This window comes from Halopseudomonas salegens (assembly GCF_900105655.1).
Taxonomy (GTDB): Bacteria; Pseudomonadota; Gammaproteobacteria; order Pseudomonadales; family Pseudomonadaceae; genus Halopseudomonas; species Halopseudomonas salegens.
On sequence record NZ_LT629787.1, the window covers coordinates 1,317,441 to 1,432,783 of the forward strand.

A 115,343-nucleotide genomic window follows, 5' to 3' on the forward strand; every position below is an offset into this window, starting at 1 on the left:
ACCAGGGCCCGCGCCAGTTTGTTGAAGGCGTAATAGTCTTCGGTCAACAACTGCCCCGAGATATAAAAGGCCACGCTGTCAGGCCCGTGCTCGGCAATGGTCCGGCCAAACACCTGGGCCGCATGATCCATGGCGGTATCCCAGTCCGTGCGGCTGCGGGCCATGCCCTTGCCCAGACGCAATTCGGGATACAAGGCCCGCGCCGCCAGGTCCCCGGTCTTGTGCAGGGTCGAGCCCTTGCTGCACAAGCGACCCAGGTTCGCCGGGTGCTTGGGATCACCCGTGACGCCGAGAATTTTCTCGTCATCATGCTCGATCAATACCCCGCAGCCGACACCGCAGTAGCAGCAAGTGGATGCTGTTGTTCTGGAAGTTGTCATAAGCACACACTGGTTGATTGCACATTGTCGGCAAGCGGCGTTGGGTACGACCTGCTCTGGACCGTCGATGCCCTGGACGGGCATCGTCGAGCGCCCAGGGATGGGTTCACAGCGTGTCCAGAGCAGGTCGTACCCAATGACGCCCGCACCGAACCCGGTTTAATCTGTGTTTCCCATTTAGCCATCAAGCCGACTCCCGTACCTTGTCCAGCGCCAACTGCACCCGCCCATCCTCAACGCGCACGGGGTAGCTGTGGGCACAGCCAACATCCGGCGCGACCGCTTCACCGCTTTCCAGCTGGATTTGCCAGTTGTGCAGCGGGCAGGCCACCTGCTTGCCATAGATAATCCCCTGCGACAGTGGCCCGCCCTTGTGCGGGCAGCGGTCATCCAGAGCAAACACCTCATCCGCACTGGTGCGAAACAGCGCAATATCCCCTTTGGGGCCATTGATCACCCGTGAGCCCAGTTGCGGGATCTCTTCCAGAGCACAGATATCCAACCAGTTCATGCGTTCACCTCATCCAGCTGCTGTACCGCAATACGGCGGAATTCCTGCTTCAACTCTTCCTTCTCGATGCGCTCCTTCCACGGGTCCTGCTCGAACGACAGCGAGAACAACAGCCGCTCATGCAGCGCCTTGCGCCGCTCCGGATCGGCCAGCACACCCTGCTTGATGTGCTCCATACCGACGCGGTGCAGATAATGCACCGTACGCTCCAGGTAGAAGGCCTCTTCACGGTAGAGTTGCAGGAACGCCAGCGAATATTCCATCACCTCGTCCTCGGTTTTTACCTTGACGAAGAACTCACCGGCCTCGGTCTTGATCCCGCCGTTACCGCCGATATAGAGTTCCCAGCCGGAATCCACGCCGATGATGCCGATATCCTTGATACCCGACTCGGCACAGTTGCGCGGGCAACCCGAGACCGCCAGCTTGACCTTGTGCGGCGACCACATATTGAACAAGGCATGCTCCAGATCGATACCCATCTGCGTCGAATTTTGTGTACCGAAGCGGCAGAACTCGCTACCCACACAGGTTTTGACCGTGCGGATCGACTTGCCATAGGCATGCCCGGAAGGCATATCCAGATCCTTCCACACGCTGGGCAGGTCTTCCTTCTTGATACCCAACAGGTCGATACGCTGGCCCCCGGTCACCTTGACCATGGGCACCTGGTACTTGTCGGCCACATCGGCAATCCGGCGCAGCTCGGACGCATTGGTGACTCCACCCCACATGCGCGGCACCACCGAATAGGTGCCATCTTTCTGGATGTTCGCGTGCGCCCGTTCATTGATAAAGCGCGACTGCGGATCATCCTTGGCCTCGCCGGGCCAGGTGGAAATCAGGTAGTAGTTGATCGCCGGGCGGCAGGTCGCACAGCCGTTGGGCGTGCGCCACTCCATAAAGGCCATGGCCTCGGGAATGCTGGTCAGATGGTTTTCGCGGATGGCCTTGCGCACCTGGCCATGGTTCAGATCAGTGCAACCACACACCGGACGGTCGCTCTTCGGCTTCACATCCGCCGCACCACCCACGGTATTCAGCACAATCTGCTCGACCAGTCCGACGCAGGAGCCGCAGGAGCTACCCGCCTTGGTGTGCTGTTTGACATCATCAACACTGAACAACCCGTGTTCCTGAATGGTTTTAACGATGGTGCCTTTGCACACCCCGTTACAGCCACAGACTTCCATGTCATCGGGCATGTTGGCGGCCTTGTTCTGGCCCTGGTGACCCGTATCGCCGATGGCATTTTCCCCGAACATCAGATGATCACGGATCTCGCTGACATTCTGGTTGTTCTTGATCATGCGGAAATACCAGCCGCCATCGGCAGTATCGCCATACATGCAGGCGCCAACCAGCACGTTGTCCCGAATCACCAGTTTCTTGTAGACACCGCCAATGGGGTCGGAGAGGGTGATCTCCTCACTGTCTTCATCACCCATAAAGTCGCCGGCAGAAAACAGGTCGACGCCGGTTACCTTCAACTTGGTCGAGGTGACCGAGCCTTCGTAGCGACCATAGCCGAGCATGGCCAGATGATTGGCACAGACCTTGGCTTGCTCAAACAAGGGGGCAACCAGCCCGTAGGCGATACCCCGGTGGCTGGCGCATTCGCCGATGGCGTAGATTTTTGGATCAAAGGTCTGCAGCGTATCGCTGACCAGAATGCCGCGGTTGCAGGCAAGCCCCGCACTTTCCGCCAGTTCGGTATTGGGCCGGATGCCGGCAGCCATGACCACCAGATCTGCCGGTACTTCGCTACCATCCTTGAAACGTACGGCCTTGACCCGGCCCTTGCCGTCATCCAGCAGCTCGCTGGTGAATTGCGGCAGCATGAACTTCAGGCCGCGCTCTTCCAGCGATTGTTGCAGGAGTTCACCTGAAGTGCGGTCGAGCTGGCGTTCCAGCAGCCATTCCCCGATATGCACGACGGTCACATCCATGCCACGCAGCATCAGCCCATTCGCCGCCTCCAGACCGAGCAGGCCACCACCGATGACTACCGCGTGCTTGTGCGTCTTGGCGGTGTTCATCATCTGTTGGGTATCGGCAATATCACGGTAACCGATTACACCCTCCAGGTCGTTGCCGGGGATCGGCAGCATAAAGGGGTTGGAGCCGGTCGCCAGCAACAAGCGGTCGTATTCCGCTTCAGAGCCGTCATCGGCAATCACCTTGCAGTTGCGGCGGTCGATTTTTACAATCTTGCGGCCTGTGTGCAGGGTAATGCCATTGTCGGCATACCAGTCCAGCGGGTTGAGGATAATGTCCTCGAAATTCTGCTCGCCAGCCAGTACCGGCGAAAGCAGGATGCGGTTGTAGTTCGGGTGCGGTTCAGCCCCGAACACCGTGATGTCGTACATATCGGGCGTCAGCTTGAGCAATTCTTCCAGGGTACGAACCCCGGCCATGCCGTTGCCTACCATCACCAATTTGAGCTTTTGCATCCTGAGCTCCATAGTCTTGAGCGCATAACAAAAAAGGCGTCCCCACCGCTCTCGCGGTAAGGACGCCTTTGTCCGGTTCCTGATCAAGTCAGGAGTGCACTGTCGCCGTTGACAATGGCACTGTATGTAATAGCTGCCTTAGCTGAGTGTACTAATGCAGACTTTGTGCCAACTTCAAAGCTCTGATTATTCAAGGGTTTGCATGGCCAGTCAGCGAGTTTGTCGCACCCTGATGAAGCAGTCCGCACCGCGCTGGTGCGGCTGCCCGGTTCAATACAGCCAGACGATGGCTGCGAGCAGATTGATGCTCAGCGAAACCAGCGCCAGCGTTCGCCAGACCAGCAGCGGTTCACGCTCGATCAGCGGTTTTTTTGGTGTCAGCAGGTCTTCGCCACGTGCCAGCGCCAATAGCCATTCCTCGGCGGTTTCGTAGCGGTCTTCAGGGTCTTTCGCCAGCGCTTTCAGTAGCCAGTTGTCCACCCAGTTGGGCAGGTCCGGACGGTAGCGGCTGGGTGGGGTGGGGCGGCCAAAGCGTGGACGCTGGAAGGCTTCGATCTCACCGTAGGGAAAGTGACCGGTCAGTTGGTAATACAGGGTGACACCGGTGCTGTAGATATCCTGCTGCGGGTCGGGTTCGGCACCCTGAAACACCTCGGGCGCCATATAGCTCGGCGTGCCGGCGGGCAAGCCAGGCTGCCAATCGGTCAGCCCAGGACACCAGGCCAGACCAAAATCCAGCAGTCGCAGGGTGCCATCGCTATCGATGTGCACATTGTCTGGCTTGATGTCACGATGGATCAGGTTGCGTCGGTGCAATAGTCCCATGGCATGGATCAGGGCCGGGGCCCGCTGCTGCAGTTGTGCCAGCGACCAGAGCCCTTCGCTGGCCCGTGCTTCCGCCAGGGTGCGACCGGAATAATCACGCATTACCAGATAGAGGTGCTTGCGTTCGGGCAACGGATGCAGCTCGGGTACCGACTGGCTGGCAACCCGGCGCAAGAACCATTCCTCCTGCAGAAGTTCACGACCGGCCTTGGTGTTATCGGCTTGACTGGGCGGTAACGTCTTCAACAGCCAGGGCTGGTCCGCGGTATCCGAGACCTGATAACACAGTGATTGCTGTGAGCTGTGTGCCAATCCCTGGACCTGCCAGCCTTCAAAGGTCTGGCCGGCTTTCAGCCTGGGTGGCACGGCATAGTCATCCACTGGCCCCAGCACATCGTCCAGGTTGGCTGTTGGCAGGGCGTCAAGGCTGACCAGCAAGGCGCTGGCATTGTCTTCACTGCCGGCCGCATAAGCGCTATTGACCAGCTCCTTGCAGGGTTCACTGTGGTGCAGGCAGGACAGAATGTCACTGTCACTGAGGTGTCCCCAGACGCCGTCACTGAGCAACAGGAAGCAATCACCGGCTTCCAGCTCACCTTCCAGATAATCAATCAGCGGGTACTCATCCAGACCCATCGCGCGCTTGAGCACATGCTGCATGTCCGGCTGCTCCCATACGTGCTCCTGGGTCAGGCGCTGCAGCCGTCCATCACGCAGCAGGTAGACCCGGCAATCACCGATGTGCGCCAGGGTATAGCGCCGGCCACGCAGAATCAGGCAGCTCAGGGTGGTCAGCAGGGGCTGGCCACCGCCGTTGGCACGCAGCCAGCGATTGTGGGCATTCAGCAGGCGTTCCAGTGACTGGGTAACCGACCAGGTCTCCGGTGTTGAATAGTAATCCAGCGCCAGGGCCTGCAGCGTTGCCCGCGCGGCCAGGCCGCCATCGCGACACTGGCTGACACCGTCGGCGAGTGCCGCCAGATGCCCCTTGCTGGTTGCCAGCGCAGGCGCTGGCGTAGCCACGCGCAGGGCGTCCTGATTGTCCTTGCGCGGGCCGGCGGCGCTGGCTTCGTCTGTGCGGATCTGCAGGCCCATATCAGACCCTTGCCGAGGTCGCTGAGGACGAACCCCAGGTGGTGCGCCAGCGACGTTTGATATTGCTCAGGCCAATCAGCGCCAGAATACCCAGGGCCGCAAACAACCACAGCCCGAGCTGATATTCTCCCGTGTGTTCCTTGATGGCCCCAAGGCCGGCAGCCAGAACGAATCCACCAACCCCGCCGGCCATACCGATCAGGCCGGTCATCACGCCGATTTCACGGTAGAAGCGTTGCGGAACCAGTTGGAACACAGCACCGTTGCCGGCACCCAGGCCAAGCATGGCAATCACGAACAGTGACAGGGCCGCATAGGAGCTGTTCAGATTCAAGCCAACCAGCGCAATGCAGAACGCTGCGACTGCGTACATGTACAGCAGTGAGCGAATACCACCGATACGGTCAGCCAGTGCGCCACCCAGTGGTCGCATAAAACTACCGGCCATCACGCAGGCTGCGGTGTAATAACCGGCAATCACCGGGTTCAGGCCGTACTGGTCATTGAAATATCCGGGCAGGGCGCTGGCCAAACCAATAAAACCACCAAAGGTCACGCTGTAGAAAAACATGAACCACCAGCTGTCGCGGTCGTTCAATGCCAGCAGATAATCCTTGGCTGCCTTGGGCTTGGGGCGTTGTGGCGCGTTGCGTGCAACCAGGATGAAAATGATCAGGGTGGCCACCAGTGGAATCAGCGCCAGACCGAAGACATTTTGCCAGCCGAACAGGTAGGCCAGGCCGGGCGCAAACAAAGCGGCCAGCACGGTGCCGGAATTGCCGGCGCCAGCGATGCCCATGGCTTTGCCCTGGTGTTCAGCGGGGTACCACTGTGAAGCCAGCGGCAGGGCTACGGCAAAGGCGGCGCCGGCAAAGCCGAGGCCGAGGCCGAGCAGAAGCGCCTGGTGGTAACTGTTGATACCGAGTATCCAGGTGGCCAGCAGTGCAACAATGACCACGACCTGACCAAAGATACCGGCGGTTTTGGGTGAGGTGCGGTCTGCAAGAAAGCCAAGCAACAAACGCAGTATGGCGCCAGCGAGGATGGGCGTGGCGACCATCATGCCCCGTTCTTGTGCGCTCAGATCCAGATCGGTAGCGATCTGCACCGCAAGAGGGCCGAGTAAATACCAGACCATAAAACTCAGGTCGAAGTAGAGAAAGGCGGCGAACAAGGTCGGGGTATGGCCGGCCTGCCAGAAACTTTTGTTCATTCAAGATCCCTCAAAGTACGAAATGTCGGGGTTTCAGCCATTTTTGCCAGTGAAACTGCGGCAAAAAAAAACGCCACCCCCCTCCCCGGAACTGGTCCGGGTCAGGGAGTGACGTCGTTGTCTGGTCAGCAACCGCCGTTGGCTGCCTGACATAAGTAAAGCAGGAAGCATGCCATTAACAGCATGGGTGGCAGGACGCTTGCTGCGCTACGCGTCGCTGCCTCCCAGCAGCTCCTGCATGGCAATGATTTGCTCGGCGACATCAATCAGTTTCTGTTGGCGGCTCATTGCCTGCCGGCGCATGAGGGTGTACGCCTCGGGTTCTGTGCATTGTTTCATGTTCATCAACAGGCCCTTGGCTTGTTCGATGCGTTTGCGTTCATGCAATTGCTGTTCTCGGGCCTGAATTTCCGCGCGGTACTGCTGGTCGGTTTCAAAGCGTGCCATGGCCACATCCAGAATGGGCTGCAAGCGAGCGCTGTTGACCCCTTCAACAATATAGGCGCTGACTCCGGAACTGATTGCCTGGCGCATCACCCCGGGATCATGGTCATCGGTAAACAACACAATCGGGCGGGGTTGGTCTCGAGTCAGCAGGCAGACCTGCTCCATCACGTCACGGCCAGGTGAATCACTATCAATCAGTACCACGTCTGGCGTGCAGGCGGCTACTCGCGCGGGCAGGTCAATGGCCAGACCTGATTCTGCGACGACATCGAAGCCGGCTTCGGTCAGTGCGGTTTTCAGATGACCGACTTTTTTCTCGGTATCATTGATCAGCAGAATACGCATTGCTTAATCCTGCTCCGGTCTGGTCGACGGGGTGCGAGCATGCAGGGCAAAGCTGTCGGCATAGGCGGCCGGGTCCGCTCCATTCCAGAGGCTGCCATCGAACAACCGGCTTTCGCGCAGGGGGCTGGGGGGCAGGGATATATCCAGTGCGCTGGCCGCTGCACGGTAAAGATCCAATTGCTGTACCTGTTGCGCAACAGCCAGGTAGTCCGGATCCTCCTTGAGCAAGCCCCAACGGCGGAACTGGGTAAGGAACCACAGCCCATCTGACAGGTAGGGCGGGTTGACCTCGCCCTGAGCAAAAAACCGCAACGCATGTTGATCAGTCCATCGTTGACCACGCCCATCGGCATAATCACCCTGGAATCGCGGCAGCAAGGTGGCTACCGGTGTGTCCAGAAACGCATTGCCGCTGATCAATTGCGCTGTGCTCTCGCGGTTGGCGGCATCGGCATCGATAAAACGGCTGGCATCCAGAACGGCCATGATCAGGGCGCGGGCTGTGTTCGGATACTGGTCGACGAAAGTCTGCGTGCAGGTAAGCACCTTTTCCGGATGATCCGGCCAGATAGCCTGGCTGCTGGCAACGGTAAAGCCTAGTTCTTCGCTGACCGCCTGGGCACCCCAGGGTTCACCCGCGCAGAAACCGTCGATGCGGCCGGCTCGCATGTGCTCGACCATTCTTGCCGGTGGCACAACCTGCATGTCTACATCGCGCAGGGGGTGAATGCCATGTGCTGCCAGCCAGTAATACAGCCACATGGCGTGGGTGCCACCGGGAAAGGTATGTGCCAGGGTCAGCCGGTGTGGCGATTGCCGGATATGCCGCGCAAGTGAGGCACCATCGGTAACGCCAGCATCCAGCAAGGCCTGTGATAGCTGAATGCTCTGTCCGTTCTGGTTGAGTCCCATGAGCACCGCCATGGGTGTTTGCTGAGCGGTCAGCCCCAGATGTATCCCATATGACAACCCGTAGAGACCCTGAGCAGCATCCAGTGCCCCACTGAGCAAACGGTCGCGCAAAGCTGACCAGGATGACTGGCGACGCAATTGCAGGCTCAGCCCGTAGGGCTGGCCAAAACCCTGAGTGGCAGCCACGATCAGCGAAGCAGAGTCGGTCAATGGCATAAAGCCGATATTCAGCAGGCTCTTTTCCGGAGCATCGCTGCCGTCGACCCAGGCGAGATTGGCGGGTAGGGTTTGGTGGTGATCAGTCATGGGTTTCCATCAATAAAAAACGCCGCGTCCGCCAGTCCGGAGACTGGCAGAGAGCGACGCCATTGTCGTCAATTCATGTTGTGAGCCGGATGATACCCCACTCACCGGGGGGTGCGCACGATCATCACCGATTGCGGTGCCTGTTGCACTACTCGCATGGCATTGGTACCCAGCAACATGCGCTCCAGTTTTGGCCGTTTGTGCGAGGCCATGATAATCAGATCCACGCCGAGCTTGTCTGCACTGCCCAGGATCGCTTCCCAGACCTTGCCATCGGCAACCAGAAAATCACTCTGCAAGTCGGCTGGTAAGTGGTTTTCGACAAATACCTGCAGACGGTCGTGCAGGGCTTTTCGCGTTTCTTCGGCGAAATCTTTGGGGAAATAGCCGGCTACCAGTGTGGTACCGAAATTCGGTGTGACACTCAGTAGTGTCAGTCGGGCGTGATTCTGTCTTGCCAGAGAAATGGCCGTGGGTAGGGCAGTTTCCCAGGAACTGGGGTGCTGCAGATCAATGGGGAGCAGCAAATGATTGAGCATGAGAATCTCCTTGCCTGGTCAGGCGGCGACGTTTCCATTGTAGCCCAGCCACCAGGGCCAGGAGTGCCAGACCGGGTAGCCACATCCATTCCTTGCGCCAGCGATCGACGGGGGCAAGCAGTTGAACGATTTCCTGGTCCCAGTCAAAGCCCAATTCTTCCCCCAGGCTGCCGAAGCGCACCTGGTCGACGATGATGCGGCCATCGTCTTCAATCAGTTCCAGCCCCAGGTTGTGCATACGCTCGGGGCCACTATTGCCGTCGGGGACGGGGACCAGCAAAAAGAACTGTAGCGGATCACCAAATTCATCTACGCCAGCAATTTCCATCCGCAGGTAATTGTCACGATCTATCCGGTCCATGACCGCGGACAGTTCGCTGGGTGGCACTTCACGATAAGGGTCATGAATCAGATCCATCCAGTAGCCAGGCCGGAACAGGGTGAAGGCAACCAGCAGAAGCAGGAGGCTCTCGTACCAGCGGCTGCGTACCAGAAACCAGCCTTGTGTGGCCGCCGCGAAAATCAACATGGCCGCAGTGGCAACGATAAAAATCATTATGCCGTGTAGCCAACTGACATCGATCAGCAACAGGTCGGTATTGAAAATAAACAGGAAGGGCAGGGCAGCGGTACGCAGGCTGTAATAGAAGGCCTGAAAACCGGTACGCAGCGGGTCGCCGCCGGACACCGCCGAGGCGGCGAAGGAGGCCAGCCCGACCGGTGGCGTCACATCCGCCATGATACCGAAATAGAACACGAACAGGTGCACGGCTATCAGGGGTACCAGCAAGCCGTTCTGTTGCCCCAGGGTGACAATGACCGGGGCAAGCAGGGCCGAGACGACAATGTAGTTGGCCGTGGTTGGCAGGCCCATACCGAGGATCAGGCTGAGGATGGCGGTGAGCAGCAGCATTAACAGCAGATGCCCCATGGACAGCCATTCCACCACTTCGGCCAGAACCAGACCAATGCCGGTCTGGGCGACGGCGCCGACGATGATGCCGGCCGTTGCCGTGGCAATCCCGATGCCGATCATATTGCGTGCGCCGGTCACCAGACCCTGGAAAAAATCATCCAGTCCCTGACGCACGGCTGCCCGACATGGCCGGTCACCGCGAAACAGCGCGGTCAGTGGCCGCTGGGTCAGAATGATACCTATCATGAATACCGTGGCCCAAAAGGCCGAGAGGCCGGGCGACAGGCGTTCAACCATCAGGCACCAGACCAGTACCACGACCGGCAGCAAAAAATGCAACCCGGCCAATACTGTGGGTCGGGTTTGTGGCAATTCATCAATCGGACTGTTCGGATCGTCCAGGGTCAGCTCGGGAACCTGCGCGGCCAGGCGCAACAAGCCGATATAGGCCAGCGCCAGAGCGGCGGCCACGACCCAGCCGGCATGGGCGCCAAGCAAGGGTTTGAGCCAACCCAGGCCGTAATACACCGCAAAAGACAAGGCCATCAGCAACAGCAGGCCGGTCAGAAAACCAATCAGTTTGCGTATCAGGGGGCGCGGCGGATTGCTGCTGGGAATGCCCTGCATGCCGGCCTTGAGGGCTTCAAGGTGGACGATATAGATCAGCGCGATATAGGAGATCAGCGCCGGCAAGAAGGCATGGCGGATGACCTCGACATAACTGATGCCGACGAACTCGACCATCAGGAAGGCCGCCGCCCCCATCACCGGGGGCATGATCTGGCCATTGACCGAGGAGGCCACCTCGACCGCACCGGCCTTTTCCGCACTGAAGCCGACCCGCTTCATCAAGGGAATGGTGAAGGTACCGGTGGTGACCGTGTTGGCGATCGAGGAACCGGAGATCAGGCCGGTCATGCCGGAGGCTACGACGGCCGCTTTGGCCGGGCCGCCGCGATAATGCCCGAGCAGGGAAAACGCCACCTTGATGAAATAATTCCCGGCGCCGGCCTTTTCCAGCAGGGCGCCAAAGAGCACGAAGAGAAATACGAAACTGGTGGATACACCCAGGGCGATACCGAACACGCCCTGGGTAGTCAGCCAGTGGTGGTTGGCCAGCGACTCCCAGCCAACGCCACGGTGGGCCAGAATGCCCGGCATATGCGGTCCCAGCAGGGAGTAGAACAGAAATACCAGGGCAACCAGCATCAGTGGCGGGCCCAGGGTGCGCCGGGTGGCTTCCAGCAACAACAACAGGCCGGTCAGGGCGACGACGACATCAAGGGTGGTCGGTGCGCCGGGGCGTTGGGCCAGTTGCTGATAGAACAGATAGAGATAGGCGGCGCAGAAGCTGGCAACCAGGGCCAGCAGCCAGTCGGTCAGCGGGATGTGCTGACGTGGTGAACGGCGCAACGCCGGAAAGGCAATAAAACCGAGAAATACGGCAAAGGCGAGATGGATCGAGCGCGCTTCGGTACTGTTGAACACGCCGATACTGAACACGTAGGGCAGGGGTGAGGCAATCCAGAGCTGGAACAGTGACCAGACGGCGGCTACGGTCAACAAAATGGCTTTGCCGAGCCCGGCGGGCTGTCGCGGCCCTGACTCGACGCTGGCGACCAGCGCATCCAGTTCAGCCTGACGCGTGCTGTCGGTTTTGGCCATGGGTCAGATAATCCCGGTCAGAGTCTGCGCCAGTGTTTCAGGCTGGCGCAGAGGGGCGTAAAGCATCTTGCCGGCTACTTACATCCAGCCGCGTTCCTTGTAGTAGCGTACGGCACCGTCATGCAGGGGTGCGCTCAGGCCATCTTTGATCATGCTTTCCGGCTCCAGGTTGGCAAAGGCATCATGCAGACGACGGAAACGATCAAAGTCCTCGAACACGGCCTTGACGATCTGGTAGACGGTTTCATCGTCAGTGGCAGTAGTCGTTACCAGGGTGGCACTGACGCCGAAGGTGTCGACATCGTCATCATTGCCGCGGTACATGCCGCCGGGGATGGTTGCGCGCGAGTAGTAAGGGTAATTCTCCACCAGCTGGTCGATGGCCTCACCCGTCACATTGACCAGATTGGCATCGACGGTTGTGGTGGCTTCCTGAATCGAGCCGTTGGGGTGGCCAACCACATAGACCATGGCATCGATATTGTTGTCACCCAACGCTGCAGCCTGTTCATTGGCCGTCAACTCGGAGGCCAGAGCAAAGTCATCGGTGGTCCAGTCAAGGTACTGCATCACCACGTCCATGGTGTTGCGCTGACCCGATCCGGGGTTGCCGATATTCACTCGCTTGCCTTTAAGGTCGGCCAGCTCGTTGATGTTCGCACTCTTGCGTGCGACCACGGTCAGCGGCTCACCGTGCAGTGAGAACAGGGCACGCATTTCTTCCATCGGACCTTGTTGCTCGAAATTGCCGACGCCCTGTGATGCCTGGTATTGCACATCCGACTGCACCACACCCAGATACATGCTTTCATTGCGCATGGTATTCACGTTGGCAACCGAACCGCCGGTTGACGGTGCATTGCAGCGCAGGCCATGCTCGCTGGCACCACGGTTGACCAGGCGGCAAACACTCTGGCCGACCCGGTAATAAACACCTTGCTGGCCACCGGTGCCGATAGTGACGAACTTCTGGTCGGCGACAGCCGGGGTTGAACTCAGCAGGGCGCCACCCAGCAGGGCGGAAAAAACAGCGGCGAGGGTTGTGCGTTTCATCAGTGAGGCTCCTTGTTCAATGGGTGGGGCTGGCCCGGTAGCGAGCACGAGCCCTCATTGCACCCTAGTGAACATAAACCCCAGTTGCGGATCAGGCAAGTTGCCGGAGGCAATCAGTCCAGCGGCCAACCACCCATCTCGCGCCAACGGTTGACGATGGCGCAGAAGAGCTCGGCGGTCTTCTCCGTGTCATAGCGAGCCGAATGGGCTTCGTGACCGTCAAAGTCGATACCCGCAGCAGCACAGGCCTTGGCCAGCACGGTCTGCCCATAGGCCAGGCCACCCAGGGTAGCGGTATCAAAGCAGGAAAACGGATGGAAGGGATTGCGCTTGATCTCGCAGCGTTCGACCGCCGCATTGAGAAAACCCAGATCGAAAAAGGCATTGTGACCAACCAGCACGGCACGCTTGCATCCGGCGGATTTGACCGCCTTGCGTACCTGCTTGAAGATCTCGCCGAGTGCTTCCTGTTCGCTGACGGCCATGCGTAGCGGGTGGTCCAGCTTGATCCCGGTAAACTCCAGTGCAGCGGCTTCGATGTTCGCGCCGGCAAAGGGTTCCACACGGAAGAAGCTGGTGTCGTCCGGGTAGACCATGCCCTCGTCATCCATCAGTATGGGCGTGGCGGCAATTTCCAGCAGGGCGTCGGTCGCTGCATTGAAGCCGCCGGTTTCCACGTCCACCACCACCGGCAAAAAACCACGAAAGCGATAGGCCATCGGCGGCTTGGGTTTGCCAGGCTCGTGGGCGGGTGGTTCAGCTTCAAAGTCAAACGCAGTCACAGATATTCCTCAAACGGGGTTCAGGCTGTCAGCACACGCCAATGGATGGATTCACCGGCGCGCAAGGGCACCACGTTTTGTTCGCCCAAAGGCAGGCTGCCCGGCACCATCCAGGCATCGCGGACCAGGGTGATCTGATCGCGGTTGCGCGGTAGCTGGTAGAAGTCCGGGCCATGGAAGCTGGCAAAGCCTTCCAGCTTGTCCAGTGCGCCAAGCTGGTCAAAGACCTCGGCATACAACTCGATCGCTGCGTGCGCACTGTAGCAGCCGGCACAGCCGCAGGCGGCTTCCTTGGCGTGACGGGCATGGGGTGCCGAATCGGTACCGAGGAAGAACTTGTTCGAGCCGGATACAACCGCATCACAGAGTGCCTGTTGGTGGCGCTGGCGCTTGAGAATCGGCAGGCAATAGTAATGCGGGCGGATGCCACCAACCAGCATATGGTTGCGGTTGAACAGCAGGTGGTGGGCCGTGATGGTTGCTGCCACCCGTTCCGGAGCCTGACGCACGAAATCCACGGCGTCGGCGGTTGTAATATGCTCGAACACCACGCGCAGGGTCCGATGGCGCTCGACTACCTGCACCAGATGACGGTCGATAAAGGCTTTTTCCCGGTCGAAAATGTCCACATCACTGTGTGTGACTTCGCCGTGCACCAGCAGCGGCATACCCACGTCGGCCATGGCTTCCAGCGCCGGCTGGATATTGTCCAGCGAGGTAACCCCGGACTGCGAATTGGTGGTCGCCCCGGCAGGGTAGAGCTTGGCTGCTACTGCCTGGCCCTGCAATTTGGCCTGTCGAATGATCTCGGGGGTGGTCTGGTCGGTAAGATACAGCACCATCAGTGGGTCAAAGCCTGACCCCTGGGGGCGTGCGGCCAGAATACGCGCCTTGTAGGCGTCCGCTTCGACACCATCGCGAACCGGTGGCACCAGGTTCGGCATGATAATGGCGCGGGAAAATACCCGGGCAGCATCGCGCACGGTATGCGGCAACAGGTCGCCATCGCGCAGGTGAATATGCCAGTCATCCGGGCGAGTCAGGGTGATGCGGTCAGTCATGGGCAGGTCCGAGCGATTGAACTGGCGCCCATGCTACCGGAAAAGGCTTGTATTTGACATGCCGGAGCAGCCGTCGGACAGCTCGGGCTAAAGATTTCTTCGGATGGGCCGATGAACTGCTGTAAGCCGGTATTGCTAACGTTACCGGCCCCGTTGACCCATGGAGTATACCGGTGAATCGATGGTTTTCCCTGCTGATATGCAGTCTGGCGTTACCGGTCCAGGCGCTGACATTCCAGACCCGCATGGAAGATGTGCAATGGTCGGTGGACGGTGATCAGTTTGCCTGCCGTCTGGCACAAACTGTCAGTGGCTATGGCGAAGCCGTGTTTGTTCGACGTGCCGGCGAGCGCCCCGTATTTGAATTGAACGCCTGGAGCAACCTTCTGCGTCCGGGGCGCGTGCACGTCTACAATCAACCGCCGCAGTGGCGACCTGATGCGCGCAGTCAGGCCCTGGGACATGCCCAGGTTGCTGATAACCAGCCGGTAGTGCGGGTTCCGCAACAACAGGCCGGACAGATGCTTGCCGGGCTGGCGCAAGGCATGCAGCCGACCATCCTGGGTGATAGTTGGGCCAATGCCACCCAGCCTTTGCAAGTCGTTGTGTCCAATGTGGGTTACGCTGCTGCCTGGACGGAGTTTCAGGATTGCATTACCGGTCTGCTGCCGATGAACTTCGAACAGGCATCCAATACCACCATCAGCTTTGCCGCTGGTGGTACGGCTCTGTCCGGCGACGCGCGCGAGGTGCTGGATACCGTGTTGGTCTATCTGTTGGCCGATGAAGACATCAGTGGCATTCAACTGGATGGCCATTCGGACAATGTCGGCAACCGCCTGGATAACCGTGAATTGTCACGTCAGCGGGTCTTGATCGTGCGCGATTACCTGACTGAACGCGGCGTCAACGAAGACCTGTTCAATCTGCGCTTTCATGGGGAGCGCTACCCGGTAGCCAGCAATCAGAGCGCTGTCGGGCGGGCGGCCAATCGCCGGGTCAGCCTCAAACTGGAAAAGTAGTTGCCCTGTGAATCTTGCCCTTTCGGCGCTAGAATAGCGCCTTTGATCACTGGCCTCCGGCTGGCCAGGACAACGATTCATCAAGGGAGCGCGCAATGTCAGATGTAAAGAAAGTCGTCCTCGCCTACTCGGGCGGTCTGGATACCTCGGTCATTCTCAAGTGGCTGGAAGATACCTACGGTTGTGAAGTGGTGACTTTCACTGCTGATCTGGGCCAGGGCGAGGAGCTGGAGCCGGCGCGTACCAAGGCTGAAGCCCTGGGAGTAAAGGAGATTTACATCGAAGACCTGCGCGAAGAGTTCGTCCGTGATTTCGTGTTCCCGATGTTCCGTGCCAATACCGTCTACGAAGGCGAGTATCTGTTGGGCACGTCGATTGCCCGGCCGCTGATTGCCAAGCGTCTGATTGAAATTGCCAATGAAACCGGTGCCGATGCCATTTCCCATGGTGCTACCGGCAAGGGTAACGATCAGGTGCGCTTCGAGCTGGGTGCCTATGCGCTCAAGCCGGGCGTCAAGGTGATCGCTCCGTGGCGCGAATGGGACTTGTTGTCGCGCGAGAAGCTGATGGACTATGCCGAGAAGCACAATATTCCGATTGAGCGTCACGGCAAGAAGAAATCACCGTATTCCATGGATGCCAACCTGCTGCACATTTCCTATGAAGGCGGCGTGCTGGAAGATACCTGGACCGAACATGAAGAAGACATGTGGCGTTGGACCAGGTCGCCGGAAACTGCGCCAGACACCCCGACATACCTTGAGCTGACCTACCGCCAGGGTGACATTGTCGCTATCGACGGCAAGGATCTGAGCCCGGCTCAGGTATTGGCAGAACTTAACCGTATAGGTGGCGAGAACGGTATCGGTCGTCTGGATATCGTCGAGAACCGTTTTGTCGGCATGAAGTCACGCGGTTGCTACGAAACGCCCGGCGGCACCATCATGCTGAAAGCGCACCGCGCCATCGAGTCGATTACCCTGGATCGCGAAGTCGCACACCTGAAAGACGAGCTGATGCCGCGCTATGCCGAGATTATCTACAACGGCTTCTGGTGGAGCCCTGAACGCGCCATGTTGCAGCAGATGATTGATGCATCACAGACCAGCGTCAACGGTGTAGTGCGTCTGAAACTGTACAAGGGTAATGTCATTGTTGTCGGTCGCAAGTCTGATGATTCACTGTTCGATGCAGCCATCGCCACCTTTGAGGATGACGCTGGTGCCTACGACCAGGCTGACGCAGCGGGCTTTATCAAGCTGAATGCACTGCGTATGCGGATTGCTGCCAGCAAGGGACGCAAGCTGCTGTAAACGTCGTAAAAATACTGAAGGCTTGAGGCTGAAAGACGGACCTTGTGCAGTACGGCAGGGAGGCTTTCAGCCTTGAGCCTTCAGCTTTCAGCCCTCCGAAGGAGGAAACATGCGTATTCTTCACACCATGCTTCGAGTCGGCGATCTGGAAAAATCCATCGCTTTCTATACCGAGGTGCTCGGTATGACCCTGTTACGCCGCAAGGATTATCCCGAAGGACGCTTTACGCTGGCTTTTGTCGGTTACGGCAATGAGGCCGAGCACGCGGTGCTGGAACTGACGCACAACTGGGATACCGAGCATTACGACCTGGGTAACGGCTACGGGCATATTGCTATCGAGGTGCTGGACGTTTATAAAGCTTGTGAACAGATTCGTGCGGCTGGCGGCAAGATAACCCGTGAAGCCGGGCCGATGAAACATGGTCAGCGAATTCTGGCATTCGTGGAAGACCCTGACGGGTACAAGATAGAGCTGCTCTCTGCACAACCTTGAGTGGCATCACCGAGGCCTGTGAATGAGTCCACTGTTGCTGCCAGTACTAGTCGTTGTTCTGTTGCTCGCCATTCTCTGGCATTACAGCCGGGTGCGGCGTCAGCGCGGAATCTGGCGTGAGCGCGAACGGGCGTTGGAGCAGATTCTGCTGTTGCGAGAATTGCTTGAACAGATGCAGCGCCATCGTGGGCTGATGTTCGGTGTCATGTCTGGTGAGCAAAGCCTGGCCAATCAGCGCTGGACCATCTACCAGCAAGTCGGGCAGCTGCTCAAACGGGCATTGGCGCACGAGTCTTCCTTGTTCTGGTATGCCTCCTGGCACCACATGCAAAGCCTGTGGGAAGACATTGACGTCGAACATGAGCACGCGACTGCGGAACAGGTCCTGACCTGGCATAACCGTTTGATTGTCCATCTGCTGGATACCATCACGGCGATTGCCGAGCGGCATGACCTGGTGCGCTTCGGACAACTGGCTGCCAATGGCGACGGCCACTGGTTTGAACTTCTGCAGAATACCGAGCTGCTCGGACGGGCCCGGGCCATTGGTACCGGGATTGCCGCGCGTCGACAGAATACCGCCATGCAGCGTGAAGAATTGCTGCGTCTGGGGCGACGCATCAGTGATGAGGCGTATCTGGTGCTGGCGCGTTTGCATGCTGAACCGGAGCTGCGGCTGTCAGTGGCCAGCGCAGTGCGCGAAGCCGAAGAGTCACTGGACCGGTTGGTCGCATTGATTGAAACCCTGTTGCAGGCAGACCATCACCTGAAATCATCCAGTTATTTTACTATCGCGACTCAGGCCATCAGTGCCCAGTACGCACTGGCGGATATCTTGCTTGAGCGACTGGCGCGGGAGTATGGTTTGCTCAAGACGCCCTCAGCCGGGCGTGATTCCGCGAATGCGTGAGGCCATATCTGCCGCATAAAGATCAGTCATGCCGGCAATAAAATCCACTACCCGCAGATAACAGCGATAGCGGCCCCAGTCCTCCCGGGGCGCATTGTTGCCCATCAGGTCCAGTATGCGGCGGTGCTTGAAACTCAGTGATTGCCCGGTATGCAGCTCATTGACGGCACCGCAGAAGGCATCCAGCAGGGTTTCCAGGGTGCTGTAGGCACCGATTTCATGCAGGGTTTTGCGCTTGTCCTGAAAAATCCGTTCCCGTGCCATCTGCTTCGCCGTCAGGACGCAATCACGTGCGGCGGGATGCATGTGCTCTACCAGGTCGCCCTGTAACTTGCCGGCCAATAAAGCCGGTTGCTGGATGATGAAAGCTTCGGCTGCGGCGTTGACCAGGTGTTCGATCGCTTTGCCGCGCAATATGGCCAGCTTGCGTCGGGTTGAATCGTCCGCTCCCAACTGGCGATAGGTTTCCGGCAAGTCGTCGCCCACCAGAGCCAGTAGCGGTTGCTCGACCTCGTGGTAATCCAGCAACTCCATTTCCAGGCCATCTTCCAGATCAATCAGGGCGTAACAGATATCGTCGGCAGCTTCCACCAGATAGACCAGGGGATGGCGAGCCCAGCACTGTTCTTCCTGCAAGGGCAGGCCGAGTTTGTCGGTGATTTGCTCAAGCAGAGGATATTCAGCCTGATAGCAGCCGAACTTGTGCTTCTTGTAGCCGGCACTGTCAGCATGTCTGGCAGTCCAGGGGTACTTCAGGTAGGCGCCCAGGGTTGCGTAGGTCAGGCGCATCCCCCCCTCAAACTGATGGTATTCCAGTTGTGTCAGTACCCTGAAGCCCTGCGCATTGCCTTCAAAGCTCATCAGGTCGGCGCGCTCGGCTTCGCTCAGTGGGTCCAGCCAGCCCTGGTTGGCGGCCTGTTTGAACCAGTGACGAATCGCATCTTCGCCGGAGTGGCCGTAGGGCGGGTTGCCAATGTCATGGGCGAGGCAGGCCGCCTGGACGATAACGCCAATATCGGCCGGTTGACACCAGTGCGGCAACTCATTGCGCAACATCTCGGCCACGCGCATTCCCAGAGAGCGTCCGACGCAGCCGACTTCCAGGCTGTGCGTCAGGCGAGTATGAATATGATCGTTACTGGATACCGGATGTACCTGGGTTTTCTTGCCCAGGCGGCGGAAAGCGCCGGAGAAAATGACCCGATCATGGTCCTTGTGAAAGGGGGTGCGGCCCAATTCGTCGGTGCTGGCGACCGGTTTGCCCAGGCGCTCGCGGCATAACAAGGTTTCCCAATCCATTTTGTTCCCTGAGAGTAACGTTAGTGCGACGAGTATGTGGCAAGTGGGGAAGGGTCGCAATCATGCCGGCAATGCGTTACAGCCAATGGTAAAATGCGCTCAGGCCCAGCGATGCGAGATATTTTCATGAGTGCTCCAGTTGTATTGACCTTGTACGGAACCTCAGCCTGCCACCTGTGTGACGCGGCCATGAGCGCGCTTGAGCCACTCAAGGGCAATGGTGTACACGTGCATGTCGTGGACATCAGTGAAGACCCGCTGCTGCTGGAACGCTATCAGCTGCGCATTCCGGTTCTGCAGCGTACCGATAATGGTGCCGAGCTAGATTTTCCGTTTGACTTGCCGCAGGTCATGGCCTGGCTTCAGGATATCCTGCAGGAAGGGCGCTGACATGGCAGACTTGACCCAACCCTTCTGGCAGCGCAAGACCCTGGACGAGATGGAGCCGGAGGAGTGGGAGGCACTGTGCGATGGTTGCGGCCTGTGTTGCCTGCAGAAACTCGAAGACGAGGATCAGCCCGGGGCCGTTTATTACACAGACATTGCATGCCAGTTGCTTGACCACAAGAGCTGCCAGTGCAGTGACTATCCCGGGCGCAAGGCCAAAGTACCGGACTGTGTACAGCTGACGCCGGCCGATGCTGCAGAGTTTGCCTGGTTGCCTCCCACCTGCGCCTACCGGCTGTTGGCAGAGGGCGACGAATTGCCGTTCTGGCATTACCTGCTCTGCGGTGACCCTCGCGAGGTGCATCGGCAGGGTATTTCTCGGGCTGGCCGTATGTTGGCGGAAAGCGCGATCGCGGACGATGACTGGGAAGAGCGCATCATTTTTCGCGTTGGCTGAGCGCGCAAGGAGTTGTTCAGAGGCTCCCTAGTTTCGCGTTTGCAGTTCCCGTAGCTTGATATACAGGTAACGCACCTGATCGTATTCGAAAGGGCTGTCCAGGGCGCCATAACGAAAACCGTTCTGCTTGCGCAGATCCAGGGCATAGAGCCCGTAAGGCCATGAGTGTTGGTTCATGGTGTCACGACTGCCAAGGTAATTGACCCGATCCTCAATCGACCAGTCAACGGCCAGGCCGCTGGTATCGCGCAGGGTTGATGGGCCCAGCAATGGCAATACCAGATATGGTCCTGGCGGCACGCCATAATTGGCCAGGGTCTGACCGAAATCCTCTTTCTCCTGCGGCAAGCCCATTTTCTCTGCCACGTCAAAAATACCCACTATGCCAAGTGTGCTGTTCAGCAACAATCTGGCGGTGGTCCGCATGGCTTTCTCGCCCTGACCCTGCAGCGTGCTGTTGGCCAGATGAGGAATATCGGCCAGATTGTTGAATACATTGGAGACACCCTGTCTGACGGGCCTGGGCGTGACCGTGCGATAGCCCTCCAGCGCAGGCAAATAGATGTACTCGTCGAAACGGGCATTGAACCGGTAGGTGCGGCGGTTGATGATTTCAAACGGGTCGTAAACATCCAGTGCGAGCAAGCTGGAACGTTCGAATTCCCAGTCGTTGGTGTTGTATTCGATATCCAGTTCCTGCAGAGGGTCGCGGAACGCGGGCGTGGTTGGCTCGGTGGGTTGTTGCTCGGCGACCAGACTGGCTGGCAGCAAGCCAAGGAGCAGCACAGCAATGCAGCAGAACCCGTTTGCTGTTCGTCTCATGGCGCTGTCTCCTGCAAGAAATCCACCACCCAGTCCACCACTTCGGCATGGTCAAGAATACCGCCATGACCGCCGCGTGGGTAAAACTGCCCGCGGTTGCCAAAGGTGTCGCGCAGAAAGTCGTAGTCTTCGCCACTGAGTATGAAGTCATCGGCACTGGTCATGACCCCGAAGCGGGGGTCTTCAAGCTCTGCGCTCAGTGAGCGCAGGTCGCTGAGGGCCGTCATTTGCTCAAAGCTGCTATCCGGGTGTCGCTGTTGCCACCAGGGCCACAGCAGATTATCGATGTAACAGCCGAAATCGCATTGCAATGCCCGACGCAAGTAGGGTGTCAACGACGTGCTGGCATTCAGTCCATCCATGGACGGGGCAAACATACCCTGACCGGCAATCAGGTCACTCATGTAGGTTATGTCGGCGGCGGAAAAGCGAAAAACAGCACCAACCAGCAATGCCAGCTCGGCGTCGGTCAGTGCATTTTTGCTGGCCTGGAACTCGTAGAACAGGCCGGTACCGATATCGGTACCACCGCCGTCGGCATAATAGGCGACCAGTTTCTCGAATACATGCTCAAAAAAGCTGTCATCACCATCAAGGTTGTCGAGGCGAACCCGAGCCATGCCATCGAGACGGCGAATGGAGGTCAACAGGTCAACGGGAGGATGTAAAAGCAGTACCCGCTGAAAATCAAACAACTGACCATGTTGCTGATCCCACTGCTGAACATAGGCGGCATTCATTGCCCCCAGACTGAAGCCGGCCAGGCGGAAATCGGTGATGGTCAGGCCGGTGCTTTGTTCGGCCTGCTCGACAGCCAGGCGCATGACCCGGTGCAGATCCTTGGCATCCTCCGGCCCCAAACCTGGCCGGCCATGCTCCGAGGCGGCGGCAATAAAGTCATAGTTGGTTGGTGATGACAGCAGAATTACGTGCATGCCGGCATGCCAGAGCGCCGTTTTCAGGGTTTCCAGACGAGGCGTATCGAAGCGTGAGCCGGTACCGGCAATCAGGAATACCAGGGGCGCGGCTTCATCCTGCCAGGCCAGGCGAACACTAAGGCTGTTCAGCTCGCGCATGAAGTAGGGCAGTTCACGCTCGGGCAAGGGACGCACATGCAAGTCGCGCTGGCGCACCTCGGGCAGCGCGGAAAAATCCGGCCTTTGCGCTTCCGGCGTTCCGGCAATACTGGCAATCAGCGCATTGCTCTCGGCAAAGCTGAAGTCTTCCGCCAGTGATGGGCCGGAACCGACCAGCAAGATCAGCAGCACCAGGCTGCGCACGTGCGTCACTGGATTTCCTCGGCGAGAAAGCCCCCGGACTGGCGTGCCCACAGGCGGGCATACAGGCCGTTGTGGGCGAGCAATTCGGCATGCGTGCCCTGTTCGATGATGCGCCCCTCGTCGAGTACGATCAGGCGGTCCATGGCGGCAATAGTCGACAGGCGGTGTGCTATGGCAATCACTGTTTTGCCCTCCATGAGCTGGTCAAGCGTGCCTTGAATGGCCGCTTCAACATCCGAGTCCAGAGCCGAGGTGGCTTCGTCGAGGATCAGTATGGGTGCATCCTTCAGCATTACCCGGGCAATTGCAATACGCTGGCGTTGACCGCCGGACAGCTTGACGCCACGTTCACCCACATGTGCCTCATAGCCTTCACGGTTGGCGGCATCGCGCAAATCGGGAATGAACTGATCAGCCTGGGCACGCCGGGCGGCTAGTTCGATCTGGGTCTGACTGGCCTCCGGGCGGCCGTAGGCAATGTTCTCGCGTACGGAGCGATGCAGGAGCGCGGTATCCTGGGTCACCATGCCGATATTTGCGCGCAAGGACTCCTGGGTAACCTGACTGATGTCCTGACCATCAATCAGGATGCGGCCACCTTCGAGATCATAGAAGCGCAGCAAGAGGTTGACCAGCGTTGATTTACCCGCGCCAGAGCGGCCGACCAGACCGATTTTTTCTCCGGGACGGATGTCCAGATCAAACTTTTCCAGTACCCCACTGCCTTTGCCGTAATGAAAATCAACCTGTTCGAAACGAATGGCACCCTGGCCAACCTTGAGCGGGCAGGCATTTTCTGCATCATCGACCAGATGCGGTTGCGAGATGGTATTGATGCCATCCTGAACGGTACCGATGTTTTCGAACAGGGCCGACAGCTCCCACATGATCCATTGCGACATACCCCACAGGCGCAAGACCAGGCCGACGGCTACGGCGACGGCACCCACGCTGACGGCCTCCTGCAACCACAACCAGATGGCCAGCCCGGTTACCGCTGCCAACAGCAAGGCGTTGAGGACGTAGAGCAGGGTGTACACCAGGGTAACCAGACGCATCTGTCGGTAAACGGTGTGCATGAAATCCTGCATGCCTTCACGGGCATAGCTCGACTCGCGCTGGGCATGGGAGAAGAGCTTGACGGTCTGGATATTGGTATAGCTATCGACGATGCGCCCGGTCATCAGCGAGCGAGCGTCTGCCTGGCGCTCGGCCACCTTGCCCAGCAAGGGCACAAAGTGCCGCATCAGCACAACATAACCAAACAACCAGACAAGCAGGGGCAGCATCAGACGCCAGTCGGCCAGCCCGACCACCAGCAAAGTGCCGATAAAATAGACACCGACGTAGTTTAGCACGTCGATCAGCTTGATCACGCACTCGCGCACCGCCAGCGCGGTTTGCATCAGTTTGGTGGCGATGCGACCGGCAAATTCGTCCTGGTAAAACCCCATCGACTGGCGCAACAGATAGCGGTGCACCAGCCAGCGGATACGCATCGGATAATTGCCCATCAGCGTCTGGTGGCTGAACAGAGCATTGAAGAGGATGAGCAAGGGCAACAGGCCAAGCACCACAAACCCCATCAGCCACAACATCCCGCCTTCATTCTGCAAGAAGGTTTCCCGGTTCTGCTCACTCAGCCAATCGACAATATTGCCGAGAAAACTGAATAGCCAGACTTCGATCAGTGCGATTGCAGCCATCAGCAAGGCGGCCATGATCAGTGCCGGCCAGGCTCCACGGGTGTAGTGCAGGCAAAAGGCTAACAGGGTGCGCGGTGGCTCGCCGGGTTCTCCAGCAGGGAAGGGGTCAAGGCGACGTTCAAACCAGCGGAACATGCAGGGTCACCGGGTGTCTTAGAAGGAATGGCATTATCCAGCCCCGACTGTGCAGGACTCAAGGGGTAAAGTGCGTCAGTGTGTTTTTTACCCAAAGTGCCAACTGGTTCACGGTACTTTGGCCAAATATGTCTTACACTCTCAAGTGGCGTGTATGCGTGATACGCGTCATGGTTGTTACGGCATTATTACCAGGTATGGAAAGCTCCGAGCAGGAGTGTCAGAGGAAATAGCATGAGTCAGCCAGGCCGGCCACTCACCGAAGCGGTCATGTTTTTCTCCCAATGGGGCATTTGCAAGCAGATGCTGTTTCCGGAATTCGAGGCCTTGCTGGATGGTATGGTCAGTACACCGGAATTTGCTGATGAAACCATGGACGCCGTTTTTTTGCAGATCAGCTCACGGCTGCATGTTCGCGGTGCGGTGTTTTTCACCATTGATTTTGATCAGGAAGGCATGATCAGCTCGCTGTGGAATCTGCCACTGCGCCTGATGGCTGACAAGGCCGGGCGCGGCCCCGACATGGGTGGCGGGCCGATTCGACTGGCCTGCGCCGGCTTTACCCGTCACCCGCAATACAAAGCCCACCTGTGGAAGCCCGGTCAACGTGGCGGGCGTTCTGATTTGCTGCACATCAAGGATGCAGTCACCCGTAACTCTCTGGGGATTCTTGGTGAGGATGACAATGCCGTGGCCATGTTGGCGGCCGGGCAACTGCATATGGCTGCAGAAGATGCCTGGTTTGGTGATCAGGAAGAGCGTGCGACCGAGTCCAGTTCGGAAGAATTGCTTGCCACGGAACGTGATCGTCACAGCCGTGAAGCAGACGAATTGCGCCAGAAAATCAATGCGTTGCAAACAGAACTTCAGATAGTGCAGCAGGCGCGCGAGAATGATATTGAAATGCTGCGGCAGTCCCATCGAGAGCATCTCGATGTGTTGCAGGGCGAAATGCTGGATATCAAGCAGTCCCTCGAAGAGCAGCAGCAACACAACCTGAACCTCAAGCGCGAGCTATCAAAATTGCAACAAAAACACCCGGTAGACCCTGGTTGATTTGCCTCCTTGCCTGTGCTGCGGAATAATCAGCTGTTTACAGCTGAGCCGTGCCATGTCGGTCAGCCAAAGCAGTCTAGCGAGGTGATATGGAGCAGTTTCGCAATATCGGCCTGATTGGTCGTCTCGGCAGCGGCAAGGTGGTGGATACCCTCAAGCGGCTGAAACGCTTTCTGCTCGACAGCGGGCACACCGTGATCCTTGAAGATGCGGTGGCCGAGCTGATGCCTGGCCACAACCTGCAGGTCTGCTCCCGCAAGATGATGGGCGAAATCTGTGATCTGGTGATTGTGGTTGGCGGTGACGGCAGCCTGCTCGGGGCAGCGCGGGCGCTGTGTCGTTACAATGTGCCGGTCTTGGGCGTCAACCGCGGTGGGCTCGGCTTTCTGACCGATATTTCACCGGATGAGCTGGAAGCCCGCGTTGGCCGGGTACTGGCTGGCGAATACATGATGGAAACCCGTTTTCTGCTGGATGCCATTGTGCGCCGTGACGAGGAGCAGTTGGGCAGCAGTGAAGCCCTGAATGATGTGGTACTGCATCCAGGCAAATCGGCACGGATGATCGAGTTCGAGCTGCATATCGATGGTCAGTTCGTATACAGCCAGAAATCCGATGGCCTGATTGTCGCCACTCCCACCGGCTCAACCGCTTATTCCCTGTCTGCCGGTGGGCCAATCATGCACCCCAAGCTGGAAGCCGTGGTACTGGTGCCGATGTTTCCGCATACCCTGTCCAGCCGGCCAATCGTGGTCGATAGCAACAGCGAGCTGAAAATCATCGTTTCCAAGCAAAGCGGCATCTACCCGCAGGTCAGTTGTGATGGTCAGGTGCACATCACCTGTGCACCCGGCGACAGCCTGACTATCCGCAAGAAGCCACACAAGCTGCGACTGCTGCATCCTCTGGATCACAATTTTTACGGTATCTGTCGGGAAAAACTGGGCTGGTCCAGTCGTTTGACGGAGGGCTGAACATGTCCTCTACGACAGCCGTCCAGGGTTACGACATCATTGGCGATGTACATGGTTGCGGGCAGACGCTGCAACGCTTGCTGGCACAAATGGGCTATCGTTGCCTGTCTGGAGTCTGGCAGCACCCCCAACGCAAGGCCTTGTTTCTGGGAGATATTATTGATCGCGGACCGCGTATTCGCGAGTCACTGCATCTGGTGCGCGATATGGTTGAAGCGGGGCATGCCCAGTGCATTATGGGCAACCATGAGTTCAATGCTCTGGCCTGGTCTACCCAGGCGCCACCAGGCAGTGGCCAGCAATTTGTCCGTGAGCACAATGAGCGCAATTACCGGCAGATTGGTGAAACGCTGCAACAGTTTGCCGCCTGGCCGGATGAATGGACCGAATTTCTCGACTGGTTCTACCAGCTGCCGCTGTTGCTTGATCTGGGCGATTTCCGGCTGGTCCATGCCTGTTGGGATCAGGGCTTGATAACCCCGTTCATCAACCAGTATCCGGATGCCTGTATCGATCGTGATTTTGTGCGCAATGCCGTCGAGGCCGACAGTTTTGCCGCTCAGGTGCTTGATCGCCTGTTGCGTGGTACCGACATGCGCCTGCCGCACGGCATGACCATGACCGGGAAAGATGGGTTTACCCGCGCTTTTTTCCGCACCAAATTCTGGGAGGAAGATCCGCAAACCTATGGTGATATCGTTTTTCAACCGGACGGGTTGCCGGAAGATATTGCGGCTAGACCCTTGAGCGCCACTCAAAAAGCCGAGCTTCTGGTCTACGGGGCTGACCAGCCGATTCTGTTCGTTGGACATTATTGGCAACAAGGCAAGCCGCACCCGATACGCCCCAATCTTGCCTGTCTGGATTACAGTGCAGTCAAATATGGCAAACTGGTCGCTTATCGCTGGCAGGGCGAGCAGCACCTGGAACGTGACCACTTTGTCTGGGTCGATGTGCCGCGACTGGCCTGATTCAAGGAGCCCGCATGATTCCTGCGCTAAAACGTCCGATTGAAGAAGATCTAAGCCAGTTGGCGCGTTTTCTGCGCAGCCGGGGGGTGGTGCACCGGATTGCCGAGGAGGGCACCCAACAGGTAGTCTGGGCTGTCGACGAGGCGGATGCCCAGATTATTCGCGCGCTCTACCAGGACGGCGTCCCCGAGGTGGCTGAGCAGGCTCCGGCTGCAAGGCGCGGTGCGACTGCATGGCAGCGAACGCTGCAACACATACCGATGACCCTGGGTGTGCTGGCTATCACCGCGCTGGTAGCGGTTCTCAGTCGCCTGGGAAGTGATGCCAGTGTGCTGATTCCGCTTACCTTTACGCCGGTGACGCCGGAGGGGTATCTCGCCGCCTACCCGGATATGACCCAGTGGTGGCGACTGATTACGCCGATCTTCATTCACTTCGGCATGTTGCATCTGGCCTTCAATGCGCTCTGGTACTGGGAGCTTGGTCGACGCATCGAGATTCGCTCCGGCAGCCTGTTCCTGCTCGGCGTGACCCTGCTGTTTGCGCTGGTATCCAATACCAGCCAGTGGCTGTTTGGCGCGCCGGGTCTGTTTGGCGGCCTGTCCGGCGTGCTCTACGGCTTGCTCGGGTATTGCTGGTTGTACCAGTGGCTGTGCCCGAACGTGCATTTTGATTTGCCCAAGGGCGTAGTGGTGCTGATGCTGGTGTGGTTGGTGCTCTGCCTCAGTGGCCTGGTTAGCATGCTCGGTTTTGGCGCCATCGCCAATGCGGCGCATGTGGGTGGCCTGGTTATCGGCGGACTGGCGGGCCTGGTTGCCGGCGGCCTGCAACGCCAGCGGCAATCGGGCTGACTTTCTTATCCTGTTGGTCGGTTTGCCGACCAATCGTTATCGCTTTTATCGGAGTATTGCCATGACGAGCTTTATCGACATGCTGCGCAACATTACCCCCGAGATTTATGCCAGCCTCAAGCAGGCGGTCGAGATCGGGAAATGGCCGGATGGCCGCAAGCTGACTGGTGAGCAAAAGGAATTGTGTTTGCAGGCAATGATTGCCTGGGAAACGGATAACCTGCCGGAAGAAGAGCGCACCGGCTATATGGGGCCGCAGGGCTGCAAATCGAAGGAAAAAGAGGTGCCCAATATTCTGTTTTCAACCGGTTCGGAAACCCTGCACTGATGGCCTTGTTGCAAGCCAGCGGCGCAGTTCGCAAGATGGTGGGGAGCCTGGCAGAGCCTGTGGCCTATCAGCTGCCGATTGGCGATGAACGGGTGCCAATGAACGAGTGGCTGGGCAAAACGGTCAGCCTCAGAGCGCTGGGCGACATTCATTGCGTGCACTGCGGCCGACGCACCAAAAAAAGTTTCAATCAGGGCTACTGCTACCCATGCTTCAAAAAGCTCGCCCAATGCGATACCTGCATCATGAGCCCGGAAAAGTGTCACTATGCCGAAGGTACCTGCCGTGAACCCGCCTGGGGCGAGCAGTTCTGCATGACCGAGCATATTGTGTATCTGGCCAACTCCTCCGGACTCAAGGTCGGCATTACCCGGGCCAGCCAGGTTCCCACGCGCTGGATCGATCAGGGCGCCAGCCAGGCCTTGCCGATTCTGCGTGTGGCAACGCGTCAGCAATCCGGCCTGGTCGAAGACCTGATACGTCAGCAGGTAGCTGACAAGACCAATTGGCGCACCCTGCTCAAGGGGGAACCACCGCAACTGGACATGCTGGCTGAGCGTGATCGCTTGCTGGGTCCGGCCGCAGAGGGTATTGCCGAGCTGCAACAGCGGTTCGGTTTGCAGGCAATCCAGCCGCTGCCGGATGCTGAAACACTGAATATCAATTACCCGGTGCTGGAATATGCCACCAAGCCGCAGTCGGCCAATCTGGACAAGGAACCGCTGCTGGAAGGCACCTTGCTCGGCATCAAGGGCCAGTATCTGTTGCTGGATACCGCTGTTATCAATATTCGCAAGTACACGGCCTACAGCCTGTCGGTCAGTGTCAGTTAAGGAATCATTATGCGCACCGAACAACCGAAGACCATCTACCTCAAGGATTACCGGCAGCCGGACTACTGGATCGCCGAGACGCACCTGACCTTCGAGCTGTTCGAGGATCATGCCCTGGTGCATAGCCGTTTGGCCGTTCAGCGTAACGCCGAGCAGGGCAAGAAGCTTCCACCGCTGGTGTTGGATGGCCAGCAGTTGCAGTTGATCAGCCTGGCACTGGACGATGTCGAACTGAGCGAGGACAGTTATCAGCTGGATGCCGACCACCTGACACTGCATCCCGGAAGCGCCGAGTTCGAGCTGGCTATCACAACCCGCATCGAGCCGCAGAACAATACTGCGCTGGAGGGTCTGTACAAGTCCGGCGGCATGTTCTGTACCCAATGCGAAGCCGAAGGGTTCCGCAAGATTACCTACTATCTGGATCGTCCGGATGTAATGAGTCGCTTCACCACCACGGTCATTGCCGATCGGGGTGATTATCCTGTTTTGCTGTCCAACGGCAACCCGGTTGCCTCCGGCGAACATGAGGCTGGGCGGCATTGGGCGACCTGGGAAGACCCCTTCCCGAAGCCGGCCTACCTGTTTGCACTGGTGGCGGGTGACCTGGTGCTGATCCAGGACAGCTTTACCACCATGAGTGGGCGCGACATCGATCTGCGCATCTATGTCGAACCGGAAAACCGCGAGCAGTGCGGCCATGCCATGGACAGCCTGAAACGCTCAATGCGCTGGGACGAGGAGGTGTATGGTCGCGAATACGATCTGGATATCTTCATGATCGTGGCGGTCAATGACTTCAATATGGGCGCAATGGAAAACAAGGGGCTGAATATCTTCAACTCCAGTTGTGTGCTGGCGCACCCGGATACGGCAACCGACCTGGCCTTCCAGCGTGTCGAGTCAGTGGTGGCGCATGAGTATTTCCACAACTGGTCGGGTAACCGGGTCACTTGCCGAGACTGGTTTCAATTGTCATTGAAAGAAGGGTTTACCGTATTCCGCGATTCACAGTTCAGCGGCGACATGAACTCGGCCACGGTCAAGCGTATCGAGGATGTCACCTTCCTGCGCGCCAACCAGTTTGCCGAGGATGCCGGCCCGATGGCACATCCGGTGCGTCCGGACTCGTTTATCGAGATTGCCAACTTTTACACCCTGACGGTGTATGAAAAGGGATCGGAAGTGGTCGGCATGCTGCATACGCTCTGTGGCGCCGACGGTTTCCGCAAGGGGACCGACCTGTATTTCGAGCGTCACGATGGTCAGGCTGTAACCTGCGATGATTTCGTCAAGGCGCTGGAGGATGCCAATGGGCTGGATTTGACCCGGTTCAAGCGCTGGTACAGTCAGGCTGGTACACCGCGCCTGGAAATGAATGGTCACTGGGATGCCAATGCTGGCGAATTTCGTTTGCTCTGTCGGCAGAGCTGCCCTCCGACACCGGGGCAGACAGACAAGCAGCCGCTGGTCATTCCTTTGCGCATGGCATTGCTGGATAGTCAGGGCGCGGAAATGTCCCTTCAGCTGGCTGATGAAACCGGGTCACGCGGGACCGAGACGGTACTGGCCATTACCGAAGCCGAACAGCTGTTCGTGTTTACCGGGCTGCGTGAAGAGCCGCTTCCCTCATTGCTGCGCGGCTTTTCTGCGCCGGTAAAAATGACCTATCCCTATAGCCGCGATGACCGGGTATTTCTGGCCAAGCATGACCCCGACGGATTCAATCGCTGGGAAGCAGCGCAAGCTCTGGCGGTCGAGGTGATGCAGGGGCTGGTAACCATGGCCCAGGCCGGTCGGCCATTGATGCTGGATCAGCGCATGGTGGATGTCTATCGCAGCGTGCTGAACAATCCGGAGCTGGACCCGGCCATGGTCGCTGAAATCATCCGCTTGCCCTCTGAAGCTTACATGGTCGAGCTGGCTGAGCAGGCGGATATCGATGCTATTCACAAGGTGCGTGAAACCCTGCGCGCTGAACTGGCGCAGGCTCTGCATGATGACATGCTGGCCGTTTGGCAACGCCTGTCAGTGCCCCAGCCGTATACTCCGGATGCCGCCTCAGTGGCGCGCCGCAGCCTGAAAAACACGCTGCTCGGCTATCTGATGCTCAGTGAGTCAGAGGAAATTGTGGCTGCATGCGTGCGACAGTTTATCGAGGCCAACAACATGACGGATCGGCAGGCGGCCCTGGTGGCGCTGGTCAATTCGCCCTTTGAGGAGCAGAAGCAGGCGGCATTGGCAGAGTTTGCCAGGCAGTGGCAGGACTATCCGCTGGTCATGGATCAGTGGTTCAGCGTGCAGGCGGCCTCTGGTCAGCCTGGCGGTCTGGAGCGGGTACAGGCGCTGATGCAGCACCCGGCCTTCAATCTGCGCAACCCGAACAAGGTGCGTGCGGTGGTCGGAGCCTTTGCCAACCAGAATCTGGTCAATTTCCATCGCCTGGACGGCGCAGGCTATGGTTTCCTGGCCGATCAGATCATCACCCTGAACAGCCTGAATCCGCAGATTGCTGCGCGACTGATGACGCCGCTGACGCGCTGGCGCAAATATGATCCGGCACGTCAGGCCCTGATGCAGGAACAGCTACAGCGCATCATGGCCACCGACGATTTGTCCGCTGACGTCTACGAAGTGGTCAGCAAATCGCTGGCCTGAAGCGGCCGCTGCTTGCACCAATCAATCTGCTGATTGGTGCAAGATAAGGCGATGACGTTGGCAGGTGGTGCAAAACCCCGTTACTATTAGCAAGCCTCTGCTTGACTGAGACTATTTTGTCTTTGCCCTTGCGGTCATTGAGGTATTAGCGTCCTGCCCGGCAGGGCAGGTATTCATAAGAATAAAGGGGGAATGGTGTATGCGTGAGCCGATCGAGCGGCACGCTCCATCCTTTAGCCAGGCAACAAGCTTGTCCGGCAAGGGTCGCAAATTATCTCTGACACGTCAGGTTCTGACTGCCTTGGGCCTGACCACTGCTCTGGCATGTATGCCGCTTGCTTTCGCCCAGACCGTTGAAGCGCCGAGTGTCGAGCCCGCCATGGAAACTGACATGGCGCATCAAACCTTGCTGCTGGATGTTGCCGAGGTAGGTGATCGCCTGGTGGCAGTGGGTGCACGAGGCCATATCATTTATTCTGACGATCTGGGGCAAACCTGGACGCAGGCATCGTCACCGGTACGTCAGGTGCTGACAGCGGTTCATTTTGTTGATGAAACCCACGGTTGGGCCGTAGGGCATGATTCACTGATTCTGCACAGTAGCGATCGTGGTGAAAGCTGGGAAATGCAGTACCGGGACCCGGCGCTGGACCAGCCCGTTGACGAGTTCGGTCTGCTGGAAAAACCACTGATGGATGTCTGGTTCCGTGATACGCAAACGGGCTTCGCCATGGGTGGTTACGGTTTGTTCATGCGAACCGATGATGGTGGCGAGACCTGGGAAGATCGGACTGACGATATCGACAACGAATTCGGCTTCCATTACAGCGCGATTTCCGAGATCAAAGGCGGCGGTCTGTTCATGGTGGCGGAAATGGGTACCATGTTCCGTTCCTTTGACTATGGCGACACCTGGGAAACCTTGCCGGAAGACGAACAGCCCTATCAGGGTTCACTGTTTGGCGTAACCGGTACTGACAAATTCGGTGAAGTGCTGACCTGGGGCCTGCGTGGCAACATGTTCCGTTCCACTGATTTTGGCGACACCTGGGAACAGGTTGAGCTGATGACGGCCAACAATGGTCCGCTGGAAGCTACCTTGCTGGGTGGCCACAAGACCGATGACGGGCGACTGGTGGTTACCGGCCTGGGCGGCACCGTGGTAACCAGTCTGGATGGAGGCGACAGCTTTCAGATCATGACGCGCCCGGATCGTGCCAATCTGGCTACCGGCCGTCCCTTGCCCGATGGCTCTTTCCTGCTGCTGGGTCAGCGTGGAAGTGTTCGCATGGACTCAGTCGTCATGCCCGACGTCCTCCAATAATAATGACTACGCGCCAGGAGATACTGGATGTCTAAGCATCATCAGGAAACCGCCCCCTTTATCGAGCGGGTGATTTTCAACAACCGTTTGATCGTGTTGTTGGCGTTTGTCTTGCTGACTCTGTTCTTTGGCTATCAAGCCACCCAGGTCAAGCCGGATGCCAGCTTCGAAAAAATGATTCCGGTTAACCATCCCTATGTCGTCAACATGCTTGAGCATCAGGATGATATGCCCAATCTGGGCAACCGGGTACGTATTGCCGTAGCGATTGAAGACGGTGATATCTTCTCAACCGAGTACATGGAAACCCTCAAACGCATCAATGATGAGGTGTTCTTCCTGCCCGGCGTTGACCGTTCGGGCATGCGCTCGTTGTGGACGCCGAATGTGCGTTGGACGGCAGTTACCGAGTTCGGTTTTGATGGCGGGCCGGTAGCCAACTTCCCTTCGTACCATGACGAGCACCAGCTGGAAGAGCTGCGTGAGAACGTCCTGCGTTCCGGTGAGATCGGCCGTCTGGTTGCCAACAACTTCAAGTCGACAATCATTGAAGTGCCGCTGCAAGAGAGCTACCCCAATCCGGATAACCCGAGTGATCTGGTTCGTCTGGACTACGGCGAGTTCTCCCGTCTGCTGGAAGAAAAAATCCGCAGTTTTCAGGACGAGAACGACAATATCAGCATTCACATTACCGGTTTTGCCAAGATCGTCGGTGATCTGATCGAAGGTATTATCGGTGTGGTGATGTTCTTTGGCGTCGCGCTGCTGATCACCTTCTTCCTGCTGCTGATGTTTACCCGCTGTCTGAAGAGCTCGTTCATCACTCTGGTCTGTTCGGTGATTGCGGTGATCTGGCAGTTGGGCCTGCTGCGCACCATGGGCTTTGGTCTCGATCCCTATTCGATTCTGGTGCCTTTCCTGGTCTTTGCCATTGGTATTTCGCATGGCGTTCAGATCATCAACGCCATGGCGCTCGAATCGGTCAATACGGACGCCTCACTGACGGCGGCCCGTCGTGCCTTCCGCTCTTTGTATATTCCGGGTATCGTCGCGTTGATCTCGGATGGCGTGGGCTTCATGACCCTGCTGCTGATCGAAATTGCAGTCATTCGAGAGCTGGGTATCGCGGCATCGGTAGGTGTGGCAGTCATCATTCTGACCAACCTGATTCTGCTGCCGATCCTGATGTCCTACATCGGTATCAGCAAAAAGGCTATCGCGCGCAAGCGTGAGCTGTCCGAGCGTCCGCAGAAGATGTGGCTGACCATCGCCAAGTTCTCGCATCCGAGTGTGGCACCGATTTCGGTGGTACTGGCGATCATTGCCTTTGGTTTTGGTATCTACCATGGCCAGAAGGTGCAGATTGGTGACCTGGATCCGGGTGCGCCTGAACTGCGACCTGACTCACGCTACAACCTGGATAATGACTTCATTATCAGCAACTACTCGACCAGTTCCGATGTGTTGGTAGTCATGGTGAAAACCCCGAATGAAGGGTGTTCGATGTTTGAAACCATGGATGCCATTGATCAGTTGGAATGGCGGATGTTGAACCTGGATGGCGTTCAGTCTGCGGTTTCTCTGGTCACCGTGGCGAAGCAGGTGATCATGGGCAACAACGAGGGCAACCTCAAGTGGCTCGGGCTGTCGCGCAACCAGGACAACCTGAACACGGCTATCAGCCGCGCCGAAGGCATGTTCAACCAGGACTGCTCGCTGGCTCCGGTAATGATCTTCCTCAACGACCACAAGGCTGACACCCTGATTCGGGCGACTGCCGAAGTGGAAGCCTTTGCCGAGGAATACAACACCGAGGATCTGCAGTTCTTGCTGGCTGCGGGCAACGCCGGTATTGAAGCTGCGACCAATGAAGTGATCCAGACCTCGCAGCTGAAAATGCTGTTGACGGTTTACGCCGTAGTTATCTTCATGTGTCTGGTTACCTTCCGCTCGGTTCGTGCGGTCATCTGCATCATTGTGCCGCTGGCGCTGACTTCCGTACTGGCCAATGCGTTGATGGCCTTCATGGACATCGGTGTCAAGGTTGCAACCTTGCCAGTGATTGCGCTGGGTGTGGGTATCGGGGTCGACTACGGGATTTATATCTACAGTCGACTGGAAACCTACCTGCGTCAGGGTCTGCCGCTGCAGGAAGCCTATTATGAAACGCTGAAAACCACAGGTAAGGCGGTAACCTTTACCGGCTTCACTCTGGCCATTGGCGTTGCTACCTGGATCTTCTCTGATATCAAGTTCCAGGCCGATATGGGTATCCTGTTGACCTTCATGTTCCTGTGGAACATGTTCGGTGCCCTCTGGCTGTTGCCAGCCCTTGCCCGCTTCCTGATTCGTCCGGACAAGCTGCGCAAGTAAGGCATTTGCGGTAAATCAGAAAAGGCCACCTTAGGGTGGCCTTTTTGCTTTCTGTGGCTCAGGCCTGATATTGCCTGGGTCACTGCTCCCGGCGTTTCCCCTCTTGCACCTGTTCGGTTGCGTGCTGGCGTTCGTCTGGATTGGCCGACGGTGCGTCATGCTCCGTTGCTCGGCTGGGCCGGTAACAGAGAGTCGCAATAATCGGGAAATGGTCAGAACCGAAATCCTTCAGCCGGTGCATCCTGCTCAACGTGAAGTGCTCGGTCGTAAATACATGATCCAGCGGCCAGCGTAAAAACCAGTAGTGGGCATGAAAACTGTTGAACATACCGCGCCCCCGGCGTGGATCCAGCATGCCGCTGATACGTCGGAACAGCCGGCTGGTGCGTGACCAGGCAACATCATTGAGGTCGCCAGCGACGATGGCCGGATAGTCGCCTTGATGGATTTTCTTGCCGATCAGCAAGAGTTCCGCATCGCGCCAGAGCGATTCTTCGCTCTCATTGGGCGCCGGTGGCCGGGGATGCAGGGCGTGAAGGTAGATGCATTCGCCGCAAGGCAGGCGTATCCAGGTATGAATCGAAGGGATATCATCCTGAATGAGAAAGCTCACCTGTGTTTCTTCCAGAGCCAGACGGGAATACAGGTGCATACCGTAGAGGTTGTCCTGTGGTACACAGACGCTGTGTGGCCAGTCACCCAAGGCTTCGTCCAGTTGCGCCTGCCACCAGGCATCTGATTCCAGGGTCAGCAGAATATCCGGTTGTTGGGCATGAACCTGCTCGATCAATGCATCGCTGTTGTGGTTGCTGGTCAGTACATTGGCCACCATGATGGTGATCTTGCGGTCTGCTTGACCTGTATCCGCGGTTTGCATCTGCACGGGCCAGAGTGCTGTCCAGGGCAGGATGCGGGCAACTTGTTTGATGATCACCAAACTGCAGATCAGCGGTATGAGCCATTGTCCGGGTGGGGGAGTGAGGAAAGCGCCCAGCAGGGCGACCGGAAGCGCCAGGCAGACAATCTGCAGGCGAGGGAACTCGCATACCCGTGCCCACCAGTCATGAATGGGCAGCCTGCCCAGAAGGGTGACGGCTGCAAGCATGACGGTCAGCAGGGCCAATAAAATGGTCACAGAAACATCTCCATGTCGTTTGGGAAGGTTCAGTCTGGCCTATAATGCGCCTGGCGAGGTATTTAGTCGGACGTTTTACGCGTCTGTTATGCTTTGACCATGAAAAAACTGATTGTTCTGGCAGGTATCCTACTTGTTGTCTTGCTGGCCGGCATTGGGCTGGCAATGTCTCTGGTCGACCGTGAAGCGATGACTGCGCAGCTGCAGGATGAGTTGGGCTCGGCACTGGGTCTTGAGATCGACTTCGCCAAGCCATTGCATGTCAGTGTCTGGCCGGCGCCGCAGATACAGGTCAACGACGTCTCTGTACACCAGCAAGATGAGCGGGTGGCCAGTGCGCGACAAGCGATAGTGCGCTTTGACTGGTGGCCCTTGTTGTGGGGTGACGTTCAGCCGCAAGCGGTATTGATCGATGGGCTTGAGCTGCGTATCGAGAGGATTGAACAGGGTGCCTTCAGTCCTGCGTGGACCGGAAGTCGTGAAGGAGACGAGACGCCATCGCTGCGATTGCCGCCCATCAGCCTGAGCGACGCCGATCTGCGTTATATCGATCAGCCCTCTGAGCGTCAGTGGTTGTTGCAGGGCTGTGACCTCGAGGTCGAGGAGCTGCAGCATTCCGGTGGCAGCCGGGACGAGTGGCTGGCCAGCCTGGCTGTGCAAGGCATGGCGCACTGCGAGCGGGTGGAAGAGGACCGTTTGCTGGTCACCGACGTGCGCCTTGAGGTGACCGGTCGTGCTGGCGAACTGGTGTTCGAGTCCCTCGAGGGCTCAGCTTTTGCTGGCGAGTTGAACGGGCGTCTTGATCTGGACCTGAATCACCAGCCTCTTCAGTACAGCCTGAACGCGGGACTGGATGATTTCTCGCTCAACGAATTCGTGACACTCATGCAGGATGGCCAGCAGGCGTCCGGGCGCATGACGCTATCCGTGGAGTTGACGGGTGAGGGGCGCGACTGGTTGCAGTGGCGGCAGTCGGCGCGCGGTGAGCTGCTTTTGCAGGCCGATGACGTGGTTTTGCACGGGGTCGATCTTGATGCGGAACTGGATGACTACATCGCCACTCAGCGCTTCAATCTGATTGATGTTGGCGCGGTCTTCCTGGCCGGCCCGGTGGGCTTGGCGGCCAGCCGTGGCTACTCGTTCACCGGGCTGTTGCAATCCAGCGGCGAGCGGACCCCGATTGATGCCATGGCCTCGGACTGGTCCATTGCCGATGGTCAGGCCAGGGCCAGAGACGTCGCGTTGCGCACCGAGAAAAGTCGCCTGGCGGTAACCGGCGCACTGGATTTCATTGACTACCGTTTTGCCGATTTGCGCGTGGCAGTCATCGATGTCGATGGCTGCGCCATTGTTGAGCAGCGTATCAATGGTAGTTTCGATGATCCCGACTTGTCACGCCCCAATGTGCTGGTTACCGCTATGGGGCCCATTCTGGATCTGATGGAGCGGGGCTTGCAGGCGCTGGATGCCGAAGCAGATTGTGAGGTTGTTTATTCCGGACGGATTGATCATCCGTAGTCAGGTATTGTGGCGTCAGCCCGTTGCGGCAGAGGTCAGGTGAGACCGGTCAGCATGCGACTGACCGGCACGTCAGCTCAGCGGTATTCGCAAAAATAGGCCGTGTCACGCGCAACCTTTACCTGAAAACGGCTATTGGCTGGCACGGTAAATGTCTCACCGTTGCAGAAACTCTGCCATTCATCACTGTCCGGCAGCTTGATGGTCAGGTTGCCGTCCACCACGTGCATGATTTCCAGTTGCTGGGTACCGAATTCGTAATCACCGGCGGCCATTACGCCAACCGTGGCGGTGCCTTCAGGTTGTTGCAATGCGATTGATGCGACCTTGCCGTCGAAATACTGGTTAACCTTGAACATGCTGCACTCCTGGGGTGGGTAATTGAAACGCGTGCTGGATTATGCCGAGGGAGCTGCAACAGGGCAATATGGAGCGTTTAAATCGGTTCCCCGGCTGCTGAAGGCGTCCCTTGTCAGTTACCGCCAATTCGCACCCGGGTATTGAGTTCGAGAGTGACGGGCCGGTCCCATTGATTTTCCAGGCGCGAGCGCAATGCGCGCAGATCGGCCATCAGAATGGGTTGCTCGGCTACCAGATCACCCTGTATCACCACACCGCGTCCCTGGCGTGACACCTGCGGCGCCTGCATGGTCATCAGTTTGCCGTGAACTTCCAGTGGCGCGTCGGTCAGGTCGCGCTCCAGTTGCCAGCGCTGGTTGATGTCGACAAAGGCGAAGGTCAGCGGAATGGCCACGGTCGCCAGCAAAACAGCAGAAATCGTCAGCCCACGTTTGGCCTTGATCAGCGGGGCAAAACCCAGAATCAGAAAGGTCAGCGCTGCGGCCAGGGCAATACCGACCAGGTTGGTGAGAAACAGCAGCATGGCCCCGGCAAAAACATCCCACTGCCACCAGCCAATCCCGATGCCGGCTACTGACAGCGGTGGCACCAGGGCGACGGCAATAGCGACGCCGGGCAAGCTTTTTATGACGCTTTCACGCGCATGGGCATAGCCGCCGGCAATACCCGAAGCAATCGCTACGCCCAGATCAAGCAGGTTCGGATGCAGGCGACCAGACATTTCCGGAGTAATGCGATTGATCGGAATAATCAGGGCCAGCAAGGCTGCGGTCAACAGGGCCAGACCCACTCCCAGGGCTATGGTCAGCGAGGACCTTTGCAGCAGCGCCCGGTCACCGCGCAACAGCGCCATGGAGAGGGAAATGATCGGCGACATCAAAGGCGCCAGTACCATGGCGCCGATAATCACGGCGGCACTGGACAAATACAGCCCAAGGCTGGCGACGATAACGCTGAGCACCATCAGGGCGATATAGTGGGGATGAGCCTGGGCATTCTCGCGCAACTGCAGGAACAGGTCCTTGAACTCATCTTCCAGGGCGCGGGTGAACAGGGGCAAGTGCGTCTGAATCATGTTCAGCCGGTCCTGGTTGACCGGAAGGCTGTCGATTTTCATCGTATCCTTGCCATTGCGCTGGCTCGGCTGGCTGACCTGCTGGATTTCACCGACATTGATGCGTACGGCTTCCGGATACAGGTGCAGCTCGATGCTCGCGGCTTCCCGGCGCCGGCCATCAACAAAGTACACCAGGGGCTTACTGGCATCGATGCGCAGATACTGGCTTTTGATATAGCTGACCGTCGGCGGCAGTCGTTTGACCTGCTGTTCGCCCCTGAACAGGCTGGCAAGCAGGAAAGACAGGTATTCCTTGACCGATTTCGGCGCTATCAGGATGGTTGAAACTTTCCCGTCCTGGGCGGAAAGGGTGGTGTTTATCAGCCGGGCAGCAGCGCTGTTGATGTCATTTTCGATCGCGACCATACCGGTAATGGCTGTGCGGATGGTGACATCCTTGCCGGTGGTCAGGGATACGGCAAAGGGTTTGATCGCCATCAGGTTGCGCAAACTGGTCCAGACCAGCGCCAGCCAGTAGATCAGGTGTTCATAGGCTGATGCCTGGCGGTTCTGATAGGTTTTGCTGCGCTGGTCAAGAAAGGGTGTTTCTCCCAGCATGACCATTCCCAGTACGACTTCATCGTTGCAGCGCGCAACGTCCAGAGCCGTACTTTGCTCGGCAAAGGCCAGTGCAATGGCATCCTCTGTTCTGGCCGGAATGCCGAACCATTTGTGCAAACGACTTTTCGCCTTGAGTGGAATGATCCCCAGCGAGAAGTTGAGCGTTTTTGCCTGATTGACGTACTCACTGAAGTCTTCCTCATCGCTCAGCACAATCACGTGCTGGGCATGGTCGAGACAACGGCCGGGTTCGGCAAGAAAGTCAGCGCTGGTGAATTCGTACAGCCTGATATTGGCCGCTTCGGCAAAACGGCGCACAGCTTCCAGATGTTGGGCTTGTTCGGCGGGGTACACCACCAGTGCCTGAGTATGCAGGGTCACAGTCATTTCCTTGGCAACAGACCCTCTATTCTGGCATGAATTACCAGCTTGCTGACAAGCGTCTGGTGCGTTATCGACCGACTTCAAGCAAACGCATGAAATCGTCTTCCGCAACTGCCGGGCTGTACAGGAAACCCTGGTAGGCATGACAGTTAAGCTTTACCAGGAAGTCGAGTTGCTCCTGCTGCTCCACGCCTTCGGCGATCAGCTTCAAGTGCAGGTTCAATCCAAGGGCAACAATGGTGCGAATGATTTCCGCATCGTTGGGGTCCTGGGTGCAGTCGCGGACAAAGGATTGGTCGATTTTCAGCGTATCCAGTGGCAGGCGCTTGAGATAGCTCAGGGACGAGTAGCCGGTGCCGAAGTCATCAATTGCAAAAGAAACCCCCAGAGCGCGCAATTGCTGCATTTTCGCAATGGTATCGTTGATGTCCTGAATGACAATGCTTTCGGTAATTTCCAGTACCAGGTAACTGGCCGGAATGGCGCTGTCGCGGATAGCCTGCTCAATCTGCTCGACAAAGTCCTGCTGGCGGAACTGGCGCGGGCTGATATTCACCGACAAACGGAAATTCTCCGTCAGCATATGGCCGTCCAACAGACGGCGAATGTGCTGACAGGCCTCGGTAACCACCCACTGACCAGCCGACAGGATCATGCCGCTTTCTTCCAGTACCGGAATAAAGCTGGCCGGGCTGATCATGCCGCGCTCCGGGTGTTGCCACCGAATCAATGCTTCAGCACCAACAATGCGGTGGTTGTCGGCCTGAATCTGGGGCTGATAATGCAGCTGGAATTGTCCCTGGGTAATGGCCTGGCGCAATTCGGATTCGATCGTCAGGCGTTCACTGGCCGCCAGTTGCATGGCCTGTTCAAAGAATGCGATGCCATTGCGACCACTCTCCTTGACCCGGTAAAGCGCGATATCCGCGCGTTTGAGCAGGTCTTCCGGATTGTCACCGTGTTCCGGCAACACCGCGATGCCTATGCTGACACTGAGTTCCAGGGCATGGCCTTCGATGTGCATGGGTTGCGCCAGCGCCTTGCGCAGCTTTTCGGCGGTGCCTCGGATATGCAGCAAACACTGGTCGTGATCGGCTTCCAGACCACTGAGCAAGACGACAAATTCGTCGCCACCCAGGCGCGCAACGGTGTCCTGTTTGCGCACAGTCGCCAGCAGGCGCTGGGTCACTGTTTGCAGTACCGCATCACCGCAGGAGTGGCCCAGCGAATCGTTGATGTTCTTGAAGTGGTCCAGATCGAAAAACATCAAGGCCCCGCGCAGATTGACGCGCTTGTACAGGCTGATGCTCTGCTTCAGACGGTCGGCCAGCAGGGTACGGTTGGGCAGGTCGGTCAGCGCATCATGGTAGGCCAGATGCTTGATTCGCGCTTCGATCAGCTTTTGCTCGGTAATATCACGGGCAGTAATCAGCATGCAGTTCTGGCCGTCCAGGAGTAAGGGTTGTACCGAAACAGATGCCAACAACTCCTGCCCGAACTTGCCCCTGGCACGCATTTCCCGATCGCGGACCTGACCTTTCTCGTTCAATTCGGCGACCATGTCCGCCCGCTGTTGATAATCGGCCCAGATACCCAGGTCCTGAGCGGTTTTGCCAATGACTTCGTCAGCGCTGTAGCCGGTCAGACCGGTGAAGCCTTCATTGACTTCGATATACCGGCCACTGTCACGCTCGGTCAGGCTGATCGAGTCCGGACTGGCTTTGAAAGCAAGGGCAAACTTCTGTTCTGAAGCGCGCAGGGCCCGTTCCGCCTTCTTGCGAGCAGACACATCCTTGAAACTGATCAGCAGGCAGGGCAGTCGATTAATGGTCAGCAAGGCCGTCGATAGCTCACAGGTCATATTGTGGCCCTGCCTGTGTTTCACAATCAGCTCGTGACCCTTCAGGTTCTGATCGCTCTTGGCGGCTTCGAGCAGCGCCCGGGTGCGTGCCTTGTCATGCCAGAGGCCGGCTTGCTCCGGCGTCTGACCGAGCACAGGTTCCGGCTGATAGCCCAGCTGTTCGGTAAAGCTGTGATTGATCTCGATAATGCTCAACGTGTCGCGATCAATCAGGCAGTAAGGTTCCGGCGCCCCTTGAAACAGGGTCGCAAACTTGAGTTCGCTCTCGATCAGGGCCTGCTCATTGCGCCGTCGGTCGGTAATGTCTTTCAGCGTCCCGACCATGCGCAAAGGGTTGCCATCGGTATCGCGGTGCAGGGTGGCTGTGGCTTCCAGCCAGCGAGTCTGACGGTTATGGCCGAGCTGGCGGTAATTAAGCCGGTAGCGCCGTTGTTCACCCCGGCAGATGGCAACAAAGGCACGACGCATCGCGGTACGGTCCTGCGGATGAATGCTGCGGGTGAAAAAACTCAGCGGCCCTTCCCAGGGGTAAGCATGGAAACCATGCATGAAAGCGGCACGGGCTGAACAGTGCAGGGTGCGGCTGTGCAAGTCCAGATCCCAGATACCCATCTGGCTGGCATTCAGCGCCATGTGCAGCCGTTCCTGACTTTTTTTCAGTTCGGCATCAAAGCGTTTTTGTTCGGTAATGTCGTAAGCCATGGACAATCGGCACAGCATGCCGTCCAGCTCGATATATTCCACCGAAACCAGACAAGTCTTCAACTGGCCGTCACGGCATAACAGTTCGGCTTCGAAGTGATCCATGCTGCCGTGCTGATGAAAATGCTCGAGCATTGATTCGCGCTGCCGCTTGCTGTGCCACAAGGGGAATTCGTGGCCGGTGTCGCGGCCCAGTGATTGTTGGCGGTCCCAGCCGAAGAGTTTCTGAAAGGCCGGGTTGATATCAATCACGCAGCCATTGGACGCATCCACCAGCATGCTGGCAACCGGCATGCGGAAGAAAAGGCGCCTGAACGCCGCATCCTTGTCGGAAGGGGCCATTGACGCTGGCAGGTTGTCTTGTTGCCCCATTATCGCTACCTCATGGAGGCTACTACGGGCTGGCACTACGACATCTTGTCTACTCAACATAGCCGTTGATATCAGGGGCGACAAGTGAATTGTCGGGCGTTACTGCGCGAATGGTGCAGCCCGGATTGGCAAAGCCTCAAGCACGGGTTTCACGCTCCTGTTGCAAAATATCAATAAAGGCCTGTGCAGCGTTGGACAATGTTCGCCCGGTGTGGCGGACATAGCCAAGCTCGCGTTGCAGGCTGGCCGCTTTGACTGGCAGGCTGCGGACCTGGTCATCCAGCATTGTGTTCGGTAGTACACTCCAGGCGAGGCCGATGGATACCAGCATTTTCAGGGTTTCCATGTAGTTGGTCGTCATGCTGATGCGAGGCGTCAGAGCATGCTGGGCAAACAGTTCGCTGACTATTCGGTGGGTTACCGTATGACTGTCCGGCAATACCGCCGGATGCTCGGCCAGTTGCGCCAGGGTGACGGTCGACTGATTGGCCAGTGGGTGGTCCGGGGCGACGACGACGGCCAGCGGGTCTTGCCAGATGCGTTCGCTGCGCATCGGCGGTTCGCTGTGTGGCGGCAGGGTGACAACGGCCAGTTCGATGGCTCCCTGCAAGACCTGCTCGTGAGCCACCTCGGAATCCAGAAAGCGGATATCCAGCGCCACGCCGGGAAACGCCTTGCTGAAGCGCCGCAGCACCTGTGGCAGACGGTGCAGGCCTATATGGTGGCTGGTGGCAATGCTCAGCTGGCCTTGCACCCGGCTGGACAGGTTGCCAAGGGCGCGGCGGGTGTCGTGGAGCAGGTTGAGCAGGTGCTCGGCGCGGGGTTTCAATGCTCGGCCGGCTTCGGTCAGCGCAATATGTCGGCCAATGCGATCGAATAACAGGCAGTCCAGTTGCTGTTCCAGTGCAGCAATACGTTTGCTGACGGCCGGTTGCGTCAGGTGCAACTGTTCGGCTGCCCGGGAGAAAGAGCCCGTATGCACTACGGCGAGGAAGGCCTGCAGGTTCGCGGTGTCCATATTCATTCCAATTGGTTATGCGATGAATGAATATTATGAATTTGTTTTATCAATTGCCAGTAGATATGCTCATTGCACTTGAATAGCCCTTGCAGGAGTTGACGCATGTCCGGCAAAACCCTTTATGACAAGTTGTGGGATAACCACCTGGTCAAACAGCGCGATGATGGTTCTGCGCTTATCTACATTGATCGTCACCTGTTGCACGAAGTGACCTCGCCGCAGGCCTTCGAAGGGCTGCGCCTGGCTGGTCGGCAACCCTGGCGGATCGATGCCAATCTGGCCACCCCGGATCATAACGTGCCGACGACCAACCGTAGTGCAGGTGTTGAAGGCATTGAAGATCTGGTGTCCAAGTTGCAGGTGGTTACCCTGGATGACAATTGCCGTGATTTCGGCATTCTGGAATTCCAGATGACCGACCGCCGGCAGGGGATCGTGCATGTGGTGGGTCCGGAGCAGGGCGCCACCTTGCCGGGCATGACTGTGGTCTGTGGTGACTCGCATACGGCAACTCATGGCGCCTTTGCCGCGCTGGCACATGGTATCGGTACCTCGGAAGTCGAGCATGTACTGGCGACCCAGTGCCTGGTGGCCAAAAAGATGAAGAACATGCTGGTGCAGGTGGATGGTCAGCTCGGTTTTGGCGTCACCGCCAAGGATATTGTGCTGGCCGTCATCGGCAAGATCGGCACGGCGGGCGGTAACGGCCATGCCATCGAGTTTGCTGGTTCGGCGATTCGCGATCTGTCGATCGAAGGGCGCATGACCATCTGCAACATGGCGATTGAAGCCGGCGCCCGGGTTGGTCTGGTCGCCTGTGACGAGAAAACCATCGCCTATGTGAAAGATCGCCCCTATGCGCCCAAGGGTGTTGACTGGGAGCAGGCCGTGAGTGCCTGGCAGGATCTGCAGTCCGATGCCGACGCACAGTTTGATACCGTGGTTGAGCTGGACGCCGCGTCGATCAAGCCGCAGGTGTCCTGGGGCACGTCGCCGGAAATGGTCGTAGCCGTGGATGCCTCGGTGCCTGATCCGGCTGCGGAAACCGATGCGGTCAAGCGCAGTGGCTATCAGCGCGCATTGCAGTACATGGGGCTGGAAGCCAATCAACCGATTACTTCGATCAAGCTGGATCGCGTCTTTATCGGTTCCTGCACCAACTCGCGGATTGAAGACTTGCGCGCCGCAGCTGCCGTTGCCAAGGGTCGCTCGGTTGCGCCCAGCGTCAAACAGGCGATGGTGGTGCCCGGTTCCGGCCTGGTCAAGGAACAGGCCGAGCGAGAGGGCCTGGACGCTATCTTCAAGGCTGCAGGTTTCGAGTGGCGTGATCCGGGGTGTTCCATGTGTCTGGCGATGAACCCGGACCGCCTGCAGTCCGGTGAGCACTGCGCCTCGACCTCGAACCGCAATTTCGAGGGTCGCCAGGGCAATGGCGGGCGTACCCACCTGGTCAGCCCGGCGATGGCGGCCGCAGCAGCGATTGCCGGTCACTTTGTCGATGTTCGCGAGATGCTCAATCAGGAGGCCCACGCATGAAGCCATTTACCCAGCATACCGGTTTGGCGGCACCACTTGATCGTGCCAATGTGGATACTGATCTGATTATCCCCAAGCAGTTTCTCAAGTCGATCAAGCGCACCGGTTTCGGGCAGAACCTGTTTGACGAGCTGCGTTATCTGGACGAGGGTCTGCCTGGCCAGGATTGCTCGACACGACCGCTGAACCCGGATTTCGTGCTCAATCAGCCCCGTTATCAGGGTGCCAGTGTCTTGCTCGCGCGCAAGAATTTCGGCTGCGGTTCCAGCCGTGAGCACGCGCCATGGGCGCTGGAAGAGTACGGCTTTCGCAGCGTGATTGCACCGAGCTTTGCTGATATTTTCTTCAACAATAGCTTCAAGAATGGCTTGTTACCTATTGTTTTGACTGAAGAAGAAGTTGATGATTTGTTCCGGCAGGCTGAAGCGGAAGAGGGCTATCAATTGACCATTGATCTGCCGGCGCAGACGGTCACCCGTCCGGATGGCAAGGCGTACAGCTTCGAAGTCGATGCCTTCCGCAAGCATTGCCTGTTGAACGGTCTGGATGACATCGGCCTGACGCTGGAAGACGCTGACGCTATCCGCAGCTTCGAAGAAACCCACCGCCAGAAGCAGCCCTGGCTGTTCGGCGCGATCAAATAATTCGACGCCTGCGGCGTCAGGCTGAACGCCAAAGGCTAGAGGCTTGAAGGTCGAGATCTTCCAGCCTTCGGCTTTCGGCCTTCAGCCATTTCACCTGGTTTTGGAGTAACGCAGAGAATGAAAAACATACTTATCCTCCCCGGCGATGGTATCGGTCCGGAAATCGTTGCCGAGGCGGTCAAGGTGCTGGAACTGGCGAATGACAAGTTTGCCCTCGATGTGCAGCTGAGCCACGATGAGCTGGGCGGTGCTGCCTATGACAAGTATGGCGTGCCGCTGGCTGACGAAACCCTCGACCGTGCCCGTGCCGCAGATGCCATTTTGCTCGGCGCTGTGGGCGGTCCCAAGTGGGACACCATTGATCCGGCCCTGCGGCCTGAGCGTGGCCTGTTGAAAATCCGCTCCGAGCTGGGCCTGTTTGGCAACTTGCGCCCGGCCTTGCTGTATCCGCAGCTGGCGGAGTCTTCCACGTTGAAGCCGGAGGTGGTCTCGGGGCTGGATATTCTGATCGTGCGCGAGCTTACCGGTGGTATCTATTTCGGCCAGCCACGTGAGCGGCTGGTGAAAGACGGCGAGCGCATGGCCTATGACACCCTGCCGTACAGTGAAAGTGAAGTGCGCCGTATCGCCAAAGTCGGTTTTGACATGGCCATGGTGCGCAACAGGAAACTGTGTTCGGTCGATAAGGCCAATGTGTTGGCGTCCAGCCAGCTCTGGCGTGAAGTGGTTGAAGAGGTCGCGCGCGACTATCCCGAGGTGGAACTGTCACACATGTATGTCGACAACGCCGCCATGCAGCTGGTGCGTGCGCCAAAACAGTTTGACGTGATAGTGACGGACAACATGTTTGGTGACATTTTGTCCGATCAGGCGTCCATGCTCACAGGGTCAATCGGTATGTTGCCCTCAGCGTCACTGGATGCCAATAACAAGGGCATGTATGAGCCGTGCCACGGCAGCGCGCCGGATATCGCCGGGCAGGGCATTGCCAACCCGCTGGCGACCATTCTGTCGGTTTCCATGCTGCTCCGTTACAGCTTCAATGAGGTCAAGGCAGCCGATGCGATTGAGCAGGCAGTCAGCCAGGTATTGGACCAGGGCCTGCGTACCGGCGACATCATGGCCGCAGGCTGCCGCAAGGTCAGTACCGCAGAAATGGGTGCGGCCGTGGTAGCGGCGCTGAAAAACCTGTAGTCTGTACTGCTATTTTGCGACGCCCGACTATATGTTGGGCGTTGCTGTCTTTGAATCTGTTCACCCTATGGGGTTGTTGTCATGAAAAAAGTAGGTTTGGTTGGCTGGCGTGGCATGGTCGGTTCAGTGCTGATGCAGCGCATGCGTGAAGAAAATGACTTTGCTGCCATTGAGCCGGTATTTTTCACCACCTCCAATGTGGGCGGTCAGGGCCCCGACGTCGGTAAAGACACGCCGCCGCTGCAGGATGCTTTTGATCTGGAGGCGCTCAAGCCGCTGGACGTTATCATTACCTGCCAGGGCGGTGAGTATACTCAGGCTGTTTACGGCAAGCTGCGTGAAGCGGGCTGGAAAGGCTACTGGATTGACGCTGCATCGAGCTTGCGCATGGAAGATGATGCCCTGATCGTGCTGGACCCGGTCAATCGCCGCAATATTGACCAGGCCCTGCGTGATGGCATCAAGACCTACGTGGGCGGCAACTGCACTGTCAGTCTGATGCTCATGGGCCTGGGCGGCCTGTTCGAGCAGGGGCTGGTCGAGTGGGCCAGTGCCATGACCTATCAGGCTGCCAGTGGGGCTGGCGCGCAGAATATGCGTGAGCTGATCAACCAGATGGGCGCCATTCAGCAGTCGGTAGCGCCTGAGTTGGCTGATCCTTCCAGTGCCATTCTCGAGCTGGACCGCAAAGTCGTCGAGGCCATGCGCAGCGACAGCTTCCCGGTCGATCAATTCGGCGTGCCCCTGGCTGGCAGTCTGATCCCCTGGATCGACAAGCAGCTGAGCAACGGCCAGAGCCGTGAAGAGTGGAAAGCCCAGGCCGAAACCAACAAGATTATTGGTCGTAGCGGCCGGCCTATCCCGGTTGACGGTATCTGCGTACGCATTGGTGCCATGCGTTGTCACAGTCAGGCATTGACCATCAAGCTGAACAAGGATGTGCCGATCGCTGACATCGAAGCCATGCTGGATGAGCACAATGCCTGGTCGAAAGTGGTGCCCAACGAGAAAGACGTCACTCTGACCGATCTGACTCCCACGGCAGTGACCGGTACCCTGACTGTTCCGGTCGGGCGCTTGCGCAAGCTGAATATGGGCTCGCAATACCTGTCGGCCTTTACTGTGGGTGACCAGCTGTTGTGGGGCGCAGCCGAGCCGCTGCGCCGCATGCTGCGTATTCTGCAGGAAAGTTGAGTGGTTCGACGGCATGCCCCGTGACGGCATGACCAAAGGGCACCGGGGTGAAACCCGGTGCCCTTTGTGCTTCAGACAGATCGGCATTCTGACGTGGGGTGCCTCTATCGCCGACTTGTGTCGGCATCAGGCAAGGATTCAGATCGATGGCAACATCAGCAGCATGGGCAATAGTGGGCGTCAACAGCATGGTTGGCGAAAACCTGGTGGCGTTACTCGACGAGCACAGTTTCGGTTATAGCGAGCTGGCACTGTTCGAAACAGCGGAAGACGCGGGTGGGCGCCTGTTGATTGCCGGCGAGAGCCGCCGCGTCGAGCCGCTGGAGAAGGCCGACTTCAGTCGCTATGCCGTGGTGATTTTTGCCACTGAAGCGGCGGTCAGTGCGGAATGGGCTCCGCGTGCGGTGGCTGCCGGCTGCTGGGTCATCGATACCAGCGAGCAGTGGCAGGACGATACCCAGGTGCCGATGCTGGTTGCAGACGTCAACGCTGCCAGTGTTCTGGCCGGCTTGCCACGTGGCTTGCTGGTCAGTCCGGACAGTCAGGTAGTGCAGGCAGCTCTGGTGTTGCAACCCTTGCTTGGCAAAGGGTTGCGTGCAGCCACCATCAGCACCTACCAGTCACTCTCTACCCAGGGACGCAGTGCGCTGGAGGCCATGGCATTGCAAACCGGCAAGTTGCTCAATGGGCAGCCGGTAGAAGGCGGAAGTTTCGAAAAGCAGGCTGCTTTCAACCTGTTGCCGCGTATTGGTGCAGCGCAGGACGATGGCAGCAGTGCCGCTGAAGCACGCCTGGTTTCCGGTTTGCGCCGGGTTTTGCCGTTGACCGAGGTACCCTTGAGCGTCACCGCCGTGTTGGTGCCGGTCTTCTATGGCAGCGGCCACAGTCTGCAGTTGGAGCTGGAACAGCCCGTTGACCGTAAAGCGCTTGCCAGCCTGCTGCGCAAGGGCCCGGCAATCAAGATTCTCGACAAACCGGCAGCGGGCGGCTTTCCGACACCAGTTACCGAAGCTGCCGGCGATGAGCATCTTTGGGTTGGCCGTATCAGGCAGGACAGCATCGATCCAAAACGTGTCAGTTTGTGGTCAGTTGCAGACAATTTACGTGTCGGCGTGGCGAGAAATACCTTGCAAGTTGCTGAGTTGTTGATAAAAGACTATTTGTAACCGATACTTGCTGCAGGTTTGTAGTAAAGGGCGCAAGTCTGTGGGTCGACACAATTGGTATATTGAGTAGTATGCGCCAAGGGTTTGCAGTGACAGTCACGCGCCAGCGTGCTGTAAACGGAGTCAGAGGTAGAAAAGGCAAGGCTGCCGGATGGGGGCAACACAAAGACCGGCAAGAGACTTCGGAGCTGTAGGCGCAAAAGAAAAACGATAAGGCAAAGGATCTTCGCAAATGGTACGCAAACTGGTTATCGCTGTAGCCGCAGCAAGCGCTTTGATGTCAGGCAATATGGCTCATGCCCTGGGCGTAGGGGATATCAACCTGCGTTCGGCCTTGAATCAGCCGCTGGATGCCGAGATTCAATTGCTCCAGGTCCGTGACCTGGAAAGTACCGAGATTATTCCCCGCCTGGCCTCGCCAGACGACTTTGGTCGCGCCGGTATTGAACGGCCGTTTTTTCTTACCGATCTGACTTTTACCCCGGTAGTGGGGGAGGATGGTCGAGCCTTCATCCGGGTCACCTCCAATCAGCCGGTGCGCGAGCCCTTTGTCAACTTCCTGCTTGAAGTGCGCTGGCCGTCGGGTCGGGTGCTGCGTGAGTTTACCCTGCTGATCGACCCGCCGACCTATCAGGCCCGCCCGGTCACCAGTCCGTCAGTTACTCCGGCGTCCGCCAGTGCGCCAGCTTCGGCCCCGCGTGCTGAACAGCCGTCCCGGCGTACAGATGCCTCGCCAGCGCGTCAGGCATCGACCCGATCCTCTGTGCCAGAGCAGCCGGGAATGGTCACGGTCGGCCAGAACGATACCTTGTGGGTGTTGGCTCAACGCAATCGTCCACAGAATGCTTCCGTACATCAGACCATGCTGGCCATTCAGGATCTGAATCCGGATGCCTTTATCGATAACAATATCAACCGTCTGCGCAACAATCAGCGTCTGCAGATGCCCGATACTCAGCAGGCCACTCAACGCAGCCAGGGCGAGGCAATCGCCGCCGTGGCACAACAGAACGCTGACTGGCAATCTGCACGGCAAGCGGCCAGTCAGCGGCAGCTGGATGCGCGTCAGCGCGATACGGCCGCCCCGGCCCCGGCCGAGTCTGACGGTGGCGATACGCTGCGTCTGGTAGCTGGCAATGATCAGTCTGCTGCCTCAGCGACCGACAGTGGTGACGGTGACAATCAACAGCCCTTGCGAGATCAGCTTGATCAGGCCAAGGAGCAGCTGGATGCGGCCGAGCGTGAAAGAGCAGAAATGGATGATCGCTTGAGCGAAATCCAGGGCCAGCTGGAAACTGCGCAGCGGCTGTTGGAGCTGAAAGACGCCCAGTTGGCTGCCTTGCAGGAAGAGCTTGGTGCTACGCCGGAAACCCCGGATATTCTGCCGGAAGTGGATGCTGAGCTGGCTGATGTGGAAGCGGAAGCCAGCGAGCTGGACCTGACTGCAGTGCAAACCCTGGATGATCCGCGTACATCAGCGATTGGGCCCGAAAACGAGCAGGTCGTCACTGATGAAATGACAGCGCCGGAAGTTTTTGTCGAAGAACAAACGCCTGCTGCTGAACCTGCAGCGGAGCCGGCCGATGTGGTTGCTGCCGATGAACCGGCGGCACCGCCGGCCGAAACGACCCCCGAAACCAGTGAGGGCGGCGCAGATGCCATGTTGCAGCGTCTGCTGCAGAATCCTGTGGTTCTTTACACGGGCGCCGGTCTGGCTCTGATTGTGTTGTTGTTGATCCTGATGGCTCTGTCGCGCCGCAATGCTCGTCGCGAAGAAGAGATGGCCGACAACTTTATCGCTCAGGCCAGTCGTGAACAGGCGGCAGAAGCCGAGCAGGATGATGATTTCAATGTTGCTCTGGCATCCTTTGATGAAGAGGCAGAGGATGACGGGGAGGATGCGCTGGTAGCTGCTGAAGGTTTGCTGGCTTATGGCAAGCTCGACGAGGCGCGGGATCTCCTGGTCAGAGCACTTGAGCAAGAACCTGATCGCAGTGATCTGCGACTCAAGTTGATGGAAGTGGAAGCATTGCGTGAAAACGCTGCCGGCTACGCCGAGCAGGGCACGGCTCTGCGCGCCGAAGGTGGCAACGAACCGTCACTGAATGCCCTTGATCAGCGGTTCCCGGCCGTTGCCGCTGCGGCAGCCGCTCTGGCTGGTGCCGGAGCAGTAGCCGCAGAAACCGATGCCGATAATGATCTGGCTGATGCCGACTTCTTCTCGACCGACGACCAGGCAGGCGCGTCCTCGGAGAGCGACGAGCTGGATGCCGAGTTTGATCTGGGTGAGCTCGCTGGTGAGGATGAACTGAGCAGTCTGGCCGACAGTGGCGACAATGCCAGCGCCGACGAACTGGACCTTGATTTTGATCTGGAAGACGGGCTGGGCGACGAGCTCTCGCGCACCGAGCCGGATGCCGAATCAGTTGGAATCGATCTGGAAGCTGATGACCTGGCAGCCGAGCTTGACGGCACCCTCGACACCGCTGGCACACAAGATGATGTCAAAACTGACCAGCAAGCGCCGGCAGACAGCAACCTTGACAGCCTGGATGCCGACTTTGACCTGTCGCTCACGGATGACCTGCCGGAGGAAGACCTTGAGCTGTCGCTTGGCTCCAATGATGAAACGGCCACCGATGAGGTTGACGAGTTGTCCTTGCCGGAAAGTGATGATCTGATGCTGGATTGGTCGCTGGACGATGATGCCGTTGAAGGGACGGACAGCCCGGTAACTGCCCCGGATACACTGGAGACAGCCCGCGCTGAGACCGGCGATAACGATAGTCTTTCCGATGATGAATTGCTGGATTTTGAATCCGAGTTCAATGCGGCCATGTCAGAGGATGATGCCAGTACCAGTCTGGATGCCGAGGAAACCGCTGAATCAACTGCCGATGCATTGGAGGCAACACCAGAGCAGCCGGTTGATGCACAGACTCAAACCAATGTGGAGAAGCCTGCCGACATGGATGCCAGCATGGATGACGATGATGACTTTGATTTCCTTTCCGGTACCGACGAGACTGCGACCAAGCTGGATCTGGCGCGAGCCTATGTTGAAATGGGCGATCAGGAAGGTGCCCGCGATATTCTCAACGAAGTCGTAGACGAAGGCAGCGAGCAGCAGCAGCAGGAAGCGCGTGGCTTGCTGGAGCAGTTGGACAACTGATACGAATGACGAAAGATGTTGTTGTAGCGGCCGCCCCTGAGGCGGCCGCTGTTGTTTCCAGAGTTGCCGCCTGCGTTGAATACCGTGGCACTGCCTACCGTGGCTGGCAGCGCCAGCAGCCCGGAGTGCCGAGCGTTCAGGAAGCAGTGGAAAAGGCCTTGAGCCGGGTGGCTGATCATCCGGTGAACCTGTTTTGTGCCGGTCGAACGGATGCCGGAGTGCATGCGTCCGGTCAGGTTATCCATTTTGACAGTCATGCCCGGCGTGAACCACGCAACTGGATCCACGGTGCCAATGCCAATCTGCCGCCGGATATTAGCCTCAGTTGGGTCAAATACGTCCCCGAGGATTTTCACGCGCGATTTTCCGCCAGCGCGCGACGTTATCGTTACGTCATTTACAACGATCCGATTCGACCTGCACACCTGGCCCATGAGGTGACCTGGAATTATCGCCCGCTGGATCTGACACGCATGCAACAAGCCGCTCGAGCGTTGTTGGGTCAGCATGATTTCAGCGCCTACCGTGCCGTGGCTTGCCAGGCGAAATCACCGATCAAGACCATTCATCACCTGGAACTGGTGCGTTTCGGCCAGTTCATTGTTCTGGATATTCGTGCCAATGCCTTCTTGCATCACATGGTGCGCAATATCGCCGGCGTATTGATGCAGATCGGTTGCGGTGACAAACCGGTAGCTTGGGCGGAGGAGGTGCTGGACGGCCAGGATCGTCGTCACGGTGGGCTGACTGCGCCGGGCTATGGTTTGTATCTGGTCGACGTTACTTATCCGCAGCATTTTGCCTTGCCTGAGCGTTATCTCGGTCCGCACTTTCTCTCCGGGCTGAATGAACGCCTGCCGCGCATCTGTTAAACTGTTGTTTTTATCCAGGTAATCACTGTTATGCCGGTGCGAATCAAGATTTGTGGCATTACCCGCGTGGAGGATGCGCTGGCGGCAGCCGAGGCGGGTGCCGATGCCATTGGTCTGGTGTTTTATGCGCCCAGTCCGCGCGCTGTCAGTGCTGCGCAGGCGGCTGCCATTGTGCAGGCGCTGCCGCCTTTCGTCACCACGGTTGGCCTGTTCGTCAATGCTGCGGCCGATGAGGTGAAAGCTGTTCTGGCCGAGGTGCCGCTGGATCTGTTGCAGTTTCACGGCGACGAGCCGGACGCCTATTGCGGTCAGTTTCAGCGTCCCTACATGAAGGCGCTGCGTGTGCGCCCCGGTGATGACCTGAATCAGCTGGCTGCCCAGTGGCCCGGTGCTGCGGGTATTTTGCTGGACAGCTACAAGGCCGGCGTCCCCGGTGGTACCGGAGAAACCTTCGACTGGTCGTCAATTCCGGCGCATAGAGACTGGGCCCTGGTCCTTGCAGGGGGGCTGGACGCCAACAATGTCGCGGCGTCGATTACTGCAAGCCATCCTTGGGCGGTTGACGTCAGCGGCGGGGTGGAAGCAGCCAAAGGCATCAAGGACAGTGAAAAAATTCAAGCATTTGTTCATGAGGTGAAGCGTGTCTGAGACAACTCCGATCAATTTTGCAGCGGTACCGGATGCGCGTGGCCATTTTGGCCCCTACGGTGGTCGCTTTGTGTCTGAAACCCTGATGGATGCGATGGAGGAGCTGGAGGCCTTATACAATAAGCTTTCCGCGGATCCCGCTTTTCAGGCTGAATTTGATTATGACCTGGCGCACTATGTCGGTCGTCCGTCCCCGCTGTATCTGGCCGAGCGTCTGACCGCCAAGGTCGGTGGCGCGCAGATCTGGCTGAAGCGCGAAGACCTCAACCATACGGGCGCGCACAAGGTGAACAACACCATCGGGCAGGCCTTGCTGGCCAAGCACATGGGCAAGCCGCGAGTGATTGCCGAGACGGGCGCCGGCCAGCATGGTGTGGCAACAGCCACTGTCGCTGCGCGCTTGGGGCTCAAATGCCAGGTCTACATGGGGGCGGAAGACGTCAAGCGGCAGTCGCTGAATGTCTATCGCATGAAGCTGCTGGGTGCGGAAGTGATTCCGGTGACCTCCGGCTCGAAAACCCTGAAAGATGCCATGAACGAAGCCATGCGCGACTGGGTGACCAATATCGATGACACCTTTTACATCATCGGAACTGTGGCCGGTCCGCATCCCTATCCCAAGCTGGTGCGTGATTTCCAGTGCGTGATTGGCCGTGAAGCCCGTGCCCAGATGCTGGCCCAGGCCGGCTGCCTGCCGGATGCTCTGGTGGCCTGTGTGGGTGGCGGCTCAAACGCCATCGGCCTGTTCCACCCCTTCCTGGATGACGCCGATGTCGCCATGTATGGCGTCGAGGCGGGCGGTCTGGGGATTGCCACCGGGCAACATGCCGCGCCGCTGAGCGCCGGGCGCCCTGGCGTGCTGCATGGTAATCGTACCTACCTGATGGAAGACGATGCCGGGCAGATCATTGAGACCCATTCGGTGTCCGCCGGTCTCGATTATCCCGGTGTCGGTCCGGAGCACAGCTGGCTCAAGGACAATGGTCGGGTCAGTTATGTCGATGCAACTGACGAGGAGGCCCTGACAGCCTTCCGTGAGTTGACTCGGGTCGAAGGCATCATGCCAGCGCTGGAATCCAGCCATGCGGTGGCCTACGCCATGAAACTGGCCGCCACCATGCGCCCTGATCAGCATATCGTCATCAACCTGTCCGGGCGTGGCGACAAGGATATCCATACCGTTGCCGGCATTGACGGCATCAGCATCTGAAGAGTTGAACATGAGTCGAATTGAAGCCTGTTTCACCGCCCTGCATGCCCAGAGTCGCAAGGCCCTGATACCTTACGTCACGGCTGGTGACCCCAATCCGGATATGACCCTGCCGTTGATGCATGATCTGGTCAGCGCCGGTGCTGACATCATTGAGCTGGGAATCCCTTTTTCCGATCCCATGGCTGATGGCCCGGTTATCCAGCAAGCCATGGAGCGTGCTCTGGCACACCATGTCAGCCTGACCCAGGTGCTGGACATGGTCCGTGAGTTTCGCCGCAGCAATGACACCACTCCGGTCGTGTTGATGGGTTACCTCAACCCCGTCGAGCGTATGGGGTATGCTGAATTTGCCGAGGCTGCATCAGCTGCAGGCGTGGATGCGGTATTGACTGTGGACCTGCCGCCGGAAGAAGCCGATGAAGTCACCGAGCTGTTTCGCGCCAAGGGCCTGGACTGTATTTTTCTGCTGTCGCCAACCACTACTATGGATCGCGCGCGCAAGATTTGCACTCACGCCAGCGGCTACGTGTACTATGTTTCACTGAAAGGTGTGACCGGTTCCAGTACTTTGAACGTCACCGAAGTAGCAAACAAGCTCGAACAGCTGCGTACCGTGACCGATTTGCCCATTGGGGTCGGCTTTGGTATCCGTGACGGCGAGTCGGCAGCAGCCGTTGCGGCCGTGGCAGATGGTGTTGTGGTTGGCTCGGTACTGGTTAACCAGATTGCCGCCAATGAGCAAGCGCCTGAGCAGGTACGAAGTGCGATCAGCGCTATTATTGCGGATATGCGCGCGGCCATGGACCGCTGAAACGAGCATTTTATCGGTAACCCGGACAACGAAAAGGAATGGCAATGAGCAACTGGCTGGTGGACAAACTGATTCCCTCGATTGTGCGCTCGGAAGCACAGAAGAGCAGCGTGCCGGAAGGTCTGTGGCGCAAGTGCCCATCCTGCGATGCAGTTCTTTATCGACCTGAACTCGAGAAAAATCTCGACGTCTGCATGAAGTGCGATCATCACCTGCGCATCGATGCTCGCCGTCGCCTTGATCTGTTCCTTGATCCGGAAGGGCGCAAGGAAATAGCGGGTGAGCTCGAGCCCATCGACAAGCTCAAGTTCCGGGATACCAAGAAGTACAAGGACCGTTTGAGCGCAGCGCAAAAGAGCACCGGCGAGAAAGATGCCCTGGTGGTCATGCAGGGCGCGCTCAAGAGTATGCCGGTGGTTGCCAGCGCATTTGAATTCAACTTTATGGGCGGCTCCATGGGTAGCGTCGTTGGTGCACGCTTTGTCCGTGGCGCCGAAGCCGCGCTGGAACAGCGTATTCCTTATGTCTGTTTCTCCGCTTCTGGCGGTGCGCGTATGCAGGAAGCGCTGTTTTCGTTGATGCAGATGGCTAAAACCAGTGCTGCGCTGGCCCGCTTGCGTGAAGAAGGTATCCCGTTTATTTCGGTGATGACTGACCCGGTTTACGGTGGTGTATCAGCCAGTCTGGCCATGCTGGGTGATCTCAATGTAGCCGAGCCCAACGCTTTGATCGGCTTTGCCGGCCCGCGGGTGATTGAGCAAACGGTAAGGGAAAAACTCCCTGCCGGTTTTCAACGCAGTGAGTTCCTCCTTGATCACGGTGCACTGGACCTGATTGTGCCGCGCTATGAAATGCGCGATCGGCTGGCCAGTGCGCTGGCTATGCTGACAGCGCAACCGGCCCCGCAAGAGGATGTTGTTGCTGAAGACGCCGTGGAGAGCGCTGCCCCCTGATGCCACCGAGCACATTGGCGGATTGGCTGGCCCGGCTTGAACAGCTGCACCCCAAGGAGATCGATATGGGGTTGCAGCGCGTCAGTCAGGTTGCCCGGCGTTTGGGCGTGTTGCAGCCAGCACCGCTGGTAGTGACCGTGAGCGGTACAAATGGCAAGGGGTCCACCTGTGCTGCGGTGCATGCCCTGCTACAGGCTGCCGGCCAGCACGCCGGCTGCTACTCCTCTCCGCACCTGATTCACTATAACGAGCGCGTACGCATTGGTGATCAATTTGCCAGTGACGAGCAGTTGTGCGCCGCCTTCGCTTCCATCGAAGCTGTACGTGGTGACGTTTCCCTGACCTATTTTGAGTTTGGCACCCTGGCCGCGCTTTTGCTGTTTCAGCGTGCCGAGCTGGATGCGGTGGTACTGGAGGTTGGACTGGGTGGACGGCTGGATGCGGTCAACGTGGTCGATGCGGACATCGCCATCGTCACCAGTATCGGGTTGGATCACCAGCAGTACCTGGGTGACAGCCGGGATTCAGTCGGTTACGAGAAGGCCGGCATTGCGCGTGCCGGTCGGCCGCTGATCTGCGGTGAAACCGATTTGCCATCGCGCTTCATCAGTACGTTGTCAGATATCGGCCCCCGGGTTTACCAGCGCGGCAGGGAGCTTGACTGGCAGCCCCAGGGTGACGAGGGTGACTGGCAGGTGCGGGTTCAGGATCGAGATGGCGCTGAGCACACAATCGGGCCCTTGCCGCCTGTCGACTTGCCACGCGACAACCTGCTGCTGGCGATTCAGGCCAGCGTCCTGGCTGGCTGCCGGCTGTCGACGCTGCAAATCAGTCAGGCTCTGCAGCCATTGCGGCTGCCCGGACGGATGGACTGGCATGTCCTGGAGTGGCGCGACCAGCCACGTCGGTTATGCCTGGATGTCGGGCATAACCCGCACGCCGCTGCCTGGCTGGCCAAGACCCTGGCACGCCATCAGCACCCCGTGCGTGCGGTGTTTTCCGCGCTGGATGACAAAGACGTAGTGGGTATCGTGCGGGCTCTGCGCGGTTGTTTTGTCGATTGGGCATTGGCTCCATTGCCTTCCCCGAGAAGTCGCAGTCCCGGTGAATTGCAGCAATTGCTGGACGGCCAGGGTGAAACGGCCCATTGTCATGTCAGTGTGGTTGCGGCGATCAGTGCTCAACTTGACGCTGACGACCAGAGTGCGATCATGGTTTTCGGCTCTTTTTATACCGTCGCGGCAGCCCTTGAATGGCTCGCTTCAGAGGAGAAAAACAATGGATAGCGGACTCAAGCAGCGTGTTATCGGTGCTCTGGTGCTTATAGTGGCAGCGGTTATTTTTCTGCCCATGCTGCTCACCGGGCAGGATGAAACAGTTGAAGTCGAGATCGAGGTGCCTGAGCCGGCCAGTATGCCCGCTCCCGAAGTGGCCGCTCCCCCCGCTATCGAGCCGCGTGAGCCTGAGCCGGTGGCGGAAATGCCTTTGCGTGAACCTGAGCCAATTGAATCAACCCCGGTACCCGCTGTGGAGCAGGACCCTGAACCGGCTGAGCCGCAACCGCCGTCAGGTCCACTGGTGACTGCGCCATCGGAACCGGCCAGCGTGACTGCCGAGGTTACCGGCGACTGGGTCATTCAGTTGGGCAGCTTCGCCAACGCCGATAATGCACGCGGTTTCGTCAGTACGCTTAACGAACGCGGATACAACGCCTATGCGCGCAGTGCTGAAACTGATGGCCGCAGCATTACCCGCGTATTTGTCGGGCCGTTGCAGAACCGGGCCGCTGCGGAGCGTTTGCGTGACGAGCTCAAACGCAACCATGAGGTTGAAGGGTTGGTTGTCGCCCATGATGATGATTCACGCCGACCCTGAACATTGTGTTTCGACCAGGCCAGCGGCTCTGATAGAATAATGCACTTTTCCAGCAGGCAGGGGTGCTAGCCGTGGCGTTTGAGTGGGTTGACTGGGCTATTATTGCCATCATCGCGGTGTCTGCGTTGATCAGCCTCGCTCGCGGCTTCGTCAAGGAAGCACTGTCGCTGGTTACCTGGTTATTGGCTGGCCTGGTTGCCTGGATGTTCGGCGGCGCACTGGCCGAACACTTCGCACCCTGGATTGAAACACCGTCGGTACGGGTTGTGGTGGCCTGCGTGCTGCTGTTCGTATTGACCCTTATTATTGGTGGGCTGATCAATTACATGATCGGTCAATTGGTCGTTTTTACTGGCCTCAGTGGCACGGATCGCTTTCTCGGTATGGTTTTTGGCGCTGCACGCGGTGCCTTGCTGGTGGTGGTAGCGGTTGGCCTGCTCAGTCTGGGCCCGGTTGAAGCCGATGACTGGTGGCGCCAGTCGACGCTTATTCCGCATTTTCTCCTGGTTGCCGACTGGTCGAAAGCCACGGCTCTGGGTTATTTCGAGTAGCTGGTTGCGCACGTGTGGCGTGTGGCCGGATCGACGACAAAAGGTGTAAGTCATGTGTGGCATTGTTGGCATAGTGGGCAAGTCGAACGTCAATCAGGCGCTCTATGATGCCCTGACCGTCCTGCAGCATCGCGGCCAGGACGCCGCCGGCATAGTAACCTGTGACCGTGGCCGTCTGTTTTTGCGCAAGGACAATGGCCTGGTACGGGATGTGTTCCACCAGCGGCACATGCAGCGTCTGGTGGGCAGCATGGGCATCGGTCACGTACGTTACCCGACTGCAGGCTCATCCAGCTCGGCCGAGGCGCAGCCTTTCTATGTCAATTCGCCCTATGGCATTACCCTTGCGCATAACGGCAATCTGACCAACGTCGAGCAGTTGTCACGGGAAATCTACGAATCCGATCTGCGGCATGTGAACACCAATTCGGATTCTGAAGTCCTGCTCAATGTATTCGCCCACGAACTGGCGCTGGGCGGCAAGCTGCAGCCCACGGAAGAAGATATTTTCAAAGCCGTTCGTGCCGTACACAAGCGCTGCCGGGGCGGCTATGCCGCTGTGGCCATGATCACCGGTTACGGTGTCGTCGGTTTCCGTGATCCGCGTGCCATCCGTCCGATCGTCTTCGGCAAACGCGAAACCGAGCATGGCACCGAGTACATGGTTGCCTCGGAAAGCGTAGCCCTGGACGTGCTGGGGTTTGATCTGATTCGTGATCTGGAACCGGGTGAAGCGGTCTATATCACCGAAAAAGGTGCCATGCACACCCGTCAGTGTGCCGAAAACCCCGAGTCTTCACCTTGCATCTTCGAACATGTCTATCTGGCCCGACCTGACTCGATGATCGACAAGGTGCTGGTCTACAAGGCACGCCTGCGCATGGGCGAAAAGCTGGCGGAAAAAATTCTCCGCGAACGTCCACAGCATGATATCGACGTGGTGATTCCGATTCCGGACACCAGCCGTACGTCGGCGGTCGAGCTGGCCAATCATCTCGGCGTGAAATTCCGTGAAGGTTTCGTCAAGAATCGGTATATCGGGCGTACTTTCATCATGCCGGGTCAGGCCGCACGCAAGAAGTCGGTGCGCCAGAAGCTGAACGCGATCGAACTGGAGTTTCGCGGCAAGAATGTCATGTTGGTGGATGATTCGATTGTGCGCGGTACCACCTGCAAACAGATCATTCAGATGGCCCGTGAAGCCGGGGCAAAAAATGTGTACTTCTGCTCGGCAGCACCGGCCGTGCGTTACCCCAATGTATACGGCATCGACATGCCCAGCGCCCATGAGCTGATTGCTCATGGGCGGACCACAGAAGAAGTGGCCGAACTGATCGGTGCTGATTGGCTGCTCTACCAGGATCTGGAAGATCTGGTTGAGGCAGTCAGCGAAGGCAACCCGGACATTCACCATTACGACTGCTCGGTTTTCACCGGCGAGTATGTCACTGGCGATGTCAATGAAGCCTATCTCGGCAAGATCGAACAGGCGCGTAATGATTCTGCCAAAGCAATGGCTGACGTCGGCAATGCAGTGATTGAGCTGCACAATAACTGATCGACAGACTGCAGCGCTTGGCAACACTGACTGATTGCACCGGATCACCATGTGGCAGCACCTTGCCTGGGTGATCCGGATGCCGTCGGTCAGTGCCAATTCAGAGGTTTTTTATGAGTCACGAATGGGATGCCGGGCGGCTGGACAGTGAGCTGCAAAACGCCGGTTTTGATACTCTGGCGGTGCGCGCCGGGCAACGCCGCGGGCCTGAAGCCGAGCATGGTGAAGCACTGTTTCTGACCTCCAGCTACGTGTTTCGCAGTGCGGCCGATGCTGCCGCCTGTTTTGCCGGTGACGCTCCAGGCAACGTTTACTCGCGGTACATGAATCCGACGGTGCGCACATTTGAAGAGCGCATTGCCGCGCTGGAAGGCGCCGAACAGGCAGTAGCTACCTCATCCGGCATGGCCGCCATTCTGGCCATGGTCATGAGCCTGTGTTCGGCGGGCGATCATATTCTGGTCTCGCGCAGTGTCTTTGGCGCTACCGTCACTCTCTTCGAGAAGTACTTCAAACGCTTCGGCGTCGAGGTCGATTACGTCACCCTGGCTGATACGCAGGCCTGGCAGGCTGCCTGTAAACCCAATACCCGACTCTTCTTTGTCGAGTCGCCGTCCAACCCACTGGCGGAACTGGTCGATATCGCTGCATTGGCCGAGGTTGCCCATCAGCAGGGTGCCTTGCTGGCAGTGGATAACTGTTTCTGCACCCCGGCCCTGCAAAAGCCTGTGGAGCTGGGCGCGGATATCGTTATCCACTCCGCGACCAAATACATTGATGGTCAGGGCCGTTGTCTGGGTGGTGTGGTGGCCGGGCGCAGCGAGCAAATGAAAGAGGTGGTCGGTTTTCTGCGTACCGCCGGCCCGACCCTGAGTCCGTTCAATGCCTGGGTCTTTCTCAAGGGCCTGGAAACCCTGCGCTTGCGCATGCAGGCGCATTGCGCCAGTGCGCTGCAACTGGCGACCTGGCTGGAGCAGCAGGACGGTATCGAAAAGGTCTATTACGCGGGCTTGCCCACGCATCCACAGCATGAATTGGCCAAACAGCAGCAAACCGGCTTTGGTGCCGTGGTCAGTTTTGAAGTCAGTGGCGGCAAGGCGGCGGCCTGGCGTTTTATTGATGCCACTCGCCTGATGTCGATTACCGCCAACCTGGGGGATGCCAAGACCACTATCACGCACCCGGCGACCACCACTCATGGCCGCTGGACACCGGAAGCCCGTGCTGAAGCCGGCATCCAGGACAACCTGATTCGGGTTGCCGTGGGGCTGGAAGAGGTTGCGGATATCCAGACTGACCTGGCTCTGGGGCTGGCGGCGGTGCGTCCCTGATGCAGGAACTCTTGCTGCATTGCCGGCCCGGTTTCGAGGGCGAAGTGGCTGCCGAGATGCAGCAGCGGGCAGGTGAACTGGGTATTGCCGGCTATCCGGTGGCTAAAACCGGCGAAGCCCTGGTGCGCTTTGTTTGCCCCCAGCCCGGCGATGCCGAGCGGCTGATACGCAAGCTGGATTTCCGCTCACTGATTTTCGTTCGTCAGTGGGCGCTGGGCAGTTGGCTGGACGTGCCGGCCGAGGACCGCATCAGTCCGATTATTACGGCCTGCGCAGCGGGCCCTCTGGCGTCAGAGCTCTGGCTGGAAACTGCCGATACCAACGATGGCAAGGCCATGGCGGCGCTGCTGAAAAAGCTGCGCGCGCCCTTGCAGTCGTCACTGGAAAAGACCCGTTTCTTGCGTCCGAAAAAAACGGATTTGCCGCGTCTGCATCTGTGCTTTGAAAGTGGGCAGCGGGTATTCGTCGGCTGGTCCTGGGCTGAGAACGCAGCGCCCTGGCCCATGGGAATCCCTCGTTTGCGCGTTCCCAAAGGGGCGCCCAGTCGCTCGACACTGAAACTGGAAGAGGCCTGGCATCACTTTATTCCGCGTGATGATTGGGATAGCCGGCTGGCTGCCGGCATGACGGCGGTTGACCTGGGTGCCGCTCCCGGCGGCTGGACCTGGCAACTGGTCAACCGGCTGATGAAGGTCACGGCGATTGATAATGGCCCGATGGCGCAGAGTCTGATGGACAGTGGACAGGTTGAGCATATTCAGGCCGATGGCTATATGTACAAGCCCAAGCGTCCGGTGAACTGGATGGTCTGCGACATCGTCGACAAGCCAGCGCGCAGCAGTGCGCTACTGGCAAGATGGTTGAGTCGTGGCTGGTGTCACGAGGCGGTGATCAACTTCAAATTGCCGATGAAGCGCCGCTATGAAGAAGTCATTCAGTGCATGGAGCACGTACAGAAGGCACTGGATGCTGCCGGCGTGGAGGCTTCTCTGGCGTGCAAACAGCTATACAGTGATCGCGAAGAAGTCACCTGTCACGCCCGCGTCAAGCGCTGACGGGCCCGCGTAGCAGCCCGTCAGTCCATCATCTGAAACCGATTCAGAGATTCAAATAGGCTCCAGCAGGGTAATGCGCTCTTCCTGTTGCAAAATAGCGGAAAAGGCTCCGATGCTTTCCTTGCGCGCGGCGGAGTTTTCCCAGCGCTCCCAGGAATGTCGGTTCTGCCAGGTCACCACAATAACGCGGTGATTCGGCCGCTCCAGATCCTGAAACGATTCCCCGGAGATGAAACCTGGCGACTGGATGGCTTTTTGCAGCATATTGCGGGCGATTTCTTCGTAGGGGTGTTCGAGACCTTCGGCGATGATGCGCTCGATCAGGACTTTGATCATGCTGATTCCTTAACTCATGCTATGGGGTGTACACCTTGATTATAGGCCTTGTACGCAGCCTTTTGCGCGGGTAGACAAGGATTTTTTCCAGCAATCGATGCTGGCCGTCGTGTCCGGCTTTGGGGATAATACCCGGACACCTGCAAGTGGATTGATGTTAGCCAATGACTGATCAACAACTGGATACCCGTGGTTTATTGTGCCCTGAGCCGGTCATGCTGCTGCACAATGCCGTGCGTGATATTCAACCCGGTGAGCGTCTGCAGGTGTTGGCCACAGACCCTTCAACCCAGCGTGATATTCCGCGTTTTTGCCAATTCCTCGGTCACCAGCTGTTGTCGCAAAGCGAGGTAGACGGCGAGTTTCATTATCTGATCGAGAAGGGCGAGATCTAAAGCTCTCTGTAATGGGTGCCGCGTTGGGCAACGCTGAGCCAATAGATACGTATTTTCAGTCAGGGTTTGATGCCTGCCCCGGCTGCATCCCGCAACGCCCCAACACCTCCAGCCAGGCATTATTGTGTGCCTGCAAACTCGCCTGATAGCTGTCCCATAGTGCTGTTTCCGTGCCCTGCAGGCTGGCAAGGTAGGCAGCGCCGGCCTGCGTCTGGCCGGGTACCTGTTGCAGATCGGCGAGGGCCGATTGCCAGGGCTGACCCAGGCGCTGGATCTGGGCCAGATAGGGCTGGATGTCTGCCGCGTAAATGTTGCGGAAAACGTTGTGCAGAATGCGTGCGCGCTGGGTTACTGCCCCTTGCGGGCAGAGCAGGGCGGTGCCTTCACTGGTCAGCATGCGTGTTGCCTGTTTCAGGCTGTGCCGTGTTAGCGCCAGGCTGTGAATAAGCTCGCTGCCATGCTTGCTGCGGCGCAAGGCATCAAACAGCGGATCAATCTGCGCCCGTTCAGGTGGCAATTGTTCGGGCAGTGAGCTGCCTATATATGCCAGCTGTTCCAGGGCAGACACCGCAGCATGGTCGCCTAACGGTTCCGCACTGGGTGGCAAGGGCTGGTCGGCAAACCGCAGGTAGTACTCATATTCACTGCTGCCATTCAATGCGTTCCAGAATACCTTCGGCAGCTCACGGCGCTTGATTGCAGCCAGTTCGATCAACTGTTCGCGCATGGCATCGTGATCCGGGTTATCGGCAATCTGCAGCAGACAGGCATCGATTTCATGCAGCAGGGCAGCATCATGGCTGAGCAGGTGGCTGCTGGGCATTACCCGGCCCAGGCTGCTGTTGCGTTCGCTGATCAGATGCTGCAGTGACTGGCAGTGGCGGGTTTGAATCAGCAGGGTGAACAACCCCATACGCTGTTCATCGAGTGCCTGCATGCGCAAGCGTCGATCCGGCATGCGGTATTGACTCAGGCTGTTGTGGTCAAAGGGCTGCCAGTCCTGATCCAGTACCCTGGCCAGGCGTTGCAGATAATCGTCCAGTTGCCGCTGGGCTGGCGGTTGGCGCTCGCACCCACTCAGTATCAGGCACAGAGCCAGCAGCAGGCAGCCGCCAAGTCGCCACATGGCTTGTCTCCATCCGGGTTCAGAACAAAGTATGGCAGATTGCCGCGCAGCGGAAAGCGCATAGCCGTTACCGGAGTTTTCGGCTTTCTGCTTGCCGGCGGGCGCTGCTGACGCTGAATAGCCGCAGGCCGAGAAACAGCGCCGCAGCGGTCAAGCCGATGATAAGACCGATCCAGAAACCGGCGGCACCTCGCGCCGGGCCCCAGAGATCGGTCAGCGCCAGGATGTACCCGCTGGGTAGCCCGATCAGCCAGTAGGCAATCAGCGTCAGCAGCATCGGCATGCGGGTATCCTGGTAGCCGCGCAGGGCGCCTGCACAAGCGACCTGAATGGCATCGGATACCTGATAAAGCGCAGCATAGACGAACAGACTGCTGGCCATGGCAATCACCTGGGCGTCATTGGTATAAATGGTAGGAATGGCATCGGCGGCGATCAGTACCAGTGTGGCGGCCAACAGGGCAAACATCAGCGCCACCAGCATGCCGGCCTTGGCCGCAAACAGCCCGGCGCGAGCGCCATTCAGGCCCAGGTTGTGGCCCACGCGCACGGTAATCGCCAGGCCGAGACTGAAAGGCACCATGAAAATCAGCGAGGTGAAATTCAAGGCCAACTGGTGGCTGGCCACCACCAGCGTACCCAGCCGCCCCAGAAGCAGGGCAATGACGCAGAACATGCTGGTTTCCGCGAACAGGGCAATACCGATGGGCAGTCCAAGGCCAAGCAGTTCGCGCTGCTGGCCCCACAGCGGGCGGTCAAAACGGCTAAACAACTGGCAGGCACGAAAGATCGGGCTGCGCTTGAGGTAAAGGAGCATGCATAGCAGCATCAGCCACATAACCAGGGCGGTGGCGATACCGCAGCCAATCGCGCCAAAGGCGGGCAGGCCCAGTTTTCCGTAGACCAGTACATAGTTGGCAGGAACATTCACCAGCAGACCGAGAAAACCGATCAGCATGGTTGGGCGGGTACGTGACAGCCCGTCACTCAGCCCGCGCAGGGCTTGATACAGAGCTACCGCCGGAAAGCCGCAGGCAACCGCGATCAGATAGCCGATGGTCAAGGGGATCAGCTCGGCCTCCACCTGCATCCAGTACAAAACCGGCTCCACCAGCAGCAGGCCGCCAGCGCAGAACAGTCCGATCCAGAGCCCGAGCCATAAACCCTGACGCACCAGTGGTCCGGTCTCGTCCAGTTTGCCGGCGCCATTGAGCGTCGCCACCTTGGAGGTGACAATCATCAGCACCCCGGTCAGAAACAGATATGCCGGAATCCAGAAGGCGTTGCCCAGCGCTACCGCAGCCAGGTCCTGGGGGCTGACCCGGCCAGCCATCGCGGTATCCACAAAACCGAGCAGGGTGTGGGCCATTTGCGCGGCAATAATCGGCAACGCCAGCCAGATCAGCGCACGCAGTTCTGTTACACTGCGACGCAAGCGCGACGGGCGCGGATCATGGTGGCTAAGGCTTGCTGGCATGGGTTCGGTCCGCTGAAAAGCGCTCCATCCTATCAACTTGCCCCGACTTGTCCACCGAACCATGACGCACGACTTTGCTGACCTGATTCGCCTGTTTGCCGATTGTTTTGCCGAGACCTACCAGACGGTACTGGTAGCCGGTGATGGCGAGCCTGAATATCTTCCGGCTGATGCCGGGCACCCGCAGCATCGCATTCTGTTTGCCCATGGTTTTTTCCGCAGCGCCTTGCACGAAGTGGCGCACTGGTGTGTCGCCGGCCCGGAACGCCGCTTGCTCCCTGATTTTGGCTACTGGTACGCCCCCGACGGACGTTCAGCCGAGCAGCAACATGCCTTTGAACAGGTCGAAATCAGACCCCAGGCCTACGAGTGGCTGTTCTGTCAGGCAGCAGGTCACCCCTTTTGCGTCAGTCTGGATAACCTGAATGGCGAAGCCGGTGATGCCACCTTGTTCCGGCAACGGGTCTATGCTCAGGTACAAACGCTGTTTGCACAGGGAATTCCCGAGCGTCCGGCCTGTTATATTCAGGCCCTGCTGGATTTTTATCGCCCCGGTGCACGCCTGCAGCCGGCTGATTTCTCACTGGCGGAGTTGAAATAGCTCATGCGAATTCTGGCTGACGAGAATATTCCCCTGCTCGATGCGTTTTTTGCCGATCAGGGTTCGATTACGCGGTTGCCGGGACGTGCGATTGATGCTGCCGCCATGGCCAGTGCCGATGCTCTTTTGCTGCGTTCGGTAACCCGGGTTACCGCTGACATGCTGCAGGACTCGCCGGTGCGCTTTATTGGCACGTGTACCATAGGTACCGATCATCTGGATTTGCCCGGTTTGGCCGCAGCAGGTGTGCATGTGGCCAGCGCTCCGGGGTGCAATGCCCGCGGCGTAGTCGAGTATGTCCTCAGCGCCTTGCTGACCCTGAGTGAACGCACAGGCCTGGATTGGCGGCAGCGTTGTGTCGGGATTGTCGGTGTCGGTGAGGTGGGCGGCCGGCTGGCTGCCACCTTGCGCAATCTGGGGCTGCGTGTGCTCTGCTGTGATCCACCCAGGAAAGAGCAGGGCGCAGCCGACATGGTCAGCCTGGAGACCCTGCTGGCCGAGGCTGACATCATCAGTTGCCATGTGCCGCTGACCCGGCAAGGCTCGCACGCCACCTGGCACCTGTTCAACCAGGCGCGGTTGCAGGCCCTGCGTCCAGGCACCTGGCTGATCAACAGCAGTCGCGGCCCGGTGGTGGATAATAGCGCTTTGAATGCGGTCCTGACTGAGCGCAATGATGTGCACGTGGTGCTGGATGTCTGGGAGCATGAACCCGCGCTGGAGCCGCAACTGGTAAGCCGCTGCGCCCTGGCGACACCGCATATTGCCGGTTACAGCCTGGATGGCAAATTGCGTGGCACGGAAATGATTTATCAGGCCTGGTGCTCATTCAACGGGCAGCCGGTTCAGCGGCAGTTGAGTGAGTTTGCCCCCACAGCCGGGTGTAATTACTTGCAACTGGACCCCGGCGCGCCGGCCGACTGGCAGCTGAGCCATGCGTTGCGCTGGGTGTATGACGTGCGTGATGATGATGCCCGCTTGCGGGCCATGCTGGCTCGAACTGCGGATCAGGCAGCTATCCACAGTGGTTTTGATCGTTTGCGCAAAGACTACCCGTTACGCCGTGAAACGCCTTGTGTACGAATCAGTGGCGTTGAGCGAACAAGCGCAGTGCTGTTGAAGGCGGCCGGGTTCAGCGTTCTGGGCCAGTAATATCACCGCCGCCATTGCCCGGTGCAGTGGCGGTACAGACAGGCCTGCGGCGGCTGGCCCGTTAACGTGCTCCTACACTCAAATCGTCGAGTTGGCGACAGGCCTGCTGTACCATGTGTTCGGTAATAGCGACTTCGCGACCCTCAGCGTCAATGACAAAACCACCGCAGAACTGGGCCGGATGGCGGCGCACTTTGCTGATTGGAGGTTTGCGGCTGGGAGTAATGCTGCTCAGGGGGCGGGCGTTGACGATCATGCGCTTTTCCTCGAATCGCTTGGCTGACAAGGCGCAGCTTAGGGAAGGATTATGACCGGCAGATGACAACGAACGGAAATGCAATGAGAGACAGATTTCGCCTTGGCTTGTTGATCAATCCTCTTGCCGGCCTGGGCGGTGAAACCGCACTCAAGGGCTCGGATGGCGTTGCTGCCCAGGCGCTGAAACAGGGCGCCACCCCACGCGCGCCCCAGCGTGTGCGGCAAACACTGGAAGCGCTGCTCGACCTGCGCGAACAACTGCTGTTGCGTGCGGCCCCCGGCCCCATGGGGGCGGATCTGGCCCGTGAGCTCGGCTTTGCCGTTGAAGAGGTCGGTCAGCTGTCCAGTACCGAGACTCAGGCGGCTGACACGGAAGCCTGTGCGGCAGCTCTGGCCGCAGCCGGTGTGGATCTGCTGCTGTTTGCCGGCGGCGATGGCACCGCGCGGAATATCTGCAACAGTGTCCCTGACAACCAGCTGGTGTTGGGGGTGCCTGCAGGAGTAAAGATTCATTCTGCTGTTTACGCAGTAAATCCCAGGGCTGCCGCAGAAGTACTGCGCCTGTTATTGACCGGTGATCTGGTGCGCCTGACGCAGGCAGATGTTCGTGATATCGACGAAGTTGCCTTCCGTCAGGGGCAGGTTCGCACCCGATTGTATGGCGAGCTGCAAGTGCCGGAAGAAGGGCGCTTTGTGCAGCAGGTCAAACAGGGTGGCCGTGAGCAGGAAACGCTGGTGCTGGATGATATCGCGGCCTGGTTGCAGGAAGAGCAGGATGGCGATACCGGTTGGATTCTTGGTCCGGGGTCAAGCAACTACGGCATCCTCGAAGCCATGGGGCTGGAAGGCACGCTGCTGGGGGTGGATGTGCTGCGTGATGGTGAATTGATCTGTCGTGATGCCACGGAAGCGCAGTTGTGGGACCTGCAGCAACAGGGCGGGGAGTGGCGCATACTGGTGTCGGCAATAGGCGGCCAGGGGCATATTCTCGGTCGTGGCAACCAGCAGATATCGCCGCGGATCGTGAGGGCCGCCGGGCTGGACAATGTGCTGGTGGTAGCGACCAAGAGCAAACTGAAAACCCTGGCAGGCAGGCCCTTTTTGCTCGACAGCGGCGACCCCGAACTGGATCAGGCGCTGACCGGTTTGCGTCGCGTGATCAGTGGGTATCGGGAAGAAATGCTCTATCCTGCCAGCTGGCATGGAGGGGCAGAGCCGACACCTTCAGACGCTTGCTGATTGTTTATATTCGGAATAGTTCCCCTGCAGCAAAAGATTTGGTCCGGCAGGCAAAAGTCGGGATCCATATCGTCAATAGAATGCTGTATAGATTTGTAATAGAATTCTTCGGGCCTCTGCATTGGGGGTGGAGTGCTTTTCAGCTCCACTATCTGCAAGGCAGGAGTGACACTTTTCGAACGTGCATCAAGGCGGAGTGAAGAACCAATGACAGCAGGATTTTCAGGAACAAGGGAACGGGGTTTTTCATTCTTCAGGGGGTTGGCGCAAAGCGTCCCGGGAAAGAAACTGTTAACGTCACTGCTGGCAGCACCAATGCTGATGCTGGTAGCGGGATTTGCTTCGGCCCAGAGCGTCGACCTGGTGCTCAATCATGGTCAGGATCTGCCGACGATCAACGCGACAGATACCGTCACCTTTACCGTCACCGTTGACAACTCCGACCCCGGCTTCACCGCTGATGCCGCCAACGTTGTGCTGGATTACCAGATCAGCCCGACTGATACCCTGGTTTCAGTAACGCCGTCTACCGGCTGTTCGGCGCCGGACGCCAGCAATGCCTTCAGTTGTAATCTGGGCACCCTGCTGCACGGTACTGACACCAGCCTTGATATCGTTGTTCGTGGCACTGGCACGGGCGTCAGCAACTTCCCCTATGTCATGCAGACCACGGCAACCGTGTCTACCAGCAATAACGATATCGACCCGAGCAACAACACCGAACAACGGAATGTGACGGTCAATGCGGGTACTGACTTGGGGGTGGTTCTCAACAGCAGTCCGGGTATGACGCCTTCAGGCGGCGCCTGGACGCATGACATCGTGGTCGACAACTACGGCCCCATCGATGCGACAAATGCGGTCATTCATCTTGATTTGCCGGTGGGCGTGGTTGTTCAGTCAGTGCCGGCCGGCTGCAGTGTGGCAGCGCCCGGTGTGGTGTGTCAGGTTGGTGCTCTGAGTGTGGGTGATTCCTTGCCGCTGGGCTCTATTGTGACCCAGGTGGCTGTAGCTTCGGGCAGCAACCTCAGCGCAACGGCGTTGATTGACAGCCTCGATCAATACGATGGCAACAGCATCAACCAGCAGTCAACCCGCCAGGTCGAGGTTACGCCGGGCAGTGATTTGTCGGTTGGCCTGAGTCATACGGCGGGTACCATTCTTGAAGGCCAGCCGTTCAATTTGACGGCAAGCCCCGCTTATACCGGCGAAGTACCGGATATTCCGGCGCTGGTCATTGACGTAGACCCTGGTCTGCAGATACTCAGCCCGGCCAACTTCAGCCAGAACGGCTGGAGCTGCTCGGTAACCGGGCAGCAGGTCAGCTGTAGCGGCCTGGATGTCGGCAGCATGGTGCCTGGCAGCAGTCAGTCACTGGGTGATGTCAGTGTGCAGGTCAGCGGAGCAACAGCCGGCAGCTTTGCGGCCAACCAGGCGCAAATCAGTGCAGATTACAGCGTCAAGCCTGATTCTGACCTGAGTAACAATGTAGCGGGCACGACACCGGTGATTGAGAGCGCCAACCTGAATGTCGGCATCAACAAGTCACCGCCTAATCGCAATCTGAGAACCATCGGTGCGGCTTACCCGTTTGATTATCAGATCCGGGTTCGCAATAACGGCAATATCGCTTTCTGGGGTGATCTGACCTGGTCAGACAATGTACCTGCTGGTTTGACAGTAACCGCAATCAATGGTCCGGCAGGTTGGTCGTGCAGTCCTGCGCTACCGGTTACTGGTGCTGCCACAATTGACTGTGTGCGCACTTACACGGAAGGTGCACCCCTTGCAGTCAATGCCACACAGGATTTCACCGTTACCGCATACGCCAATGGAGCCATCAGCGGAAATATCACCAACCAGGCTTGCCTGACTCAAATCGATCACGATCTGGCCTTTCTGGATAACGTTGACCCCGCACCCTGCAATGGCGCTACCATCAACGCTCAGGCATTGAATGACAGTGCAGATTTGCGGGTAGTCAAGACTGCCAGCGCGGCTACCGTCAACGCTGGCGAAGCGCTGACATACACGCTGCGCATCGTCAATGATGGTCCGGCTACGGCATCTGATGTCGACCTGACAGATGCCTTTTCCGCGTTGTTTACTGGCTCTGCCGGTAACAGCTTCCAGGGTGCAACGGTGACCAATGCTACTGCCAGTGGTGGTACCTGTGGCACCAGCGGTCTGGCCGGTAATGTGGGGTCCAGAACCCTCTCGTGCAACTTTGCCAGTATTCCTGTGTGCTCCGGTACCGACTGTCCCAGCATCGAAGTGACTGTCTTGCCGCTCGGCAACACCAGCAGTGGTGTTCCCCTGGTGCGGAACAATACGGCGTCCGCCTACTCCAATGAGACGGCAGACCCCGATTACGGCAATAACCCCGGCAGTGTCAGCACGACGATCAACCCGCTGACAGATCTGTTGGTCAGCAAGGATGTCACCGTCTGGAGTGGCAACCTCGGGACTCCGCTGGAATATCGTCTGCAGATCGAGAATATCGGCGCATCCGGTGCCAGCGGCTTGAGTCTTGAAGACGTGCTGCCACATGACCTGACGTATCTTTCGACTGATCCCGGGGCTAGCGCCAGCTGTGCTACAGAGCCAGGCGCCAACACCACAACAACCACTGGCAACGATGAAATTGCCTGCACCCGTTCAACCCTGCCTCGCAATGCCACCTGGACTGTGACGGTCAATACCCGGCCAAACCACGGCATTCCGGCCGGCACAACACTGGTGAACTCCGTTGACGCTGAAACGGATACGCCGGAAACAGACCTGAGCAATAACGCAGATACAGCCGATGCAGAGGTTGGTGAAGCGGTGGTCGATCTGGCCGTCATCAAGGCAGACACTCCGGATCCGGTCTTTGTGGGTGATCGCGTTACCTATTCGTTGCGCATCATCAACAACGGACCCTCAGTGGCTACTGATGCAACCATTTATGACTATCTGCCGTCGGCCGGCCTGCGCTATGTTGAAAACTCGATTCGTTTCTACGATGTAGTTGGCACCAATCTGGTAGAAATTGATCCGGGTGATCTGGCTGGCCTGGGTATCAGTTGCAGCAAGGAGCCAAACAACAATGACCTGGGTACTGGTTACCCGGCACAGTCTCTGGATAACAGTTACCTCTGGCCCATGGATACGGGCGTCAATCCAGGGTATCTGAACGGTGTCTGGGATCCGGCTCAGGGCAACCTCGTCGCTGATGCCGACCTGATCTGCAACATGGGTTTGTTGCTGGATGGCCAGTCGCGGGCCATTACCTATGAGCTGGAAGCGGATACCCGCGGAGTCTATTTCAACTATGCCATCAGCCGCTCACGTGAACACCGTGAAAACGGGGTTGATGGTCCTGATGTCGTTCCCGGTAATGATGTGACCCGTGAAAGGACAACAGTGCGCAGTGTGCCTAATGTTGGTTTGAGCAAAGTCTCCAGTGCCGAACAGGTCTCATTGCTTGAGCCTTTCGACTTCATTATCACGGCCAGCAACCTGCATACCGACGAGTTGGCTTATTTTCCGGAAGTCCGTGACACCTTGCCGGCGGGAATGGAGCTGACCGCACCGCCGGTGTTGGAGTCTGGTGCGCCGGTCGGTTCGAGCTGTACCGGCGTTGCCGGAGACAGTGATTTCATCTGTAGCTTGGGTGACGGCATCCCGCCGCAGGCCGAGGTTGTGATCAGAGTGCCGGTGCGTGTTGTTGCCGGTGGAGCGCAAACGCTGATAAACGAGGCCTTTTTGCATCTGGATACGGACCTGGAGTTTGACGAAGAGCCGCCAGCTGCGGCTGAAGATGATGATGACGTGGTTGTGGTGGTATCCAGCCTGGCCGGCCGGGTCTACCACGATAATGATCGCAGTGGTGCCTATACGTCAGGTAACCCACCGATTGCCGGAGTCACTCTGACGCTTACCGGTACCTCTTTGGCGGGTGACAGCATCACGCGTACAACGGTTACTGAGCCCGATGGCACCTACCTGTTCGAGGAGTTGCCCGCAGGCTCCTACAGTGTGACGCAAACCCAGCCTGGTGGATGGATTGATGGCCCGGTAACTCAGGGTAGCGAAGGGGGCAGTCCGTCGGTGAACCTGGTTGACAATGTTCAGTTGCCGCCGGATACCGCCGCCGTTCAGTATGACTTTGGTGAGTATCTGGCTGATGACCTCGATGAGCTGGCTTCTATCAGCGGCCATGTCTATTTTGATGTCAACGACAATGGTCAGATGAATGATTCAGAGCCCGGTATTGCTGACGTGGTCGTCAATCTGTGGCGCGATGGGGCGTTGATTGCTACCCAGCGGACTGATGACGATGGGGTTTATTTCTTCGAGAATCTGGCGCCGGGTACCTACCGTGTCACGGAAAGTCAGCCGGCAGAATGGATTGATGCACGGGAATCAGTCGGGCAAGGTGCAACCAGCCCCGGTAGCTCACCACAGAATGATGTATTTGACGGGGTTGAGCTTCTGGGTGGCGATGTGGCAATTAATTACAACTTCGGTGAATTGCGCAACGTGCCCCCCATTCCAACGATCGGCGTCTATGGGCTGATGTTGTTGGTGCTGATGATGACCGGTTTGGCGCAACGCAAAAGACGAAGCTTGAGCTAAGCCGGTATAAGGTGTTTTTACAGGCAGCCCTGGTATTGTTCAGGGCTGCTTTTTTTATGCTTGCTCAACCCGTAAATGATCTTTTACGTGAACCAGTTGGCAAATCGGCAATAGCCGGCTTTTCTTTCTTTCCATAGTTGCATAAGCTTTCTCCGTCGCAAGGAGTGCGATGGGAATCCGGGTAGTTGCCCAGCGTGCGGCATTTGTTCAAACCCCAAACAACAAGGAATCGTTATGAAACAAGTAATGTCAGCTATTGCCCTCTGCAGCGCCCTGATCTTTTCCTCCCTGAGCCTGGCAGAACAGGCGTCCCTGGTAAGCGTCAATGTCAACGAAGCCAGTGCCGGTGAAATTGCCGAAGTTCTGCAAGGTGTAGGGCAGGCCAAGGCCGAGGCAATTGTCGCGTATCGCGATGAGCATGGGCCTTTTACCGATGCAGAGTCTCTGGCTGCGGTAAGTGGCGTAGGACCAGCGACTATCGACAATAATCGCGCGCGTATCAAAGTCGACTGACACGACAGGCAGTAAAGCCATGAAGCAGTAAAAAGGCCCCTTACAGCAATCTGTACGGGGCCTTTTTAAATCCGGTCAACGTCCCGTCCTGTAACCGACGTTTGAATTACTGACCGGGCACGGGGAAGTCGGGCATCGCCGCTTCGGTTTGTTGCAGGCTGCGTTGATGGGCCGGGCGCTGTTCCAGGCGTTGCCAGTATTGCTTGAACTCGGGACGCGGGTCGATGGTACCGAATTGCATGCCCCAACCGATGTGCGAACCGACGTAGACATCCGCTGCCGAGAAGCGCTCCCCGGCGATGAACTCTCGATCACGCACCGCTGCAGCAAGCACGTCCAGTACCCGTTCAGGGCGCCCACAACCCAGTTCCAGCTCCTGTTCGGGTGTCATCTCGATACCGCAACTGCGCAGGCCGAAACTGGCTTCCCAGGGGCCGGAAACAAAGAAGAGCCAGCGGTAATAATCGCCTCGCTCAGTCGTGGGGGGTGCCAGCTTCGCCTCGGGGAAAGCGTCGGCCAGGTAGGCGCAAATAGCTGCTGCCTCGGTCACCACGACCGATCCATGTTTGATCGCGGGTACTTTCCCCATCGGATTGATGGCCAGATAGTCCGGCGTTTTCATGGCATCGCCGTAGGCGAGGTTTTCAACCTTGTAAGGCACGCCAACCTCTTCCAGCATCCAGTGCACGATGCCGCCACGCGAGAAGGGATTGGTATAGAAAGTGATGTCCTGTTGCATGTTGCCTCCTGAGTTCCATTTTTAGAAAACTCAGCATAGTCGAGACTGCTGTCAGATTATGTCAGCAGTGAAGCGGATTGCATCAACAATTCGTCTCATCCAGCGTGGTCAGCCATTGCTGCCGCAATGCATGACGTCGCTGCGGATAGTGTTCAGCCAGTATTGTCGCTTCCGCAATGCGGTCAGTACGGAAATGCCGGAATGCCTGGCGCAGTTCACACCAGCCAGCGAGTATCCGGGCGGACTCGAAGAAAACCAGACTGATGGGCCAGATCACCCGGTTCGATGTGCGACCGGCTTCATCGCGGTAATCCAGCAGCAACTTGCGTTCTTCGCTTATTGCCTGGCGTAACTCGCTCAGTGCCACCCTGTGCGCTTTGTCCCAGCCGGGTCCAATCAGCATGGTCTGATCATTCAGGCGGGCGCAGAGCTCACGCGGCAAGACGGCAGACACTTTGGCCAGCACTTCGGTAGCCGCACTGGCCAGTTGCTCGTCCGCACGCTCTTCAACCCAGTTCAGGCCCAGGGTCAGGGCTGCCACTTCGTCGGCAGAGAACATCAAGGGCGGGAGCAGGAAGTCTGGTTGCAGCAGGTAACCCAGGCCGGGTTCCCCCTGAATATGTGCGCCGATGGCTTTGAGTTCGGCGATATCCCGATACAGAGTGCGCAGTGAAACACCGAGCTCGCCGGCCAAAACATCGCCGCTGACCGCACGTCGATGACGGCGAAGAATCTGCATCAGATCAAACAGGCGGGTTGTGCGGGTCATGGTCGTGAATTGTTCAGGCGTCGGCGGCAGTAAAGACCCTCCGCAGGGTGGCGGAGGGTCAATCATGGCTGTGACTATTTCAGTACGGCAAGCGCGGCCTGGTAATCAGGCTCCTGGCCGATTTCCGGCACCAGCTCACTGTGCAGAACCTTGTCGTTCTCATCCAGCACAACGACGGCGCGTGCGGTAAGGCCTGCCATTGGGCCTTCAGCGAGGGAAACACCGTAGTTTTCCTTGAACTCACTACCGCGCAATGTGGAGAGGGTCATGACATTGTTCAGGTCTTCTGCACCGCAGAAGCGAGACTGGGCGAAGGGCAGGTCAGCGGAAATACACAGCACGGCGGTGTTGTCCAGATTGCTGGCATCCTTGTTGAACGTACGGATGGATGCGGCACAAACCGGGGTGTCAACGCTGGGAAAGATGTTGAGAATTTTGCGCTTGCCAGCCAGGCTGGACAAGGTAACGTCAGCCATTTCCTGATTGACCAGGGAAAAATCCGGGGCTTTTTCGCCTTTTTGGGGCAGTTGGCCGGAAACGGCCACGGGGTTACCACGCAGGGTTACGCTGGACATAATGACTCCTGTTTTTGATCAAAGGGTGGCAGTTGCCACCAGTAGGTTAGACAGATTCAAGGTAGTGGATTAACGGGCTGCTGGCAAATGTCTTGCGCGCAAACTTATGTCGGGGTGTGCCTGCCGTCGTCGCTTTAGTCTGCCTGTCTCAATGGGGGTTGCCGGTTATGGCATCGGCTTGCTGCTCAATGGCTGGCAGGCGGTCTGCTCCCCAGCTTCTGCGGATGTAGCCCATGACCTGATCCATATCTTCACGGTTGACGTTGGCCAGTTCACCGCGTTCCAGTGGATCATAATGGTAAATATACAGGCGTGAGAGAAATTGCTCGAAGGGCAGGGAGGCTTCACCAAAACGTTCGCCATGCCCGGCGGTGCTGACGGTCACCCCGTCCCCCCAGTTCTGACCACTGTCATTATTGGGGTTGTAAAAGTACACGCGCATGCATTCCTGCGGATCCAGCGATATGCGCAGGATGGTGATGGCGTGCCAGCCAATAAAGCGCGCAGCACTATCGGTTACCGCAATACCCGCTGGTTGTGGATGAATCAGCGGTTGGTTGCCATTGTAGTAGGGGTGATAGGTGGCGTAGAAATGCCCGATGAAGTCATCCAGATCAACCAGGTCACCGGTGGCAACATCGACGTTGATACGGAAGCCGCGACCGGACCACCAGCCATGAAACTCCGGATTGACCCAACGGTGCGGATCGCCTTCACGGCCAATGCAGCGGCGGCCCATTTCCGCATAGATACGGTCCAGGTGCGGTACCACCAGCAAGGATACCGGATCGAGATCGATCGGCGCCGATGTGGCCACTCCGCTGAGGCTTTCACGCGAAGAGATTGGCTGACCTTCGAAGTGCATGACGATCTCGTCATCACGTGCTGCCCAGGCCACCATCTGCAACATGTAGTCAGGATCGTTGTAGGCCCACATGGACAGTGCGCGGGCTGACTGGCAAGTCGGATTGTTGCCCTGGCCCACGCCAAGGGGCAAGCCGAGCATGCACAGCACACCTTCCAGCAGATGGGCTTCGGCACTGATGCCGGTACCGAAAGCCAGCTGCAAGCGTTCGCGCGCGGCGGGTGCCAAGGGCAAACCGAGTTGACGCCACATCGCCGGAGCGACGGGCGGTTGGTAGAGAATGCCGCGTTCGAGCAACAGCGCCAGACCATAGACTCCCTGGCTGGTCGCCGGAAATATACTGCCGCGAATCAGTTCATTGACCAGCTCGCGATAGCACACCAGACAATCACGGCCGGTGGATGACAGACCGAAGGCTTCCGCCAGCAACTGTTCACAGTTATCGAGCAAATGGCGTACCAGCACGCTGTGATAGGGCGAGACCAGGCCAGTGTCGTGCATGGCACGCGCCATGCCGGTCGCTTCGCTCTGCAGGGCGCTGGTATCCATGTAGTCCAGGCGTTGCTGGTACAGCTCGACACCGGGATCTTCACGGCAGGCCTGGGTCGGGCCGAACAGACTGCCGACCAGGCGGTCGGCGCCCTGACCACTGTGTCCCAGATCAATCTCGGGATTGGATTGGCAGATGGCAATCTGGGTGATCATGCGTTTGACTGCATCAACCTGGATCGGCCGTTGTTGCAGGATGCGCCATATTTCGCCGATCAACTGATCGATGATGTGCTCATAACCTACATTGCCGGCAAGGTGTTCCAGCAAGCGATGTGGCAACTCGGCCAGACGCCCCATCTGTTCGCGCTCGGCTTCCCCGGGTGGGCTGAACAGCAGGGCCAGATTGACGGCCAATACCTGCGTCAGGAAGTGATGCGCCTGCTCGGCGGAAATCAGCGGATGTTGATAGTCGCCCTGGGAGACTGCCAGCAAACGCAGCTGACTGATGATTTCAATCACCAGCGTATCCCCGTTGGGAGTGCGCAGGGTGTTGGCAGTCAGCGCCGGCAAGAGGTTCTGGGGTTCAGCCCAATCGGTACCCTCAAACAGGCCGGCCTCTTCGATAGCTTGTGCGCGACGCTGCAGCTCCAGACAACCGCCGTCAAGGCGGATAATCCGCCGAGCCGTCTCGAAGACACGCGGCAGTTTACCCATTTTGGCGAAGGCCGGCGCCTGGTGCAGGGCAGTTACGGCACTGTCCAGGCGGCTCAGAAGCAACGCCAGTTTGTCATTGCTGCTATCAACGTGTTGTACCACACATACTCCGGGTCGGGCTTACGGATGCGAACCATTATACATAATAGTCGAGTTCTTCCTGACGCTTGAGTAGCTCGTGCAGTTTGTGCGGATCTTCACCAACGAAATACACCAGCCCCCAGTGGGTACCGAATGCCGTTCGCTTGGTCACGATCTCTTCCATTGGCGCAGTCAGTTCATGCGATTCGAAGTAAGGGTGATCTTCGGTCTCTTCCGGAATCTCCAGTTGGCTGACGACCCGGCGACGGGGATAAACGCCAAAACAGCCGGCGTAGCCGGTAGCATCTTCGACTTCTTTCGGGAAGTAGTCCTTGATTTCCTGTTCAGTGGTTTTCGGGTCGAACACCATGAAGGTGGCCTGGTAGGCATTGAAGCCGGGATACACCCGCTCCAGCAGCTCGAACACCTTGAAGCCCGGTGGGCGGTAGGCCACTTCACCAAAGTACATTTCACCATCGCTGGTGACAAAGTATTCGGGATGAATCATGCCGAATTCGATATCAAAGGTCTTGATCAGCTTGTTGATCTGCTCGGTAATCTGCGGACGGTACTTTTCCAGCTCCGGCGTCGCAGGTACATGTACCGAGTAACCCAGGGTGACGTATTCGGATATGTTCAGGAAGCAGATCTTGCCATTGTGCACCCAGGCTTCTACGGCGAACTCCCAGCCGTCGAGGTGGGATTCCATCAATGCAGGGAATTCATCATCCGGAATCCCGTCGACTTCATCCGGCGTGCGGATAACCCGGTGACCCAGGCAGCCGGCCTTGTCGAAGGCCTTGAAATGGATAGGGTCGTTCGGGTCGCCATCCAGTTTGAGCAGCGTCTGGTTGACTCGCTTAAGAAAGCGGATAACGTCTTCACGGTCATGTGCTTCTTCAAAAATCCCGACCCGGATACCGCCCAGCTGGGCACGGCGCTTCATCAACGACTTGTCGCGCATCAGCATGGAATGACCCAGCAGACGCGGATTGTCGAGCAGTACCGAGTTGATAGCTCCGGCCCATTCAACCGTTTCTTCAAACAGGGGAATAGCGACATCGACACCCATGTCTTTCAGCGTCTGGGCAATTTCCATCGAGCGATCATTCAGGCGCTCGAAGTTCCACGGCACATAAGGGATCTTGTGGTTTTCACAGTATTCCTGCGCCCAGTCCGGCGCCACGACGACATAGCGGCGGTCGAATTTTTCGGCGGCTTCGACGGCGTTGGGTGCCCAGCCGAGGAGGGCGATAAAGCCCTTGTTGGAATCTTTCTGCATGTGTTGCCTCCAGATGGTGGCGAATGGGATCATGAGCGCTGCCGACGATGGCATGAACAGGTCAGGTTGGGATGCCGGCAAGGCTGACTGAAAGGCATTGCTTCAGTCAGCGGGCCAAGCGAACCTGGACCCTGAGGAACAACGTGAAGAGCACTGCAAGCGCAGCCTCATGATCGCGAATAATCACCACCTACCATACACGATAGGGCCTCCTGCGGCTAATCGCGGGCTCTCTGTCGTGCGCTGGTTGTCTACAGGAAGTGACTGATGACCCCCGCCATAGACGCTGCCGAGAAAGCCGGCATTGAATACCGCACACACAGCTACAGCCATGATCCGGCTGCCGACTCCTATGGTCTGGAAGCGGCGGATAAGTTGCAACTTGAACCCGCACAGGTATTCAAGACCCTGGTCGTCAAACTGGATGGCAGGCAACTGGTTACTGCGGTCTTGCCGGTAAGCTGCAAGCTCAATCTCAAGCGCCTGGCCAAGGCAGCCGGGGGCAAGAAAGCGGTAATGGCGGAGCCGGCAGAAGTCATGCGCAGCAGTGGTTATGTGCTGGGCGGCGTCAGCCCCCTGGGTCAGAAACGGGCGCTGCCCACGGTTATCCATCAAAGCGGCCGTGCATTAGCCCGGCTCTACGTCAGCGCCGGTCGGCGTGGGCTGGAAATTGAGCTGAATCCGGATGACTTGCTGTGTTTGACGCAGGGACGGTGGGCAGATGTTGCGGATTAGCCGGCTGACGGTGCCAGGGACAGGTGGTGGGCAACACGGTTGCACCCGTGCAGCCGTTGTTGGTCTTTTGGGCTTGCATCAGTGAATACTCCGGTTATTATTAGCAGTATGACTACGACACAGCCCCACACTCGCCCAGAATCAATTGCCCGAATGCAACCGGTGGCAGTTGCTGCGCTGTGGGCCTGGTTTGGCTTTGGCTTTTATTATCGCCAGAGTTCGGGCCGCCTGTGTTTTAGTTAAACCTGTTTGACAGGATGGCAGCCCGGACTCACCAGGCTGCCACCGGAGTGAAAAAGCCCCGACTGGTAGCCCAGCCGGGGCTTTTTGATTTCGGACCCAAGGAAAAACGTATGACCGCAATGAGCGCAAAGGTACTGGAGCCAACGGATGCCAGCACCCATCTGAAACAACCAGAGCAGACCCGAACCAGTCAGCCGCTGCCCAGCGCTGCCAGCCTGCGCCAGCAATTGCCGCTGATGCCTGCCCTGGCAACGCAAATTCAGCAGCAACGTCAGCAGGTACGGGATATCTTGCACGGCAAGGATGATCGACTGTTACTGGTGGTCGGCCCTTGTTCGATCCATGATGAACATGCCGCACTGACTTATGCCGAACGCCTGTCAGTGCTGGCTGAAGCGGTGGCCGATGAATTGCTGCTGGTGATGCGTGCCTACGTGGAAAAGCCGCGCACCACCGTAGGCTGGAAGGGCTTGCTGTATGATCCGGAACGCAATGGCAGTGGCGATATGGCGCAAGGCGTGCAGCGCTCGCGGCAGTTGTTGCTGGAACTGGCCGCCATGGGCTTGCCCGTGGCAACGGAAGCCCTGAACCCGTTGGCCATGCATTACCTGGATGACCTGGTCAGCTGGACCGCCGTTGGTGCGCGTACTACCGAATCACAAATTCATCGTGAAATGGTCAGTGGCCTGCCCATGCCAACGGGGTTCAAGAACGGCACCGACGGCAGCATACAGACCGCGATTCACGCCATGCAGTCGGCGGCGCACAGCCATCATCACCTGGGGCTGTGTGCCGACGGGCAGCCGGCCATGCTGCTGTCACCGGGCAACCCCGATACCCACCTGGTGCTGCGCGGTGGCCGAGGCATCACCAATTACGATGCGGCCAGTATAGAGGCGGCCGTAGCTGCTCTGCATGCTGCCGGGGTGAATCCTGCGGTGATGGTGGACTGCAGCCATGACAACGCACAGAAGCAACACGAACGACAGATCAGCATAGCTGAGCAGGTTGCCGGTCAGCGGCATGCCGGGAATCGGTCTATTCGGGGTTTGATGCTGGAGAGTTTCTTGCTGCCGGGGCGACAGGCTGATAGCGGTGAGTTGATGTTTGGCTGTTCGCTGACTGATCCCTGCCTGGGATGGGACGATACTGCCAGCCTGATTCGCCGCCTGGCCGGGTGAGTGCACACGGGCCGCTATGGCGGCCCGTGAAAACCTCAGTGTTTGGCGTCTTTGGCGTCTTTGGCTTCCTGTTGCTCGCGCTTGTTGTTGCGCTGCACTTGCTGCGACAGCTCGATGATCTGTTCGCGCATCCAGCGGTTGGCTGGGTCCTGGTCCGTGCTTTCATGCCAGAACAGATGAGTTTCAATGGCGGGTACGTCGTCGATCGGCAAGCTGACCCAGTGCAGATTGTGGCGGCGGGCAAAACGCTCGTGCACCGTCATGACCATATCGGTCGATTCCAGTACCAGCGGGGCCATCTGGTAGTGCTGCGAGCGCAGCATGACGCGGCGCTGCAAGCCCATCTTGCCCAGGGCCAGGTCAACGTGGCCAAGGCCGTTGCGGCGGCTGGAAATATGAATGTGCGATTGCGCCAGATACTCGTCCAGGCTGATGCTGTCCTTGTTGGCCAGCGGATGATCCTTGCGCATGACGCAGACGTGGCGATCTTCGAACAGTTTGACGTGGCGGACCTGGGTGTCAGTATTCAGCGGCGCGTCAATGGCAAAGTCGAGACGGCCAGCGGCCAGTTCCTTGGTGGTTTCCCGTCGTTTGGTCAGAAAGCTGTCGATATTGATACCGGGCGCCTGCCGACGAATGCGTGACACCAGATGCGGCAGGATCACTGCTTCGGTCAGGTCGGTCATGCTGATGCGATAGGTTTTGGTTGCCTGTTCAGGCACGAAACTGCGGCTTTCCTGGACGGAGACACGCAGCAACTGCAAGGCATTGCGCACCGGGGTGATGATGTTCTGCGCCATCGGAGTGGGCACCATGCCCTGTGCCGTACGCACGAACAGCGGATCGTTGAAGGTTTCGCGCAAACGTGCCAGCGCGTTGCTGACCGCTGGCTGGGTGATGCCGACAATCTGTCCGGCGCGGGTCAGGTTGGCCTCGGTATAGATCGCATCAAAAACAATAAACAGGTTGAGGTCCACTTTACTGAGGTTCATCGCAACTTCCTTAACGGGGTAGCAAGCAGCCAAGTATATATCGCTTATGAATCTTTATACACGTCAAAAATAGGTTAGATAAATCGGGGTCGCTCATCTAGAGTTTACCTTGACGATGTAAAGACACGTTGTACCACTTGTAAGACACTCAAAAAAGGCAGTCATCATGGATTTCGGATATTCCCCTAAAGTCAAAGAATTGCGCGAGCGCGTTGATGCGTTCATGCAGGAGCACGTGTTCCCCAACGAGCACGTGTTCGAGCAACAGGTTGCCGAAGGTGATCGCTGGCAGCCCACTGCCATTGTTGAAGAACTGAAGGAAAAGGCCAAGGCAGCCGGCCTGTGGAACCTGTTCCTGCCCGAGTCCGAGCTGGGCGCTGGCCTGACCAACGTTGAGTACGCGCCGCTGGCTGAACTCATGGGCCGTTCGCATATCGGTTCTGAAGTCTTCAACTGCAGCGCGCCGGATACCGGCAATATGGAAGTGCTGGTGCGTTACGGCACCGAAGAGCACAAGGAAAAGTGGCTCAAGCCGCTGCTGGCCGGTGAAATTCGTTCCTGCTTCGGCATGACCGAGCCGGGCGTAGCCTCGTCTGACGCTACCAACATGCAGGCCCGCGCCGTGCGTGAAGGCGACGAGTGGGTCATCAATGGCAGCAAGTGGTGGACCTCCGGTGCCTGTGATCCGCGTTGCAAGATCATGATCTTCATGGGTCTGACCAATCCGGACGCCCCGCGTCACCAGCAGCATTCGATGATTCTGGTGCCGATGGATGCCCCTGGCCTGAAAGTGGTACGTCCGCTGCCGGTATTCGGTTATGACGATGCGCCGCACGGCCACGCTGAAGTGACCTTTGAGAACGTGCGCGTACCTTACAGCAACGTATTGCTGGGCGAGGGTCGCGGCTTTGAAATTGCTCAGGGTCGACTCGGGCCAGGCCGGATTCACCACTGCATGCGTTCCATCGGTTGCGCCGAGCGTGCATTGGCACTGATGTGCAAACGCTCCACCGAGCGTGAAGCCTTCGGTCGTCCGATTGCTCGTCTGGGTGGCAACATTGACCACATCGCTGATTCACGGATTGAAATCAACCAGGCGCGTCTGCTGACGCTGAACGCTGCCTACATGATGGATACCGTGGGCAACAAGGTGGCCAAGAGTGAAATTGCCCAGATCAAGGTTGTCGCGCCGAATGTGGCATTGCGCGTGATCGATCGGGCGATTCAGATGCATGGTGGTGCCGGGGTCTCGGAAGATTTCCCGCTGGCCTACATGTACGCCATGCAGCGCACCCTGCGACTGGCTGATGGTCCGGATGAAGTGCATCGCGCGTCTATCGGCAAGATCGAGCTGGGCCGCATGCTGCCGCCGCGCAGCTGAGTTTCAGGCACGACGAAAAGCCCGCTCCCGCTGAGCGGGTTTTTTGTGGGCGGAATTCAGGAAGCAGGGCAGGGGATACGGGCAGTCAGGCTGCCCACAAGCACGAGGGATCAGCGAGCGCGGTAAGTGATGCGGCCCTTGGTCAGGTCGTAAGGCGTCAATTCAACACGTACCTTGTCACCGGTCAGGATGCGGATATAGTTCTTGCGCATTTTGCCGGAGATATGAGCAGTCACGACATGGCCGTTTTCCAGCTCGACACGGAACATGGTGTTCGGCAGTGTGTCGATGATGGTGCCTTCCATTTCAATGCTGTCTTCTTTTGCCATTAAGCAGAAACCTCAAGTCAATTCAATCAAGTGGCGGGTTGCTCAGGGCCGGAAAAAGGGCCATTTGCAGTCTTTACCCGCGAAAAAGGTGAGCAATTGTGCCTGAAAAGCAGCTAAACGCCAAGTTTGAATGCGTATTCAGCGTCAAATCCGGCGTGACAGGTGATATCAGACGGTGATTGGCTGGGCTTTTCAGACAATTCAGTGCTTTTACCGCAGCAACCCCTTGCCTTCAACGGTGTCGGACGAACTCAATCCAGCGGATCGGCTTGTTGCGTCAGTCCAGTCTCTTCGGCCCATAATGTCCACGCGTGTGTGTCCCAGTCACCCAGCACAATGCGTTCAGCTGGCTCGCCGTCGATGACCAGGGGGTGTCGGTCGGGGCGGTGAGTATGACCATGGATCAGCCGTTTGACGCCATGCTGACGCATGACCTCGGCAACCTTGCCGGGATTGACGTCAGTGATTTCGCTGGACTTCATACGGGTACGCGCGCTGCTTTCGCTGCGGAGTTTGTGGCCGATCTTTTTCCGTGTACCGCGTGGCAGACTGCGCAGGATGAAGCGGCTGAGCGGATTGCGCAGCAGGCGACGCATGCGCATGTAGTCGATATCGTCGATGCACAGACTGTCGCCGTGCATCAACAGGACTTTCTCGTTGTGCAGGTCAATCACGCAAGGGTCGGGCAGCAGTGTGCAACGCGCGCGCCGGCAGAAATGCTTACCGAGCAGAAAGTCGCGGTTGCCATGCATGATAAAGGTCTGCTTGCCCCGTGCGGCGCGGGCGGCGAGGGCGCTGATCACGCTTTCTGCCAGCTCGTCGGTGGCATCGTCACCCAGCCAGACTTCAAAGAAATCACCCAGAATATACAAGTGATCGGCTGCTTCGGCCGGGCCCGCCAGCAAGTGCAAAAACGCCCGGGTAATGTCCGGGCGTTTCTGTTCCAGGTGCAGATCCGAGATAAACAGACTGCGCATGGGCTGGATTACTCGCTCAGCTCGGCACGCTCGATGATCACATCTTCAGCGGGCACATCCTGGTGACCGGCGCGGCTGGTGGTCTCGACCGCCTTGATCTTCTCGATCACCTCTATGCCATCAACGACGCGACCGAAAACAGCATAACCCCAGCCTTGCATGGTCGGTGAGCTGTGGTTGAGAAAGTCATTGTCGCTGACGTTGATAAAGAACTGGGCGCTGGCGGAATGCGGATCACTGGTGCGTGCCATGGCAACGGTGCCGATCTTGTTGGCCAGGCCGTTGTCGGCTTCGTTTTCAATCGGATCACGGGTGTCTTTCTGTTTCATACCCGGTTCGAAGCCGCCACCCTGAATCATGAAGTTGCTGATCACACGGTGAAAAATAGTGTTGTCGTAGTGACCGTCACGGACGTATTGCTTGAAGTTTTCTACGGTTTTGGGCGCTTTTTCCGCGTCCAGTTCCAGGGTGATGACACCAAAGTTGGTATGCAGCTTGACCATTACAGAGTCCTTGCGTTGTGGGTGAACCTGATTCGTTGATGTGTTGGCCGTAGATTCAGGCACTTGACACTTTAGGGTATGATAAGCGTTTTGGCCGACCAGACCTAGGGCTGCGCGCAAATCCCTTGCCCGCCCGGGTTCACCCTTTTGTAGACAAAGCGAGTTTGCAGACCTCATGAGCAAAACGGATACCACACCTCCCGCCCATTTTTTGCGCCAGATCGTCAAGGCTGACCAGGACAGCGGCAAACACAGCAAGATCGTTACCCGCTTCCCACCGGAGCCCAATGGTTATCTGCATATTGGCCATGCCAAGTCGATCTGTCTGAACTTTGGCCTGGCGCAGGAGTTTGGCGGGGAGTGTCATCTGCGTTTTGACGATACCAACCCGGCCAAGGAAGAGCAGGAGTATATCGATGCCATTCTGCAGGACGTTGAATGGCTGGGTTTCCAGTGGGCGGGCAAGGTGCGCCATGCCTCGGATTACTTCGATCAGCTGCATGCCTGGGCCATCGACCTGATCAAGGCGGGCAAGGCTTACGTGTGCGAGTTGACGCCGGAACAGGCGCGCGAGTATCGCGGCACCCTGACCGAGCCGGGCAAGAACAGCCCCTTCCGTGAGCGCAGCGTGGACGAGAACCTTGACCAGTTCGCACGCATGACGGCCGGTGAATTCCCCGACGGCACCAAGGTACTGCGTGCGATGATCGATATGTCCGCACCCAACATGAACCTGCGTGATCCGATCATTTACCGCATTCGCCACGCCCAGCACCACCAGACCGGTGACAAGTGGTGCGTGTATCCGAGCTATGACTTTACCCATGGCCAGTCGGATGCCATCGAAGGCATTACCCATTCGATCTGCACCCTGGAGTTCGAGGATCACCGCCCGCTGTATGACTGGTTTCTGCAGAACTTGCCGGTACCGTGCCAGCCGCGTCAGTACGAATTTGCCCGGCTGAACCTGAATTACACGGTGACCAGCAAGCGCAAGCTCAAGCAACTGGTTGATGAAGGGCATGTCAGCGGCTGGGATGATCCGCGCATGTCGACCCTGAGCGCCTTCCGTCGCCGTGGTTACACGCCGGCGTCCATCCGCGAGTTCTGTGAACGCATCGGCGTGACCCGTTCTGACGGTGTGGTCGATATGGGCATGCTCGAGTTCTGTATCCGCGATGATCTGGACGCCCATGCACCACGGGCCATGTGTGTGCTCAAACCGATCAAGGTGGTGATTACCAACTACCCGGAAGGGCAGGTGGAGAACCTCGCGTTGCCGCGTCACCCGAAGCAGGATATCGGCACCCGCACGCTGCCGTTCAGTCGTGAGATTTACATTGATGCCGGCGATTACATGGTCGACCCGCCCAAAGGCTACAAGCGTCTGGTGCCGGGTGGTGAAGTGCGCCTGCGCGGCAGCTATGTGATCCGCGCTGACGAAGCAGTCACCGATGATGCCGGCAACGTGGTTGAGCTGCGCTGCAGCTATGACCCCGACACCCTGGGCAAGAACCCCGAGGGCCGCAAGGTCAAGGGTGTGATTCACTGGGTGCCGGCAGCGGAGAGCATTGAATGCGAAGTGCGCCTGTACGACCGGTTGTTTACCGCGCCGAATCCGGACAAGAGCGACACCGGTGGTGGCTTCCTGGATAACATCAATCCGCAATCGCTGATTACCCTGACCGGCTGCCGTGCCGAGCCGTCACTGGCCAGTGCCAGCCTGGATGACCGCTTCCAGTTTGAACGTGAGGGTTACTTCTGTCTCGACAGCAAGGACAGCACTGCCGAGCGTCCGGTATTCAACCGGACGGTGACTTTACGTGATTCCTGGGGGCAATAAATGGCACTGTCGATCTACAACACCCTGACCAAGCAGAAAGCACCGCTCAAGCCGCTGGAAGGCAACCATATCCGCATGTATGTCTGCGGCATGACGGTCTATGACTTCTGCCATATCGGTCACGCGCGGGTGATGGTCGCCTTTGATGTGATCGCTCGCTGGTTGCGTCACAGCGGTTACGAGCTGACCTATATCCGTAACGTCACCGATATCGACGACAAGATCATCAAGCGTGCGCAGGAGAACGGCGAAACCTTTCAGGTGCTGACCGAGCGCATGATTGCCGCCATGCACGAAGACGAACGCAAGCTGGCCGTGCTGCCACCCGATCAGGAACCGCGTGCCAGCGAGCACGTCGAGGGCATGCACCGGATGATCCAGACCCTGATCGACAAGGGCTATGCCTACGCGCCGGGTAATGGCGATGTCTATTACCGGGTCGGCAAGTTCGAGGGCTATGGCAAGCTGTCGCGCAAGAAGATCGAAGACCTGCGTATCGGTGCGCGGATCGAGGTAGACGAATCGAAAGAAGACCCGCTCGATTTCGTACTGTGGAAGGGCGTCAAACCCGGTGAGCCCAGCTGGGCATCGCCCTGGGGTGATGGCCGTCCCGGTTGGCATATCGAGTGCTCGGTCATGTCCACCTGCTGCCTGGGGGATACCTTCGACATTCACGGCGGCGGCCCGGATCTGGTTTTCCCGCACCATGAAAACGAGATCGCGCAGAGTGAAGCGGCGACCGGCAAACCCTATGCTGCCGCCTGGATGCACGCCGGTGCGGTACGCGTGGATGGCGAAAAAATGTCCAAGAGCCTGGGCAATTTCTTCACCATTCGCGATGTGCTGGAGAAGTATCACCCGGAAGTGGTGCGCTATCTGCTGGTTGCCAGCCATTACCGCAGTTCGATCAATTACTCCGAAGACAACCTGCGTGAAGCCAAGTCTGCGCTGGAGCGTTTTTACAACGGTCTCAAGGGGTTGCCTGTGGTTCCTGCGAACGGAGGTGAAGAATTTTCCGCCCGTTTTGCAACCGCAATGGATGATGACTTCAACACCCCGGAAGCCTGTGCAGTGCTGTTCGACATGGTCCGCGAGGTCAACCGCCTGCGTGAGAGCGATCTGAATGCCGCTGCTGCTCTGGCTGCGCGTCTGCGCGAACTGGCCGAGGTGCTGGGTATTCTGCAGCTGGAGGCAGATGCCTTCCTGCAAGCCGGCAGCGAGGTGGATGCCGAGCAGATCGAAGCCCTGATCGCCGCGCGCAAGCAGGCGAGGGCAGACAAGGATTGGGCCGAGTCCGATCGTATTCGTGATGAGCTGCAGGCGATGGGTGTGGTGCTGGAAGACAAGCAGGGTGTGACTACGTGGCGGTTGGGGTGAGGCCTGGCCTTTTCCCCCCTCACCGATACGTCGGACCGCCCCAACCCCTCTCCCGCAAGGGGAGAGGGGTGACTCCCTGCTGATTAGCGAGACGTTGCAGAGATGTTTTGCTCTCGTTCAGCTTGCACTAGCTAGCCCCTCTCCCCTGGTGGGAGAGGGGTTGGGGAGAGGGGGAAGCCCCGCTGACAACACCAAACACAGAGACACCCCATGCTGGTTATTGAAGCCCTGATCCCCATCTTTGTTCTGGTTCTGCTGGGCTATGTGTTGGCCTGGCGGCAGTGGTTGCCGACTGACGCTGGTACTGCGCTGGCGGCGATCACGTTCAAGGTGTTTATTCCGGTATTGCTGTTTACCGCGCTGGCGCGGGCAGACCTGCGTCAGGGGTTGTCGCCCTTGCTGTTGCTGGCCTATTTCGGTCCGGCCTTGCTGCTGTTTGCCGGTGTCAATTTCATCGCCCATCGGCGGCTGAAAAGGCCGACCACCCTGGGCCTGGCGGCCAGTTACTCCAACAACGTACTGGTCGGTATTCCGCTGATTACCGTGCTGCTGGGCTCCGCTGCCCTGGTGCACCTGTTTACCATTCTGGTATTTCACAGCCTTGTTCTGTTTACCGCACAAAGCCTGTATCGCGACACCTTCAGCGGCAGTGGCAGAAGCGCTGGCTGGGCCGCTCTGCTGAAAAGCCTGGCCAATCCGTTGATTATTGCCTTGCTGCTTGGCGCCGCCTTCAATCTGCTGGGTGTGTGGTTGCCCGATGCGCTCTGGCGTGCGGGTGACTGGCTGGCAGCAGCGGCCTTGCCCAGCGCCTTGATGGTGCTGGGGATGAGTCTCTCGCGCTACCGGCTGCAACCTTCTGCCAGCATCTTGTCCGTTACCCTGGTAAAACTACTGCTGTTCCCGGTGCTGGTGTTTGTCGCAGCCACGGCTGTTGGTCTGAGCAATGAAGCGCGCACGGTGCTGACCATCATGGCGGCATGCCCGACCGGGGTGAATGTCCTGGCCTTTGCGCTGGGACATGAAGATACCCGTATCATCGGCTCGGTAGTGTTTCTGTCGACACTGGTTGCGACGATCAGCTTGACGTTGTGGTTGATGTGGCTGGGGGTGTGATCAGTACTGCAGCGGGTTTGCCCGGGAATTCCGGGTAGTCACCGACGGCTCTTTTGCGGCACAATCCGCTTTTAATGAAGCCGTAATCGGAGATCAGTACCATGAAAGGCAATCAGGATGTTATCAACTGTCTGATTACGTTGCTGCGAGGCGAGCTCGGGGCTCGCGATCAGTATTTTCTGCATTCTCGCCTGTATGAAGACATGGGCTACGGCAAGCTGTATGAACGCATAAATCACGAGATGGAAGAGGAAACGCAGCATGCCGATGCGATCCTCAAGCGTATTCTGTTTCTGGAAGGCAAGCCGGATATGACGCCGACGACAATCTATCCCGCCTTCACTGTTCCGGACATGCTGGCGGCTGATCTCAAACTGGAATATGAGGTGCGTGACAACCTGGCCAATGCCATCGCCCTGTGCGAACAGCGCAATGACTTCCAGACCCGGGAGATGCTGCTGTTGCAACTCAAAGATACAGAAGAAGACCATGCCTACTGGCTGGAGCAGCAACTGCGTCTGATACAGATGGTGGGGCTGCAGAACTATCTGCAATCACAGGCGTGAAGTGATGCTGGCCGAAGTGCAGCCGCTTTATCCCAGGGATGCCAGCGCACTGCCCAGGGATTCTGTCAGGTGTTGGGGATGGGCTTTGGCCAAAGACACCGAATCACATTGCTGAAAATCACGGAACTGCTCGATGGCGTCCAGAAAAGCAGTAATGACTGACTCTTCAGCAAAATCATGTGGTTCCAGATGCAGGTATCTGATTTCCAGATGACGCGTTTTCCGGTGGGCTTTGCAATCCATCCTGCCGATAAATGCATCGCGAAAAAGTAGTGGCAGGCAAAAGTAACCATACTGACGCTTGGCTTCGGGTACGTAGCACTCCAGTTGATAGTCGTACTGAAACAATGCCTTGAGCCGCTCTCGCTGAATGACGCTGTTGTCAAACGGCGAGAGAATCAGCAATCGGTCTTTCACGCGGGGCAGTGCCTGTTCGAGTGCACCCGTCTTCACAAAGAAAACGTCACCACTGCTCGTCTGGACTTGTTCCAGCCGGCCAGCCGCCAAGCGTTCATTCACCATTTTTTTCACCGCGTTGCGGAGTTCAGTATTGCGCCGCTGGTAGGTCAGGCCTTTGAGTGACACCAGCCCGTGGCAGCGCAGCTGCTGATCCAGGATGTGCGTCGCGAACTCTTCCAGCGTCGGCATTCGCGTATCAACCCAGGAGGGCAGTACCCGTTCGGTCAGATCATATGTTTTCTGAAAACCTTCACGGTCACTGACCATCAGATCGCCTTGCATATACAGCTGTTCCAGTGCCTTTTTGGCAGGTTTCCAGTCCCACCAGCCAGAACGTTTTACGCTGTCAGTTTCCAGGTCGCGCGAACGCAGCGGGCCGTCTGACCCTATTCGAGCCATCAGCTCGCCCATGAGCTTCTCGTCACAGTTTCTATACCAGCGGGTCCGGCCACTTTTAATGGCATCTTTGTAGGGCAGTGAAAAACGAAAATCGCTGATGGGTAGAAAAGCCGCAGCATGCGCCCAATATTCGAAAATATCACCATCGCGCAGCATTTGGTTGCTCATGGCAGGCTTGAACTGAGGCACCCTGGCGTGGAAGACATGATGATGTGCGCGCTCCACCACCGAGATGGTGTCAACCTGCACATAGCCCAGATGGTTAATCGCCTTGCGTGCGCCCGCCAAACCACGGCCAAAGGGCTGCGTCTGCAGCAAGCCCTGTGCAGCCAAAGCCAGGCGGCGCAAGCGCGCCTGAGTCGAGAAGTCATGCATGGTTTCTTTGACCAAACCTGTTCTGGACAAAATCAGCAAAGGGTAATTTTACAAATCGGGGCAAGGTGTGATGCTGCTTTCTCAACGTAACGAAAATCCACTTGTGCTCCCAGATATTCAACACCGCAGCCACGTCGTACAGGGGCGGAACGACCACAGTGACCTGTTTGCCTACCCGTTGCAGTTCGGCATAGAAAGCGTCAGGGTCATCGACATGTTCTATGGTATGAGAGCATAAAACTGAATCGAATTCGCCGGTCTTGAAGGGCAGATTGTAAATGCTGCTTATCAAGGTGAATCTCGGCAGGTCCTGGTGTTGAACGATATCCGCGTTTACTCCACCACCATCGGTTTTACCGCAGCAGATATTCAACCCCCATTTTTGTTGATTCAAAATTCGCTTTTTGCCTAGTTGGTAACTGGCGAAATGAGCACAAGCCAGATACATCGTGATTAATGCCACCACAATCATTGAATCAACCAGCATGGACGCCTCTTGGCAATTATTGTTGAGGCCGACAGTTTACCTGCCCGCCAATACAACAATATGTCAGTTGACTACCGTACTCGCATCGATAGACAGCTGAGCCCTGCTCAACTACTTCGACGCGCCACTATCAGGCCGCCGGACAGCAGCAATGCTGACAGCAAAAGCAACAGAGCGAACACATTATCCAGGCCGCCCGCTGCGTAGTTCAGGGAGAAATAACCCGTTGTCGTTGGTCTGATCTGCCAAGCGCAGGGAAGTGGTCTTTTCTATCAAAGCGCCTCAAGCCATTGACGTATGGTCGCTATGGCGTCCGGACTGACGACCAGCCCCAGGTGCGACACGCCTTCTACCGTGATGATGTCGGCATGGGGAACAAGAGGGCGGATCGTAGGCTCGAACTTTTCCGCAAAGAAGGCGTTGTCTTCAGCACCGGTAATGACGAGAACCGGAACCTCCATGGCGCCGAGCTCTTTGCGGAAGTTGGACGGATTGAAACCGCTCATTAATCGATACGAGTAAGTCAGCGTTTCCGAACCGTCGCGGTACTCCGCAGGCATGTTGAATCGAAGTACCTGCGCATCGTTGAACCGGGTAACCCCGAGTTCGTTCAGCAGCGAGAGACCAATGATCTTGGCAATACTGGGATTGGCCCAGCCACCCGAATCACGGCGAACGGTAGGTGCATCGTATCCAAGGTAGGGGGCAAGCAGGAGATACCCTGAGGCAAGATCTCCGTGCTTTCCACCGGCAAAGCGCATCGCCAGGCCTCCGCCCGCTGAGTGGCCCCCGACAATGACTCTGGCCAGGCCAGTGTCGGTCGTTTTGATGTGGGCGATGAGATCAGCCAGATCATCTTCAAGCTGCTCAATGTAATCGATGTCGCCGCGATTGGCCGGGGAGGGGCCATGCCCGCGAATATCAGGTGTGTAGACGGTAGCAGCGCCTGACTCGGCAATCTCGTGGGCAAGCGTCGCCAGGTACTGGCTATGAGATCCCGATCCGTGCAAGAGCACCAGTGCAGTCCGGGATTCACCCGGGTAGTGCCGATACGCCAGGGTTGCTCCGTCTCGCGCTGTAAAGGCCTGACGTTCGGGTATGGGGCGATTGTCCTGTGCGCCCGATAACAGGGCCTCAAAATCCATGTTTGTTGCGTTTGCGCCTGCAGACATCGCAATGAAGACTCCGAAAACAATCAACAAGAACTTTTGCACTTGCTTCTCCAGAAAGGCATATCGCTGAGGTGAGTGCCACGCACATCGAGTCTGACGGCATTGCGTGTGTGCAATCAGACGGTTACTCACAGATTCTCGCACACTCGAGACAGATCGCCACACTGACTCATCCGAAGAAAACGAAGTCGCCTGACAAGCTGCCATCAACACGCGGTCACAAACGAGCAGCGATGCTGCCCGTTGTACTAGTGAGTCCAGCCTGACGGGCCTTGTTGGTCTGGTTGGCTATTCTCGATGTCTTTTATCCGCGCGCGGATAGCGTCCGCATCGATAAATGGCCTGGTGTATTCAAGATTGTGCGTGCTGCCGGCAATAATGTTTGCCATCGCCATAAACACGATGCCGATGATTAATGACAGGCCGGCAAGCACCTGATACAGGTTTGGCGGGTCCAGATAGAGCAGCGTTGCCGTGACCACAAAAAAGAGCGTTGCCAGTATATACGCCTGGATTTTATCCTTTTTCTTTGCCTTGACGTCATCCTCGGGGCCGCCGCTCCATTTCAGAAACTCCCTGAGTACTTTCTCTTCCGTTTCGAGCCGGTTGCTATTCATTGTCTTCCCTGGTTTGTCGATGTTATGCATTCTTTGACAGGTATTCATCAAAAGAGCGGTACTTCGTTACATTGCCCGCTTCGCTGCATGACAAATACAGGCCCTGGCTGCCCAGCAATGCATATACAAGCATGTTGCTGTGCTCCCGGGGCAAAACCGTGTTGAGCACAGAGATACATTGACGCTTTGATGTCATCACATAGTGACACTCGCGATCATCATGCGTACTCAAGGTACCGTATTCAGGCAAAAAAACGTCACACTCAACAATGCCAATATCTCCTTCCGCTTCGAGGAGTTCAATCAGGCTGCCAACACTGTCCACGGGCGGCAATTCTTTTTCTGTCGCCCATCCATACTTCCGGTAACGCGTTGCCCCCAGGCTGATGATAGATAACTCGGCGCTCTCGTCGAATACGGACAGCCCGTCCAGCGTCGAATATTCGCCAAGGTAGAGTTCAAAGCCTCTGTTGGTTTCCTGGTACCGGTATACGGCTGGTTTCATTTCTCTGTGCATGGCTGTCATGCCCACCGCTCTGTGATTGATGCCTTGCCAGACAAGAAGGTACCACCAGAAAGCCTGCCGATGGGCGATTCTGCGTTAGGCTTGTGATTGTCTCGATGAATGAATCTATGGGGTAAATATGTCTGTGACTGATGAACTGGTGCTTGCCGAACAGCGTGGGGCAACCTGTGTGCTGACCCTGAATCAACCGGGAAAGCGTAATGCCCTGATTACCGAAACCTACCAGGTAATGAGTGCCCACCTGGATCGGGTGTTGGACGATCCTCAGGTGGCGAACGTGGTATTGACCGGTGCGGGTGACTTCTTTTGTTCCGGGGGTGATTTGCTGTCGCTGGAAACCCGAGCAGCTTTGCCTCTGGCGGAGCGGGAAGAGCGTATTGAGCATTTGCATGCCCTGGTGCGCAAACTGAAGTTTTTCCCCAAGCCGGTGATTGCCGCCATAGAAGGTGGCGCGGCGGGCGCAGGAGCCTCCTTGGTGTTTGCCGCAGATCTGGTGTTGGCTGCCGAGGGCAGCTATATCTCGCTGGCCTATGTCAAAGCCGGCCTGGTGCCGGATGGTGGCGGCTCGGGTTTCCTGGCGTTGTCTTTGCCGCATCAGTTGGCGGCGGAGATTGCCTTGCTGGGCGGGCGTTTGCCGGTTGAACGCTTTGCCGCGGCGGGGGTGGTCAATCGGGTTGTTCAGCCGGGTAGTGCCTTGACCGAGGCATTGGCACTGGGGGCCAGCCTGGCCGAAGGCGCGCGAGAAGCCCAGGCGACAATTCTCACCCTGCTGGATGCGCCACACCGTGAAGCCTTTGAGCAGCAGCTGGAGCGGGAGAAGCGCGCGATATCATTGGCGCTGGGTGGCGCGGAGGCGGCTGAAGGTATTGCTGCGTTCAAGCAAAAACGCGCACCGTGCTTTCCGCTACCGGCAACCGAATGAATCAGGCGGGTTGAGGCCGGGGTGTATTGCATATTGCACGATGCATTTAAGGCCTATTGGGTGAATTGCATGGTTGGTTAAACAGTCTGTTTTTCCAAGCAATTGAAATTAAAGGGTTAATGGCTTTCCGGAAAGTTGGCACGCTGGCTGCAACCTTTACAGTGACCCTGCAGCAAAGAGGTTGCAGACCAACTGGAAAGAAAGGAGTTAGATCCATGAAACAGTTAACTAAAGGTTTCGCTATCGCCACTGTCGCTGCTACCGCTTTGGGCTTGTCTGCAATGTCGTCCGTTGCTGTAGCGGACGATCATGACATGAGCGACAAGACTGAGAGCACGATGGAATCAGCTGCTCAGGCAACGTCCGATACCTGGATCACCAGCAAGGTGCTCGCCAGCTTCGCGGCCGATGCTCATGTCAGTGTTTTTGATCTGGATGCTGACACCAAAGAAGGTGTCGTCACCTTGACTGGTGAGGTCAACACCAGTGCTGAACGCGCGCTGGCCAAATTGATCGCTAAAGGTATTGATGGCGTCAAGGACGTGGATGCTGACGGCGTGACGGTTGCCGAGGAATAACGCCATAACTGGCTCGCGGCAATCAGCCCGTGAGCCAGGTAACGACTTTTTAACCAATGCTAAGGAAAATACCATGAAAATGTTGACCAAGAATTTTGCGATTGCAACGATTGCCGCTACTGCGCTGGGCTTGTCTGCGCTGTCATCTGCTGTGTTGGCAGACGACCACGGCATGGGTGACAAGGCTGAAGATGCTGCCGAAACCGCGGGCCAGGCTACCTCTGATACCTGGATCACCAGCAAGGTACGCGCCAGCTTTGTCGCGGAAAGCGAGCTGAGTGCCCTGGATATCGGGGTGGAAACCAATGAAGGCGTGGTTACCCTGACCGGCGAAGTCAATACGGATGCTCAACGCGAGCTGGCCATCAAGGTTGTTGAAGACATTGAAGGCGTCAAAGAAGTCGCTGCTGATGGTCTCCAATCTCACGAGTAACTCTCTGTAGTGTTCACAGCCGGGTGGCAACACCCGGCTATCACTCAGCAATAGGGGGAAAGATGATGAATGACGATATTCTCAAGGGCAAATGGAAGCAATTGCGCGGTCGCGTCAAGGAGCGTTGGGGCAACCTGACGGATGATGATCTGGACGTGATCGACGGCCACTCCGAGCACTTGGCCGGCAAGCTGCAAGAGAAGTATGGCTGGTCGAAAGAAAAGGCCCAGCAAGAGCTGCGTGATTTCAACGACAACTTGTAATCAATGCCCGCAGGCTTCCGGAAAAGCCCCGTAGATTTCGATCTGCGGGGCTTTTTTAATGGATGGCTTTGTAGTTGCAATGCACCTTTATGCTGATATTATCTGGCTATAAAGCGGTCTGCCCTTGTTGCGAATAGTTCCGTGATTTGGCCCTTCTACCGCATGCTTTCCACGCCTCTGAGTTCATGCCCATGCCATGCGGAACCCGCGCTTCATCCTTTAACCGCGCCGTGATGCGCGGTACGCTTTTTCTCTTGCTGCAACTCCCGTTGCTATCGATGGCTGCCGAGATTCATGTTGATCAATCGGCGACCGGAGGCAATAACGGCTCCACCTGGGCTGATGCCTATACCGACCTGCAGGACGCGCTGAGCCTTGCTTTGCCGGGTGACGAGATCTGGGTTGCCGCTGGTGTCTATACACCCACCAGCGATCCGGCACAGCGCACGGTCGCCTTCCAGCTGCGCAATGGCGTAGGGATGTATGGTGGCTTCTCCGGTACTGAGTCCCTGCGTGCCGATCGGGATTGGCAAACCAACACGACCATCCTGAGTGGTGATATTGAAAACAATGACGCCAGCTCGGGCGGTGTAGTGACCGACACGAGTCAGATCCAGGGTGCCAACAGCCTGCATGTGCTGTCCGGTACTAACGTGGATGCCAGCACCGTACTCGATGGATTTACGATCACTGCGGGCTACGCCGATGGTTCTTCCAATAATGGTTCCGGCGCGGGGCTGATTCTGGTCTTTGGCAGCCCGACACTGAATAATCTCCAATTCAGCGGCAACTTCGCCAGCATCTATGGCGGCGCCATATACAGCTATGACGGCGCTCCAGTGTTTAATGACGTCACTTTCCTGAACAACCGGAGCAGTCAATTAGGCGGGGCGATCGCCAGCATCGGTGATCCGGCCAAGCTGAGCAACATACCACCGATTCTGACCGTGCCGGAATTTGACAACGTCATTTTCATGGGCAACCGGGCAGCCCAGGGCGGGGCAATGTTCAACAGCTTCGGCATGAGCCCGGCGCTAACCAACACGGTTTTCTTTGGCAATATCGCTGACAACGACGGTGGCGCGATCTACAACCGTTCGCAAAGCAGCCCGACACTGATCAATACCACCCTCAGCGGCAACAGTGCGGCCGTCGGTGGTGGCCTGTACAACGTTATCGAGAGCGTTCCGACACTGGTAAACAGTATTGCCTGGGGGAATACTGCAACCGCCGTGGGTGCCCAAATTCATAACGCTGATGTTGATTCCGGGGTAACTGCGACCTACAGCCTGGTCGAGGGGCAGCAACCACTCGGCGACGCCAATCTTGATGGTACTGACCCGGCCAGTAATCCCTTGTTTGTCGATCAGGGTAGCGGCGATCTGCGCTTGCAGGCTGATTCACCGGCCGTCGATGCGGGCAGCAATGCGGCGATTCCCGCCGGCGTAACCAGTGATCTGTCGGGTGGCCCCCGTATTCTGCCCGCAGTGGACGGGGTGGTGGATCTGGGCGCCTTCGAAACCGCCTATTTCCTGGTCACACCTGATGCCGGCGCCGGCGGGCAACTCGATCCAGCCAGCACGCAGCGGGTTGCACCAGGGGGAAGCCTTGCGCTCGGGATCATTCCGGATACGGATTATCGTCTCGATACGGTGAATGGGTGCAACGGCACTCTGGTCGATGCCACCTACACGACCGACGGGCTGGCTGCGGACTGCACGGTAACGGCCAGTTTTGTGCGCGTTGCCGCAGCGGACGCTTCACCGACCGGAAGTGGCCCCATCAACGTTCAGCTTGATGGTGGTGGCACCGGTTGCGGTTTCGTTCGCAGCGACTTTGTATCTGCGGATACCTTTCCGCCGACCAGTGTAGAGACGCGCTTTCCCCATGGCTTGTTCGATTTTGAACTGAGTGGGTGCGACACCGGGAGCACCGTCACGCTCACCATGACCTACCCGACGCCCTTGCCGAGTGGTGCGCAGTACTGGAAGTTCGGACCCACCGCCGACAACCCCGCGCCGCATTGGTATGTCATGCCTGCCAGCTTCAATGGTGCTGACGTGTCTTTCAGCATTACCGATGGCGGAATGGGGGATGGGGATCTGACCGCCAATGGCAGTATCGTCGATCCGGGTGGGCCGGGGCTGTTTGCAGGTTCCGCAGCACCCATACCCAGCCTGCAGAGCTGGAGCATTGCACTATTGGCCCTGTTGCTGGGCTGGTTCGGCGTGCGCCGGCGCGTCTGACCTTACTGGGCCGGGAGACGCGTGGTCGCGCGCAGGAAAAGATCGACGGCTGATTCAATGCGCAGCTGTCGCTCGGCCTGATCAGGCAGCGGGCGACCATTCATCAGCAAGCCATTGAGCATGCAGCCCTTCCACATGCCAACCAGTTGCTCGGCCGCCATGGCCGGGTCGTCTACGCTGATTTGACCCTGTTCGACGGCGTGGCGCAGGCACTCTTCGGCGCGACGCACGAAGGCAATGGGCCCATCCTGATAGATCATCTGTCCGTGAGCGCCATGGCGAGCACCATGCGCAATCACGGCGCGCATGATCTTGATGCCTTCTTCACTGGCGAGAAAGTCCAGCAGCTGATGTCCCAGGTTGAGCAGTTGCTCGCGCAAGCCCTCCAACGAAGAAAAGGGCTCGGGACCATTACCCACCAGGGCGCGATGCTGGCGCTCGAGTACCGCTTTGAGCAAGCCGTCGGCATTATCGAAATGCCGGTACAGGGTGCTTTTTGCGACGCCGGCGCGGCGTGCCACCGACTCCATGCCGAATTGCAAATCGCCTTCGGCAATGCTTTGCAGGGCATGGTCCAGAATACGCTCGATCTTTTCCGGATCGACCGGCCGCCCCGGACGTGGGTGGCTACTGGGTTTGGGCATGATTCCACTCCATTCAAAGCACATAGACAACGGCGAAAAACTATTTACGGTACGTTTTCGTTCTGTAATTATATCGGTACGTTCAACATATCGGTACTTACACAATAAGGCTACCAAAATGCGCCGTGCACTTTTCTCCCTGCTGGGTCTGGCTCTGCTGGCGGGTTGTGGCAATGAGTCCGCATCGCAGTCCAACGTTGATAATCCGCCCAAAGTCCGCGTTGTGCAATTACAGCCGGCCAGTCCTCCGGAATGGACCTTGAGTGGCAATGTGCAAGCCCGGCATCAGGTCGAGCTGGGCTTTCGTCTGGCTGGTGAAATCAATCAGCGCCGGGTTCAGGCCGGGCAGCGGGTCGACGCTGATGATGTGTTGCTGACGCTGGACCCGCGGGATGTCACCCAGCAGCTGGCTTCAGCCCGCGCGGCACTGACGGCGGCGCGCTTGCAGGCGCAGAATGCCGAATCCAGCCGGCAGCGCCTGCAAAGCCTGCGCGAGCGCGATCTGGTCCCGGTGCAGAATTACGATGATGCCGTAACCGCTGCCGATGCCGCGCAGCAAAGTGTTCGCAGTGCCCAGGCGCAACTGGCCCAGGCCGAAACGGCGCTGGAATACGTGGAGTTGCGGGCGCCGACTGACGGTGTGCTGATTGAAGTCAGCGGCGAGGTCGGTCAGGTCGTTGCTCCGGGGCAGGTTGTCGCGGTACTGGCCTCTGAAGGCGAGCATGAAGTTGAAGTATTTGTGCCGGAACGCCGCCGCCGTGGCTTGCCGGAACAGGGGCAGGTTGTGCTCTTTGGCGGCCAGCAGCGGGCACCTGCCAGTTTGCGAGAAGTCGCCGGTGCGGCAGACCCGATGACGCGCAGCTGGCGGGCGCGTTTTGCCATTGAGGATGACCCGGCCAATTGGCCGTTGGGCAGCAGCGTGACGCTGCAACTGAATGGCAATGGCGATGAACGTGACGGTATGCAGCAGTTGCCGCTCAGTGCGCTGATCGACAAGGGGCAGGGCACAGGCGTGTGGCACGTACGGGACGGCAAGGTCGAGTTCGTTTCCGTCGAGCTGGTCAGCACGCGCAAGGAGCTGGCCTGGATTCGCAGTGGCTTGCCGGCCGGCACACCCGTCGTTGCGCTGGGTGTGCATCTGCTCGAGGCGGGGCAGGCGGTTGAGGTGCTGCCATGAGCATGGACCCCTTGCGTTTCAACCTGTCCGCTCATGCGGTACGCGAACGCTCGATGACGCTGTTTTTCCTGCTGGTGACGGCTGTCGTCGGCGTGTATTCCTTCTTTGCCCTGGGGCGGGCAGAGGACCCCAACTTTACCGTCCGCGTGGTGATGGTCAGCGCAGTATGGCCGGGTGCAACCGCATCACAGATGGAGCTGCAGGTCGCCGAGCCGCTGGAAAAGCGTCTGCAGGAAGTGCGTTTTTTCGACAAGATCGAAACCACCGCGCGGCCTGGCCGGGTTGATATGAAAGTAACGTTCGAGGATTTCACCCCATCGGACACCCTGCCGGAACTCTTCTACCAGGTACGCAAGCGGATGCAGGACGCAGCACCCGGTTTGCCGCCCGGCGTGCAGGGGCCTTTTGTCAATGACGACTTTGCCGATGTGTATTTTTCTTTGTATGCCCTGACGGCTCCGGGTTTGCCGCCTCGGGAACTGGTGCGCGAAGCGGAGACCTTGCGCGATCGTTTCAGCCGGGTTGATGGCGTACAAAAGGTACAGATTCTGGGTGAGCGCCCGGAGCGCGTCTTCGTTGACGTTGACCCGCAACAACTGGCCCAGCTGGGTATCGGCCCGCAGCAGATCGCCGAAGCACTGGATGCCTGGAATCGCCTGTTGCCGGCCGGCCTGGTGGAAACCAGCGGGCCGCGCCTGTACTGGCGGGTGGATGCCGACCTGGCCGATCTGGACGCCATTGCCAATGTGCCGCTGCAAGTGGGCGAGCGCCTGATTCGCCTGGGCGATATTGCCGAGGTGCGGCGCGGCTATGAAGATCCGCCGGGCTATATGATTCGTGCCTTCGCCGAAGAGGCGGTATTGATTGGCGTGGTGCTCGAACGGGGCCGCAACGGTCTGGATGTGGGGGCAGAGCTGGCCGAACTGCACACGGAGCTGAGTGCCGGTTTGCCGCTGGGCATGGAGTTCCGCCAGATCACCAACCAACGCGAAGCCATTACCCGTTCCGTGGAACTGTTCCAGTACAAGTTTTTGCTCGCTGTGCTGGTGGTCATGCTGGTCAGCTTCGCCAGTATCGGCTTTCGCCCCGGCCTGATTGTCGGTATCGCAGTGCCGCTGACCCTGTGCCTGACCTTTCTGCTGATGCTGATGCGCGGAATGAACTTTGACCGCATTACCCTGGGCGCCTTGATCATCGCGCTGGGTTTGCTGGTTGACGACGCCATTATCGCTATCGAGATGATGCTGGTGAAAATGGAGGAGGGCTGGGACCGGCTCAGGGCGGCGGCCCATGCCTGGACGGTGACGGCAGCGCCCATGTTGTCAGGCACCCTGGTCACGGTGATCGGTTTTGTGCCGATCGGTTTTGCCCGCTCGGGCGTGGGTGAGTATACCGGCAATATTTTCTGGGTCCTGGCCTTTGCCTTGCTCGCCTCCTGGCTGGTGGCCGTGATCTTTACGCCCTATCTCGGCGTATTGCTGCTCAAGGACGTACCCCGGGACCAGCTGGCGGAGAAGCATGGCGCGCAGTATCAGACGCCCAATTACCAGCGTTTCCGCCGCTTGATCCAGCGCTGCGTGCAGTTCCGCAAAACGGTGGTTTTGGCAACTGTCGGGCTCTTTGTGCTGTCGATTGTCGGCATGCAGACCCTGGTACAAAAGCAGTTCTTCCCGTCTTCCGACCGTCCTGAAGTGCTGGTCGATGTGCATTTGCCGGAAGGCAGCAGTATCGGCGCAACCGATGCCCTGACCCGGCGGATCGAAGCGCAATTGCGCGACCATCCGGATGTGGTGTCGCTCTCCAGTTACCTGGGGGCCGGGGCACCGCGTTTCTTTATCTCGCTGAACCCGGAACAGCCCAGCAGCAACTTTGCCAAGGTGGTCGCGATTGCGCAGGATGAACACGGTCGCAACCGCATCATGGCTGATTTGCAGGCTGCCGTGGATGCCGGCGCCTACCCGGAAGCCCGCGTGCGTGTACACCGCTTGTTGTTCGGGCCGCCGGTGGTATTCCCGGTGGAGTTCCGTGTGGTGGGTGATGATCCGGCGGTATTGCGCGAACAGGCCAGCCGCCTGCGTGAGTTGATCAGTGGCCACCCGAACGTTGTTGAACCGCACCTGGACTGGGGTGATCGGGTGCCGGTGGTGCGCTTGCGGCTGGATCCGGAACGGTTGCGTGCAATCGGTTTGACCGCGAGTGACTTGTCGAATCAATTGCAGCTGCAGTGGGGCGGCATGCCGGTAACCGTGCTGCGTCAGGATATTCGCAGCGTGCAATTGCTGGTGCGCGGCGAAGGGTCCGAGCTGGACAACTTTGCCGATCTGCCCCTGCGGACCGCGGATGGCCGCACCATTACCCTGTCTCAGGCCGGCCTGATCGAAGTGGCCAGTGAAGAGCCGGTGCTCAAGCGCTACAACCGCGAACCCTATATAACCGTGCAAGCGGATATTCAGGGCGCGCAGCCGCCGAATGTGACCATGAGCCTGTGGCAGCAGATGGCGGATTTCCGTGCCCAGTTGCCGCCGGGCTATCGCGTGGATATTGGCGGTGCGGTAGAGCAGTCAGCCAAGGGGCAGGACTCCATCGCCAAAGTACAGCCGATCATGCTGGCCTTGATGCTGGTAGTCATCATGCTGCAAATGCGCACCTTCTCCGGCACCTTGATGGTGCTGGCGACAGCGCCGCTGGGAGTGATTGGCGCGACCCTGGCGCTGTTGCTGGGCAATCAGCCGTTCGGTTTTGTGGCTCTGCTGGGGCTGACCGGTCTGGCGGGGATTCTGATGCGCAACACACTGATTCTGACCAAACAGATCGACGACAACCTGGAGGCCGGCATGCAGCGCAATGAAGCCCTGGTCGAAGCCACTGTGCAGCGCACGCGGCCCGTGTTGCTGACTGCACTGGCAGCAGTGTTGGCCTTCGTTCCCCTGACTTTTGATGCTTTCTGGGGCCCGATGGCCTATGTGCTGATTGGCGGCACCCTGGTGGGCAGTCTGATCACGCTGCTGTTCCTGCCGGGTTTGTACGCGCTCTGGTTCCGCGTCAAACCGGTCAGTGCAGCGCACTGATCAGCGCCGGATCCATGTTGTAGGGGTCGGGCAGAAAGCGCAGTTGCCCGTCCTCTACTTCAGCGGTCCAGTAGGCGAGTATCAGCTGGATGCCCGTCGGCAGATTGATTTCCCGCGTGCGTCCACTGGCCAGCTGCTGCTCGATCTGGGTTCGGCGTTCCGCCGGCAGAGTGGCAAACACGGCTTCAGCCAGCTCGGCGGCGCGTTGCACCCGAACACAGCCCGAACTCACACTGCGGTTGGACAGCTGGAAAATATGCTGGCTGGGCGTGTCGTGCAAATACACATGGAAGGGGTTGGGAAAGCGGAAAGCCATGCGCCCGAGCGGGTTGAGCGGCCCGGGGTCCTGGCGCAGCATAATGCCCTGCGGATGTTGCCAGTCGACCTCGGCCGGGTCCAGCTGTCGGCCCTGAAAGTCCAGTACGCGCAGGTGTTCACGCGCAAGAAAATCCGGGTCATTGCGAATGCCCGGCAGTTTGTCCTCGCGCAGAATGGTCGGTGGAATGGTCCAGCTCGGGTTCAAGGTAACCCGATTCAGGGTCGATACCAACAAGGGCGTGCGTCGGCTCAGTCGCCCGGTCTGCGCACGTGCTTCCCATTGGCGTTCCCCCTTTTTGTAGAGCCGGATATCACCGCCGGCAATGTTGACGACCAGTTGATCAGGCTGAAAGAAGTGCTCCAGCCACCGCTGGCGTTCCAGGTTGATGCGCAGCTGTTGCAGGCGATCTTCGCGTGAAACGTTCAGCGCTTCGATGGTTGCCGCCCCCACGATACCGTCCACCGTCAGCCCGTAGCGGGACTGCATGCTGCGCACGGCCGTTTCCAGGCCGGAGTCATAATGCTCGGGGCGTTCCGGGTCGGTAGCTGCGGTAATCAGGTCAAGATGCGATAGCCGTTGGCGCAGCGGGGGAATGCGCTCGCTGCTGCTTTCTGGCCGCAGGTTGGGGCCAGTGTCCAGCGTATCCCAGTCTGGCCGGTGATCGCGTAACTGCCGATAGGCCATTCGCAGCTGCTGATAATGGGGGCTGTCAGGCCGGGCAGCGTTGATGGCGGCAGTCGGCTCCGGGAGCAGGGCAATGTGATCCGCCAGCCACTGCGTGAAAACCGGGCGCGCGCCGGTTTCGTGTTGCCAATAGCCTTCCTGCACATCGGCGGGCAGGCTGCCGAGCAGCAAGTGTTCCAGTGCCAACAGATAGCGGCTGCTGATCAGTATGTCATCACACAGGCGGCGATACAGGCTGTCCTTGTCGACTGTATTGCTCTGCCAGGTGGCCCGGTAACGCTCGGGATCAAGGCCGTCGTCCTGCAGGGTTTGCACGGCGTGGGTCAGCGCCGAGCGTTGCTCCGGGTTCTGCCACAGCGGGCGAAAGCCAGCGTGAGAGTAGAGTAAATGCAGCGCGGCAGGGTTGCTGTGGGCATCCGTCGGGCACAAAGGGGTCAGGTCGGGGTCGAGCTCCGCGGTGATCAGCAGGGGCAGATCGTCGGCCAACAGGGTGCTGGACAGCAGCAAGCCCAGCGATAAGGCGACGAACTGTTGTGTACATTTAATGAACAAAAGGTATCCTTTCCGTGACAATTTATATGACATCAACTATTTGTCATTCCAGATTATAGACCTTGGAGTGCTCCATCCTGGTGATGGAAGGGGATTTAATGACGCGCAAAAGTGCAGCCATGGGGCTGCTGTTGGCTTTGTGCGGCCTGTTGGCAATGCCCGTTCAGGCCGAACAACAAAAAGAACTGATCAATACATTGGCCCTGCAGGCCCCGGACATCGACCGGACAGTGCTGGGCAAGGCCGTCGGCGCCATGCAGTGTGCAGTCCGTCACGGTGCCGATCCTTCAGCGCGCCTGGCTGTCATTGATTTTTCCTTGCCATCCTCCGAGCCCCGTCTCTGGGTGTTCGATATCAAGGAAAAATCTCTGCTGCTGCATGAGCTGGTTGCGCATGGTCAGAATACCGGCAACAACTATGCCGAACACTTCTCGAACATTCTCGGCAGTTATCAATCGAGTATCGGGCTGTTCCGCACCCAGGAAAGCTATGTGGGCCGGCATGGTTACTCGTTGCGCATGGATGGTCTGGAGCCGGGCATCAATGATCTGGCCCGTGAACGGGCCATCGTTATTCATGCGGCAGACTATGTCGACCCGGCGTGGGTGGAGCGTCAGGGAAGGATAGGGCGCAGCCAGGGTTGCCCGGCCGTTCGACCTGAAGTGGCCGATCTGGTGGTCGATAGCCTGAAAGACGGCCAATACATGTTTGCCTACTACCCCGACCAGCAATGGCTGGATGAATCCCTGTACCTGAACTGCGACGGGCCGGAAAACAGCGAGCGCCTGGCCATGTTGCAATTGCCCCGTTAATCGGCAGATCGAATCATGATCCGCTAGCGGCCAAGCTGGACGACTGCACTGACCCTGGGGCGGCAAACTGTTACCATCTGCCGCCGCCAACGACCATTTTCCGACTCAAGGCTGATCAGATGAACATCGTAATACGTTATTTCTTTCGCTTCGTACGCCTGGTACTGACCCCGGTGATATTGCTGATGGAGAAACTCTCCACGCCCAAGGCACTGTCACGGTCAGCTGAAGCCCAGGCAGACGTTGATAACGCCTGCAAAGACCTGGCTCTGTACCAGTTTCAGGCGTGCCCGTTCTGCGTCAAAGTGCGCAAGGAAATTGCCCGGCTGGGCCTGAATATCGACCTGCGCGACGCGCGGAATGATGCAGACCACCGCGCCGAACTGGAAAGCGGCGGCGGGCGCATCAAAGTACCCTGCCTGCGCGTAACGCAAAGCGATGGGCAGCAGACGTGGCTGTATGAATCCGGCGAAATCAATCAGTGGCTGAGAGAGCGGTTTGAGCCAGCGGTCGAAGACGCAGCCAAGGTCTGAGCGAGCGGGAAAGACTTGGGGTCAAATCTTGGGCCTGTTAGCAACTAGTAGACATTGTTTGTGGCTGAATGGTGGCCTCTGTAAAAACGCTGTAGGCGGACAACGATCGGATATGCTGATCATTGCTTAATCGGGTAAGCCCGAGAATTGCGGCACTTTGCCGTAATCCGCATCATCCCAATCTGCCGTCCGGGTGGTGAAAATATGTGCGGTTGGCAGCATGTTTACTTTGGTGTCCAGGCAACCAGCGGGCACAAGGACTGCATCTGCAAGCTGCTCGTTTGGCAATGCTGAACCACACCGGCTGCAAAAGCTTTTGTTGTGGAGAGTACCGGGAAGAGTAAATGCGGTTACAGCTTCCGCACCTGTCAACCATATCAAGTTCGCTGTTTGAGCAAATAAATTTGCTGCATGGGCAGACCCAGTATCTTTCTGGCAATACCGACAATGGCAGATGTAAAAATTGTCGAAATGGCCAAGTACTTTAAATTTCACGGTGCCACAGAGGCAAGAGCCAAGATGTTCGGACATTGTTCTTACCTCTGATGTTGCTCATTGGAGCCTGTGTCATCGCTCAAGTATTTTCTACACGCTGTACTTGTTTCAATGCCAGCATGCCAATGATACCTGCCAGCAACATTATGACCCATTGGGATAGTGTGGGGATCGGAGCGAGATCCGCAGCTAATAACGCCGGGCCGCCCGGATCGTCGATGATGCCGTTGACGTTCAGGTCGCTGTCGCCGGCGCCGCCATCGGTCAGGGTCAGGGTGATGGTGTTGCCACTGATCACCGCGCCGGGGTAGGCATACCAGTGGTCAGCAGGATTGTCCGCCGTTGGGCCGTATTTGTAGTAGCGCGTCCCGGCAGGTAGATCAAACGGGTACGTCAGCTCAACAGTCGCATTGCTGCCCGGCGTGCCATCCGTCAGACGCAGGCTCACAGCCCCGTGCGGTAGGGTCACCCCCGGTGGCAAGGCGGTAGCCAGGCTTGCAACTGTCAGGCTCTGCGCGGCATCAATATGCCACTCGCTGCCTGTAACAGCCAGGTCCAGCGTATCTCCACTATGCGGGCCTTCGGCCAGGGGTATGGCGATTGCCGTACGTGCGGCAAAGCTTGCTGTGACCGTGCAGGACGCCATGATTGCGCCTGTGGTGTAACTGCTGCCACTCCAGCTTCCGGCCGGGCAGGTACCGCTGATGACAGCGCTGTAGTTAGCTGGTGGCGTGACCGCAAAGCTTGCCGTTTGTCCTGCCGTGACCAGCTGCATGCTGGACGGTGCGATGCTGCCATTGGCCCCGGCTGACGGCGTCACCTCATATTGGCGCGGGGCGCTGCATTGCCCGGAATCGGCGCCGCCATACTGACCCAGACAAGTCCAGGTGAAGGCGGTTGCGCTGCCATCCACCGCGCTGGCCGTACCGACGCTGCACAGGTTGGAGCTCGGTGCGGCCAGTGTAACCACCCCGTCTGCTGTGCCGCAGGCTCCTGCTACGCTAAGCGCTTCAATACGAACGGTCGCTTCATCACACACCTGAGGGGTGCCTGCGTCGCACACCTGGTAACGAAAGCTGTCGGTGCCACTGAAGCCACTGTCACGCAAGTAGCTGCAGCCGTTCGAGTCACAACCGGCTGTTCCATTTTCAGCGGGGTAACTGAGAACAAGACTGGCAGGATCAAGACCGGGGCCACCGGGGCTGTCCGCGTCGTTTGCAAGCACATTGATATCGATTGATGATCCGTTCAGCGTCACATCATCATCAACCAGCAACAATGTATTACTGACTCGCACCGATGCCATGGATCTGTTATTTGTTGGCAGTCGATCACTCTGTGGCTGTAACAGGTTCCACTCTGTTTCAAGAACCGTATTGGGTGCAACAGCAGGATCAACGCGAGTTGTGACTGCAAGGGTGTGGCTGGCGGTGTCAACCAGCCCCGAGGCTGTGCAGAGCACGCTCCCTGACGAGCCCACTGTCGGCGTTGTACAACTGAATATTGGGTCTGCCGTCACTGATATGAACTGTAGATTAGCGGGCAAAGAAAACGTCATTTCCACATTGGGCAGTGCATCGCCGGGTACCAAGGTATTTCCGTCTACTGTGGCAGACCAGGTCAGTTGGTCAGCGGGTGCCACGACGGAGTGCGATACCGTTGAACTCAGGGAAAAGTCATAATCAGCACAGTCGGGTTGACCGGTAACCCAGTTTGAGCGAGTACCAACGAGGCTGAATCCTGAAAGCGAACCCGGGTTACTGCCAATCAAGTCCGGCAATGTATTCAAGCCTGCATTATCTGCTCCTGCAGTACCAACTTCAAAGTCGTAGACATGGAGTGGGCTACTAGGACCCAGGCAGTAATTATTGGCAATATTGCCAATACTGACGGCATCCAACGCAGAACCCCAGATGCGGACATTATCCAGTACTCCATTGAATACCTGTCGGCCGTCCGTGCGTGCGCCGAGTGTAAAGGTAGCGTTATTCCCCCAGGATGTTGTGCCAGAAGTTGCTGGATTCGTAGTATTTTGACCATCGGTCCAGATGGTCACACCACTGTCGCCAGGCTCCCAGCGAAAGGCAAGATTGTGCCAGGTGTTTCTTTCCAGTGCGGATTGGCTGGATCTTGAATAGGAAATACCGTCACGTTGCATATAAAAATAAACAACTCCAAGGTAGTTAACCATGGCAGTGGCAAAGTTGGCACTATCCTGTTGAATAAAAAACAGACGTTGTGGAGAGCCGTAACTTTTAGGCTGAGCTTGAAGGGTTATGCTGAAACCGTTATCGAGCAGGTCCGACCATTGCTGCGGCAAGCTGGATAGGGTCACGTAATCATTCTGACCGTCGAAATCCAGTGCGACGCTTTGAGCCCATCCCGCAGTGGCAAACATGCTTCCAAACAGCAGGACGAGCGCCTGCACCTTGAGCCTGGATAGTGCGATACAGAACCTGCGGATGACGCTGTTTTCAAGTTTAAACATCTGTTTTTTCCATGTGTAGCAATGGCAACAAACCAACTAAATCCGTCATGCCAAGCCAAGCCAAGCCAAGCCAAGCCAAGCACCCACTGAGCGCTACACGTGTTCAAAAGTGCAGCGCTCGAGGAAGGGGGAGCGGTGCTGATGCTCAGGTGTTGTGCATCCACCGCACTCTGTTCAATGCCAGCAGGCCAATGATCCCTGCCAGCAACAGCATGGCCCATTGAGACAGCGTGGGGATCGGGGCGAGATCCGCTGCCAGCAACACCGGGCCACCCGGATCGTCGATGATGCCGTTGACACTCAGGTCGCTGTCGCCGGCGCCGCCATCGGTGAGGGTCAGGGTGATGGTGTTGCCACTGATCACGGCGCCATCGTAGGGGTACCAGTGGTCGGCGGGGTTATCCGCCGTGGGGCCGTATTTGTAGTAGCGCGTCCCGGCGGGCAGAGCGAACGGGTAGGTCAGTACTATCGTGGAGCTACTGCCCGGCGTACCCTCGGTCAGGCGCAGGCTCAGGGCGCCGTGGGGCAGCATCACACCCTGTGGCAAGGCGGTTCCCAGGCTGGCAGCGGTCAAGGTTTGCGCTGCATCCAGGTTCCATTCGCTGTCCGTGACCGCCAGGTGCAGCATTTTGCCGCTGTGTGGCCCCTCGGACAGTGGCAGTTCCATCTCGGTGCGTCGCGGAGGGGCCTCTACGCCCCGCCCCTGGAGAGTGAAGCTGAACAGGTCGCCACTTGCACCGGAACAGCTGAGCGTATCGGTATACTCGCCTGGCGTGACCGGGTTGAAGGTTACGTTCAGCGTGGCACTGCTGTTGGCAGGTATCGTCATTGGCATGGCATTGACCGAAAAGACACTGCCGCCATTCAAACTGCAGCTCAGTGATTCATCAGCCGGTGCGTGGTTCTGGAAGCTGATGGCGGCGTTTGTTGCCCGCGTCAACTCTTCACCGGCCGGGGCAGAGGTGGCCTCTGGGTCGATACTGACATCCGGCAGATTGATTGTGCTGCCACTGCGGGGCGATGACGTTAGCGTGTAGAACGCTGAAGCCTTGAGGGTGTATTCAATTATTTCGGCCGTCTCATAGCCGATGCCTTCGTGCAGTATCCAACAGTCGAGAGTGGTGGTGTAGTCTCCCGCAGTGGCGCTGTCAAACTCGACATCGAACCTTTTCTCCCCCCCAAGAGGCAGCATTTCCAATGTTTGTGTATAGCCGACAAAAGGCGGGGTTAACAAGTGGGTCGTGCAGGCAAAGTAAAATCCATCGACCACATTCTCAAGGTTGCTGAGCGTAAACGAGGCTGACGTTGGTGCAGTGCCCACGCGCTGTGGTGGCAGAATCACATTGCTGTTTTTAGCTGGTGTAGCGTTGATCGGCATCAGCGCATTGGCACGAAAGTAATGGGTCCACTGCTGTCCTGTCTCGTCTCCACAGTCCAGCCTGGCAAGGGTTTCGAGGGCCGGCGCATCGGATCGGTAGGTGACCGTGACATCGACCATGCCTCCGGCTGCAACCTGGCCCGGAACAGGCTCAAGGGTAAAGCCACTGTCGTCCGATGCCAGTTGGCAACTGAATCCGAGAGAGCTGACGTTCACATTCTCGAACGACAGGGTTCTCTGTAACGCTGATTGCAGTGGATAGACGTACCCCATATCAAGCGCCCCATTGACAGAGCCCGGCACAATGGGTTGAGCCACCAGGGGCGTGATGGTCTCGCCCGAGAGGTCATAGACATAGGCGCCGCCAACATCGCTGGAGCAGTTCAGGGTGCCGTCAAAGATACCGGCATTGGCTGAGTCAAGGTTTACCCTCAGGTTGGCATTGCCGCTGGCGGGTACGGTCAGGCTGTCGGCAGCGGAAAACACGCCGTTAATGTCGCTGATGCTGCAAGACACATTGGCCGGCGTCAGATTCGGGTTTTGGAAGTTGATGGTCTGATAAGTGGCACCGGTGGCAGGCCACTGGGTTGGCAGCACAACGAGTGATCCGCTGGCGGGTGTCGCGGTGACGGGAGTGACATAATTGCCCTCCAGGGAATAAACGAACTCACCGTTATTGCTGTCGCTGCAGCGTAATGTATCGGTGTACTGTCCAGCTACAGCGGCAGAGAAATTCACGGTGACTTCGGCTGTTTCATCCGATTGCAGGCTGACATTGACATCACCACCGCTGAGAGAAAACGCCTGCCCGTTATCAAGTGTGCACTGCAAACTGACGGGTTTGAGATTTAGATGGTTATGGAAGCTAAATACCTTTTGACTAACAGTATTGACCGGCAAATGGGGAAGTGGTGTATCCCCGGGTTTTATCGAGGCAATCAATGGCATGGGGCCACCGATAAAATGACCTACAGCCCCCCCTCCATTGCTGATCTGCAATTTTTCTTGCGTGAAGGGCCAATCTTCGACCCATTGGTAAGATACTTTATACAACTCCCCATGGTTTGTATAAACAAATAACTGGTCCTTACTTGGGTGTGCGTCAAGGTTTATGGGGATTGCAGTATTTATTGGGAACTCAATGGTCGCTCCCGACCGGAGCACAGTTTGGCCGGCTTGAAAGACATGAATGGCTGCATATTTATTATCGATATTGCCTCTGTATGTATTTAGAAAGGTATTCCTTCCATCGTAAGAATTGGCAATCCTTGTATAAACAGTGTTGAATCCGTCGGGCAATTCAGCGCTGGACATCAGAATAGTATTTACATCGTATCTGCCGTCTTCAGATCGTTGGTCTGAACTCACAACACAAGTGGAATAACCTTTAATACTATCTGTACCGCATGAGAAGTATTGATGCGTTACCAGTGTGCCGTTTATATCTCTGCTGGGTCTTGGGTTAGCGCGAACACTCTTGACCCCACTACCATGAAATGGGTAGTTTCCACCGCCGATATCGGCATAACTTTGAGTGTCATAAAAAACAAAACGGCCTTGGTATGCCACCATAACAGCACTGTTATCAGCCAGAACATCAATGTCACTAACATCACCCAGTAAGTATTCAGGGTCGTCTATCTGTACGCTATGTAATATGTCGTGGGTCTGTGCGTCGATAAAATAAAGGTAATTTTTATTATCAATGGCATAAATTCTTGTGCCATCCGGGCTGGAGGT

General features: G+C 57.9%; 99 protein-coding genes (2 of these 99 cut by a window edge). 55 read left to right on the plus strand and 44 right to left on the minus strand.

Annotated features, from left to right (window positions below):
* The 12 genes from BLU07_RS05860 to pyrC form a co-directional block, all read right to left on the minus strand.
* Nucleotides 1–380 carry the 5' end (the start) of a nitrate reductase gene (locus BLU07_RS05860; protein WP_092385068.1) on the minus strand. Its footprint begins 2,332 nt before the window's first position, so the window shows 380 of its 2,712 coding nt (coding positions 1–380); its start codon is at nt 378–380; its stop codon lies off the left edge, out of view.
* Nucleotides 381–564: 184 nt separating this feature from the next.
* The gene (gene nirD, locus BLU07_RS05865; protein WP_092385070.1) at nt 565–891 is read right to left on the minus strand and encodes a nitrite reductase small subunit NirD; all 327 of its coding nucleotides are present in this window, start codon (nt 889–891) and stop codon (nt 565–567) included.
* Nucleotides 888–3,344, minus strand: coding sequence for a nitrite reductase large subunit NirB (nirB, locus tag BLU07_RS05870; RefSeq protein WP_092385072.1), 2,457 nt, complete (start codon nt 3,342–3,344; stop codon nt 888–890). The genes nirD and nirB overlap by 4 nt, the downstream gene beginning before the upstream one ends.
* A 270-nt stretch (nt 3,345–3,614) precedes the next feature.
* Nucleotides 3,615–5,264 carry a bifunctional protein-serine/threonine kinase/phosphatase gene (locus tag BLU07_RS05875; protein WP_092385074.1) on the minus strand — a complete coding sequence of 550 codons (1,650 nt, stop codon included), beginning with the start codon at nt 5,262–5,264 and terminating at the stop codon, nt 3,615–3,617.
* Between the two features lies 1 nt (nt 5,265).
* Nucleotides 5,266–6,477 carry a nitrate/nitrite transporter gene (locus BLU07_RS05880; RefSeq protein ID WP_092385076.1) on the minus strand — a complete coding sequence of 404 codons (1,212 nt, stop codon included), beginning with the start codon at nt 6,475–6,477 and terminating at the stop codon, nt 5,266–5,268.
* Between the two features lie 207 nt (nt 6,478–6,684).
* The gene (locus tag BLU07_RS05885; RefSeq protein ID WP_092385078.1) at nt 6,685–7,269 is read right to left on the minus strand and encodes an ANTAR domain-containing response regulator; all 585 of its coding nucleotides are present in this window, start codon (nt 7,267–7,269) and stop codon (nt 6,685–6,687) included.
* 3 nt (nt 7,270–7,272) lie between these two features.
* Complete coding sequence (locus BLU07_RS05890) at nt 7,273–8,487, minus strand: CmpA/NrtA family ABC transporter substrate-binding protein (RefSeq protein ID WP_092385080.1); 1,215 nt, start codon at nt 8,485–8,487, stop codon at nt 7,273–7,275.
* A 101-nt stretch (nt 8,488–8,588) separates the two neighbouring features.
* On the minus strand, nt 8,589–9,026 hold the full coding sequence (locus tag BLU07_RS05895; protein ID WP_092385082.1) for a universal stress protein: 438 nt from the start codon (nt 9,024–9,026) through the stop codon (nt 8,589–8,591).
* A complete protein-coding gene (locus BLU07_RS05900; protein ID WP_092385084.1) occupies nt 8,998–11,607 on the minus strand; it encodes a TRAP transporter permease in 2,610 nt (869 codons plus the stop codon). Before BLU07_RS05900 ends, BLU07_RS05895 begins: the two co-directional genes overlap by 29 nt.
* A 78-nt stretch (nt 11,608–11,685) precedes the next feature.
* The gene (locus tag BLU07_RS05905) at nt 11,686–12,660 is read right to left on the minus strand and encodes a TAXI family TRAP transporter solute-binding subunit (protein WP_092385086.1); all 975 of its coding nucleotides are present in this window, start codon (nt 12,658–12,660) and stop codon (nt 11,686–11,688) included.
* 113 nt (nt 12,661–12,773) lie between these two features.
* Nucleotides 12,774–13,379, minus strand: coding sequence for a ribonuclease T (gene rnt / locus BLU07_RS05910; protein ID WP_092389616.1), 606 nt, complete (start codon nt 13,377–13,379; stop codon nt 12,774–12,776).
* An 83-nt stretch (nt 13,380–13,462) separates the two neighbouring features.
* Nucleotides 13,463–14,503, minus strand: coding sequence for a dihydroorotase (gene pyrC / locus BLU07_RS05915; RefSeq protein ID WP_092385088.1), 1,041 nt, complete (start codon nt 14,501–14,503; stop codon nt 13,463–13,465).
* Nucleotides 14,504–14,676: 173 nt separating this feature from the next.
* On the opposite strand from pyrC, the gene BLU07_RS05920 reads away from it, so the two are divergent.
* The 4 genes from BLU07_RS05920 (at nt 14,677) to BLU07_RS05935 (ending at nt 18,244) form a co-directional block, all read left to right on the plus strand.
* Nucleotides 14,677–15,525 carry a flagellar protein MotY gene (locus tag BLU07_RS05920; protein WP_092385090.1) on the plus strand — a complete coding sequence of 283 codons (849 nt, stop codon included), beginning with the start codon at nt 14,677–14,679 and terminating at the stop codon, nt 15,523–15,525.
* 95 nt (nt 15,526–15,620) lie between these two features.
* A complete protein-coding gene (locus tag BLU07_RS05925) occupies nt 15,621–16,838 on the plus strand; it encodes an argininosuccinate synthase (protein ID WP_092385092.1) in 1,218 nt (405 codons plus the stop codon).
* 109 nt (nt 16,839–16,947) lie between these two features.
* Nucleotides 16,948–17,334: a lactoylglutathione lyase gene (gloA, locus tag BLU07_RS05930; protein ID WP_092385094.1), complete on the plus strand. Its 387-nt coding sequence runs from the start codon at nt 16,948–16,950 to the stop codon at nt 17,332–17,334.
* Between the two features lie 22 nt (nt 17,335–17,356).
* Nucleotides 17,357–18,244 (plus strand): nitrate- and nitrite sensing domain-containing protein, encoded by an 888-nt coding sequence (locus BLU07_RS05935; RefSeq protein ID WP_092385096.1) that lies wholly within the window; start codon nt 17,357–17,359, stop codon nt 18,242–18,244.
* Here BLU07_RS05935 and BLU07_RS05940 read toward each other — a convergent pair.
* Nucleotides 18,215–19,543 carry a deoxyguanosinetriphosphate triphosphohydrolase gene (locus BLU07_RS05940; RefSeq protein WP_092385098.1) on the minus strand — a complete coding sequence of 443 codons (1,329 nt, stop codon included), beginning with the start codon at nt 19,541–19,543 and terminating at the stop codon, nt 18,215–18,217. The two genes, BLU07_RS05935 and BLU07_RS05940, sit on opposite strands and share 30 nt — an antisense overlap.
* A 126-nt stretch (nt 19,544–19,669) precedes the next feature.
* Between BLU07_RS05940 and BLU07_RS05945 the strand changes: the two genes are divergently transcribed.
* Both BLU07_RS05945 and BLU07_RS05950 read left to right on the plus strand, forming a co-directional pair.
* Entirely contained in the window at nt 19,670–19,933 is a 264-nt protein-coding gene (locus tag BLU07_RS05945; RefSeq protein ID WP_092389618.1) for a glutaredoxin family protein, read from the plus strand.
* A gap of 1 nt (nt 19,934) precedes the next feature.
* On the plus strand, nt 19,935–20,387 hold the full coding sequence (locus BLU07_RS05950) for a YcgN family cysteine cluster protein (RefSeq protein WP_092385100.1): 453 nt from the start codon (nt 19,935–19,937) through the stop codon (nt 20,385–20,387).
* Nucleotides 20,388–20,414: 27 nt separating this feature from the next.
* Here BLU07_RS05950 and BLU07_RS05955 read toward each other — a convergent pair whose 3' ends face one another.
* From BLU07_RS05955 to BLU07_RS05965, 3 genes are read right to left on the minus strand one after another with little or no spacing between them, the layout of a single operon-like run.
* The gene (locus tag BLU07_RS05955) at nt 20,415–21,209 is read right to left on the minus strand and encodes an MlaA family lipoprotein (RefSeq protein WP_092385102.1); all 795 of its coding nucleotides are present in this window, start codon (nt 21,207–21,209) and stop codon (nt 20,415–20,417) included.
* Nucleotides 21,206–22,498, minus strand: coding sequence for a hypothetical protein (locus BLU07_RS05960; RefSeq protein ID WP_092385104.1), 1,293 nt, complete (start codon nt 22,496–22,498; stop codon nt 21,206–21,208). Before BLU07_RS05960 ends, BLU07_RS05955 begins: the two co-directional genes overlap by 4 nt.
* Nucleotides 22,495–24,330 carry an ABC transporter ATP-binding protein gene (locus BLU07_RS05965; protein ID WP_092385106.1) on the minus strand — a complete coding sequence of 612 codons (1,836 nt, stop codon included), beginning with the start codon at nt 24,328–24,330 and terminating at the stop codon, nt 22,495–22,497. Before BLU07_RS05965 ends, BLU07_RS05960 begins: the two co-directional genes overlap by 4 nt.
* Before the next feature lie 234 nt (nt 24,331–24,564).
* Between BLU07_RS05965 and BLU07_RS05970 the strand changes: the two genes are divergently transcribed.
* From BLU07_RS05970 to BLU07_RS06010, 9 genes are all read left to right on the plus strand, one after another.
* Nucleotides 24,565–25,386 carry a hypothetical protein gene (locus BLU07_RS05970; RefSeq protein ID WP_092385108.1) on the plus strand — a complete coding sequence of 274 codons (822 nt, stop codon included), beginning with the start codon at nt 24,565–24,567 and terminating at the stop codon, nt 25,384–25,386.
* Between the two features lie 89 nt (nt 25,387–25,475).
* Entirely contained in the window at nt 25,476–26,360 is an 885-nt protein-coding gene (locus BLU07_RS05975) for an NAD(+) kinase (RefSeq protein WP_092385110.1), read from the plus strand.
* A 2-nt stretch (nt 26,361–26,362) separates the two neighbouring features.
* A complete protein-coding gene (locus BLU07_RS05980) occupies nt 26,363–27,331 on the plus strand; it encodes a metallophosphoesterase (protein WP_092385112.1) in 969 nt (322 codons plus the stop codon).
* A 14-nt stretch (nt 27,332–27,345) separates the two neighbouring features.
* Nucleotides 27,346–28,182, plus strand: coding sequence for a rhomboid family intramembrane serine protease (locus BLU07_RS05985; protein WP_092385114.1), 837 nt, complete (start codon nt 27,346–27,348; stop codon nt 28,180–28,182).
* Nucleotides 28,183–28,243: 61 nt separating this feature from the next.
* Nucleotides 28,244–28,510, plus strand: coding sequence for a YeaC family protein (locus BLU07_RS05990; RefSeq protein ID WP_092389620.1), 267 nt, complete (start codon nt 28,244–28,246; stop codon nt 28,508–28,510).
* Complete coding sequence (locus tag BLU07_RS05995; RefSeq protein ID WP_092385116.1) at nt 28,510–29,343, plus strand: DUF2797 domain-containing protein; 834 nt, start codon at nt 28,510–28,512, stop codon at nt 29,341–29,343. The genes BLU07_RS05990 and BLU07_RS05995 overlap by 1 nt, the downstream gene beginning before the upstream one ends.
* A 9-nt stretch (nt 29,344–29,352) precedes the next feature.
* On the plus strand, nt 29,353–32,001 hold the full coding sequence (gene pepN / locus BLU07_RS06000) for an aminopeptidase N (protein WP_092385118.1): 2,649 nt from the start codon (nt 29,353–29,355) through the stop codon (nt 31,999–32,001).
* Between the two features lie 199 nt (nt 32,002–32,200).
* A complete protein-coding gene (locus tag BLU07_RS06005) occupies nt 32,201–33,325 on the plus strand; it encodes a YCF48-related protein (protein WP_092385120.1) in 1,125 nt (374 codons plus the stop codon).
* A 27-nt stretch (nt 33,326–33,352) separates the two neighbouring features.
* Nucleotides 33,353–35,698: an efflux RND transporter permease subunit gene (locus BLU07_RS06010; protein ID WP_092385122.1), complete on the plus strand. Its 2,346-nt coding sequence runs from the start codon at nt 33,353–33,355 to the stop codon at nt 35,696–35,698.
* A 79-nt stretch (nt 35,699–35,777) separates the two neighbouring features.
* On the opposite strand, the gene BLU07_RS06015 is transcribed toward BLU07_RS06010, so the two are convergent.
* Nucleotides 35,778–36,833 carry an endonuclease/exonuclease/phosphatase family protein gene (locus BLU07_RS06015; protein WP_197675070.1) on the minus strand — a complete coding sequence of 352 codons (1,056 nt, stop codon included), beginning with the start codon at nt 36,831–36,833 and terminating at the stop codon, nt 35,778–35,780.
* A 99-nt stretch (nt 36,834–36,932) separates the two neighbouring features.
* On the opposite strand from BLU07_RS06015, the gene BLU07_RS06020 reads away from it, so the two are divergent.
* Entirely contained in the window at nt 36,933–38,351 is a 1,419-nt protein-coding gene (locus BLU07_RS06020; protein ID WP_092385124.1) for an AsmA family protein, read from the plus strand.
* 77 nt (nt 38,352–38,428) lie between these two features.
* Here BLU07_RS06020 and ppnP read toward each other — a convergent pair whose 3' ends face one another.
* The 4 genes from ppnP to BLU07_RS06040 form a co-directional block, all read right to left on the minus strand.
* Complete coding sequence (ppnP, locus tag BLU07_RS06025; protein WP_092385126.1) at nt 38,429–38,710, minus strand: pyrimidine/purine nucleoside phosphorylase; 282 nt, start codon at nt 38,708–38,710, stop codon at nt 38,429–38,431.
* A gap of 113 nt (nt 38,711–38,823) precedes the next feature.
* The gene (locus BLU07_RS06030; RefSeq protein ID WP_157719095.1) at nt 38,824–40,770 is read right to left on the minus strand and encodes a DUF389 domain-containing protein; all 1,947 of its coding nucleotides are present in this window, start codon (nt 40,768–40,770) and stop codon (nt 38,824–38,826) included.
* Between the two features lie 70 nt (nt 40,771–40,840).
* Entirely contained in the window at nt 40,841–43,708 is a 2,868-nt protein-coding gene (locus tag BLU07_RS06035) for a bifunctional diguanylate cyclase/phosphodiesterase (protein ID WP_172830092.1), read from the minus strand.
* 136 nt (nt 43,709–43,844) lie between these two features.
* On the minus strand, nt 43,845–44,726 hold the full coding sequence (locus BLU07_RS06040; RefSeq protein ID WP_092385132.1) for a LysR family transcriptional regulator: 882 nt from the start codon (nt 44,724–44,726) through the stop codon (nt 43,845–43,847).
* A gap of 105 nt (nt 44,727–44,831) precedes the next feature.
* On the opposite strand from BLU07_RS06040, the gene leuC reads away from it, so the two are divergent.
* From leuC to rlmM, 17 genes are all read left to right on the plus strand, one after another.
* A complete protein-coding gene (gene leuC / locus BLU07_RS06045; RefSeq protein WP_092385134.1) occupies nt 44,832–46,265 on the plus strand; it encodes a 3-isopropylmalate dehydratase large subunit in 1,434 nt (477 codons plus the stop codon).
* A complete protein-coding gene (gene leuD, locus BLU07_RS06050; RefSeq protein WP_092385136.1) occupies nt 46,262–46,909 on the plus strand; it encodes a 3-isopropylmalate dehydratase small subunit in 648 nt (215 codons plus the stop codon). The genes leuC and leuD overlap by 4 nt, the downstream gene beginning before the upstream one ends.
* A gap of 117 nt (nt 46,910–47,026) precedes the next feature.
* Entirely contained in the window at nt 47,027–48,103 is a 1,077-nt protein-coding gene (gene leuB / locus BLU07_RS06055; protein ID WP_092385138.1) for a 3-isopropylmalate dehydrogenase, read from the plus strand.
* An 81-nt stretch (nt 48,104–48,184) separates the two neighbouring features.
* Nucleotides 48,185–49,297: an aspartate-semialdehyde dehydrogenase gene (gene asd / locus BLU07_RS06060; protein ID WP_092385140.1), complete on the plus strand. Its 1,113-nt coding sequence runs from the start codon at nt 48,185–48,187 to the stop codon at nt 49,295–49,297.
* A gap of 146 nt (nt 49,298–49,443) precedes the next feature.
* Entirely contained in the window at nt 49,444–50,463 is a 1,020-nt protein-coding gene (locus tag BLU07_RS06065) for an aspartate-semialdehyde dehydrogenase (RefSeq protein WP_092385142.1), read from the plus strand.
* A gap of 232 nt (nt 50,464–50,695) precedes the next feature.
* Nucleotides 50,696–53,635 carry a FimV/HubP family polar landmark protein gene (locus tag BLU07_RS06070; protein ID WP_092385144.1) on the plus strand — a complete coding sequence of 980 codons (2,940 nt, stop codon included), beginning with the start codon at nt 50,696–50,698 and terminating at the stop codon, nt 53,633–53,635.
* 5 nt (nt 53,636–53,640) lie between these two features.
* Nucleotides 53,641–54,507, plus strand: a complete 867-nt coding sequence (gene truA, locus BLU07_RS06075) for a tRNA pseudouridine(38-40) synthase TruA (RefSeq protein WP_092385147.1) — start codon at nt 53,641–53,643, stop codon at nt 54,505–54,507.
* A gap of 30 nt (nt 54,508–54,537) precedes the next feature.
* Entirely contained in the window at nt 54,538–55,155 is a 618-nt protein-coding gene (locus BLU07_RS06080; protein WP_092385149.1) for a phosphoribosylanthranilate isomerase, read from the plus strand.
* Entirely contained in the window at nt 55,148–56,365 is a 1,218-nt protein-coding gene (gene trpB, locus BLU07_RS06085) for a tryptophan synthase subunit beta (RefSeq protein WP_092385151.1), read from the plus strand. The genes BLU07_RS06080 and trpB overlap by 8 nt, the downstream gene beginning before the upstream one ends.
* Before the next feature lie 10 nt (nt 56,366–56,375).
* Nucleotides 56,376–57,179: a tryptophan synthase subunit alpha gene (gene trpA / locus BLU07_RS06090; protein WP_092385153.1), complete on the plus strand. Its 804-nt coding sequence runs from the start codon at nt 56,376–56,378 to the stop codon at nt 57,177–57,179.
* Between the two features lie 44 nt (nt 57,180–57,223).
* A complete protein-coding gene (accD, locus tag BLU07_RS06095; RefSeq protein ID WP_092385155.1) occupies nt 57,224–58,132 on the plus strand; it encodes an acetyl-CoA carboxylase, carboxyltransferase subunit beta in 909 nt (302 codons plus the stop codon).
* Entirely contained in the window at nt 58,132–59,418 is a 1,287-nt protein-coding gene (gene folC / locus BLU07_RS06100) for a bifunctional tetrahydrofolate synthase/dihydrofolate synthase (RefSeq protein WP_092385157.1), read from the plus strand. Before accD ends, folC begins: the two co-directional genes overlap by 1 nt.
* A complete protein-coding gene (locus tag BLU07_RS06105) occupies nt 59,411–60,007 on the plus strand; it encodes an SPOR domain-containing protein (protein WP_092385159.1) in 597 nt (198 codons plus the stop codon). The genes folC and BLU07_RS06105 overlap by 8 nt, the downstream gene beginning before the upstream one ends.
* Nucleotides 60,008–60,078: 71 nt before the next feature.
* Entirely contained in the window at nt 60,079–60,558 is a 480-nt protein-coding gene (locus BLU07_RS06110; RefSeq protein ID WP_092389624.1) for a CvpA family protein, read from the plus strand.
* Between the two features lie 52 nt (nt 60,559–60,610).
* Complete coding sequence (gene purF / locus BLU07_RS06115) at nt 60,611–62,116, plus strand: amidophosphoribosyltransferase (RefSeq protein ID WP_092385161.1); 1,506 nt, start codon at nt 60,611–60,613, stop codon at nt 62,114–62,116.
* A gap of 113 nt (nt 62,117–62,229) precedes the next feature.
* Nucleotides 62,230–63,447, plus strand: a complete 1,218-nt coding sequence (locus tag BLU07_RS06120) for an O-succinylhomoserine sulfhydrylase (protein ID WP_092385163.1) — start codon at nt 62,230–62,232, stop codon at nt 63,445–63,447.
* Nucleotides 63,447–64,502 carry a 23S rRNA (cytidine(2498)-2'-O)-methyltransferase RlmM gene (rlmM, locus tag BLU07_RS06125; RefSeq protein ID WP_092385165.1) on the plus strand — a complete coding sequence of 352 codons (1,056 nt, stop codon included), beginning with the start codon at nt 63,447–63,449 and terminating at the stop codon, nt 64,500–64,502. Before BLU07_RS06120 ends, rlmM begins: the two co-directional genes overlap by 1 nt.
* A 51-nt stretch (nt 64,503–64,553) precedes the next feature.
* Here rlmM and BLU07_RS06130 read toward each other — a convergent pair whose 3' ends face one another.
* A complete protein-coding gene (locus tag BLU07_RS06130) occupies nt 64,554–64,838 on the minus strand; it encodes an antibiotic biosynthesis monooxygenase family protein (RefSeq protein WP_092385167.1) in 285 nt (94 codons plus the stop codon).
* A gap of 164 nt (nt 64,839–65,002) precedes the next feature.
* Here BLU07_RS06130 and tusA point away from each other — a divergent pair, with 164 nt between their 5' ends.
* Nucleotides 65,003–65,233 (plus strand): sulfurtransferase TusA, encoded by a 231-nt coding sequence (gene tusA, locus BLU07_RS06135; RefSeq protein WP_092385169.1) that lies wholly within the window; start codon nt 65,003–65,005, stop codon nt 65,231–65,233.
* Between the two features lie 55 nt (nt 65,234–65,288).
* Here the strand turns inward: tusA and BLU07_RS06140 are convergent, their stop codons facing one another.
* Both BLU07_RS06140 and BLU07_RS06145 read right to left on the minus strand, forming a co-directional pair.
* A complete protein-coding gene (locus tag BLU07_RS06140; protein WP_092385171.1) occupies nt 65,289–66,359 on the minus strand; it encodes a DUF3080 family protein in 1,071 nt (356 codons plus the stop codon).
* A 67-nt stretch (nt 66,360–66,426) separates the two neighbouring features.
* Nucleotides 66,427–67,836 (minus strand): MATE family efflux transporter, encoded by a 1,410-nt coding sequence (locus BLU07_RS06145; protein WP_092385173.1) that lies wholly within the window; start codon nt 67,834–67,836, stop codon nt 66,427–66,429.
* 61 nt (nt 67,837–67,897) lie between these two features.
* On the opposite strand from BLU07_RS06145, the gene BLU07_RS06150 reads away from it, so the two are divergent.
* Together BLU07_RS06150 and pdxB are read left to right on the plus strand one after the other, a co-directional pair.
* Entirely contained in the window at nt 67,898–68,437 is a 540-nt protein-coding gene (locus BLU07_RS06150) for an elongation factor P hydroxylase (RefSeq protein ID WP_092385175.1), read from the plus strand.
* 3 nt (nt 68,438–68,440) lie between these two features.
* Entirely contained in the window at nt 68,441–69,589 is a 1,149-nt protein-coding gene (gene pdxB, locus BLU07_RS06155) for a 4-phosphoerythronate dehydrogenase PdxB (RefSeq protein ID WP_092385177.1), read from the plus strand.
* 61 nt (nt 69,590–69,650) lie between these two features.
* On the opposite strand, the gene BLU07_RS06160 is transcribed toward pdxB, so the two are convergent.
* Complete coding sequence (locus BLU07_RS06160; RefSeq protein ID WP_092385179.1) at nt 69,651–69,845, minus strand: PA1571 family protein; 195 nt, start codon at nt 69,843–69,845, stop codon at nt 69,651–69,653.
* 83 nt (nt 69,846–69,928) lie between these two features.
* On the opposite strand from BLU07_RS06160, the gene BLU07_RS06165 reads away from it, so the two are divergent.
* The 3 genes from BLU07_RS06165 (at nt 69,929) to BLU07_RS06175 (ending at nt 76,219) form a co-directional block, all read left to right on the plus strand.
* Complete coding sequence (locus BLU07_RS06165) at nt 69,929–71,086, plus strand: ATP-NAD kinase family protein (RefSeq protein WP_092385181.1); 1,158 nt, start codon at nt 69,929–69,931, stop codon at nt 71,084–71,086.
* Nucleotides 71,087–71,401: 315 nt separating this feature from the next.
* Nucleotides 71,402–75,706, plus strand: a complete 4,305-nt coding sequence (locus BLU07_RS06170; protein WP_172830093.1) for an SdrD B-like domain-containing protein — start codon at nt 71,402–71,404, stop codon at nt 75,704–75,706.
* Nucleotides 75,707–75,940: 234 nt separating this feature from the next.
* Nucleotides 75,941–76,219, plus strand: coding sequence for a ComEA family DNA-binding protein (locus BLU07_RS06175; RefSeq protein WP_197675071.1), 279 nt, complete (start codon nt 75,941–75,943; stop codon nt 76,217–76,219).
* A 106-nt stretch (nt 76,220–76,325) separates the two neighbouring features.
* On the opposite strand, the gene BLU07_RS06180 is transcribed toward BLU07_RS06175, so the two are convergent.
* From BLU07_RS06180 to BLU07_RS06200, 5 genes are all read right to left on the minus strand, one after another.
* Nucleotides 76,326–76,958: a glutathione S-transferase family protein gene (locus BLU07_RS06180; protein WP_092385185.1), complete on the minus strand. Its 633-nt coding sequence runs from the start codon at nt 76,956–76,958 to the stop codon at nt 76,326–76,328.
* A gap of 82 nt (nt 76,959–77,040) precedes the next feature.
* The gene (locus BLU07_RS06185; protein ID WP_092385187.1) at nt 77,041–77,727 is read right to left on the minus strand and encodes a helix-turn-helix transcriptional regulator; all 687 of its coding nucleotides are present in this window, start codon (nt 77,725–77,727) and stop codon (nt 77,041–77,043) included.
* Between the two features lie 74 nt (nt 77,728–77,801).
* The gene (tpx, locus tag BLU07_RS06190) at nt 77,802–78,302 is read right to left on the minus strand and encodes a thiol peroxidase (protein ID WP_092385189.1); all 501 of its coding nucleotides are present in this window, start codon (nt 78,300–78,302) and stop codon (nt 77,802–77,804) included.
* Between the two features lie 148 nt (nt 78,303–78,450).
* On the minus strand, nt 78,451–80,475 hold the full coding sequence (locus tag BLU07_RS06195; RefSeq protein ID WP_092385191.1) for a hypothetical protein: 2,025 nt from the start codon (nt 80,473–80,475) through the stop codon (nt 78,451–78,453).
* Nucleotides 80,476–80,509: 34 nt separating this feature from the next.
* A complete protein-coding gene (locus BLU07_RS06200; protein WP_092385193.1) occupies nt 80,510–81,736 on the minus strand; it encodes an ATP-grasp domain-containing protein in 1,227 nt (408 codons plus the stop codon).
* Between the two features lie 267 nt (nt 81,737–82,003).
* Between BLU07_RS06200 and ybaK the strand changes: the two genes are divergently transcribed.
* Together ybaK and BLU07_RS06210 are read left to right on the plus strand one after the other, a co-directional pair.
* Nucleotides 82,004–82,471 (plus strand): Cys-tRNA(Pro) deacylase, encoded by a 468-nt coding sequence (ybaK, locus tag BLU07_RS06205; RefSeq protein ID WP_092385195.1) that lies wholly within the window; start codon nt 82,004–82,006, stop codon nt 82,469–82,471.
* A 353-nt stretch (nt 82,472–82,824) separates the two neighbouring features.
* On the plus strand, nt 82,825–83,895 hold the full coding sequence (locus BLU07_RS06210) for a 3-deoxy-7-phosphoheptulonate synthase (RefSeq protein WP_092385196.1): 1,071 nt from the start codon (nt 82,825–82,827) through the stop codon (nt 83,893–83,895).
* Between the two features lie 35 nt (nt 83,896–83,930).
* Here BLU07_RS06210 and BLU07_RS06215 read toward each other — a convergent pair whose 3' ends face one another.
* Entirely contained in the window at nt 83,931–84,887 is a 957-nt protein-coding gene (locus BLU07_RS06215) for a LysR family transcriptional regulator (RefSeq protein WP_092385198.1), read from the minus strand.
* 166 nt (nt 84,888–85,053) lie between these two features.
* On the opposite strand from BLU07_RS06215, the gene BLU07_RS06220 reads away from it, so the two are divergent.
* Entirely contained in the window at nt 85,054–86,268 is a 1,215-nt protein-coding gene (locus BLU07_RS06220; protein ID WP_092385200.1) for an acyl-CoA dehydrogenase, read from the plus strand.
* A 110-nt stretch (nt 86,269–86,378) separates the two neighbouring features.
* On the opposite strand, the gene infA is transcribed toward BLU07_RS06220, so the two are convergent.
* The 3 genes from infA to BLU07_RS06235 form a co-directional block, all read right to left on the minus strand.
* Nucleotides 86,379–86,597 carry a translation initiation factor IF-1 gene (infA, locus tag BLU07_RS06225; RefSeq protein WP_080050557.1) on the minus strand — a complete coding sequence of 73 codons (219 nt, stop codon included), beginning with the start codon at nt 86,595–86,597 and terminating at the stop codon, nt 86,379–86,381.
* 251 nt (nt 86,598–86,848) lie between these two features.
* The gene (locus BLU07_RS06230) at nt 86,849–87,574 is read right to left on the minus strand and encodes a UDP-2,3-diacylglucosamine diphosphatase (protein WP_092385202.1); all 726 of its coding nucleotides are present in this window, start codon (nt 87,572–87,574) and stop codon (nt 86,849–86,851) included.
* Nucleotides 87,575–87,582: 8 nt separating this feature from the next.
* The gene (locus BLU07_RS06235) at nt 87,583–88,077 is read right to left on the minus strand and encodes a peptidylprolyl isomerase (protein WP_092385204.1); all 495 of its coding nucleotides are present in this window, start codon (nt 88,075–88,077) and stop codon (nt 87,583–87,585) included.
* Nucleotides 88,078–88,252: 175 nt separating this feature from the next.
* On the opposite strand from BLU07_RS06235, the gene BLU07_RS06240 reads away from it, so the two are divergent.
* From BLU07_RS06240 to bfr, 4 genes are all read left to right on the plus strand, one after another.
* On the plus strand, nt 88,253–89,920 hold the full coding sequence (locus tag BLU07_RS06240; protein ID WP_092385206.1) for a glutamine--tRNA ligase/YqeY domain fusion protein: 1,668 nt from the start codon (nt 88,253–88,255) through the stop codon (nt 89,918–89,920).
* Nucleotides 89,921–91,297: a cysteine--tRNA ligase gene (gene cysS, locus BLU07_RS06245; RefSeq protein ID WP_092385208.1), complete on the plus strand. Its 1,377-nt coding sequence runs from the start codon at nt 89,921–89,923 to the stop codon at nt 91,295–91,297. It begins immediately after the preceding gene.
* A gap of 210 nt (nt 91,298–91,507) precedes the next feature.
* Complete coding sequence (locus BLU07_RS06250; protein WP_092385210.1) at nt 91,508–92,410, plus strand: AEC family transporter; 903 nt, start codon at nt 91,508–91,510, stop codon at nt 92,408–92,410.
* Between the two features lie 101 nt (nt 92,411–92,511).
* A complete protein-coding gene (gene bfr, locus BLU07_RS06255) occupies nt 92,512–92,976 on the plus strand; it encodes a bacterioferritin (protein WP_092385212.1) in 465 nt (154 codons plus the stop codon).
* A gap of 27 nt (nt 92,977–93,003) precedes the next feature.
* Here bfr and BLU07_RS06260 read toward each other — a convergent pair whose 3' ends face one another.
* The 5 genes from BLU07_RS06260 to BLU07_RS06280 all read right to left on the minus strand — a co-directional run bounded on the left by BLU07_RS06260 (nt 93,004) and on the right by BLU07_RS06280 (nt 97,011).
* Nucleotides 93,004–94,209, minus strand: a complete 1,206-nt coding sequence (locus BLU07_RS06260; protein ID WP_092385214.1) for a winged helix-turn-helix domain-containing protein — start codon at nt 94,207–94,209, stop codon at nt 93,004–93,006.
* A complete protein-coding gene (locus tag BLU07_RS06265) occupies nt 94,202–94,696 on the minus strand; it encodes a class I SAM-dependent methyltransferase (protein WP_092385216.1) in 495 nt (164 codons plus the stop codon). The genes BLU07_RS06260 and BLU07_RS06265 overlap by 8 nt, the downstream gene beginning before the upstream one ends.
* A gap of 272 nt (nt 94,697–94,968) precedes the next feature.
* Nucleotides 94,969–95,910: an alpha/beta hydrolase gene (locus BLU07_RS06270; RefSeq protein ID WP_197675072.1), complete on the minus strand. Its 942-nt coding sequence runs from the start codon at nt 95,908–95,910 to the stop codon at nt 94,969–94,971.
* Between the two features lie 206 nt (nt 95,911–96,116).
* Nucleotides 96,117–96,485: a hypothetical protein gene (locus BLU07_RS06275; RefSeq protein WP_157719096.1), complete on the minus strand. Its 369-nt coding sequence runs from the start codon at nt 96,483–96,485 to the stop codon at nt 96,117–96,119.
* A gap of 22 nt (nt 96,486–96,507) precedes the next feature.
* Entirely contained in the window at nt 96,508–97,011 is a 504-nt protein-coding gene (locus tag BLU07_RS06280; protein ID WP_157719097.1) for a hypothetical protein, read from the minus strand.
* Between the two features lie 118 nt (nt 97,012–97,129).
* Between BLU07_RS06280 and BLU07_RS06285 the strand changes: the two genes are divergently transcribed.
* The 5 genes from BLU07_RS06285 to BLU07_RS06305 all read left to right on the plus strand — a co-directional run bounded on the left by BLU07_RS06285 (nt 97,130) and on the right by BLU07_RS06305 (nt 101,453).
* Entirely contained in the window at nt 97,130–97,933 is an 804-nt protein-coding gene (locus BLU07_RS06285; RefSeq protein ID WP_092385222.1) for an enoyl-CoA hydratase-related protein, read from the plus strand.
* Nucleotides 97,934–98,148: 215 nt separating this feature from the next.
* Nucleotides 98,149–98,511: a BON domain-containing protein gene (locus BLU07_RS06290; RefSeq protein WP_157719098.1), complete on the plus strand. Its 363-nt coding sequence runs from the start codon at nt 98,149–98,151 to the stop codon at nt 98,509–98,511.
* A 73-nt stretch (nt 98,512–98,584) separates the two neighbouring features.
* The gene (locus tag BLU07_RS06295; RefSeq protein ID WP_092385226.1) at nt 98,585–98,944 is read left to right on the plus strand and encodes a BON domain-containing protein; all 360 of its coding nucleotides are present in this window, start codon (nt 98,585–98,587) and stop codon (nt 98,942–98,944) included.
* A 65-nt stretch (nt 98,945–99,009) separates the two neighbouring features.
* Nucleotides 99,010–99,207, plus strand: coding sequence for a CsbD family protein (locus tag BLU07_RS06300; RefSeq protein ID WP_092389630.1), 198 nt, complete (start codon nt 99,010–99,012; stop codon nt 99,205–99,207).
* 191 nt (nt 99,208–99,398) lie between these two features.
* Nucleotides 99,399–101,453 carry an IPTL-CTERM sorting domain-containing protein gene (locus tag BLU07_RS06305; RefSeq protein ID WP_172830094.1) on the plus strand — a complete coding sequence of 685 codons (2,055 nt, stop codon included), beginning with the start codon at nt 99,399–99,401 and terminating at the stop codon, nt 101,451–101,453.
* A 2-nt stretch (nt 101,454–101,455) separates the two neighbouring features.
* Here the strand turns inward: BLU07_RS06305 and BLU07_RS06310 are convergent, their stop codons facing one another.
* A complete protein-coding gene (locus BLU07_RS06310) occupies nt 101,456–102,097 on the minus strand; it encodes a TetR/AcrR family transcriptional regulator (RefSeq protein ID WP_172830095.1) in 642 nt (213 codons plus the stop codon).
* 118 nt (nt 102,098–102,215) lie between these two features.
* Here BLU07_RS06310 and BLU07_RS06315 point away from each other — a divergent pair, with 118 nt between their 5' ends.
* Both BLU07_RS06315 and BLU07_RS06320 read left to right on the plus strand, forming a co-directional pair.
* Nucleotides 102,216–103,274: an efflux RND transporter periplasmic adaptor subunit gene (locus BLU07_RS06315; RefSeq protein WP_157719099.1), complete on the plus strand. Its 1,059-nt coding sequence runs from the start codon at nt 102,216–102,218 to the stop codon at nt 103,272–103,274.
* Nucleotides 103,271–106,342 (plus strand): efflux RND transporter permease subunit, encoded by a 3,072-nt coding sequence (locus tag BLU07_RS06320; RefSeq protein ID WP_092385232.1) that lies wholly within the window; start codon nt 103,271–103,273, stop codon nt 106,340–106,342. Before BLU07_RS06315 ends, BLU07_RS06320 begins: the two co-directional genes overlap by 4 nt.
* Here the strand turns inward: BLU07_RS06320 and BLU07_RS06325 are convergent.
* Entirely contained in the window at nt 106,326–107,897 is a 1,572-nt protein-coding gene (locus BLU07_RS06325; protein ID WP_172830096.1) for a L,D-transpeptidase family protein, read from the minus strand. The two genes, BLU07_RS06320 and BLU07_RS06325, sit on opposite strands and share 17 nt — an antisense overlap.
* 155 nt (nt 107,898–108,052) lie before the next feature.
* Between BLU07_RS06325 and BLU07_RS06330 the strand changes: the two genes are divergently transcribed.
* On the plus strand, nt 108,053–108,709 hold the full coding sequence (locus BLU07_RS06330; RefSeq protein ID WP_231701724.1) for a murein L,D-transpeptidase catalytic domain family protein: 657 nt from the start codon (nt 108,053–108,055) through the stop codon (nt 108,707–108,709).
* 119 nt (nt 108,710–108,828) lie between these two features.
* Nucleotides 108,829–109,242: a glutaredoxin family protein gene (locus BLU07_RS06335; RefSeq protein WP_092385236.1), complete on the plus strand. Its 414-nt coding sequence runs from the start codon at nt 108,829–108,831 to the stop codon at nt 109,240–109,242.
* A gap of 126 nt (nt 109,243–109,368) precedes the next feature.
* Here BLU07_RS06335 and BLU07_RS06340 read toward each other — a convergent pair whose 3' ends face one another.
* From BLU07_RS06340 to BLU07_RS06350, 3 genes are all read right to left on the minus strand, one after another.
* Nucleotides 109,369–109,773, minus strand: a complete 405-nt coding sequence (locus BLU07_RS06340) for a GFA family protein (protein WP_092385238.1) — start codon at nt 109,771–109,773, stop codon at nt 109,369–109,371.
* Between the two features lie 43 nt (nt 109,774–109,816).
* Nucleotides 109,817–112,261 (minus strand): choice-of-anchor U domain-containing protein, encoded by a 2,445-nt coding sequence (locus BLU07_RS06345; RefSeq protein WP_157719100.1) that lies wholly within the window; start codon nt 112,259–112,261, stop codon nt 109,817–109,819.
* 109 nt (nt 112,262–112,370) lie between these two features.
* On the minus strand, nt 112,371–115,343 hold the 3' portion of the coding sequence (locus tag BLU07_RS06350) for an IPTL-CTERM sorting domain-containing protein (protein ID WP_157719101.1). Its footprint extends 342 nt past the window's final position; the window shows 2,973 of its 3,315 coding nt (coding positions 343–3,315); the start codon falls outside the window, past its right edge; it ends in the stop codon at nt 112,371–112,373.

What these genes read in the sequence shown, in the direction of transcription:
- BLU07_RS06285 (WP_092385222.1), top strand. Translation starts at nt 97,130, where the DNA reads ATGTCTGTGACTGATGAACTGGTGCTTGCCGAACAGCGTGGGGCAACC.
- BLU07_RS06035 (WP_172830092.1), bottom strand. Translation starts at nt 43,708, where the DNA reads ATGGGGCAACAAGACAACCTGCCAGCGTCAATGGCCCCTTCCGACAAG.
- purF (WP_092385161.1), top strand. Translation starts at nt 60,611, where the DNA reads ATGTGTGGCATTGTTGGCATAGTGGGCAAGTCGAACGTCAATCAGGCG.
- rnt (WP_092389616.1), bottom strand. Translation starts at nt 13,379, where the DNA reads ATGGCCTATCGCTTTCGTGGTTTTTTGCCGGTGGTGGTGGACGTGGAA.
- BLU07_RS05980 (WP_092385112.1), top strand. Translation starts at nt 26,363, where the DNA reads ATGTCCTCTACGACAGCCGTCCAGGGTTACGACATCATTGGCGATGTA.
- BLU07_RS06080 (WP_092385149.1), top strand. Translation starts at nt 54,538, where the DNA reads ATGCCGGTGCGAATCAAGATTTGTGGCATTACCCGCGTGGAGGATGCG.
- BLU07_RS06120 (WP_092385163.1), top strand. Translation starts at nt 62,230, where the DNA reads ATGAGTCACGAATGGGATGCCGGGCGGCTGGACAGTGAGCTGCAAAAC.
- BLU07_RS06065 (WP_092385142.1), top strand. Translation starts at nt 49,444, where the DNA reads ATGGCAACATCAGCAGCATGGGCAATAGTGGGCGTCAACAGCATGGTT.
- BLU07_RS06300 (WP_092389630.1), top strand. Translation starts at nt 99,010, where the DNA reads ATGAATGACGATATTCTCAAGGGCAAATGGAAGCAATTGCGCGGTCGC.
- pepN (WP_092385118.1), top strand. Translation starts at nt 29,353, where the DNA reads ATGCGCACCGAACAACCGAAGACCATCTACCTCAAGGATTACCGGCAG.
- ybaK (WP_092385195.1), top strand. Translation starts at nt 82,004, where the DNA reads ATGACCCCCGCCATAGACGCTGCCGAGAAAGCCGGCATTGAATACCGC.
- ppnP (WP_092385126.1), bottom strand. Translation starts at nt 38,710, where the DNA reads ATGTTCAAGGTTAACCAGTATTTCGACGGCAAGGTCGCATCAATCGCA.
- truA (WP_092385147.1), top strand. Translation starts at nt 53,641, where the DNA reads ATGACGAAAGATGTTGTTGTAGCGGCCGCCCCTGAGGCGGCCGCTGTT.
- BLU07_RS06020 (WP_092385124.1), top strand. Translation starts at nt 36,933, where the DNA reads ATGAAAAAACTGATTGTTCTGGCAGGTATCCTACTTGTTGTCTTGCTG.
- BLU07_RS06185 (WP_092385187.1), bottom strand. Translation starts at nt 77,727, where the DNA reads ATGACCCGCACAACCCGCCTGTTTGATCTGATGCAGATTCTTCGCCGT.
- BLU07_RS06200 (WP_092385193.1), bottom strand. Translation starts at nt 81,736, where the DNA reads ATGCAGAAAGATTCCAACAAGGGCTTTATCGCCCTCCTCGGCTGGGCA.
- BLU07_RS06280 (WP_157719097.1), bottom strand. Translation starts at nt 97,011, where the DNA reads ATGACAGCCATGCACAGAGAAATGAAACCAGCCGTATACCGGTACCAG.
- BLU07_RS05950 (WP_092385100.1), top strand. Translation starts at nt 19,935, where the DNA reads ATGGCAGACTTGACCCAACCCTTCTGGCAGCGCAAGACCCTGGACGAG.
- BLU07_RS05935 (WP_092385096.1), top strand. Translation starts at nt 17,357, where the DNA reads ATGAGTCCACTGTTGCTGCCAGTACTAGTCGTTGTTCTGTTGCTCGCC.
- infA (WP_080050557.1), bottom strand. Translation starts at nt 86,597, where the DNA reads ATGGCAAAAGAAGACAGCATTGAAATGGAAGGCACCATCATCGACACA.
- BLU07_RS06220 (WP_092385200.1), top strand. Translation starts at nt 85,054, where the DNA reads ATGGATTTCGGATATTCCCCTAAAGTCAAAGAATTGCGCGAGCGCGTT.
- BLU07_RS06265 (WP_092385216.1), bottom strand. Translation starts at nt 94,696, where the DNA reads ATGCTGGTTGATTCAATGATTGTGGTGGCATTAATCACGATGTATCTG.
- BLU07_RS05880 (WP_092385076.1), bottom strand. Translation starts at nt 6,477, where the DNA reads ATGAACAAAAGTTTCTGGCAGGCCGGCCATACCCCGACCTTGTTCGCC.
- leuC (WP_092385134.1), top strand. Translation starts at nt 44,832, where the DNA reads ATGTCCGGCAAAACCCTTTATGACAAGTTGTGGGATAACCACCTGGTC.
- BLU07_RS06160 (WP_092385179.1), bottom strand. Translation starts at nt 69,845, where the DNA reads ATGATCGTCAACGCCCGCCCCCTGAGCAGCATTACTCCCAGCCGCAAA.
- BLU07_RS05925 (WP_092385092.1), top strand. Translation starts at nt 15,621, where the DNA reads ATGTCAGATGTAAAGAAAGTCGTCCTCGCCTACTCGGGCGGTCTGGAT.
- BLU07_RS06340 (WP_092385238.1), bottom strand. Translation starts at nt 109,773, where the DNA reads ATGTCCGAACATCTTGGCTCTTGCCTCTGTGGCACCGTGAAATTTAAA.
- BLU07_RS06140 (WP_092385171.1), bottom strand. Translation starts at nt 66,359, where the DNA reads ATGTGGCGACTTGGCGGCTGCCTGCTGCTGGCTCTGTGCCTGATACTG.
- cysS (WP_092385208.1), top strand. Translation starts at nt 89,921, where the DNA reads ATGGCACTGTCGATCTACAACACCCTGACCAAGCAGAAAGCACCGCTC.
- BLU07_RS06290 (WP_157719098.1), top strand. Translation starts at nt 98,149, where the DNA reads ATGAAACAGTTAACTAAAGGTTTCGCTATCGCCACTGTCGCTGCTACC.
- nirD (WP_092385070.1), bottom strand. Translation starts at nt 891, where the DNA reads ATGAACTGGTTGGATATCTGTGCTCTGGAAGAGATCCCGCAACTGGGC.
- BLU07_RS05985 (WP_092385114.1), top strand. Translation starts at nt 27,346, where the DNA reads ATGATTCCTGCGCTAAAACGTCCGATTGAAGAAGATCTAAGCCAGTTG.
- BLU07_RS06210 (WP_092385196.1), top strand. Translation starts at nt 82,825, where the DNA reads ATGACCGCAATGAGCGCAAAGGTACTGGAGCCAACGGATGCCAGCACC.
- BLU07_RS06240 (WP_092385206.1), top strand. Translation starts at nt 88,253, where the DNA reads ATGAGCAAAACGGATACCACACCTCCCGCCCATTTTTTGCGCCAGATC.
- BLU07_RS06315 (WP_157719099.1), top strand. Translation starts at nt 102,216, where the DNA reads ATGCGCCGTGCACTTTTCTCCCTGCTGGGTCTGGCTCTGCTGGCGGGT.
- BLU07_RS06320 (WP_092385232.1), top strand. Translation starts at nt 103,271, where the DNA reads ATGAGCATGGACCCCTTGCGTTTCAACCTGTCCGCTCATGCGGTACGC.
- trpA (WP_092385153.1), top strand. Translation starts at nt 56,376, where the DNA reads ATGAGTCGAATTGAAGCCTGTTTCACCGCCCTGCATGCCCAGAGTCGC.
- BLU07_RS05995 (WP_092385116.1), top strand. Translation starts at nt 28,510, where the DNA reads ATGGCCTTGTTGCAAGCCAGCGGCGCAGTTCGCAAGATGGTGGGGAGC.
- pdxB (WP_092385177.1), top strand. Translation starts at nt 68,441, where the DNA reads ATGCGAATTCTGGCTGACGAGAATATTCCCCTGCTCGATGCGTTTTTT.
- BLU07_RS06150 (WP_092385175.1), top strand. Translation starts at nt 67,898, where the DNA reads ATGACGCACGACTTTGCTGACCTGATTCGCCTGTTTGCCGATTGTTTT.
- BLU07_RS06165 (WP_092385181.1), top strand. Translation starts at nt 69,929, where the DNA reads ATGAGAGACAGATTTCGCCTTGGCTTGTTGATCAATCCTCTTGCCGGC.
- BLU07_RS06250 (WP_092385210.1), top strand. Translation starts at nt 91,508, where the DNA reads ATGCTGGTTATTGAAGCCCTGATCCCCATCTTTGTTCTGGTTCTGCTG.
- leuD (WP_092385136.1), top strand. Translation starts at nt 46,262, where the DNA reads ATGAAGCCATTTACCCAGCATACCGGTTTGGCGGCACCACTTGATCGT.
- BLU07_RS06180 (WP_092385185.1), bottom strand. Translation starts at nt 76,958, where the DNA reads ATGCAACAGGACATCACTTTCTATACCAATCCCTTCTCGCGTGGCGGC.
- gloA (WP_092385094.1), top strand. Translation starts at nt 16,948, where the DNA reads ATGCGTATTCTTCACACCATGCTTCGAGTCGGCGATCTGGAAAAATCC.
- BLU07_RS05955 (WP_092385102.1), bottom strand. Translation starts at nt 21,209, where the DNA reads ATGAGACGAACAGCAAACGGGTTCTGCTGCATTGCTGTGCTGCTCCTT.
- BLU07_RS06170 (WP_172830093.1), top strand. Translation starts at nt 71,402, where the DNA reads ATGCTGATGCTGGTAGCGGGATTTGCTTCGGCCCAGAGCGTCGACCTG.
- BLU07_RS05965 (WP_092385106.1), bottom strand. Translation starts at nt 24,330, where the DNA reads ATGTTCCGCTGGTTTGAACGTCGCCTTGACCCCTTCCCTGCTGGAGAA.
- BLU07_RS05890 (WP_092385080.1), bottom strand. Translation starts at nt 8,487, where the DNA reads ATGACTGATCACCACCAAACCCTACCCGCCAATCTCGCCTGGGTCGAC.
- tusA (WP_092385169.1), top strand. Translation starts at nt 65,003, where the DNA reads ATGACTGATCAACAACTGGATACCCGTGGTTTATTGTGCCCTGAGCCG.
- tpx (WP_092385189.1), bottom strand. Translation starts at nt 78,302, where the DNA reads ATGTCCAGCGTAACCCTGCGTGGTAACCCCGTGGCCGTTTCCGGCCAA.
- BLU07_RS06040 (WP_092385132.1), bottom strand. Translation starts at nt 44,726, where the DNA reads ATGGACACCGCGAACCTGCAGGCCTTCCTCGCCGTAGTGCATACGGGC.
- BLU07_RS06330 (WP_231701724.1), top strand. Translation starts at nt 108,053, where the DNA reads ATGCCCGTTCAGGCCGAACAACAAAAAGAACTGATCAATACATTGGCC.
- BLU07_RS06310 (WP_172830095.1), bottom strand. Translation starts at nt 102,097, where the DNA reads ATGCCCAAACCCAGTAGCCACCCACGTCCGGGGCGGCCGGTCGATCCG.
- rlmM (WP_092385165.1), top strand. Translation starts at nt 63,447, where the DNA reads ATGCAGGAACTCTTGCTGCATTGCCGGCCCGGTTTCGAGGGCGAAGTG.
- BLU07_RS06230 (WP_092385202.1), bottom strand. Translation starts at nt 87,574, where the DNA reads ATGCGCAGTCTGTTTATCTCGGATCTGCACCTGGAACAGAAACGCCCG.
- BLU07_RS06010 (WP_092385122.1), top strand. Translation starts at nt 33,353, where the DNA reads ATGTCTAAGCATCATCAGGAAACCGCCCCCTTTATCGAGCGGGTGATT.
- BLU07_RS05990 (WP_092389620.1), top strand. Translation starts at nt 28,244, where the DNA reads ATGACGAGCTTTATCGACATGCTGCGCAACATTACCCCCGAGATTTAT.
- BLU07_RS06215 (WP_092385198.1), bottom strand. Translation starts at nt 84,887, where the DNA reads ATGAACCTCAGTAAAGTGGACCTCAACCTGTTTATTGTTTTTGATGCG.
- BLU07_RS06145 (WP_092385173.1), bottom strand. Translation starts at nt 67,836, where the DNA reads ATGCCAGCAAGCCTTAGCCACCATGATCCGCGCCCGTCGCGCTTGCGT.
- BLU07_RS06005 (WP_092385120.1), top strand. Translation starts at nt 32,201, where the DNA reads ATGCGTGAGCCGATCGAGCGGCACGCTCCATCCTTTAGCCAGGCAACA.
- BLU07_RS05940 (WP_092385098.1), bottom strand. Translation starts at nt 19,543, where the DNA reads ATGGATTGGGAAACCTTGTTATGCCGCGAGCGCCTGGGCAAACCGGTC.
- BLU07_RS06175 (WP_197675071.1), top strand. Translation starts at nt 75,941, where the DNA reads ATGAAACAAGTAATGTCAGCTATTGCCCTCTGCAGCGCCCTGATCTTT.
- folC (WP_092385157.1), top strand. Translation starts at nt 58,132, where the DNA reads ATGCCACCGAGCACATTGGCGGATTGGCTGGCCCGGCTTGAACAGCTG.
- BLU07_RS05885 (WP_092385078.1), bottom strand. Translation starts at nt 7,269, where the DNA reads ATGCGTATTCTGCTGATCAATGATACCGAGAAAAAAGTCGGTCATCTG.
- pyrC (WP_092385088.1), bottom strand. Translation starts at nt 14,503, where the DNA reads ATGACTGACCGCATCACCCTGACTCGCCCGGATGACTGGCATATTCAC.
- BLU07_RS05975 (WP_092385110.1), top strand. Translation starts at nt 25,476, where the DNA reads ATGGAGCAGTTTCGCAATATCGGCCTGATTGGTCGTCTCGGCAGCGGC.
- leuB (WP_092385138.1), top strand. Translation starts at nt 47,027, where the DNA reads ATGAAAAACATACTTATCCTCCCCGGCGATGGTATCGGTCCGGAAATC.
- BLU07_RS06335 (WP_092385236.1), top strand. Translation starts at nt 108,829, where the DNA reads ATGAACATCGTAATACGTTATTTCTTTCGCTTCGTACGCCTGGTACTG.
- asd (WP_092385140.1), top strand. Translation starts at nt 48,185, where the DNA reads ATGAAAAAAGTAGGTTTGGTTGGCTGGCGTGGCATGGTCGGTTCAGTG.
- BLU07_RS06235 (WP_092385204.1), bottom strand. Translation starts at nt 88,077, where the DNA reads ATGGTCAAGCTGCATACCAACTTTGGTGTCATCACCCTGGAACTGGAC.
- BLU07_RS05895 (WP_092385082.1), bottom strand. Translation starts at nt 9,026, where the DNA reads ATGCTCAATCATTTGCTGCTCCCCATTGATCTGCAGCACCCCAGTTCC.
- BLU07_RS05875 (WP_092385074.1), bottom strand. Translation starts at nt 5,264, where the DNA reads ATGGGCCTGCAGATCCGCACAGACGAAGCCAGCGCCGCCGGCCCGCGC.
- BLU07_RS06295 (WP_092385226.1), top strand. Translation starts at nt 98,585, where the DNA reads ATGAAAATGTTGACCAAGAATTTTGCGATTGCAACGATTGCCGCTACT.
- BLU07_RS05970 (WP_092385108.1), top strand. Translation starts at nt 24,565, where the DNA reads ATGAGTCAGCCAGGCCGGCCACTCACCGAAGCGGTCATGTTTTTCTCC.
- BLU07_RS05905 (WP_092385086.1), bottom strand. Translation starts at nt 12,660, where the DNA reads ATGAAACGCACAACCCTCGCCGCTGTTTTTTCCGCCCTGCTGGGTGGC.
- BLU07_RS06105 (WP_092385159.1), top strand. Translation starts at nt 59,411, where the DNA reads ATGGATAGCGGACTCAAGCAGCGTGTTATCGGTGCTCTGGTGCTTATA.
- BLU07_RS05900 (WP_092385084.1), bottom strand. Translation starts at nt 11,607, where the DNA reads ATGGCCAAAACCGACAGCACGCGTCAGGCTGAACTGGATGCGCTGGTC.
- bfr (WP_092385212.1), top strand. Translation starts at nt 92,512, where the DNA reads ATGAAAGGCAATCAGGATGTTATCAACTGTCTGATTACGTTGCTGCGA.
- BLU07_RS06070 (WP_092385144.1), top strand. Translation starts at nt 50,696, where the DNA reads ATGGTACGCAAACTGGTTATCGCTGTAGCCGCAGCAAGCGCTTTGATG.
- BLU07_RS06260 (WP_092385214.1), bottom strand. Translation starts at nt 94,209, where the DNA reads ATGCATGACTTCTCGACTCAGGCGCGCTTGCGCCGCCTGGCTTTGGCT.
- BLU07_RS06305 (WP_172830094.1), top strand. Translation starts at nt 99,399, where the DNA reads ATGCCATGCGGAACCCGCGCTTCATCCTTTAACCGCGCCGTGATGCGC.
- BLU07_RS06275 (WP_157719096.1), bottom strand. Translation starts at nt 96,485, where the DNA reads ATGAATAGCAACCGGCTCGAAACGGAAGAGAAAGTACTCAGGGAGTTT.
- BLU07_RS06130 (WP_092385167.1), bottom strand. Translation starts at nt 64,838, where the DNA reads ATGATCAAAGTCCTGATCGAGCGCATCATCGCCGAAGGTCTCGAACAC.
- BLU07_RS05945 (WP_092389618.1), top strand. Translation starts at nt 19,670, where the DNA reads ATGAGTGCTCCAGTTGTATTGACCTTGTACGGAACCTCAGCCTGCCAC.
- accD (WP_092385155.1), top strand. Translation starts at nt 57,224, where the DNA reads ATGAGCAACTGGCTGGTGGACAAACTGATTCCCTCGATTGTGCGCTCG.
- nirB (WP_092385072.1), bottom strand. Translation starts at nt 3,344, where the DNA reads ATGCAAAAGCTCAAATTGGTGATGGTAGGCAACGGCATGGCCGGGGTT.